The following is a 115,343-nucleotide window of genomic DNA, read 5'->3' as shown; positions in this document are numbered from 1 at the left end:
GAAGCTTTAAGTAGTCTAAAATTATTGGCTCTAGTTTCTGGTTTTAACACCCCTCAATAATTATATAGCTATGTACGATTCTGTAACAAATAGAAGGAGTTTTATAAAAAAAATGGCCATGATGTCTGCAATTACTGCAGCTGCATCAATGTTTCCAGGAATTATTTTCGCCAGCGAACAAGAAGAAGGGATTCCTGAAAATGCCAAACTTGATTGGAAAAAAGGGCCTTGTAGATTTTGTGGTGTTGGTTGCGGAATTCTTGTAGGTACTGAAAATGGAAAAGCTGTTGCCGTTAAAGGCGACCCTAACTCCTCTGTGAATAAAGGTCTGTTATGTGTAAAAGGGTATCATCAAATTATGTGTATCCAATCTAAAGATAGACTTACGCATGCCTTGGTAAAGAAAAATGGAACCTATGTTCAAACGCCTATAAGTGAAGCTTTAGATTTAGTAGCTTCTAAAATGAAGGAAACCATCGCTGCTCATGGTAAAGATTCTGTAGCCATGTATACTTCTGGACAATCTACGATACCGGAAGGGTATATTGCCTCTAAATTTATGAAAGGTGCCATTGGTACTAATAACCTAGATTGCAATGCACGGTTGTGTATGGCAAGTGCGGTTACTGGTTTCTTGACCTCTTTTGGTGCAGATGAACCTATGGGTTGCTATGAAGATATAGATCATGCTGATTACTTTGTGACTTGGGGAAATAATATGGCTGAGATGCATCCTGTATTATTTTCAAGAATGTTAGAACAAAAAGCTGTACGCGGCGCTAAAATTATAGATTTCGCCACACGTACTACGCGCTCTAGTACTGCTTCAGACCGTTCTATTTTATTTGAACCTCAAACAGATTTGGCTGTAGCAAATGCTATATGCTATGAAATTATAAAGAATGGGTGGGTCAACAAATCATTTGTAGAAAAGCACTGTACTTTTAGCAAAGGGCTTACTAATATCGGCTATGGTTTAGAAGATAAATTTAAGTTTACCGATAAACCAGAGGCTATAGATTTTGAAGCCTATAAAGAATTTTTAAAAGACTATAGTCCAGAAAAAGTAGCCAAATACTCCAAAGTATCTGTAAAAGACATCAAATATTTAGCCGCTATTTATGGTGACCCTAATAAAAAAGTGGTCTCTTATTGGTGTATGGGAATGAACCAACATACGCGCGGAACTTGGATTAATAATCTCGTGTACAATATTCATTTACTTACAGGTAAAATATCACAGCCAGGAAACGGACCTTTCTCTTTAACAGGGCAACCCTCTGCTTGTGGTACTGCTCGTGAAGTGGGAACCTTTACACATAAACTGCCACATGGCGTTGTAGCCAACAAGAAAGATAGAGAAATGGCTGCTAGGATATGGAAAGTTCCTGTAGCGCGTATTCCTGCCAAGCCTACCTACCATGCTACAGAAATGTTTAGAGCAGTAGATCGTGGCGACATTAAATTCATTTGGACACAAGCAACCAATCCTTTGGTGTCCTTACCAAAAACCAGTCGTTACCGACCAGCAATGGAAAAGAAATCTTGCTTTGTAGTGGTTTCAGACGTATTTCCTACGCCTACCTCAGATGTCGCTGATGTTATTCTTCCTGCTTCATGGCATATAGAAAAAGACGGTTTATACGGTAATTCTGAGCGTAGAACGCAACATTGGAATAAAATGGTAGAAGGGCCTGGAGATACGACTCCAGACGCTTGGATGTTTATTGAAGTAGCCAGAAGAATGGGTTACGGAGATTTATTTCCATATAGTAAAGAGAATCACGTAGAAGAAATATATAATGAATACCGACAATTTCATGAAGGTGCCAAACATAATATGGCTCCTCTTGAAGTTTTAAAGAAAGAATCTGGAGCTATTTGGCCCTATGTAAATGGAAAGTCTACCCAATGGCGTTACAATGCTAAATATGATCCTGCTTGTTCTAATGGAGAAGATTTTCATTTCTATGGAAAACCAGATGGTAAGGCCGTCATATGGCAACGTCCTTTTGAAGACGCACCAGAGAAACCAGATCAAGAATACCCATTTTGGTTAAATACTGGTCGTGTTGTAGAGCACTGGCATACAGGATCTATGACGCGTAGAATTCCAGTATTACATCAAGCTATGCCAAATGCCTATGTAGAGTTTCATCCAGACGATGCGAAGGCTCTAGGCATCAGAAACGGAGAAAATATCAAGGTTACCTCTCGTCGTGGTTCTTGTACATTACCGGCATCTATCAACGAAAGAGGTTTACCTACTAAAGGACAAGTATTTGTTCCATTCTTTGATGAGAATATGCTAATCAATGATGTTACCTTAGACTCCTTCTGTCCTATTTCTAAAGAACCAGATTACAAAAAGTGTGCGGTTAAAGTTGAAAGAGTATAGACTATGAAAAAAAGACTTGGAATCATATCGTTTTTTGTAGCCATCTTTATAGCGTTCATCGTTATTTGGAATTATAGCTATCAAGTAGGTTTAGAAGAAGCCTACACTCCTGTCATTGAAACTCCTACAGGGAACTTCATTCCATCAGAAAGTGGCGCTTTTAGACGGTTTGATGATGCAGGCCTAGATTATTTTAATATGCCTGTTGATGAAGACCACCAACGATCATTAGCTACTTATTACAGCAATAGAGCGTATCCCGGTGCACCCCCAAGCATTCCTCACCCTGTTGCTAAAGAACGTAGCTTTGGAGGTAATACTTGCATTCAATGTCATCAAAATGGAGGGTTTGTAGCCAAGTTTGATGCGTATGCTCCCATTACTCCGCATCCAGAAATGGTAAACTGCCGGCAATGTCATGTAACAAAAAACACCAATACCACCTTCAAAGATTTTAACTTTTCTAAGCCAAAACCTCCTGGAGTGGGTCTAGGAGTAAATAATGCTTTAGTTGGGAGTCCGCCAATGATTCCTCATCAACTGCAAATGCGAGAAAGTTGTATTTCATGTCATGGAGGACCTAGTGCTCCAAAAGAAATAAGAGTATCTCACCCTGAACGGATAAATTGCAGACAATGCCATTTACCAAAGACCAATGCGCAACCAAATGTGGACACCAGTACATTTCTAAGACAATTTGATCAATTAAATGAAAAATAGAACGCTAATATATTACGTAGTATTACTTCTAGGAATATCCTTATTCTCTTGCAAAGAAAAAGACGGGTATCATTCCATATCGGACAAGATAGAAGGAGAAAGTAGACCTTATCACGGCAACCTTAGTTCTGAAGATTTGCTTATGGATACAGAACTCATACAAATAACCGAAGGAGAATTTACATTTCTTATTCCAGAACGAAAAGGACAGATAAAATCTTTTGCCTGTATCGAATGTCATAGCAAACCCGTTTCGCAAATGAAAGGAACAACCGCTCAAAAAGCGCATTGGGACATCACATTAAATCACGCCAATAGTGATGCGATGGATTGTGCTACATGCCATAACGGGGAAGACATGAATAGCTTAAATACCCTAACAGGTAAGAATATAGATTTCAACCTAAGTTATAAACTCTGTGCACAATGTCACTCTAGTCAATTTGAGGATTGGAAAGGTGGTGCACATGGTAAAAAAGTAGCAGGCTGGGCTCCTCCAAGAGCATCAAACACTTGTGTCAACTGCCATAATCCTCACAGTCCAAGCTTTGAAACAAGATGGCCCGTGCAATACAATACTCAAAAAGGAATAGAACGTAAAGAAGGTTTAGATCACTAAAAATAAAGGTATGAGCGAAAATAAAAAATGGTACTCTTTAGATTTAGGTCTAAATACCACTAAAAAATCTTCTGGAACTTGTGGTTGTGGTAATGCCGAAGGTAGTTGCAGCAGCACCCCTAAGAAAGATGAAGAGTTAAGTCCTGATGAATTTTACGAAGCAGCGATCAACGCCTCTATCGGAGAAGAAAGACATAAAGATGGTTTTGATCAAGTCTTTGATGTAAAAATGGACCGTAGAAGTGCTTTTCGGAAACTAACCGCTAGCCTGCTTATTGGAGCTGGCGCCGTAAGTACTTCTTGCAGCGTAACTACCGGTGACAAAAGCAAAGAAAAAGCACAGATTGATTGGGAAGAGCAGTTTAAGGGAAACTATAAGCTGATGACTGATGAAGAAAAGCAAGGGACAATAGAACGTTTAATGCGCTCTTACGAATTAAGAACAGATAAAAACATAAGCATGACCGCAGAAAATGCGGCCGAAGATGTACTTTTTGGATATGCTTTTAATATTTCTAAATGTCAGGGCTACATGAATTGTGTAAGCGCTTGTGTGGAAGAAAATAATCAAGATCGCAACTCTGAAATGCAATACATCCGTATTCATGAAATGAAAGACGGAGAAGGTTTTAAGTTTGATAAAGCAGACGATAATTACTACCATGAGGTACCTGCCGAAGGTCATTTTTATATGGGAACGCAATGTTTTCATTGTGACAACCCTCCTTGTGTAGAAGTTTGTCCTGTACAAGCCACTTGGAAAGAAGAAGATGGTCTTGTGGTTATTGATTATGACTGGTGTGTAGGCTGTAGGTATTGTATGGCAGCTTGCCCATATGATGGGAGAAGATTTAATTGGAGTAAACCAGAGGTTCCAGAGAATGAGGTAAACAAAAATCAGCATTACCTAGGAAACAGAATGCGTAAAAAAGGGGTTATGGAAAAATGTACCTTCTGTGTGCAACGTACGCGTAAAGGTAAAAACCCAGCCTGTGTAGAGGCGTGCCCAACAGGCGCTAGAATTTTCGGAAATCTTTTAGATCCCAAGAGTACCATACGATGGGTCTTAGAAAATAAAAAAGTCTTTAGACTTAAAGAAGATTTAGGAACAGAACCCAAGTTCTGGTACTTCATGGACTAATACAAAGCAGGTTAACAACAGAAAATATATAAATCGTAGTGCTCAGAATAACAATTGATTCTTAGGCAAATTGATTTTAAATAGCATATAATGGGAATATTTAAAGTATTTAAAAGTTTAGTAATCGATAGTTTAGATACTATTACTAAAGGGTCTGCTAAGTACCATCTTTGGATGGGGTTCTTAACCCTTGTAATGCTAATAGGCATGTATTGTTATTCCATTCAACTAGAAGAAGGGCTGAGCGCTACAGGAATGTCTGATCGTGTGAGTTGGGGGCTCTACATCTCTAACTTTACGTTTTTGGTAGGTGTTGCGGCAGCTGCCGTCATGTTAGTGATGCCAACTTATGTATTGAAAGATATCGATTTTAAACAAGCTGTATTAATTGGAGAAGGACTAGCGGTCGCCGCTTTAATAATGTGTTTGGCTTTTGTCGTTGCAGATATGGGCGGACCTTCCGTACTATGGCACATGATTCCTGGAATAGGTGTTTTTAACTTCCCCAACTCCATGCTAACTTGGGATGTTATCGTGTTAAATGGATACCTTTTCATTAATATCAGTATCCCATTTTACATCCTGTTTAAACACTATCAAAATAAAGAAGCAAAGAAAAGTGTTTATGTACCCGGAGCCATTCTATCTGTATTTTGGGCTGTAGGCATACATTTAGTAACTGCTTTTTTATACCAAGGATTACAAGCGCGTCCTTTTTGGAATAATGCGTTATTAGGCCCTCGTTTTTTAGCGTCAGCATTTGCTGCTGGCCCCGCTTTAATCATTTTAGTACTAGCCGTAATACGTACATTTACTGCTTTTAAAATAGAAGATAAAACCATCAAAAAAATAGCAATGATTGTTACTGTGGCTGCACAGATAAATCTAATAATGCTTGTTTCTGAGCTATTTAAAGAGTTTTATGCGCCCACGCACCATAGTGAAAGTGCTTATTATTTGTTTTTTGGCTTACACGGAAAAACAGCATTACTTCCTTGGATTTGGACAGCGATTCCTATAAACGTATTAGCTACCATAATTCTTACTTTTAATAAATTTAGAAATAACCTTAAAGTACTATATGTATGTTGTGGACTCTTATTTGTTGCCATATGGATAGAAAAAGGCTTTGGACTAATTGTTCCGGGCTTTATTCCTGGACCTTACGGTAAAATAGTAGAATACTTACCTTCTGGAATAGAAATAGGCGTTACCATTGGTATATGGGCTTTAGGAGCCTTTGTATTTACCATCCTTGCTAAAACGGCTATTGGTATTGAATTGGGTGAGTTGCGTTATAAAGATAAAAATGCAGACAACGTTTAATTCCCATATAGTCTCACAATAAGAACAGCTACCGTGCTGCTTCTGAAAATTTACTTTGTAATAGATTCATAACAACTACAAAAAACGTACTCAGAACCTTCAACTCACAGACAATGCTATTGCGTTAATCTAATGAGGAGTAAAGCACATGTCTTAAATTAAAATTACAGATATTTGCGGCTTCAAATGAGAAAGAAACAAAAAGGAATTCTAAAGCGAATACTCAAAGTTTTTGCTATACTTCTACTGCTTTTTATAAGTATTATACTATTTATAAGAAGCCAGTGGGGACAAGATATTATCGTGTCTAAAGTTGTTAATTACGTTTCTAAAAAAACCAACACGACCGTAGAAATAGATCGGCTATTCCTGACCTTCTCAGGAAATCTTTATTTAGAAGGACTCTACCTCGAGGATATCAAAGGAGATACCCTCATCTACTCCAAGAGCTTAGAAGCAAACGTCCCTTTATCTCCTCTAGTTTTTGGGAGTGACATTGAACTAAAATCGTTAATCTGGGATGGCGTAAAAGCGAATATTAGTAGAGCAGAAAAGGTAGAAACTTTTAATTTCAACTTCTTACTTGAGGCTTTTGCGGCAACAGATACGGTCACAACTACACAAGCATCTGCTCCCGTAGCTTTTACAATTGGAGAAGTTTCTCTTTCCAATTTTGATGTACGATACACGGATGGGTTTTTAGGCATTGAAAGCGCTATTAAATTAGGAAAACTCCAAGTGGATATCGATAAAATGGTATTAGAATCTATGAAGTTTAAGCTTGAAAATGTAATGCTGTATGATACCGATATCACGTATAAGCAGACGAAACCGTTTCCTGAAGCTGAAGATAGTACAGCTACCCAACTACCCTACATTGCTGTTGAGAATTTTAAACTAGAACAAGTAACTGCTCAATATAATTCTATTCCAGATCAGCTCACTAGCAGTGTTAAAATTGGACAATTTAACCTAGATTTAGAGACCGCAGATTTAGCGAACAACGTATTTACTGTCAACGAATTAAAATTAAACAATTCAACTATTAGTTTACTAATAGAAAATCAAAACTCCACCACGCCAATTACGGAAAAAACCGCTACAAATAGCACGAAATTTGAATGGCCTAACTACATCGTTCAGGTGGCTAAAATAGATCTTAACCACAATAATATAAACTTGAAGGTAGGACAACCAACGCCTACCCCAGGAGAATTTAATCCAAGTGACATCGCAATTTCCAATCTGAATTTTACTACTGAAAGCCTTAGCTATAAAGCAGAACAGGTGAAGATGTCTTTAAAAACTTTTTCCTTTAAAGAACAAAGTGGTTTTCAGTTAAGAAATCTAGCTTTTAACTCCAGTTTAAATGCAAAATCTACCGCGGTCTCAGACCTAGAACTAAAAACAAATAGGAGTATTATTCATGGTGATGCATCTATCAAATACAATTCCATACAAGAATTACTAGAGGCACCCGAAAACTCAGCTATCGCTGTGTCATTTCCTGAATTTATTCTAAATCTTGATGACGCCTATTACTTTCAAACCGATTTAGCTCAAAACGAGACTATTAAAAAAGCCGCTTCAAAACCATTTACAGGGAATTTAAATGCTTCAGGGTCACTTTTAACACTTGCTCCTACCATCAAAATTAATTGGGGAGAACACACCCAATTAACTGCTAAAGGAGAGCTTTACAACCTGATGAATCCAGATGCCTTATCTTTTGATTTCAAAACACTTAAAGCTACGTCGATTAAGAAAGACATACTTACTTTTATTTCAGAAACGGACTTAGGTATATCTATTCCGAAAACCATACAATTAGACGCTATTGCTATCGGCTCTACAGAGCACATAAAGGGAAACATAGCGCTAAAAATTCCCGAAGGAACTGCAAAAATTCTAGGTGAGTTTAGCGCCAAAAATTCAATGTCCTTTTCAGGTACATTAAGCCTGGACAATTTAAGATTAGATCAGCTACTAAAAAATAATGAATTTGGTGGCATTTCCATGACTATGGACTTGAAAGGCAGTGGCAATAGTTTAAATAGCCTGAATGCTGATCTAACAACTAACTTCACACAATTAGATTTCAAGGATTATGATTTTTCTAACCTAAACCTATCCGGTAAAATCGTGAGAGGAAAGGGCGTTATTAACGCCGACTTTAAGGATCAAAATTTAAACCTTGAAGCAAATGCACCAATTCATCTAGACTCCATCAATTCAAACCTAAAATTGAATCTAAACCTTATAGGTGCCGATTTGTATGCTTTAGGAATCACCCAAGAAAACATTAAGGTGGGTACTAAATTGAATGCGCGGTTTAGCGGAAACCTTACAGATTTTGAATTGAACACCTCTGTTTTAGAAAGTGTCGCAGTGTATGACAATGAACAATATCATATGGATGCGATAGATCTAAAAGCGATCATAAACACCAACAGCTCTAAGGTAAATATTGATAGTGATTTCTTAACTGGACAATTAAATTCTAACGGTTCGCCAGAAATGGTGTATACCGCATTACAAAAGCAGTTTGAAGCATATTTTACTGATAGCACAGCCATAGATACTACAACCAACGCTATTGTTCTTTCTATGAATCTAGCTTTCAGGCCTACTCCTATTCTCACTGAAGTGTTTTTAAAAGATGTAGATAAATTAGATACCATTACTATGAAGGCTAATTTTGACGCTAACGCTAAGAAGCTAAATGCTGTATTGTTTATACCTTCCGCAAGTTACAATGGCAGTACTATTGATAGCCTTAGCGTTTTAATAGAGGGCGATGCTACAGACTTAAATCTTAAAGCAGGGTTTAGCACCCTATCTTCCGATCCTATCTTAATTAAAAAAACGGTATTTGAAGGAACTGTAAAAAACAATGCACTGCTTACTGAATTTACATCTTTTGATGATGGTTCACCATTAGCTCATATCGCCACAGAAGTAAGATTCTCTAAAGATACTACCAAGCTTCATATCAATCCTTCTGGGCTAATTTTTAATAGAAAGAATTGGACTATTCCAGAGGATAACACCATAGCTATTGGTGAAAATATTTTGAATTTTAAAAACATAAGATTCACCAAAGAAAATCAAGAATTAAGTTTAAGTAATACTATTGAAGGAATTGATAGTGAACATTTTGGAATTATATTTAATAATTTCAAATTACAAACGTTCTTAAGCCTTTTAAACCCCGATGAAGCTTTAGCTTCAGGGAATATAAATGGTAGTTTTGTAATTGAGAATCCGTTTGAAGCTAGTGGAATTATAGCCGATTTTAAAATTAACGACCTAAAAGCCCTTCAAAATCCGTTAGGAAATCTTAAACTCAAAGCTACATCAACTAGTAATACTGCTTATGATTTTGATTTATCGCTAAAAGATGGTGGTATAGATTTAGACCTTACTGGAGATTATACCGCAGCAAAGAGTGGCGCCAAACTTAACTTAGACCTAGAGCTAAACAAAGTATCTCTTAAAAACATTGAAGCATTTTCCAAGGGAGCTATTACCAATTCGGAAGGTTTTATTTCTGGTAGCGCCAAAGTACGCGGAACAACTACTAACCCGGAATATGAAGGAGTTTTTAATTTTAAAGATGCCGTCTTTAATGTTGCCGAGCTGAATTCAGTTTTCAAAATCACCGATGAAAAGCTAAAAATAAATACTAGTGGCTTGTATTTAGATAATTTTGAAATCAACGATTCTAAAGCCAATAGTTTTGTTTTAAATGGCACTGTTCTGACAGATGATTTTACAAATCCATCATTTGATTTGAGTTTAAAAGCAGATGCGTTTCAAGTTATAAACTCCACCAAGGAAGATAATGAATTATTTTATGGCCAAGCCAGTATGGATGCCGATGTAAAGATCAATGGGTCTTTAAGTCTTCCCGTGGTAACCGGTTCCCTAAAAGTTAGAAAAATTACCGATATTACATATGTAGTACCAGAATCGCAATTAGATGTAGAAGAACGAGATGGCGTTGTTATTTTTGTCAATCAAGAAAATCCAGATGCCATTCTTACAAGAAATGACGAGGAAGAGACCTCTTCCCTATTTAAAGGTTACAAAGTAAATACCGTGTTGGAGATTGATGATGATGCTATCTTCAATGTAATTATTGATAAAAAAACAGGAGATAATCTTCAAGTTTCTGGTGATGCTGCTTTGAATTTTAGCGTGGCCTCTAATGGCACCATGAGTTTATCGGGTAGGTACGAATTAAAAGATGGTCATTACGAAACAAGCCTTTATAATTTAGTAAAACGAAAATTTGATATTAAGCCCGGTAGTACCATTACTTGGTTAGGGAGCCCTACTGATGCAAAACTAGATGTTACTGCCATATATAATGTAGAAGCGTCTGCAAGTCCTTTAATGTCTAGCGTAACCTCGAGTGAAGACGCTAGTGTTACCGCAAAATACCAACAAGTACTTCCATTTATGGTGTATTTAAATGTAGATGGGCAATTGCTAACACCAGAGATTTCTTTTAATTTAGACATGCCAGAAGATTCGCAAGGTTCGCTAAATGGTGCTGTATACAGCCAAGTACAACAGCTTAACGACCAAGAATCGGAATTAAACAAACAAGTATTCTCTTTACTAACCTTAAATAGATTTTTCCCTACCGCAGGAAGTGACGGTAGTAGCGGTGGTACAGCTACCATTGCACGTAACAATGTAAATAAGGTGCTTTCAGGACAACTAAACACCTTTTCTAATAAACTCCTAGGGAATACAGGGTTTGACCTAGATTTTGATTTGGATAGTTTCACTGATTATCAAGGAGATAGTCCCCAAGATAGAACCCAATTAAATATCAACGCTCAGAAAAAATTGTTCGATAATAGACTAATTGTAACCGCAGGAAGTGCCGTAGATGTAGAAGGTAGCGCTCAAGCAGGACAAAGTGAGACGCCAATTATTGGGAATGTAAGCTTAGAGTACTTACTGTCTGAAGACGGTAGGTACCGATTAAAGGGGTTTCGTAAAAATGAATATCAAAATGTAATTGACGGGCAGCTTATTATTACAGGAGTCGCTTTAATCTTTAATAGGGAGTTTAATAGTTTTAGTGAGCTATTCAATCCTCTAAAAAAAGATACGGAAGAAAAGAAAACTACAAAAGAAAATAAATAAAACGAATCATCCCATTGAAAGAAAACGCTAGATATCGCTCCCTATTCATACTAACACTCACCCTAGTAGTATACTCCTGTGGAGTTTCAAAATATATTCCGGAAGACGAAGTTTTGTATGCAGGGTCAGAGATACAGATAGAAACAGAAGAGGATACCTTAAAAATTAATCAAGTAGCTGAAGAATTAAATACATTAATTCCTCAAGAACCTAATTCCAAAATATTAGGAATGAGACTTGGTTTATACTATCACTTTAAGGCTGAGCAAGAAAAGCCAGGCTTCTTAAACAAATGGTTGAATAAAAAAATTGGAGAAGAACCTGTTTATCTTTCCGATGTAGATCCGCAACGCGTAGAAAAATTAATTCTTAACAGGCTAGATAATAGAGGTTTTTTCAATAGCAGGGTTGCTTCACAAATAGACAAAACTCCCAAAATAGCTACTATTACTTATACCACAAAACTACCACGCCCCTATCGTTTAGAAAAATTTGAACTTCAAAAAGACTCGCTCCCTATTTATTCTGAAATTCAAGATATTTTAGCCAATAGTCCTATAAAATCTGGAAATAGATTTGATCTGGAGTTAATGAAATTTGAACGCGAACGTATCGATAATCAGCTAAAGCAACGTGGTTATTATAATTTTAATGCCGATTTTCTAATTTTTGAAGCGGACACAAATAGTTATGATACCCCCAAATTTGACTTATTACTCCGCTTAAAAAAGAATACTCCTTCAAAATCTATTATACCATATACAATAGATTCAATGACTGTATTCCCAAAATATACGGTAGGCGATACTACGTCTGTAGCCTATAACACCATTGTGAACGGTATCAATTTTATTCAAGAAGAAGAATTTTTTAAGCCCAAGCAATTACAACCCTATATTCTCTTTGAAAAAGGGCAAAAATATAACGCAAATACGGCAAGGCTAACTAGCAATAGGTTGTCATCTATCGGTAGTTATAAATACGTAAATATTCAATTTAAGGAAAAGGATACCATAGCGGGAAGCGATGGTTCTGGAGCTTTAGATATGGATATTTTTCTTTCCCCGCTTACGAAAAGATCCGTGCGTGCAGAACTCCAAGGGGTTACCAAGTCTAACGGATTTGCCGGACCAGGAATATCTGTATCCTACAACAACAGAAACGTATTTGGCGCAGGAGAAACCTTGAGTATTACAGGTAGCTTTTCTTATGAGACACAGCTCTCTGGGGGAAGCAATACTGGCCTGAGTAGTATTTCTGGAGGATTAAAAACAGATTTAATAATACCGAGATTGGTACCTTTTTCTCCCAGCAGATTTAAGTACAACGTTCCAAAAACAAAAATTAGTTTAGGAGTAGATTTTCTTGATAGAAGTCAGCTATACACACTTACCTCTTTCAATACATCGTATGGATATACTTGGAATGCCAATAAATATGTATATCATGAACTAAACCCTATTAGTATTAATTACGTGAATTTAGCAAATACTACGGATGAATTTGATCAAATTCTAGATGACAATCCGTATTTGAAAAGTAGTTTTGAACAACAGTTCATTGCGGGTCTTAATTATAAATTTACGTATAATGAATTGGTAGATGAAAATAAGTCTCATCCCATCTATTTTGCCACGAGTTTAGATATTGCTGGGAACGCTTTAAATCTTTTAAATGGTGGCAAGGAGACCGCTTTTGGTCTAGATTATGCACAGTACGCTAAAATGGACGTGGATTTTCGCTATTATCTAAGGTGGAAAAATGAGCAAACTTTTATTACCAGATTGTATGCAGGTCTAGGCGTTCCTTATGGCAACTCCTCTACCTTGCCTTTCGTAAAGCAATTTTTCTCTGGAGGTCCCTATAGTGTAAGAGCTTTTCAGATACGCTCTTTAGGTCCCGGTACTTTCGTAGCGGAAGACGATGATGATTCTTCATATTTTGATCAATCAGGAAATATACAACTAGAGGGAAATTTAGAATACCGCTTTCCTATTTTTTCTTATCTAAAAGGGGCCTTATTTGCTGATGTTGGAAATGTATGGCTAACCTATGAGCCTGAAATTTCTGAGGATGAGACTGAAGAAGGGATTGCTTTAATTGAACGCTTAAAAACTCAGGGGAAATTTGACAAAGACTGGATCAAAGAACTAGGCGCTGGTGTAGGTTTTGGATTACGGGTAGACATACAAAGCTTTGTTATAAGGTTAGATCTAGCCTCTCCAATACGTGTACCCTACTTGCCAGAAGGAGAGCGCAGCAGAATCCCCTTTTTTGATGGAGGCGATGATAACTTAATGTTTAATTTTGCGATTGGATACCCTTTTTAAGAACTCTTACGAAACACGTGTTACCTATGAAACCTTTGCCTGTTTATACATTTGAAACCAACAAAAACACTTTACCATGGTCTGTGATAGATGATGCAGTGATGGGAGGAAAATCTTCTGGATCATTTTTCATCAATGAAAATGGTAAAGGAGTATTTGAGGGAACCGTATCTTTAGAAAACAAGGGTGGTTTTTCTTCCCTACGATATCAGTTTGCTACCATTGAAACAACATCCTACACTAAACTAAAAATAGTCTTAAAAGGAGATGGAAAAAGGTATAAATTTAGAGTAAAGGCAAAACAAACGGACAGACATTCCTATACCACCTATTTTAATACTTCTGGAGCATGGGAAACTATAGAAATAGCCTTAGAAAAACTAACTCCCGCTTTCAGAGGAACTTCCTTAACACTACCCAACTACGATCAACGAAGCATAGAAGAGTTGGCCTTTGTAATAGGTAATAAAAAAGAAGAGCACTTTACTTTAGAAATTGACCGTATAGAATTAATTTAAAAACAAACAAGCGCTATTAATTTAGAAACTTACCAAAAGTCACAAAAATTTTATTTTAAATGCTTTGTTATTTTTGAACTTAAAGGTTTTGTAATAGAATAATAGTAATCTATGAATTGCCCAGCGTCATCCACTAAGTACTTTTGAAAATTCCATTTTACACTAGAATTCTTTTTTCCATTTAATGATTTAGAAGTAAGCCAAGCATACAATGGATGCTGTTTAGCACCTTTTACTTCTATTTTTTCCGTAAGTAAAAACTTGACACCAAAATTTAAGCTACAGAATTCTTCAATTTCCGAAGCTTCTCCGGGCTCTTGACCTCCAAATTGGTTGCAAGGAGAGCCAATGACAACTAAGTTATCTTTATAGGTATCACTAAGACTTTGTAATTCTTTGTATTGTTTTGTAAATCCGCATTCAGATGCCACATTCACAAAAAGTAATTTCTTACGCTTAAAATCTTCCAAAGAAATTGGAGCTCCATTTAAATCATTAATGGTAATATCATAAATAGGATGATTTTTAAGAATATTCTCTTTCGCTGGGGTAATTTTAGCTTTAGTCGTTAACTTCATAATTCAGTATTAAAATGGCCACACTTGGTACAACTTTACAGCACCAAAAAATACGATGAGATAGAAAATCACAATATCCCTAAAAATTATAAAGCACAAAGTGATAAAATGATTCGTAAAGCCGTTTCAAAAATACTAATTTTGTTTATTATTACTTTTAAATAATTAAACAAAATTAAACATGAAACAACAGGAACCTAAAATACATATTATCGGTGCAGGTATAAGCGGTTTAATTGCGGCGCAGGTTCTTGAAGAAGCTGGCTTCTCCCCTGTTGTTTTAGAAGCTACAGACACTATTGGCGGAAGAGTAAAAACAGAACTATTCCAAGGACACCAGTTAGATCATGGTTTTCAGGTGTTATTAACAGCTTATCCTGCAGCACAGAAATATTTAGATTACAAAGCTTTAGAATTACAGAAATTTCTACCAGGAGCTACAATTTTTAAAAATGCTAAACAGGTAAATATTGGAGACCCCCTTCGTGAAATCTCGTTGCTTTTTTCTACACTATTTTCTGATATAGGGAGTTTATCAGATAAATTCTTAATTTTAAAATTAAATAGTTTCTTAAAGAAAAAATCACTCTCAGCAATATTTTCTAGCAAAGAACAAACAACCTTATCGTATTTGACCGATTTTGGTTTTTCCTCTAAAATGATTTCCAATTTTTTTAAACCATTTTTTAGTGGAATTTTCTTAGAAACAAATTTAGCTACCTCTAGCAGAATGTTTGAGTTTGTCTATAAAATGTTTGGAGAAGGTCATGCTGCCTTGCCTAAAGCTGGAATCGGAGCGATTCCGAAGCACCTCTCTGAAAAATTAAAAAGCACATCTTTTAAATTCAATACTAAAGTTAAGGCTGTAAATGATACTGAAATAGAACTTATCGATGGTACAAAATTAGCAACAGATTTCACCATTGTTACCACAGAACCCAGTAAATTAATCCCTAGACTAAAAAGTCAGGAAACCCAATGGAGGTCCTGTTATGCCTTGTACTTTGAATCGGAAAAACGACAAATTCAAAAACCATTGATTGGTCTCCTTCCTGACGATAATATGCTAATTAATAACATTTTTTACCCTTCTAGTTTAGCTACTGCTGCGACTACTACTAAAGAGCTATTGTCTGTTACCGTTATAGATGCCCAGAATTTGTCTGAGGAAACACTCATAGAAAATGTAAAATTAGAATTAAAAGAATACTGTGGTATGGAATCCCTAAGCTTCCTAAAATTATTCCATATCCCCAAAGCACTCCCTAAATTAGATGATTTACGCTATGATATGCCTGCATCTGAGACACGTTTAACTTCTGGAATTTTTCTAGCTGGAGACACCCAACTAAACGGCTCATTAAATGCTGCAATGTTATCGGGAGAAAGAGCTGCTTTAGGCGTTGTAGAAGCAATTTCAGGAACAATGTTGTCCTAAGTAACACAGTAACTTTTAAAATACTAAAATCTTAAAAGAGGAGCTATCATCGCACCATTAGTTAAGTAAAGAAAGTTACTAGAATTAAAAAAACCATCGATAGCATAAGCTACCGATGGTTTTTTAGTTTTAAAATTAATTTAATATTATATTCCTGAATCAGGCTTTCCTTTCAACCTAATCTCAATTTTTTTCTTTTTTACGGTTAATCTTTTCATTACCTCCATTAAACTTGCGTCCTTTGTTTCTTTATAACGCTCATTAATTGCTAAAATTAGTCGTTTTGCTTCTCTCGAAGCTACCACTCTATCACTCGTAGACATATGACTCATTTTGGCTTTTTCAAAGATTGTCGCTTCTTTTAAAATATCCATAGTTATTTTTGTTTATTCTTAAATAAATATAATTAAACAAAAGGCAATATACAACAAAGAAATAACGATTATGATTTTTTTAAGATATAAAAATATGCTGTCCCTTCTGAAAAAGAGGAATATTGATCAAAAAAATATTATTTTGAAAGCCTAAAACATTTCTTTTTACTATATGCAAAAATATAAAAGCTTCTCAAAAAAGACTGTCGTCCATTAAAGTTAAACAAGGAAAAACCCTACATTCATAAGGGTTCAAGGAATTGGGACTAATTTTAATTATTTAATTTCAATAGCGCTTTCTCCTCTTTATTTCCTCGTAAAGTTGTAATCACTTTTGTGTCTATACTGTTAGTCGTTCTAATTTTAAATTATTTAAAATATTTTCACTTTTTTTCAATTCTAAAAGTACTTTTAAGTAAGAATTTTCAAATTCAGGCATGTTTGACTGAAATAGATTTTTGTAATACCCTATCCCTTCCTTTAAATTTTTAGCAAAAAGAGAGAGATATTTATGTTGTTTCGTATCTAAAATATTTCCTGCCTCTTCTATCTTATTTTGTAAATATTCTACATAAATACCTAATTCTTTCACAAATATATTAGGACGATCCATACGTTCCATAACATTGCGTTCGCCATAAATATGCCCAATCATTTCTTTTAAATTAATTACTTTAGAAAAGTATGCTAAATTTGGTCCAGGGCAAATAGAAACTCCTTCTCCCTCTGTCTTAGTATCTAGATTATATTTAATCAATGCGGAAGTACCTAACCCAACACAAGTGCATGATTTTTCGATGATTTTATTGTATTCCTTTTGATATATTTCTAGTGTTAAATTTTCTTTTTTTAAGGCTGTAATTCTTAAATGTTGGTATTGTCTAGATGCGGTACAAACGCCTGCGTCTGTAAACTCTTTATTTAAAGCTACGTATTTCTTAGGACAAGAACTTCCGGGCCTATTTTTGGCAATTAAAGCCGCTTTTTCTAGATCTTTAGTATTTCCTTTGAGGTTATGAAAAGGAACTCCCAATGGGGATATATTACTTAAATACAGATCGCTTTCTTTTGCTTTACTAATCTTTTCCAAAGTCTCATCGTCTACTGTAGTAGCTTCTGGCACCAATAAAAATGGCGACCCCCAACCAATAGAATCAAGTTTATAATGCTTGCGTAAAAAATCATGCTCTGCTGCCGTCCCTACTCCACCTTGCGCTGTAAATTTTACAGGTAAAGATACTTCCGGAACCTGTCTATTTTTTAGCGTTAATGCTTTACTTAAAACTGCTGCAGTTTCAGCTATAAATTCTTCTCTTTGATCCCTAAACTGCGCCAATATGGGACCCAATAAATATCCGTCTGTAGCAAAGGCATGACCACCACAATTAAGACCAGACTCTATCCTATACTCCGATACCCATAGTCCCTTTTTAGCTAAAAATTTACCTTGTATTAATGCAGACCTATAGTCGCTTACTTTTAATACAATTTTCTTTTTTATCATTCCGTTTTCGTCAGGATAAAAATCTTCAAATTCTTCTAAATAGCTATACAGTCTTGGATTCATACCCGCAGAAAATATAACTGATGAAACTAACTCGCTATTTGCATAGCCTCTAAGAGCTGCATGAGCATCATTATATATCGTAGGTAATTTTTCCTTTTTATAAATGTTCTCCTTATCTACTTTGGTCATTATATTCACATCAATACTACCCATTTTCAAATTTTCATCTAGAAAATTTTTCAATTCACTACGATCATAGTGTTTGCTTATAAGGGCATTAAACTGTTGCTTAAGAGAGGAAGTTTCTGGATAAAAATCAAAATACTGTTTTAAACTTTCGCTAACACCATTACTGATATCTTTAAGTTCTTTAAATTTATGCTGCGCGATTTCTTGAACTAAATTTAAATAGGAGCTTATTCGTTTAGCCCTAAAATCTTCACTATTTTCTGTAATTTCTTGATATGATTGATTGAAGTTTGTGGCATACATTTTTCTTAGCTTTTCTATTAAAATATCGTCTACCAAAGAAATAACAGAATCAATGCCTAAATGTGCAACTTTAATTGGAGTATCTATTGTAAAGCCTATTCCCATTACAGGAATATGAAAATTATGTGTTTTCATCATTATAGTACTATTATATATTCGAAATAATTAAGTTCAAAACTGGCACTAATAATAACCACAGTATATGATATTTATCATTTTTTAAAAGATGAAGACGCCTTATTAGAACAAAGTCGTCTAACCAAGATCGCTTAGATGTTATTCATAGTGTATTACAATACAAATGCTTAGAACCTTATCCACAAAGTATATGACAACCTGGTTTTCAAACTAGTATATCATTTAAAGTACCACAACAGATTACCATGTGTGACCTTTAAACTAATTGAAATCTAGGCTCTTAATAATCTACCACCCCATTTCATAAGTATTAAATCCTATATTTATACCATAGCTGAATAAATGTTCGTTATAAGAAGGATTATTAGTCTCCCATTTTATAGAAAATCTAAAAAAATATGAATAAATATGCTACTTTCATTGTATTCTTAATGTATTCTTTCACTTTATGTGCTCAGGGAATTCCTATGATTAGCCCTGCAGAAAATGGAACTAATCCTATTGAATTAAGCAGTCTTCACATCAATGTTTTTGTGATTGATAATATGGCTACGACGACCTTGGAAATGCAATTTTATAATGACAACGACCGTGTGATGCAGGGAGAACTAAATTTCCCATTAGGAAATGGCGTAACCGTATCCCGGTTTGCTTTAGATGTAAATGGAGAAATGCGGGAAGGGGTTGTTGTTGATAAGGAAACTGCTACGCAAGCCTTTGAAGCGGTAACCCGCAGAAATGTTGACCCAGGTCTTGCTGAAGTTACTAAAGGGAATAATTTTAAGGCTAGAGTCTACCCTATTCCAGCACAAGGCTATAAGAAAGCCCTAGTTGCATTTGAACACGAGATTGATGGTGATGTAGATAATTTCATTTATCAGTTGCCGCTAAGCATCAAACACGTGCTAAAAAAGTTTTCGGTAAAGGTTGAAGTCGTCTTAAATAAACCTAAAATTATAAAAAGTAAAAGCCCAAAAATAAATTTAGATTTCACGGAAGCACGGAACTCCTATATCAGCGAATATCAAGAAGAAAATAAAACTTTAGAACGTCACCTTACTTTTGCTATTCCGAGGCCCAAAAAAGTCTCTAAAGTGGTTACTTATAAAGGAGCTGCTACATCAGATAACTATTTTTACAGCTATTTAAATATAAAACCGGAGCAGCGCGAAAAGAAGAAACCTAAGAACATTACGGTAGTTTGGGATGTTTCTTCTTCTGGTAAGGATAGAGCTATAGAGAATGAATTAGAAATTTTAGAAGGGTATCTAAATTGGATGCAACAGGGTCAAGTAAATTTGGTAATATTTTCAAACACCATACATACCACTACAAGGTACCAAATTGCTAATGGCATTTGCAGCCCACTTATTAGTGCCCTAAAAACAGTAAATTATGATGGGGGAACAGCGATTAACGCCATCGATTTTTCTAGCTTTAAATCAGAAGAAATACTTTTATTCTCAGATGGAATTTCAACTTTCGGGGCTAAAAATCACAAGAATTTTGAAGCTCCTATTACCGCTATAAATACAGCTACTAAAGCCAATCATTCATTATTAGACTATTTTGCCGCGTGTACTAACGGTATATACATCAATGCTTTCGAGGCGTCCGTGAATCAAACAATTGAAAAAATAACTCAAGAGCAAAAGCAATTTATAAAAGCAGAATTTGATACTACTAAAATTAAAGAAGTCTTCCCGAATAGTGCCCAAAAGCTAAGGGATAATTTTAGTCTTTCCGGAAAAATTGAAGGGGATCAAGCTGACGTAACCCTACATTTCGGGTTTGGAGATAACATCACAGAAACAAAGAAGATCATTATTGATAATAGTGAGGCATTAGATCATAATTTAGGGGAACGTATTTGGGCACAAAAAAAACTTAAGACTTTATTAGTACGTCAAGATGCAAGCACTATCCGGTCTCATGGAAAAAAGTTTAATCTCGTGACTCCTAATACCTCTTTAATTGTTTTAGATGACGTAGCAGATTATGTACACTATAAGATTGTACCTCCCTTATCATTACAAGAAGAATATTACCGCCGTATCTCGGCACAAAATGAACAAAAAAAGGATAGTAAAGCACAGCGTATTTCAAGCTTGTGTCAAACTTTTAATGCTGATTTTGATTGGTGGAAAAACCCTCCTATTAAAAAACCAGAACTCAAAAAATCTACGCCTTCAGAGTCCCGTTCAAGAGAAATTGTATCTGACAGAATAGCATCATCGCCTCAAGCCGATATGATAATGGAAGTAAATGAAATTGCTTCAGAAGAAGAGCTTAGTAGCAAAAAATCTGAAAAACAAAGTAAACCTACCATAACTATTGTAGCATGGGATAGTAATGAGCCATATATCAACACCTTAAAATCAGTAGCCAAAGAAAATATATATGCCACCTATTTAACGCTTAAGGAAAAAAATGGAGCTAATCCTTCCTTTTATTTTGATGTAGCAACCTATATGTTTCAAAAATCTCTGAGAGCAGAAGGTTTACGCGTTATTTCTAATTTGGCAGAATTAGAATTAGAAAACACCGAATTATTACGAACCCTAGGAAGAAAACTGTACGAGTATAATTTTTATAACGAAGCATTAGCCGTTTTTAAGGAAGTGCTTGAAACAAGATCTTTTGAGCCACATTCGTATATTGACTTAGGCTTAACCTATACAGAATTAGGAGAACATCAAAAAGCTGTAGATAACTTATACCAAGTGATTGCTAAAGAATGGGAACCAGAAAGCCTGGCTCGCTTCAATGGGATAGAGTTAATTACACTTCATGATATAAATAATATCATAGCAAAGCATAAGGAAAAATTAGACATTTCGTTTATAAATCCATGTTTTATAAAGCATATGCCGGTTGATATTAGAATTGTCATTGATTGGGACGCTAATGAAACAGACATTGATTTATGGATTACAGATCCTCATACCGAAAGATGTAGCTATAACAATACAAATACCCGACTAGGAGGAAGAATATCTTATGATGTAACTCAAGGTTACGGCCCTGAAGAGTTTAGACTTAAACATGCTATAGATGGTGCTTACGGAATAGATGTTAATTTTTACGGTTCTAGAAAACAAACTGTTTTAGATAAAGTTACTGTCCGTGCATTGGTCTATACCAATTTTGGAACAAAAGAAGAGCAAAAAGAAGTATTAACACTTCAGTTGGAGCCTGCTAAGAATGGAGACTTTAACGTAGGAACTATAAAATTTAAGAAATAATAAAACTCATAAAATAATTTTTAATAACTAATCATTAAATTCATAATATGAAAAATACAATATCCCTTTCAATCTTATTAGTTTCGATATTCATGACACTATCATGTTCTTCAGATGACAATTCAGAAACACCTGATGCAATAGTTATTGACCTGAAACAATTGGTTAAAACGGAAAAAAAGAATGAAACTTTCAAATCTGATTATTCTTATAACTCTGAAGATATATTAACTAAGTGGACAGGAATTCATCCCAATTTTAGCTACGTGGTTGACTTCGCCTACAATGCTGATGGTAATATCATTCTAGAAACATACGAGCTTACAACAGACGAAACAATTACTACAGAAACAATTTACGAGTATGATTCTAATGGTAATTTAACGCGTTACAATGATATGAATTTAACATATAATGGCGCTACGATAAATGCTACAGGAACAACGAGAGGTTTTGAAGATATAGATATTCAATTAGAGGTTAATGCAGATGGTTTAGTAACGAAATTGTCCGAACCAGATAACTATCAAGTCTTTGAGTATGATACTTCCGGTAATTTAATAGGATTTAACAACTATGACAATAACGATATACTATTAAATACCTTCAGTTTAAGCTACGATCAATCTAATAATCCATTTCTTGGTCAATTGAAGTCTTTATATATTCAACGTTTTATTGCTACTTTCTTTCCTGCTCCTACAAATGGTATTTATATCGGAGGAATTGATGGATATAGATTTCCCTATTTGAAAAATAATATTGTAACAATTTCTGAGAATGAAGAGATAATAGCAACAACAACTTATAACTACAATACAGAAAATAACCCGATGAACGTTAATGAAGAATATTTCGGTGAATCATTTTTATATGATATAGCGTACTATAATTAATCTATATAAGTATTTATAGAACACTCTAATTTACAGTCTTTGACTAACATTTTTTTAAAGCCTACAGCAAGATCATAATTTTCAAAAATTAATGCTTCTGTAATACTGGTACTTAATACCAATTGTCTCAAAAGATATTCTACAACATATTTGTTGTCTGCTGTAAAAAGAACATATTTGCAAGTGTCCACTACGGTACTTTTGATTAGGCGTTAATTTATAGAGGTATTAAAAGATTGTAAATATAGTCTAGTATCTATTAGTAGGTTTATATTCTTTAAGAAACTAGACAAAAAACACGCTTTTTACGAGTAAGTTGTAGAAATCTATGCGGACTAATCCCTAGTTAAAATCAGTACTAAAATGTAAATTGCAAGTATGGCTTCTACTTTTTTCATAAAAAACATGGTGTGTAACCGCTGTATTGCTTCTGTTTTAGACGTATTTACAACAGAAGGTTACGAAGTCTCTACTATTGAATTAGGAAAGGTAGTTGCACAACCCAGCGCACATACTGAACAAAAAAATCTTGACAACAAACTCAGCGCTTTAGGCTTTAAAATTATACAGAACGAAGAAGAGTCACTCCTAGAGCAATTAAAGGTGCGATTAATTCAAAAAATACACAAAGAAAACACAGCACATTTGGCTACAATGGTTGCGAGAGAACTAGGGAAAACAGAAAGTTATTTAAGTAAACTATTCAGTAAATTAGAAGGAATCACCTTAGAAAAATACACCATCAATTTAAAAATTGAAAAAGTAAAAGAATACATACAACTAGGGCAATTAAATTTTTCGGAAATAGCCTATACCTTGAATTATAAGTCAAGTAGTCATCTAGCACGTCAATTTAAAACGGTTACAGGGATGTCTATGAGTACGTATAAAAATCTTGAGCAATGGGATAGAAAAAAACTAGACCAAATTGTATAAATAAGAATCCGAATTATGTAAAGCTTTCTCCGTGCTTCTGTTTAATTTTACATCCTAAAATTGATGTAGATGGAACACACGTATCATATTCACGGAATGACCTGTAACGGTTGTAGAACTCATGTAGAGCAAACACTTTCTAAAGTTAGCGGTGTAACTAAAGCCTCTGTTGATTTAGACAAGGCAGAAGCCACCATTGTGATGGATGCTCATATTCCTATAGAAATTTTTCAAAAAGCCTTAGCGGCAGATGGCGGACATTATAGTATACATATTCCTGGGGAACACCAGCATCCTAAGGAAACAAACACAAAAAAAACAACACAACAAGGTACGGGTACATTTTATTGTCCGATGCATTGTGAAGGAGATAAAACCTATGATGAGCATGGCGACTGCCCTGTTTGTGGAATGGATCTCGTTGAAGAACAGAATTTGAATGTTTCTAATAGTGAACAATGGACATGCCCTATGCACCCAGAAGTTATTAGGGATGAACCAGGAAGTTGTCCTATTTGCGGAATGGATCTTGTTCCTATGCAGCCAGATCTTTCTGCAGAAGAAAAATCATATAAAAAACTCTTGAAAAAATTCTGGTTGGCTTTTGGCTTCACACTTCCCATCTTTATCATTGCGATGAGCGAAATGATTCCGAATAACCCACTGTATGACCTCATGGAGCAAAAATGGTGGAATTGGGTACAATTTATCCTTTCTATACCTGTTGTATTTTATGCAACATGGATGTTCTTTCAAAGAGCTTATAGAAGTATCAAAACATGGAATTTAAATATGTTTACCTTAATTGGTATCGGTGCAGGGGTTGCTTGGCTATTTAGTTTCTTTGGGATGTTATTTCCTGATTTTTTTCCTGAACAATTTAAAACAACATCCGGAGCGGTTCACGTTTACTTTGAAGCGGCGTCCGTGATACTTACCTTAGTTTTAATGGGCCAAGTTTTAGAAGCTAGAGCACACAGCCAGACTAATACCGCTGTAAAAGAACTTTTAAAATTAGCTCCTAACAAAGCAATCTTAGTCGTCAATGGGCAAGATCATGAGGTCTCGATAGATAAAATTACAAAAGGAGATGTTCTACGGGTTAAGCCAGGAGAAAAAATTCCGGTAGATGGCGCCATTACTGAAGGACAAACTACGGTAGATGAATCTATGATTTCGGGAGAGCCAGTTCCTGTAAGCAAAACGATAGCCGATAAAGTAAATAGTGGTACCATTAATGGGAACCAGTCTTTCTTGATGGTTGCAGAAAAAGTGGGGAATGAGACACTATTATCACAAATTGTGAAAATGGTTAATGATGCAAGCCGTAGCCGTGCTCCTATTCAAAATTTGGCCGATAAGGTTTCTGGTTATTTTGTTCCTGTTGTGGTACTCATTTCTATAATCACGTTTGTAGTTTGGGCTATTTGGGGGCCAGAGCCAGCATATGTTTTTGCGCTAGTAAATGCTATAGCGGTGTTAATTATTGCTTGTCCCTGCGCATTAGGCCTAGCAACTCCCATGTCTATCATGGTAGGTGTAGGTACCGGAGCTAAAAATGGTGTTCTAATTAAAAATGCTGAAGCTTTAGAAGTGATGAATACGGTAGATACCCTAATTATAGATAAAACAGGAACTATTACCGAAGGAAAACCAACTGTGGAAAATATTGGCGTTACAAGTGATTTTTCTGAAGATGAGCTATTAAAATATATTGTAAGCCTCAATAGTTTGAGCGAACACCCACTAGCTGCCGCAACTTTGAAATATGGTAAAGAACAGCATATTGAAGCTTTAAAAGTGGACAAATTTAATGCTGTCACGGGTAAAGGCGTAGAGGGCGTAATTGACAACCAAAAAGTAGCCCTAGGAAACGAAAAAATGATGACCTATGCGGGTGTCAACATGCAACAAGAGATTGTAGAAAAAGTGATTTCTTATCAAAAAAAAGGCAAAACAGTATCTTATGTATCTATTGGTACCGTGGTGGTTGGTTTTGTTGTTATAAGAGATAAAATAAAAGCTACAAGCGCCAAAGCCATTAAAGCTTTACAAGATAAAGGTATTGCTGTAATTATGCTTACAGGGGATAATCAGGAAACTGCAGCAGCTGTTGCCAAAGAGTTACATTTAGCAGATTTCAAAGCAGGAATGTTACCTGAAGATAAATTAAATGAGGTAAAAAAACTGCAAGATCAAGGACACATTGTTGCCATGGCTGGAGACGGAATTAACGATGCTCCCGCCCTAGCCCAAAGTAACGTAGGTATTGCGATGGGTACTGGTACTGACGTTGCTATTGAAAGTGCTATGATTACGCTCGTAAAAGGTGACCTTCATGGTATTGTGAAAGCAAGAAGCTTGAGTGAAGCTGTTATGAAAAATATTAAGCAAAATTTATTTTTCGCATTAATCTATAATACCGTAGGTATACCCATTGCTGCAGGCGTATTATTTCCGTTTTTTGGTATGTTATTATCTCCAATGATCGCGGCCTTAGCCATGAGTTTTAGTTCTGTATCGGTTATAGCCAATGCCTTACGATTAAAAAGCGTAAAAATAGACTCCTAATACATAAAAGAAAAATAGCCCAATATAGTGGTTTAGCATATCGTTATTTTGGGCTTTTTATTTGAACTAATTTGGATGAAATTTATGGAGACCATTCTTGCAATGAAGTTAATAGCCCCTTAGCTTTTAACAATTTAACACTTTAAGATGCTATCAGAATGAATTAAAAAACAATTCTTTAGAATTAAAAGAAACTCCTAAAGAACACTATTTTTGGTTAACACAATGAATACATGATATAGGCTAAAATTAAATTCATTGCTGTAGCTAAAAATATGTAGTCCACTTTAAATATGATCCTCATTGATCAGATTACCGAAGTTGATACTCCTAGTGCATAAAAAGGTTGCTCTTTTTTCCCCTTATGTTATAAAACGCATCACAGATTATGCTTTAGAAGAGAGGGAACTTATCAAACCATTCACCATAAGAATTGGTGTTCGTTCGGGTTCTTTGGATTGCACATACCTAGAATTAGTTAGAAGGCAATTTTTTCTATACTATAGTCTTAAAAGCCTTTGCTTCTTTACAATTAGTTGCAGTATTAAGCGGATGCCAACTTTGGCTTACAAACTTTAAAAGTATTCAGAAAATAACAACACACTAATTTAAATAATAACGCATGAATTCAACAGATAAGAAAAAAAGAAATGTGTATACTAAATTTGTTTTGATGCTGATAGCATCATTCATCGCAATGTATATAACAATGTACCTTAACACCTATTCTATAGATCACGTATATTTTAGTTTAACGCGTTTTTACATGAGCTGTTTAGGAATTTCTACAATGGCAATTATCATGTTTATAGCCATGCGATCAATGTACAAAAACAAGCAAAAAAATATAGCTATCATATTAACTAGTCTTTTATTATTTATATCTGCCTTAACTTTAGTGAGAAAACAACAACCTATAGTTGGAGATTTATTATGGTTAAAAGCCATGATACCACATCATTCCATCGCTATTTTAACCAGTGAAAGAGCTCATATAAAAGATCCAGAAGTAAAGAAACTTTCCAAAGAAATAATTGAAGCTCAGAAAAAAGAAATAATAGAAATGAAAGCTATGATAAAACGTTTAGAAGAGAATTAAGCTATTGTAAATCATGTTAACTTAAAATAATGAACAAAATTTCCGAAAAAGAATTAGCAGCTATTGCTGCTGTAAAATTAGTAAAGAATAATATGACCATTGGCTTAGGAACTGGTTCTACAGCAGCTTATATGATTCGTCATTTAGGAGATCGAATTAAGAAAGAAGGATTAACCTTATATGGAGTACCAACTTCTAAGGCCACAGAGAAAATGGCTCAAGAAAATGGCATTGCAATTTTATCTTTGGATGATGTTAAAAAAATAGATTTAACTATTGATGGTGCAGATGAGTTTGACCCCTATTTACAACTTATAAAAGGCGGCGGTGGCGCCCTATTACGAGAAAAAATAATAGCCTCAAATTCTGAATACAATATAATAATTACTGATGCTAGTAAACAAGTAAACCGTTTAGGTAAGTTTAAACTTCCCATAGAAACGATACCATTTGCTACCCAACAAATTGCAGCACAACTACAAAAAAGAGGTCTAGAGCCTGTACTCCGAAAACAAGGTACAGTTGCTTTCACTACAGATGAAAATAACTATATTTTAGATCTAAATATTGAATCTTATTACAATTTAGAACAATTAAATCAAGAATTAATGACTACCCCCGGAATAGTAGAAACTGGCTTTTTTTTAACGACAACTGACTTAGTATTAATGGGAAAGGGCTCTAAAGTATTTACATTCGAGAAAAATAAAATTAAATAACACTACTCCCTAACCTACTACATGCCAAGTATATAACTATTTGTTAATAAGTAACAATCTGCTACCCTAGTCTAAAAACGATGTTCGTCTTATTTTTGCAAACTTTAGATAAGACATGGATAAATTAAAGGTTGGGGATAAAGTTTACAATACAAAACAAGATGGTTTCGATGATTTCATTCGGTATTCATTTTCAGAAGTCGTTAAACTTACAAAGACTTTGGCCATACTAAAGAATGGTACTCGTTTGTACAACGAGCCAAAAATATCCTTTATCACAGAAGATATAGGCTACTCGGTTGCTAGGCAGCGAGGAACACATTGGCACTTGGTCTCTTTACAAGCTATACGCAATGCTCAAATAGAGAATGAAAAAATAGCTGCCTACGATTGGTTTGAACAAAAGAATTTCTCCCTTAGAGAGAAACAATGGATATATTCCAAATTCAAAGAAAATAATCAACAATAAACGATCGCCATCGAGAATCAATATCCATAAGAGGGTTTTTATCGATACATACGGGCTAATAAACTGTAGCTATCTGTATTTCAACATGTTTTAAAGATTTTAAGGGTTTACTTTAATTAATTTCAAGGTAATAATTAAAAACTTAAACCCATGAAAAATCTAAAAACCTACTATGTTATTTCTTTGGTAATTTTCTCCTTGGCTATGCTAGGAGCAGTGCTCAACAGCGCTATTAATTACGATGCTATTGTTCTAAAAATCATAAAATTAGGATACCCTGCTTATTTAGTTCAAGTAATTGGAACTGCCCAAGTAATAGGTATCAGTATTTTAATCTTAAACAGAACTAATTGGATCCGTGAGTGGGCTTATGCAGGCTTCTTTATGAATCTTGTATTTGGAATAATTGCACACTTACTGGCTAAAGATGGGAATGGTGCCACAGCCGTAGCTTGTAGCATATTGCTACTTATTAACTATGTCATGTATAAAAAAATTAAAGAAAAGAAAAAGAATAAAAAAAAACTAAAAAGTAATCAAACTGTATTAAAAAAAGTGAGTTAATAATGTGCTTCATAAATTTAAAAGCCGACAAGTTTATTGTCGGCTTTTATTTTTATAAAAATGTATCAAAACGCTCAAAATGGCAGGTATATCCATTAGGCCTTCTTAATAAATAATCTTGATGTTCTGGTTCTGCTAACCAAAAGGTGGTATATGGTTCTAATGTAGTTACGGCATCTCCTTCCCACCGTCCTGATGCATTTACAATAGCAATAACCTCTTCAGCGATAGCTTTCTCTTCTTCATTTTGAATAAATATCGTTGATCTATAACTAGCACCACGGTCATTTCCTTGCTGATTTACCGTTGTTGGATTATGTATTCTAAAAAAGTAATCTAATATTTCTTTAAATGATGTTTCTGTAGGGTCATAGGTAAGTTCTATTCCTTCTGCGTGGCTTGTATGATTATGGTAGGTAGGATTTTCATTTTCCCCTCCAATATAACCAACCTCCGTATCTTTTATGCCCGGGCGTACTCTAAACAAATCTTCCATTCCCCAAAAACATCCACCGGCGATATATGCTTTTTTTAATGCACTCATAAATTTTATCTTCTATGTTTTGTATAAATTATTTTTTAACTTCTCTATTTTGGGCGCTATGATCCTACGACAATAAGCAGCCTCCTTATTTTTATTAAAATAGTCTTGATGGTATTCTTCTGCTTTAAAAAAATCAGATAATTCAGATAATTCTGTCCGGACATTTTTAGCCAACTCAATATCTGTTTCTTGTATTACGTCTAACGCAATTTCTTGTTGTTCTTTAGAATGATACAGGACTATAGAACGATATTGTGAGCCATAATCGCCTTTCAAATAGGTATCTAAGGTAGGATTATGATTATTCATAAATAACCTAAGAACATCGCTATACGTTATACGTGTTGCATCAAAATTTACTTGAATTACTTCGGCGTGACCAGTTTTACCAGAGCACACTTCTCTATACGTAGGTATTCCGGGACAATTACCTCCAGCATATCCCGATACGACTTCCATAATATCAGGTATCGCTTTAAAAACGGCCTCTAAACACCAAAAGCAACCACCACCAAATGTAGCTGTTTCTATTTTTGACATGACGCTTTAGTCTTAATTGGCAACATTGGTATCTAATACCATAGATTCTGAATTTACGCAATAGCGTAAACCGCTTGGTTCAGGGCCATCAGGAAAAATGTGTCCCAAATGTGAATCGCATGTATTACATAATACTTCAACCCGAACCATTCCAAAAGTTGTATCTTTTATATACTTAATGGCATTCTCCTTAATAGGTTGTGTAAAACTAGGCCAACCAGTTCCAGATTCAAATTTAATGGTAGAATCAAAAAGAGGTGTATCACATCCAGCACAATTATATTGCCCCGCCTCATAGCTAGTACAAAGCGCTCCCGTATGTGGTGCTTCTGTTCCCTTTTTACGCATAACTCTATATTGTTCTGGAGTTAATTGTGCTTTCCATTCTTCTTCAGACTTTTCTACCCGCTTATCTGGCTCAGGGTTTCCCTTAGTAGCAAACGAGATAATATCTTTCCATGTTAACATAACAATTTTCCTTTTTTAACTAATTCAATTTTTTGCCTAAATATACTTTAAAAGCTTTAGGCACAAGAACTTTAAAACTAGAAAAATTAGTCGGAAAAGAAAGCCAAAACATACAAGTTTATAAACACTATAAAATTAAAAGAATTATTACTTCACTATTCTATGCAGTGTAACCAATGTTACTGACCAGCCCTAAGACAAAAAGTAAATTTGCAATAACAAATCATAGATTGATGAAAAAACATACCTATATAAGTTTCTTTTTATTCCTTACCGGTTTATTGGTTAGTGCTCAAGAAATTGTGCCCATTAAAAAATCTGTAGTATTGTCAAAAGTCGCAGCGCATAACACAAGTATTAAGATTTCTACAGAAGAATTTAATGCTGCTAGAGCAGATTACAGACAAACAAATGCAGTATTTCTGCCTAATATTACAGCAAGTCATACAGGAATAGCAACTACCAATCCGTTAATGGCTTTTGGTTCTAAATTAAATCAGGAAATTTTAACTCAGAATGATTTTGATCCTGTCTCCTTAAATGATCCTTCTCAAATAGAAAATTACGCTACAAAATTTGAGATTCAGCAACCTTTATTCAATTTAGACGGTCTATTTCAACGTAAAGCTGCCAAATCTAAAATGGATGCAATGTCTTTAAAAACACAGCGTACTCAAGAGTATTTAGTGTTTGAAGTAGACAAAGCATACATGCAATTACAATTAGCTTACAAAGCAGTTCTGGTTTTAGAGAAGGCCTCAGAGGCAGCAATTGCTAATAAAAAATTAGCTGACGATAGTTTTAAACAAGGCTACCTGCAACGTGCAGATGTTTTAAATGTAGAAGTACGTGTTACTGAAGTTCAAAATCAATTACAAAACGCAAAAAGTAACGTACAAAACGCATCAAATTATCTATCTTTTTTAATGAATGATGAACGCTATGTACTGTACACTCCAGCTGATGAGCTAAGCCTTATAACTGAAGCGGAGAAGAATGAAAAAATCTCTGATCAACGTGCTGATATCAAAGCAATGCAATTGGCAACCAATGCTTATGAAGCGATGAATAAAGCAGACAAAATGGCATTTTTACCCCGTTTAAATGCGTTTGCAAATTATCAAATGTATGATGATCAAATTTTTCAAGGCGATGCCAATGGATACCTATTTGGAGCAGAATTAAGTTGGGATATTTTTCAAGGATCCAAACGTTTTGGAAAAGCTCAAAAAAGTAAGGCCGAATTTGAAAAATCGAAGCTAGAATACAAACAATATATATCACAAAGCAATTTAGAATTAAGCAAAGCAAAACGTGCATTTATAGATGCTGACAATAAGTTAAAATTAACAACTTTGGCTTTACAACAATCTGAAGAGGCTTTGAGAATTAAAACCAACAGATTCAAGGAAGGCTTAGAAAAAACGTCCGATTTACTATTAGCCGAAACACAATATGCACAAAAACAATTAGAATATTACCAAACTATTTTTGAGTACAATTACACACAGGCCTACATACAATTTTTAACTAAAGAATAATTTTTAAGATGAAAAACATATATACAATTCTAACACTTTCTGTAATGCTATTAATAGTGAGTTGTGGTGGTGAAGACAAAAAAACAATTGTCGATAATTCACCTGCAATTAATGTAGAAGTGAGTCAAGTTGCAACAAATGCGAATAGTCCTTTTTTATCTGCAAGCGGAAAAATCCAAGCCACTAATAGTGCAGATTTAAGCACTAGAATGATGGGATACGTTAATAAAGTACATGTAAATGTTGGAGATAAAGTGCGTAAAGGGCAATTATTAATTTCTATTAGTAATAGCGATTTGCAAGCCAAAAGAGCACAAGTAAATGCAGGAATTACAGAAGCAAATGCTGCTTTTAATAATGCTCAAAAAGATTACAACCGTTTTAAAAATTTATTTGCAGAAAATAGTGCTTCACAAAAAGAGATGGATGATATGACTGCAAATTACGAAATGGCAAAGGCACGTTTAGAAGCTGCCAATCAAATGAAAAACGAAATCAACGCACAGTTTGCTTACAGCAATATTACGGCACCTTTTAGCGGAACAGTCACTAGTAAGAATGTAGAAGCCGGTAACATGGCAAATCCCGGAGTATCATTAATAAGTATAGAAACCCCTGGGAATTTTGAAGTGATGGCTATGGTTCCTGAATCTGAAATTTCTGATATTAAAAAAGGAGCGGCTGTTGCTGTTTTGGTTAAATCGATTAATAAAACCATAAAAGGAAAAGTTACAGAAGTAAGTACATCTGCCAAGAATACAGGCGGACAATACTTAGTAAAAATAGCTTTAGACAATACGGATGCTCACATTTTATCAGGAATGTTTACCACAGTACAATTTTCTGTGGAAAGAAAAGCAACATCATCCATGGTTTTACTACCAACTGATGCTATTGTAACAAACGGACAATTATCTGGAGTCTATACCGTAAGCCAAAGCAATACAGCATTATTACGTTGGTTGCGTTTAGGTAGAACTTTTGGAGATCAAGTGGAAGTATTATCTGGTTTAAATGCAGATGAAGCATACATTATTTCCGCTGAAGGCAAGTTGTTTAACGGAGCCAAAATTACAATTCAATAACTAATATGTTGCGTTAAGGATAGCAGTGGAAATCCTTTTTACGTCAGTTCGAGTGAATTTGCCTAAGCAAATTTGTAACGAGAACAAGTAAAAAGATTGCAACGAATAGCCTGTTAAAACGCCCAAAATATAAAACAAAATGAAAGAAGGAATCGCAGGTAAAATTGCCAAAGTCTTTATGCAATCAAAGCTTACAGTGCTTTTGATGATTGTATTTATGGTGGTTGGTGTATATAGTTCGTTTTTAATTCCGCGTGAAGAAGAACCGCAAATTGATGTGCCTATGGCAGATATTTTTGTAGGGTATCCCGGAGCCAGTCCTACGGAAGTGGAGTCGCGTGTGATCAAGCCTTTAGAGCAATTAATTTCGAATATTAAAGGGGTAGAATACGTGTATTCTACGTCGATGAAAGAGCAAGGAATGGTCATCGTACAGTTTTATGTTGGCGAAGATATTGAGCGTAGTTTCGTGAAATTATACAACGAAATTAACAAGCACATGGACCAAATGCCAGCTGGTGTAACGTTTCCGTTAGTAAAAACACGTGCAATTGACGATGTGCCCATGTTAGGATTAACGTTGTGGAGTGAAAATTATGACGATTACCAGTTAAACCAGATGGGGCAAGAATTGGAAGCTGAAATTAAGAAAGTAAATGATGTAGCCGTTACACATAAAATTGGCGGCAGAAACCGTCAATTACGAGTGGTTTTAGATAAAGAAAAATTAGCCGCAAGTGGTTTGGATTTCTTGTCGGTTTCGGAAATGATTAAAGCCAATAACAGCCAATTAAGTGCTGGGAGTTTTGATAAGAATGACACCGAGTTTTTAGTAAATACAGGTGCTTTTTTAGCTTCGGTTACTGATGTAGAAAATTTGGTAGTTGGTGTACAACAAAACCAACCTATTTATTTAAAGCAAGTCGCTAAAATTATTGATGGCCCAGAAGTACCACAAAACTATGTGAGTTTAGGTTACGGAAAAGGAAGTATAAAATCGGCTGATTATAAGTCGGAATATCCTGCAGTAACTATTTCGGTTGCAAAGCGAAAAGGTGCAGATGCTATGAAAATTGCTGATGTGATTATTGATAAAGTAGACCATTTACGGAGTACTTTAATTCCGGATGATGTACATGTAGAAATCACAAGAAATTATGGTGAAACAGCGTCGCATAAAGTATCAGAATTACTGTGGCACCTTATTGGGTCTATCTTTGCAGTAACACTTGTAGTAATGCTAGCCATGGGATGGCGTGGAGGATTGGTCGTGTTTTTATCGGTGCCAATTACGTTTGCCTTAACCTTGTTGAGCTATTATATGATGGATTACACGCTAAACCGAATTACCTTATTCGCTTTAGTATTTGTAACAGGAATTGTGGTGGATGACTCCATTATTATTGCCGAAAATATGCACCGACATTTTAAGATGAAGCGCTTACCATTTAAAGACGCAGCTTTATATGCGATTAATGAAGTTGGGAATCCAACTATTTTAGCAACATTTACAGTTATAGCCTCAGTTTTACCTATGGCTTTTGTGTCTGGATTAATGGGGCCTTATATGGCGCCCATGCCAATTGGAGCATCTATTGCTATGATCTTATCCTTATTTGTAGCCTTAACCATTACACCTTATTTAGGCTATATTTTCTTAAGAGAAAAAGATAAAAAAGGCGCAGAAGAGAAACCAGAAAAAGCAGTGGAAGACACACTTATTTATAAGGTTTACAACAAGTTTGAACGTCCTTTATTAGAAAGTAAGAGCAAACGTTGGTTGTTTCTAGGATTAACCTTTATGGTTTTAATGGCAACAATGGTCTTATTTTTTACAAAATCGGTTGCTGTAAAAATGTTACCATTTGATAACAAAAATGAGTTTCAGGTGGTTATTGATATGCCCGAAGGTACTACATTGGAACGCACAGGAGTTGTAGCACAAGAAGTGTCGCAATATTTATCGACACGACCAGAAGTAGTTAATTATCAAAATTACGTGGGTACCTCTGCACCCATTACGTTTAACGGTTTGGTACGTCATTACGATTTACGTGGTGGAAGTAATATGGCAGATATACAGGTGAATTTAATTGATAAAGGCGAACGTGCTATTCAAAGTCATGGTATTGCTACATTAATGCGTCCAGATATTCAGAAAATTGCAGCAAAGTATAACGCTAATATTAAATTGGTAGAAGTACCTCCAGGACCTCCAGTATTGTCAACTATTGTTGCAGAAGTGTATGGACCTGATTATAACGAGCAAATTAAAATTGCCAATGGCGTTCAAGAGATCTTAAAAAAGACCGATGATGTAGTAGATATTGATTGGATGGTGGAAGCCGATCAAACTGAATATAAATTTGATATTAACAAAGAAAAAGCCATGTTGTATGGCGTAGCACCACAACAAATTGCGTACACCATGAATATGGCATTGTCAAACAGAGCCATTACTAATTTATATGATGAAGATGCTGTTAACCAAGTTGGGTTGATATTGTCTTTAGATGAAAAAGAGAAATCTACTATTACTGATATTTCGCAATTAAAAATAAAATCCAAACAAGGAACTATGGTACCAATTGCAGATTTGGTAACTATTACGGAAACGATAGCAGCAAAAAGTATTTATCGTAAAAACCAAAAGCGTGTGGTTTACGTGATGGCCGATATGGCTGGGGAATTAGAAAGTCCGGCGTATGCTATTCTTGGAATGGAAGAAAAGTTAAAAGAGATTCCGTTACCCAAAGGCTACGAATTAAACGAAATGTATTTAGGTCAGCCAGATTTTGAAGATAATTATACGGTAAAATGGGATGGTGAATGGCAAATTACTTTAGAGGTATTTAGAGATTTAGGTATTGCCTTTTTAGGAGCTATTATCTTAATATACATTTTGATTGTAGGATGGTTCCAAAATTTTAAAGCACCAATTGTCATGATGGTTGCGATACCATTATCATTAATAGGAATTATACTAGGACACTGGATTATGGGAGCATTTTTTACGGCAACGTCGTTTATTGGTATGATTGCTTTAGCTGGAATTATGGTTAGGAACTCCGTATTATTGATTGACTTTATCAATCTAAGAACGGCAGAAGGTGTGCCGCTAAAACAAGCCTGTATTGAAGCGGGAGCAGTACGTACAACCCCAATTTTATTAACGGCAGGAACGGTGGTTATTGGAGCATTCGTAATCTTATTTGACCCAATTTTTCAAGGATTAGCTATCTCTTTAATGGGCGGAACTATTGTGTCTACAGTATTAACCTTGTTGGTTGTACCCTTGGTGTATTATATGATAGAAAAGAAGAATTATAAATAATTAAAAAGAATCAAAATGTTAAATACATATTTTAGAGTTATTGTAGGTGTTATGGTATTATTAAGTGTTGTACTTACTGTCTATGTGAGTCAAAATTGGATTTGGTTTACTGTATTTATTGGCGTAAACTTAATACAGTCTGCCTTCACCAAATGGTGTCTTTTAGAAACCATTTTAAAGAAGTTGGGGATAAAAAATAATGGAAGTTCTTGTGCTTCTTGCTAGGCGAACCTCCTGAAAAATTAAAACGCTCGATAGTACGCTGTACTATCGAGCGTTTCTAGTTAAGCTCCAATTAAACTGAAGGCCCCTTTTACCAAAAATTGAGCATCACTAGCAAACTGTTTGCTATTAATGATCGAAGTATTTTCACGATAACTATCCATCGTTTTTACTTCCTTTTGCAAAAAATAATAGACTCCGTTTTCTTTCTTATCCAAAACCAATACATACTTTAAGTCATCGGCGGAAACAATAGCTTCTGAAGGCAATGCCTGTTGCTTTTCTGAACTTGTACTTATTTTGGCATCTACGAACATTCCTGCAATAAAATTGTATTCCGTTTCATTTTCAATATGACCATGAATTTTAATTGTTCTATTTTCATCAATAGTATTTCCCATAAGATAAACTTCTCCGGAATACACTTGATCTGATGCTTCTGGAATTTTAAAGGCTATTTCCTGTCCTTTTTTAATAGCTAATATATCTTTTTCAAATACAGAGAGTTCTAAATGAATATGATCGTTATTGATGATTTCTAAAATAGGGCTGGCAGGTGAAACATACGTACCCATAGAGACAAAGGTTTTAGATATTGTTCCTGTGATTGGCGCATGAATACTAACCACGGAGGTGAATATTCCCTTAGCAGCCTTAGAGCTACTAATGTGAAGCATTTCTAATTGTTTCTTTACCCCATGCTGGCGCGCAAGGCTTGTTTTATAATCACTTTCGGCTTTTAGAAAGCTCTTTTGCGATGTAATTTTTTCTTCCATCATTGTTTGCTGCCGATCATATTCAGACTTCAAATAAACCAACTGTTCATTCAGTTCCATATATTCTTGTTGGAGCGTAACAAATGCTGGATTCTCAAGGGTTACCAATACTTGTCCTTTTTTTACGGTATCACCAATTAACAAAGGGGTCGATTTTATGTATCCCCCCATAATAGCACTTACACGTGCTTTATTCTCTGGAGGAACATCTATTAAACCCGTAGCATTTACCACCTTAGGAAAATCTTCTTCGTTAAAGCCTCTTAATGCATAGTTGTTCTTTTCAAATTGATCTGCCGTAATTTCTATATAGTTAGAAGTTAAATTTGTTATTGCCGTCTCCTTCTCTGCATCTTTACAGCTAAAGAATAAAACAACGACTAGAGTACTTATATAAGTGATATTTTTCATGATATTTAAAGTGTTAAATAATTAATAGCAACAACCGTGTGATTGTAATCTTGTAGTTTATCTAAGTAAGCTAACTGTATTTCATAGGCACTCTCAAGACTCTGTAGGTATTGATAAAAATTAATTTCTCCATTTTTATAATTACCCAGTCCTGTTTTTAATATTTCCTTAGAGAGTTGTTTTCCTTCTGTTTCGTAATAGTCAAGTGCTGCTGTATGCTGCTCTAACTCATTTAAGAGTACTTCTTTCCTTAGATTTAAATCAACCTTGTATTGATCCAATTCCTTTGCCGAAGCTGATTCTGCATATTTAGATGCTTTAATCCTGGCATTTTTTCCTCCAAAAAGAATAGGTATTTTAAGTCCCAATTGATAACCATATAAATTGGCATTTAAACTTTCATTAGTTCCTTGAAAATAATTAAGACTGATATCTGGAAGTAGCTGCTGTTTTTCCAAGCGTTTCTCTGCTCTGAAAAATGCCTCTCTATTTTGATATAAGCTAACTTCAGGACTTCCTAAGGGTTCTTTTAGGTTTAAATTTGCCTTAAAATGGAGTGCTGGTGCTATCCATAAAGAATCTTTAATTTGTACAATAGCTTTTATATGTAAATAAGTTTCTCTAACCTTTTTTTGAGCTGCAGCATATTCTAAACTAATTTGTCTTTCTTTAGATAAGGCTGTTATCTTTTCTAGATAATTTGTTTCCCCTAGCTCAAAACGCCTACTGGCCATGCCTGAAAAATTGGAATATAAACTATCTAGGCTATCATACAGCTTTTCTTTTTCTATTGCTATTTGGTAATTATAATAGGCAGAAGTTAAGTTTCGTATGATTGACTTTTTCTGAATTTCAAACGTATTTTCGGCGAGAGCATATCTTGCTTTATTTACTTTCTTTTGAGAAAAATACACCGTTGGAAAACGGAAGTCTTGCTGCACTCCAAATACTTTTAGTGGCTCATTATTACTTGCTAAATTGTTTTCATCAAACTCATAGTACACTTGGGTCTTATCAAAATCAAAAGCACTGTGAACCAGTTTTTCTGATTGTAAAAGTTGATTATTTTTAGCCTTCAAAGAAGCATTATTTTCAATGGCTATAGAAATTAGATCTTCTAAATGTAACGGCTTTTCTTGCGCCTTTCCTTGTCCGATTACCAATACACCTAAAGCAACAAGGGTAAGAATACTTTTATTTTTAATTTTCATCGGCTTAATTTTACTTAAAATTGCATAAAGCACGGGTAAGACCACAAGCGTTAAAAGTGTTGCCGTAAACAATCCTCCGATTACTACCGTGGCTAAGGGTCGTTGCACTTCTGCTCCTGCATTGGTAGAAATGGCCATGGGTAAAAACCCCAATGCAGCGGCAGAAGCGGTTAATAAAACAGCTCGTAATCTATCTTTAGCACCATATTTTATTAAATCTTCAATCGTTTCAAATCCTTCCTCTTTTAACTCTTTAAAATGTTCGATTAAGACGATTCCATTTAAAACGGCAATCCCGAAAAGGGCAATAAAACCTACTCCTGCAGAAATACTAAATGGCAAATCTCTAATCCATAAGAGTAAGATGCCACCAACAGCGGCTAAGGGGATTGCAGAATAAATCATTAGTGCCTCTTTTACAGATTTGAAGGCAAAAAATAATAATATAAAAATAAGCACCAACGCTATCGGTACTGCCAATAGCAAGCGAGATTTAGCACTCTGCAAATTTTCAAATTGACCTCCGTATGAAATGGTATAGCCTACCGGTAACGCTATATGTTCTGTTACCAATTGCTGAACATCATCAACCACAGATTGTAGGTCTCTATTTCGTACATTTACGCCTACAACAATGCGTCTTCGCGTATTATCTCGCGATATTTTAGCTGCACCTTTCTCATAGGTAATGGATGCTAATTCTCGCAGAGGAATCTTACCCCCATTAGGAAGATCTACAAATAAATTTTGAAGATTATCTATATCTTTTCGCTTAGAGGTATCCAAACGAACCACTAAATCAAATCGTTTTTCACCTTCAAAAATATTACCTGCAGTTTTCCCAGCAAAAGCCATTGCTACCAGGTCGTTTAATTCTTGAATGTTTAATCCGTAACGCGCCACTTTACTCCGATCATATTTAATACTCATTTCTGGCAAGCCTTCTACCTTTTCTATAGAAATATCCGATGCACCTTCAACATTGGCAATTAAATCACCAATTTCTTTTCCTTTTTTGGCCAATACCGCTAAATCATCACCGAAAATTTTAATAGCAATATCGGCACGTACGCCTGTAATTAATTCATTAAAACGCATTTCAATAGGTTGGGTAAATTCAACCTCCATTCCAGGAATCACCGCTAAAGCTTCTTTAAATTTATCTGCTAATTCATCTTTAGAAGTGGCCGAAGTCCATTCTCCTTTTGGTTTTAAAATGATAATTACATCACTCTCTTCCATGGACATAGGATCCGTAGGTACTTCTGCAGCACCAATTCTAGTCACCGCTTGCTGTACTTCTGGAAAGTTTGTCAGCAATATATCTTCTATTTGAGTCGTAATCTCAATGGTTTTACTCAGAGATGTTCCTGTTTTAAGTACTGGCTGAATGACAAAATCTCCTTCATCTAAAGTGGGAACAAACTCCCCTCCCATTTGTGTAAATAAATAAACCGAAAAGGCTAACAAGAAACCTGCAATAGCTAATACTATTTTTTTACTATGCAGTGCCCATCCTAAAATAGGGTCATATTTGGCCACCAACCAATCCATTAAACGTGTAGAGATAGTTTTTCTTGCAGTCTTTTTTTGAGGCTTTAAAAATAATGAGGCAGCCACCGGCACGTACGTGAAGCATAACAGCATAGCGCCAATAAGAGCAAAACTAAAAGTAAGCGCCATTGGAATAAACATTTTACCTTCTACCCCACTCAACGAGAGTATTGGAATAAATACAATTAATATAATAAGTTGGCCAAATACTGCAGAATTCATCATTTTTGATGCTCCATTTTGAGCAATTTGGTCTTTTAATTGTTGTTGCTCTTCTTCAGGTAAGGCCATTATTTCTGTACTAGTAGCGCTTATTTTAAAGGCAATGAACTCTACAATAATAACAGCTCCGTCTATAATAATCCCAAAATCTATAGCTCCCAAACTCATTAAATTTGCGTCTACTCCAAAAATATACATTAAGGACAGTGCAAAGAGCAAACAAAGCGGAATTACGGAAGCTACCACCAGTCCTGATCTAAAATTGCCGAGTAACAGGACCACAACAAATATTACAATAAGACAGCCTAATACTAGATTCTCTATTACGGTAAAGGTTGTTTTAGCAATAAGATCACTGCGGTCTAAAAAAGCATTGATGTACACCCCTTCTGGAAGCGACTTGCTAATTTCTTCTACCCGAGACTTCACAGCATCTATGACCTTTTTTGAGTTTGCATCTTTTAGCATCATCACTTGGCCTAGAACTTTTTCACCTTCGCCATTCGCTGTTATGGCACCAAACCTATTGGCACTACCAAAACCAACTTTAGCTACGTCCTTGATGTAAATTGGTAGTCCGTTTATATTCTTTACTACCACATTTTCAATATCATATAAAGATGTAATTAAACCTTCGCCACGAATAAAATAAGCCTGATTCTTCTTCTCAATATAACTACCACCGGAAACACTATTATTAGCCTCTAAGGCTGTAAAAACATCATGCGCACTGATATTCATAGCATAAAGTTTATCAGTATCTATCGCTACTTCATATTGCTTTAAAAAACCTCCCCAAGTATTTACTTCTACAACACCCGGAATTCCTGAGAGCTGTCTTTTTACAATCCAGTCTTGAATAGTCCTCAAATCTTGAGTGGTGTATTTATCTTTAAAGGCTGGCTTTACATCTAAAATATATTGATAAATTTCGCCTAAACCTGTGGTAATAGGTCCCATTTCTGGTGATCCAAAGCCCACTGGGATTTTTTCAGAAGCCGATTTAATTTTTTCAGCAATTAATTGCCTGGGCAAAAAAGTACCCATATCGTCCTTAAAAACAATGGTCACTACAGATAGTCCAAATTTAGAAACCGATCTAATTTCTTCTACACCAGGTAAATTTGCCATCTCTAGTTCTACTGGATAGGTTATAAACTGTTCCATGTCTTGCGTAGAAAGGTTTCTAGACGTGGTGATTACTTGTACTTGATTATTGGTAACATCTGGTACCGCTCCAATAGGTATTTGAGATAAGGAATACAATCCAAACCCAACGATAAAAACTGTGAATAAGAGAATTACAAACTTATTCTTAATACTAAAATGAATAATATGTGATAACATTCTTTCATATATAAATAATTAGAACTGTTCCAAATCAAAGCAATGAAATGGAATTTATTTTGATCTAAAACTATTTATGAAATACGGGGTGGCTGAAATAAGCCTAAAGAATGTAAGGCAGAACTAGGTTCTTGGTAATGGAAATTTGATATCGTGTGCTGAACGAATTCTATTTTATTGAAGTCTGCCTTATACACAGGACTTACCATAGCACTAACTGTAGAAATATGAGAATGATTTTGAAAAGGTAGTTTTTCATGATCTTCCTTTTCTTCTTGGTGTTCTTTTTGATGCTCCGCTTTAGATTCTCCGTAATGCTTAGCAACAAAAGTAAATACATCATCTCCATATTGCTCACTATGAAACGAAGCATGTTCTATCAGCTGATTTAATTTAACTAGATCAGTGAAACAAATTCCTAAACTCTGCATGAAAATTAGGAATGAAAATGATATGGAAACCAATTTCAACATTGATACAAATATACAATTTTGAAACCTAGAATCTCGTATGCTACTTTAATTCAGAAACAATCAAAATAATCTAATTTTATTGTTTTGTTTAATTTTTTTCTCAAATAGTTAAACATTTTGTAACTTTACATTTCAGAATTACTTATAATTCTATTAAATCATTCTACATGTTCGGACTTTTTAAAAAAAAATCAGAGAAAGATAAGCTTTATGAAACCTACCAAAAATTACTTCAAGAAGCGCATAAGCTCTCTACCACTAACAGAAAATTGAGTGATCAAAAGACGTATGAAGCGGAAGAGATCATGAAGAAAATAGAACAGCTAAGTACAAAAATGGAATAACATGAATTCAAAAAAGCCAGATAATGTGGTTTTCAATACCGATACTCAGAAGTATGATGCTGCCTTAAAGCCTTATAGTACCAATTTGGGGGCTCCTGCAATACAACCTATGGATACCATTGCATGGAAAAATAGATCTATCAACAAGGTTAATCATAAAATTCAAACTAGGTATCAAGAATTAAAAGAAGCCTATGATAAAATGATGGCAGAATTTGATCATAATAATTTGATATATAATGCCAAATTCTCCTTTGAGCCTATTATAGGAGAACAATACCATCTGTATTCCAAACAGGACGGTACTAACTTTTTATCCATAATAGCGCCAGACCAATGCAACTTTGAGTCTTTGGGTAGTTTTTATTTAAATGCGGATCAAATTTGGGAGAAACTTTAGTTATGAAAGACACTTTAGAATTTACAGAACGAGAATTAGACCGGATCATAGAGATGGCATGGGAAGACCGTACGCCATTTGAAGCCATTGAATTCCAATTTAAAATTCCTGAAAAAGATGTCATTAGGCTAATGCGTTCCAATCTCAAGGAAAGTAGTTTTAAAAGGTGGCGAAAAAGGGTAAACAGCGGCGTTAGTCAGAAGCATTTAAAAAAGAGAAATCCTGAAATTAATAGGTTCAAGTGCTCTAGACAACGTGCTATTTCTGGTAATAAAATTAGTAAACGATAAATGAGTACTTCCCCTAATTTTTTAAACCCTGAATTTCCGAAAGATATGGATGCTATTCAAAAACGAATAGCACTAATAGACCCGAGGAAATATGCCAGTTCTAGAAATTATATTGATGGTAGCGTATCTTATATATCGCCCTATATATCTAGAGGCGTAATTTCTACAAAACAAGTATACCAATCGCTTTTAGAACGAGGATTTACAACTTCTAATGCTGAAAAATTTATACAAGAATTAGCGTGGCGTGATTACTGGCAGCAAGTTTGGATTCATAAAGGCAATGCTATAGATTCCGATTTGAAACACTCACAACCGAACGTTGAGAATCATGAAATTCCTAGTATAATTACTGAGGGTACTACTGGAATAATAGCAATAGATAAAGCAATTAGCTTGCTTTACAAAACGGGTTATATGCACAATCATCTGCGAATGTATGTAGCCAGTATTGCATGCAATGTAGCTAACTGTCACTGGAAAATTCCTGCACAATGGTTGTACTATCACCTTTTAGATGCCGATTGGGCAAGTAATGCTTTGAGCTGGCAATGGGTAGCTGGAGCAAATAGCAATAAAAAATATTATGCAAATCAAGAGAATATCAACAGATACTGTCATACACACCAAACCAATACCTTCTTAGAAGTAGCCTATGATGAATTTGAAAATCTGCCTATTCCCGATGCCTTAAAAGACACCAAAAACCTCAACCTAAAAACAATACTTCCCGATGCTGAAGTTATAACTCTGGATGCTGATCTACCCATACATATCTATAATTTCTACAATTTAGATCCTAATTGGAGAAAAAATGAACCCGCAAATAAGGTATTAATCCTAGAACCATCCCATTTTGAGAAATACCCAGTGTCCGAAAAAAGCATACAATTTGCTTTGGAACTCGCCAAAAACATACCGAACATTCAGCTTTTTGTTGGAGAGTTTAAAGAGCTTAGCACTCTATACCCTAAAACCAAATGTTATTACAAAGAGCACCCTACCAATAGTCACTATGTAGGAATAGAAGATTCTAGAGATTGGATGTTTTCTGTAAACGGATATCACCCTTCCTTTTTTGCATTTTGGAAAAAATGCAAAAAAGAAATTAAAAACAACATGATACATGAAGCTTAATACTACTGACCTTAAAAACTTAGACCGTATCAACCGTATTAAAATAATCAATGCCGTTTCTGGTATAAAACCTGGTAACTTAATAGGTACTATTGATAACGAAGGGAGTACAAACCTCGCCATCTTTAGTTCTGTAGTACATCTGGGTAGTGATCCTGCTTTATTAGGCTTTATTTTAAGACCTACCGGTGAAGTACCACGAAACACGTTTGATAATATCCTAGCGAACAAATCGTATACCATTAATCATATTCATCCAGAATTCACAAAGAATGCGCATTATACCTCAGCAAAATTTGATGCGTCTATCTCTGAATTTGAGCGTTGCGGACTTACAGAGGAATATATAGATACGTGTAAGGCTCCTTTTGTAAAAGAGAGTCGTTTTAAAATGGGAATGCAATTTATTGAGGCTTTACCGATAAAGCAAAATAATACCCTACTCGTCATTGGTGAAATTACGAGTTTAATTCTACCCGACACTTCTTTTGAAAGTAGTGAGGACATTAATTTAGAAGAGATTAATAGTGTAGGAATCTCTGGGCTCAACAGCTATTATTATGTCACCAAAATGGCCGAATATCCCTATGTCCGCACTAATGAAGTACCTAAATTTTAAATGAAAAAACAACACCTACCTCAAAAACTATGTTTGATTTGTAATAAGCCATTTACATGGCGAAAAAAGTGGGAGAAAGAATGGAACAATGTAAAATACTGTTCGGAACGATGTAGAAGAAACAAAAACTAATGAAGAAAGATGCTACCCTAATATTTCCGCACCAATTATTTGAGAATTCTCCGGTACTGGAACATGAGGCTCCTATATATTTAATAGAAGAATATTTGTTCTTCAAACAATATAAATTTCATAAACAGAAAATTGCTTTTCATAGGGCTAGCATGAAATGCTATGAAGCTTACTTACAGTCAAAAAATTATGAAGTCATTTATATTGAAGCTACTGACGATTTATCCAACATCAGTACCCTAATTGAACAGCTGAGTAAAGAAGGTGTACATCACTTAAATTATATGGAAGTTTCTGATTACTGGTTACGCCAAAGAATTGAAGAATCCAGTAAAAAACAGCACATTACGTTAACAGTATTTGACTCTCCTCTATTTATAAACAATAAAGAAGATCTAAATCATTTTTTTAAGAAAGATAAAAAAAGCTTTCATCAAACAACGTTTTACAAGCAGGAGCGAAAAAGGTTAGGTATTCTTATGGATAAGAATGATGAGCCGATGGGGGGCAAATGGACTTATGATACTGAAAATAGGAAAAAATATCCCGCAAAAAAAACACCGCCTGCCATTCATTTTCCTGAGGTCACTACCTATCATAAAGAAGCAAAAGAATACGTAGATACTCATTTTTCTGATCATTATGGCGCACTAACCAAGGAAGTATATTATCCTATAGATTTTGAGGCCTCTAAGGTTTGGTTTGATCAATTTCTAGAACAACGTTTTTCAGAGTTCGGAATTTATGAAGATGCTATTGTTGGTGAGAATTCTATATTGAATCACAGTGTATTAACTCCCATGCTAAATGTTGGCTTATTAACACCTCATCTCATCATTGACACTACCCTAGCCTATGCTGAAAAACACGATATCCCAATCAATTCTTTAGAAGGCTTTGTGCGTCAGATTATTGGATGGAGAGAGTTTATGCGCGGTATGTATGAACTTAAAGGTGTACACCAACGTACCCGTAATTTCTGGGGCTTTACACGTAAGATTCCAAAATCATTTTATACCGGTACTACGGGTGTTGTACCTATAGATACTACCATTAAGAAAATATTAAAAACAGGATATTGCCATCACATAGAACGCCTAATGGTACTTGGTAATTTTATGCTATTGTGTGAGTTTGATCCCGAAGAAGTCTATAAATGGTTTATGGAATTGTTTATAGATTCTTATGATTGGGTGATGGTTCCTAATGTATATGGCATGAGCCAATTTGCAGATGGCGGATCTTTTGCTACCAAGCCTTATATCAGCGGTAGTAATTACGTGATGAAAATGAGTAATTATGGTAAAGGAGATTGGCAACAGTCCTGGGATGGACTTTTTTGGCGATTTATGCATGAACATCGCGATTTTTTCAAAGGAAATCCAAGGTTGAAGATGTTATTATCAACATTTGATCGGATGGACGATGCTAAGAAAGAATCACATTTAAAACATGCCGCTAAATTCTTAATAGGTTTAAAGTAAAATTTAATTTAGCACTATCGTCTAAAACAAAAAAACCGCCAATTTCTTGGCGGTTTTTATAGTTAAGTATCGTATTATTATTTCTTAATAATTTGCTCCGTACTTTTTAAATTTCCATTCACATAAGTTTTTAGAACGTAATATCCGCTGCATAAATACCATAATGGCAATACAGATTTATTAGTCCCTGGTCTTAACTTATCATATGATTTATAGACTACGCTACCATAGTAATCATAAACAATATAAGTTGCGTATCCTTTTTCGGTACTTTCCTGTTGAACGATAGCATAAGAAGTAAACGGATTTGGATAAATCTTTAAAGCCATATCTCCATCAGGATTATCGGTTGGAGGTGCACAAGAACCTAATGTATATCCTTTTCTCTTCAATATTTCTACAGCTCTTTCAGAAACACATATCGTTCTTCCATTTTTACACATACTAACTTTTGGTCTTCTGTAGTTATTACCACAAGAAACATCCTCTACTTCTACCGTAATCTCACCGCTTACCGAACATCCATTAATATCTGTAATAGTTACGGTATATAATGTAGTTTCTTTAGGACAAACAGTAATAGACTCCGTATCTTCTCCAGAGCTCCAAGAATACGTATATGGAGCTACACCACCCCATGTACTTGTTACACCAATAGTCGCACATGCTTCAGTCTCATAGCCATAAAATACTTTTGCAGTATCCGTTACTGTAAACTCAATAGGTTCAAATGTCTCTATATAAATGGAGTCTTGTACGGTAGTACCAGTAGCATCGGTAACTATAACAGAATAAGAACCACTGCTTAAATCTGTAGCAGTAGCTGTTGTTTGTCCGTCATTCCAAGCATAGGCATAAGGAGCTATACCGCCACTAACCTGCACTGTTGCAGTAGCCGCTTCTCCTGAACAAGTTATTTCTGAACTTACCACCTCTGTGATTTGTAATTCTTCTAATATAAAACGGGCTGAAACTGGAAAGTGATCAGAGACCGTTGTGGTATAGTCCGTATCATAAAACTCATATCCTACACTAACAGATCCATCAATATAGCTTGCTGATAATTCATCAGACACCGTAATATGATCTATCATGTTTTCTCTAAACACATACGAGCGATAATCTCCTTCACTCAAGACCTTCGTAAGAATCTTATAATTTACGGTATCTTGAACATAAGCATCAAAGGTACTTACGGTAGAACTAACCTCATCTGCTACGGTGAAATCTACATCATCATTGTAATCTCCTAAGACAATAAGGTTAGCGTCTGCAAATTGCGCATCTAAAGTATCTTTTAATACCTCCACATCATACTTACGCATATCATAACGCGATTGTGGTCCGGAACTACTGTTTGCTCTGGCGTGTAATGCTACCATATCAAATCGCTTCGTAACACCCGCTAAGGTTACATCTGCCGTCATTAAGAAAGGCAAACGTCCACTAGCATAGAAACGCGTTTTATCGGTATCTGGATAGTCAGATAAGGCAGTATCGTCTCCTCCATTGTAATAAGGGTGAATGCTTGCCAATAAAGGTTTTGTTGCAACTACAGAAACGGTGGCGGTATTGTAGATAAATCCTACTTTCTGCTGTGTGCCAGTGGCATCATTAGGATAGGATACTGCTTCAGAAAGCACATAATCATACCCGTTCATTTCACTAACCATTTGACCAAACAAAACATCATCAGATATTTCTTCTACCGTATACACATCTGCATCCATTTTTCTTAGAATGGTTAATACACTGTCTTTTTGAATCGCGTCTGAAAGAGGATTACCGACTGCTGGTGAATTTGTTTCATCACCAAACCATTCAATATTCCAAGCCACAACATCAAAAGTTTTGTCTTTACCTACAGCTACACCATTGTCTAATGGAACATAAGCCGTTGCGCAAGGCATGTCTGCTTTGGCACGCGGTAGTAATTGATATGATTCGAAAAAACGACCTACAACTCCTGTTATTTCTGAGCAAGAAGCCGGTTGTCCTAAACCTACTATAGCCTCTACATCATTATCTATTCGTAAATCTCCGAAACCACTAGCATCTGATAAGGTGTAATTAGAGTTTCCGAATAAAATATCTCCTGCTTTAGGAAAAGATGGATTTAAAATGGTTACTAATTCTGCTGGATGATTTCCTAATTCTGCTAAAGTGATTACTTTTGGTGTAATAGCAACATTTGGAGTTCCATTATGTTCTACTTGTGTTACGGTACTAATTTGAACTTGATCATTAAAAGCACTACGGGTACCGGTAACGGTGATAGAATCTCCAATCATAAAATTGCCTGCTCCATGTACGGAAGTATCAAAAATTGCAATGGCTGCTGTCGCATCTTGGATATAAGCAGAACCTGCCAATTGATCGGATACCGTTAAAACACCGCTCACCGTTACGACATCACCTTCTGCGGTATTGCGAGCAGCTAAAATTGATATGGTTGCAGGTGCCGGAATTACGGCTCCGTTCGCTGTTCCTGGAGAAGGTATTGCTGTAGTATAGGATGATGTGTTTCTTGCTCCACCAGCACCATTAGGCATTCTTTGCATAGACTGACTGTCTTTATCTCCCAATGCAGCTTCATTCACTTGAGCTTCTCCTGAATTTAAAAGCATTATTAAACCTTCATCATCACCATCATCTGTACCATATACCAGCGCATCTAACAAAACATCATTCACAAGAACTGGTGTACCGCTTGGAAAATCGGCTGCAGTTCCAGCGTATAAAGCTACTGCATCTGCGCCATTTTGAATACCGTTTGTGGTAAACGCTTCTAATGATACATTGGCAACAGCTGAGCTACCTATAACAAAATAACCATTTTCATTCGTAGTATAGCCTGTTAGGTCTATTGCATTATAGCTTAAATCATTACTTCCATTGTATAACACAAGGACTAAGCCGTCTAAGGATGAATTTCCGTTACCACCATCATAGAGCTCTATAAATTCTAAAGCGTCTGTTCCTATATTATCTACATCTACTTCATTGATTACTATTTGAGCCGGTCCAGAAACGGTATAACTAGCTACTGGAAAAGGAGTTCCTGCTGTTGCATTCGTCGTTTCAGTATCTAATGCATTTGGCCCACTAAAAGTCCAATTACTACTCACAAAAGTAGCACCATCTGGTCCTGTATTTTCATTTCTATACGCCCAACCATCTGTATACTCCCAAACTTGTCCAGAACCATCTACGTCAATAGCTCCAAAAACATCAATCACCATTCCATTTTGAAATAACTCTACCGCGTCATCACCATTAATGGCCATAGCATCATCCGTAAATGTTGGCATAAAACCAAAAAAAGCATTGAATTCTACTTCTTCTGTAGCTACATATATGAATTCTCCTTGAGCTACTGCTACTGCTGGAAATGTAAATTCTTCTCCATTAGTGCCACCTCCATTATTTGCAGAACCAAGGCTGTAGCTGCTTAAATCAGCAATATCTGCCGTGGCATAAAGTTCTACACCCTTAGGGATTCCGCCGGTAAGAGGACCATCATAAACACCTGTTATTAATAAAGCACCGGTTGGCGATGTTCCGCCTCCACTAGTGGTTACTGATAAAATTTCTGAAAGTGCTGAGCTATTACCTGCAGCGTCAATAGCTACCACAGTAAAAGAATATACAGTCGCTGCACTTAATCCCTCTACAGAAAAAGTAGTTGCCGCTGTAGTGCCAACCAAAGTTGTTCCCTCAAAAATTTGATACTCAGTAACACCAACATTATCTGTTGCTGCCACCCAAGACAACTCCACATTTGTAGCTTCAATAGTCGTAGTAGTTACTGGCGCAGGGATTGTTGGCGCTTCAGTATCTGTCGTAGCATCACCTCCTCCATTGGAAGTACCCGGAGTAGGTTCTTTCATTACAAATAAATTAGTATTCCTAGCGCCACCTTGCCCATTAGGACTACGTTGCATAGAATTTACTGTACCGTTACCACCTTCGTTTTCGTCTACTTGGGCTTGGCCTGAATTTAATAAAGCTAATAATTCTACATCATCACCATCACTCGTTCCATATACTACAGCATCCACTAACGTTGCATCTAGAACAAGTTCCGTTCCTGAAGAAAAATTAGCAGCATCCGCCAAATAAAGTGCTACTGCATCTGCTCCGTTTTGTATTCCATTGGTCGTAAAAGCCGCTAAATCTACATTAGCAACATTGGCACTTCCGATAACAAAATATCCATTCTCATCGGTAGCATACCCTGATAAATCTATCGTATTATAACTTAAGTTATTACTCCCATTATATAACACAACTAGATACCCATCTAAGCTTGTATTTCCAGAGCCACCGTCATACAACTCAATAAATTCAGAAGCATCGGTACTCTCTTGATCTGCATCAATTTCATTAATTAACAGTCCTTGATCAGATGATCCTGATCCAACGGCTGTTCCTTGTAATTGTACATCATCAAAACCGGCATAATCACTCCCTCCGTTTTGTTTTGCATACAATTGTAGGCTTACACTAGAAACAGTATCTGGTACTACTTGAGAAATCTGCTCCCAACCTGAAGTACTGTAAGGACTCCCTACGGTAATCGTAACCACCCCTTGCGAAACGGCATCATGAAAAATTTCATACGTAAGAACATCACCATTGGCAACATCAAAACCATCTACCTGTACTTCAAAAGAGAGTGTCACCCCCTTATAATTGCTAATATCTATAGCATTAAAAGTTAAGGTACCTCCATCAACGGTAGCGCAATTCCCTTCTAAATCTTGAATACCGAAGAAATTAGCTCCTGATTTAGGTCCAGTTATAAATCCTACATTAGAAACAATATCCCAAACATCTCCACCCGTATTACAAGGCACAGGAGATTGCACATACGTCCACGTATCATTTACAGAATTTTCATAGCCTTGAAATGCTATAAAGTCTCCTGTGGGTGTTGGTGGCGTTGCCGTATCTTCTAATGTGGTAAACGTTACTGTATTGCTTTCCGATGAGCTATTTCCTGCGGCATCTATTGCCTTTACAGAGAACGAATAGGTAGTATTTGCTACTAGGCCAGAAACAGTAAAAGATGTACTGCTAGTAGCAGTTACAATATTAGTCCCATTAAAAATCTGGTAAGCCAATACCGCTACATTATCTGTTGAACCGGACCAACTTAAGTCTACTCCTGTAATGGTTGCATTTGCTGCCACTAAATTAGCAGGTACTGTAGGTGCTTCTATATCAGTAGATGTGTTTTGGAATCTATCTTCTGCTTGTGGTCCTCCCCAAATAGTCGTTGCAAAGGCTGGGTTGTCTATAAATGGGTTTCTATTTCCTTGAATACCCTCTAAAAGAACATTTCTGTTAACTTCTACTTGAGACACAGGATCTTCTGCATTCCATTCTAAGAACAGGTCTCTCATTTCTGGACTATAGGTTGAGTTCCCTAATCCTACCGTATTTGGTAAACAACGATCGCCATATCTAATGTACATATACATCATCATACGAGCAACATCTCCTTTCCATTCATCACCAGGATAAAATCCGTTATTCAAAGCTTTGGCAGTACCTTCCGAATCAATATATGGACGGTTGCTTCTCGTCGCGTTAAATTGTACATCGGTAGCACGCAAATGATGTGCATCAGACCCGGGGCCTGTTGTTCCTAAATTAGGATTCCCTAATGATTTTGGATACGTATGCTCTCTGTTCCATTGTCCAGATCCACCACCGTTATTATCCTTAGAACGTGTTCTGTCATTAGTTACATCTGCATCACTATCATTATAGCCGTACAGTAAGAAAACGTTGTTGGGGTTGGCGGGGTCCAAATCTGTTTGCTTTAAAGCTTCCCATACTCCTGGAGTATAACTCAATACCGTATGTTGCGTATTGGTTACTAGTGTTCCCAAATTGTTTTTTAAACTTTCGCCGGTAGCACTAATATTCGTTCCTGAGTAGTAGGACGGAATTTGTGCCGTGACAAAGTTTACCATTAAAAATGCCAGAATCCATAGCAGTAGATTCTTTCTTAAGTAATTTTGTTTCATAGTGGTCTAATTATTTTAGTACCACCAAACTTAAGAAATTCTAATGCGTAAGAAGTTATTCTTTATTAACAGAACGTTAAGAAATAATCTTCTTTTTACCGTATAACCATAGCTTATCGGTATTATTCATCGTTGAAAAGTAAATGCTAGTAAAAAATTACAAGCCTAAAACGGAGAAAAATTCTGCTTTATAGCTTTCACCAATAGGAATTCTAGTGTCGTTGATTACAATCCTATTCCGTTGAACTGTCTTGATAAAGTTTACATTAACCACAAACGATTTGTGTACCCGTAGAAACTGATTGGAAGGAAGTTTGTCCAATATCTCTTTAAAATTCATAAGGGTCAATACTGTCTTATTGGTATTGGTGATATGAATTTTTAAGTAGTCTTTCAAACCTTGAACATATTCAATCTCATCTAAATTTATCTTGATACTTTCGTATTCTGCTTTTACAAAAATAAACTTCTTTGATTCGTTGGTTTCTCCATGAGATGAAAACACATTACCTTCCATAGGTTTTTCTTTTTTAGATAATAGTTCTTTAGCTCTTGAAATGGCTTTTATAAAGCGATGATAAGGAATTGGTTTTACTAAGTAGTCTACGGCATTAAGCTCAAAGCCTTCTACCGCATATTGAGAATAGGCTGTGGTAAAAATAAATAAGGGCTTATTATCTAAGGACGCTATAAAATCTATTCCACTAATTTGCGGCATTTGTATGTCACAAAAAAGTAGGTCTACATTTTTCTCTTTGATGATAGTTATAGCATCTAGCGGATTGGTAAAGGTACCTACGACCTCTATAAAATCTAGCTTACTGCAATAATCCGTTATGATATCTATTGCTAATGGCTCATCGTCTATAATAATACATTTCATAGTTATAATTTTAAGGTAAGCCTTACACAATAGTTTAGACCGTCATTCTCCACAAACAACTCATGAGAATCTGGATATAATAAGTTAAGTCTATTTTTAATATTCGTTAGTCCAACACCAGAATTTTTAGCTTCTTTTCTATAAGCGCCTATTTTATTGATCACACTAAAATGAATAGCATCATCAAAAATAGAGAGGCTTATTTTAACATTGGTTTTCCCTTTAAAATCTGTACCATATTTAAAGGCATTTTCTATAAATGATATGAATAATAAAGGAGCAATAGATTTCTGTTTGTCTTCTCCAGATATTTTTAATAATACATTCTCCGTGTCTGACAATCGCAAGCGTTGTAACTGCACATAGTTTTTGATATATTCTATCTCTTTGGATAAAGGGGCCAAATCTTTATCGGCTTCATACAACATATAACGCATGAGTTCTGATAAATTTATAATGGCCTCGGAAGTTTTTTCGGATTTCTTTACGGATAAGGAGTAAATAGCATTTAAAGAATTGAATAAAAAATGAGGATTTAACTGCGTTTTTAAAAATTGAAGCTCAGAATTTACCTTTTCATTCTCTGTAATTTTGCGCAAATCTTCATTGCGGTTCCATTCAATATAAATACGAAGCAATGAACTCACCACATAAGGAATACCAAAAGTAATGATAGACATGAAGAAAGATCGAAATTCAGGATTTTCTGAACGTAAATGCTTTTTTTGTAAGCCATTAAGCTCTGTAGGAATAGTTTTTAAAAAAGCTAAATTTCCAAAAATATTAACGATGAGTCCAAATATGATAATCAATACTATAGAGATTACAATATAATTGGCAACGTTCTTCTTTAATAAAAGCTTAGGAATTAGGTAATAGTAATTAATATAAAATAATAGAAATGAAAAAATAAACCGAATATGAAGATCTGGCGGAAACGGTCTTTCTTGAGAAATGAATGGATATAATAAAAGGCCATAAAAAAATAGCCATAGTATTACATGAATAAGAATTTGCCAAAAGTACCTTTTCTTTAGAACCATAAATTTACTGCCTATTCAACACTTCAATATTTAAATTTTCTAAATCGTTTAAGGTAATGACAGGACTCTCATTGTGTAATAGCTTATTGATAACTAAACTTGAGACCAACTGGGCATCTTTTTCAGAAGTAAAAGGAACTGCTCCTTGTACCGCTGGAATATACTCTTGTTTTATTATAATTCTATCTTTTGCTTGTATTTGATATCCAAACCCTCCTTTAACTGTAAAAACTTCTGAATCTAAAGCGGGAGTGGTGTTTAAATAATTCATGATCACCATACTAATTGCTATCAGTGATATCGTGAATGCTGCTAAAGTTATGGTTTTATCTAGATTGCTCTTTTTCATTTATCAAAATTTTAAGAATAATAGGGCTGATTTTCGACAAAACAACCCTATTCATTGTAAATAACTAAATCAAATTAATCTTCATCGTCATATTCTGCAAAAGGGAAGAATTCTTGTAAATCATCTAAGTACAAAGTTCCTGATCTTCCTAAACCAACAAAGGCTCTTGAAGAATTTGAGAAAGCTACAGGATCTTGTCTTGTAACCCCTTCATAGCTTGTTTTTACTTCCCAAGTATCTGTTGCAGGATCATACTCCCAAACAGAAGTACTAGCACCACTACGATCTCCACAAGCGATATAGCCATAACCATTCAGTGTAAAACCAACAGCGTTACTGCGGGTAATAGCATAATCATCTTCTTCATCTAATTCTAACTTCTCTGTCCAAACTTCTGTAGCAGGATCAAAAACCCAGAAATCTGTAAGGTAAACCCCATTAGAAACTCCAGTTGCCAAATAGGCCTTTTCGTCTATAATAAATGTAGTAGCAGCACGTCTCTTATCTCCACCAAAACCTACTAGCTCTGACCATGTATCTGTAGTTGGGTTGTATTTCCAAAAATCTTTACGATCATTATCCCCATCAAATCCAGTACCGAAATATCCTGTTCCATTTAAACCAAAGCCAATAGCGCTTCTTCGAGGTGTAGATGGGAAATCGGCAATCTGTGTCCATGCATTAGTTCCTGGGTCATACGAATAGAAATCGGCTAATTCATCCAAACCATCATACCCAGAACCAATATACCCTTTATCATTTACGGTAAATCCTGCTGCTGCATTTCGTGCAGAACCTGTAAAATCTGCTTTTTGCGACCAGTAATTACCTTCTATATCATAAGCCCAGAAAGAATTTAAATAGTCATCGCCATCATAACCTACGCCCATGTATCCTATATTACCTATAGTAAAACTAGTTGCTCCACTTCTAGGGCTTCCATCAAAAACAGACTTCTCTACCCAGTTTCCTGTATCATCATCATCGTCATCGCTGGAGCAGCTAGTTGCTACTAATAATAAGCTAATACCAAATAAGTAGGCTATCTTATATTTTAATGTCATTTCTTTCATAAACTAATTTTTTAAAATATGTTGATTTTTTAATTCGATTTCAAATCTATACTGCTTATGAAGTCAAATAAAACAGAATAGATAAAGTGGGCGTTTTAACATATGAAACCCTACTATTAATCTACGAACAGAACATCTTGCTTTATCGTAATATATTACGAGTTGGTCTTAAAAATAACCGCATTTATCTATTCTACTCTAGTGCTAATTATGTGTCCTATACATTTATCAAAAAAAATAAATTATGATAAACAAATTGTGGCTTTCTAGCACAATAGTACTACTAGGTTTGCTAGGTAGTTGTAGTGATGACCTTAATGATTCTGATTTTTTAGCGGGAGATTTGTTTACAGATAGTAATATTAGAGTAGTCCTTATTGACACCTTAACCGTCAATGCCGCTACCGTAAAGTTTGATAGTATCATTACCTCGACATCAGACCGTGCTTTAATTGGTCAGTATACCGATCCTGTTTTTGGAACGGTTCGCAGCGGTACCTATGCAGGTCTCTTACCTAACTCTTATACGATTGATACAGAAGCAGAATTTGATAGCATTGTCCTGTTTTTAAAATATGACAGCTACTATTATAATGATACCACTAATACGAATACAATTCATATAAAGCGTCTTACAGAAAACTTTGATCCGGATGAAAATAATGCGTTCTACAATACCAGCTCTGTTGCCTATGATGATACAGATTTAGGAACTTTGAGTTATACGCCAAGACCACAATCATCAGATTCCTTAGAGATAAAATTATCAGATGACTTAGGACTAGAATTTTTTGAGAACCTACAAAGTAAAATCATTACAAATACAGCAGAATTCACCAATGAATTTAAAGGTATTGCTTTACTTCCGGGTACTGATGATAACGGTTCTGTCATTGGTTTTTCAAAAGCAACTACCGATTTTTATTTGCGCCTTTATTACTCTACCGCAGGAGAAACAGATAGAGACCAAAGCTACACTGATATAATTCTTAATACTTCCGATACTCCCAACCCATTTTTTAATGCTATTTCGGCCACAGATCCTGTAGATTATTTACAAACACTTACGAATGGTGAGCTTAGTTTATCTAGTGATGATAGTGATGACAAAACATTTATTCAATCGGGAACAGGTATAGCCACTAAAATAGAATTACCATATCTTAAAACGGTAAATAATGTAGGCGGACAAGGTACTTTATTAAAAGCTGTTTTAAAAATTACGCCTGTCCTTGGTTCATATACTGATTTTCTTTCTTTAGAAGATTACATGTCTGTGTATCTCGTAGATAAGAATAATGATATAACGAGCCAGTTATACAATACCGATGCTTCTACAGTAACCGCTTTCTTAAATACAGATAACCAAGAGTACAATGATATTTATTACGAAATAGATTTGACCGCTTATATTGAAAGTATCCTGACTACCGATCTAAATTCTGATCAATCATTACTCTTAATTCCTGAAGATTTTTCCAATACTGTAGACCGGTTTATATTAAATGGTACACTAAACTCCAGTACAAAAACAAAACTAGAACTTACATATGCAGTTTACGATGAAGAAAATTAAATTATCCTATTTAACGAGTATAGTAACCCTAATCATTTCAATTCATTCAGGATATTCACAATCAGAAGCTTTAACTAGTTCTCCCTATTCCTTATATGGTTTAGGAGTAATTAACCAAACAAGTATTGGAAAGTCCAATGCCTTAGGATATACGGGAATTGGTTTAAAGACAGATTCTGAAATTAACAACTTAAACCCTGCTAACTATGCTTTAATTCCACAAAATTCCTTTTTCTATGATATTGGAGTTACTGGAGAATTAAATAACTATAGTAACAGAAGTTATAGCGAAAATAAGAAAAATGTAAATTTCTCTAACATTGCTTTTGCCTTTAGAATTACAGAAGGTCTTGGTGCCGGTATTACCATGGTTCCCTATAGTGATGTTGGTTATTCTTTAGTTGGCATTCAATCTAATATTGAAGGAAGTACGGAAACTTTTGAAAGCTCAGTAACAGGTCTAGGTTCGTTGAGCGATTTGAAGCTGAATTTAGGATATTCACTTTTAGAAAACCTACGATTTGGAATGAGTGCTTCATTCTTATTTGGAAATATTGAAGAAACAGAATCTTTTGCCATAAGTAACAGTGCTTTTAATTTAACCGAGACCACCAATTATAGTGGTGCTCGCCTAGGGTTCGGAATGCAGTTTGATCTCAGTGATAAGTTTACCTTAGGAAGTACCATGCAATTTCCTACTAGCTTAAAAGGAAGCCTTGATCGTTCGGTAAGCAAAGTAATAGAAGGATCTACAAGTGTAACCATTGAGACTGATGAACCTGATAATGCAGATAATTTTGACCTGCCCTTAGAAGTTGGGATTGGTTTTAGCGCAAAACTATATAAGTCTTTTATGCTTAGCGCAGATTACAAAAAGAATTATTGGGATGCTACCAATCAAACAGATCTTTCCGGAAGTTATGTAGATCAAGATATTCTAGGAGTAGGTTTAGAATATATCAAGAATAAGAGTAGCTTTAAATACAGTGATCGTATTAATTATAGACTTGGTTATAATTATGATACGGGATATTTAGAAGTTAATAACAAAAAAATAAATGGCTTTAATATTACTACAGGGATAGGATTACCTGTAAGTAAAAATTCTAACTCTATGATAAATTTATCATACAGTTATGGCTCAAAAGGGGTAATTGAAAATGTCCTAATTAAAGAAAACTATCACCTGTTCACCCTAAACATGAGTTTAGAAGACTTATGGTTTAGACAACGTAAAATAAACTAAGAGGTTCTAGATTTATACAGCGCATTAAGTATTAATCCGCCAATAATCATCACTATACCTAATATGCTCCACAAGGTATAAATTTCATTAAACCAAAGTAATCCTACGGTTACCGTAAAAAGCACCTCTATATATTTTAGGGGTGCTACTTGAGTGGTAGTCCCAGATTGAAATGCTTTGGTCATATACAATTGACCAAAATAACCAAATATCCCTAAACCTAATAAAAGAAGCCATTCTATACCTTTAGGGGTTACCCAATTAAAAATAGAAAGTATCCCCCCTGTTATTGTTGCGATCATCATAAAATAGTTGACAACGACTACCGGATGATCTTGCTTCCCTATTTTACTAATCGTCACATATACTAAGCCGCTAAAAAAAGCAGCTGCTATAATCAAGACCAACCCAAATGGGTCTAGCGTGCCATCAAAACCTTTTAATATCATTACCCCTCCAAAAGCAATTCCGAAGAATATCCATTGTAGAAACTTCACTTTTTCCTTTAATAGGAAAATGGCAAAAAATGCTGCGAATATTGGTGCGATATAGCGTAAAGAAACTGCCGTGCCCATCGTTAAATACTTTAAAGACATAAAATATAAGGTCATAGAGGTGACCCCTGCCAAACCTCTATATATTAGTAATTTTCTTTTATTTCCTAAAATTGGAATCTTGTGATATGTTAAAAAAGAAAGCGTTAGAACCAACGTTCCTAAAGATCTAAAGAATACTAATTCATAGGCGGGCAAATGAGCCAGATATTTTACGGTGGCATTCATAAAAGTGAAAGACAAAGTACTAATAACCATATACCCTAAGGCTTGTTTAAAATTCATGTATGACGCTATTTTCTACTTTATTTAAAGCGTTAGTAATCCTGTTTCTTTTAAGGTTTGCAGAGGTTTTGAAAACCAAAACAATTCAAAGTTTTCAAATTGCATTTCAAAATCTGCTTTTAGGGCTCCAAATGAGATCAATGCCCCTTCTTGTACTTGTAATTTTTCTAACTGTTGATACAACCACTCCCCTGTCTCTTTTTCTAAAGTAATGGTGGTAACATTTTTACGATCATGAAACATCATTCTTAATTGCTCCCAAGATTGTCCACGTTTTGTTTTGATACTAATTTCTAATTGTGGCATACCGCCTAACCAAAGAATTTTAGCTGTGGGCTTCGCACTAAGTGCAAATGGTGTTTCCAAACAATTCTCAATGAAGTTTTTTTCAATTTGTGATTTCGGAATTTTAAAATCAAACCATTGTTGTAAAGGTGTGTCAAAACCAATACCATGCATATAATTAAAAAGTGACTTTTTTAAGCCGAAACTAAATTGCTCATGATCGATACCTGTGGTATCCTTAAAATCAATATCGTTATTGGCAAAGGTGATTTCCTTAATATCTGGGATAATACCATATGCTGACGGATTAATCCCGACGGGACTATGGGCTGTTAGTGCAAACTGATGCCAAAAACCTGATTGTAACACCCCTACTTCAAAAAGTTGACGTACCATTTCAAGGCTATCTACGGTTTCCTGGACGGTCTGCGTTGGGTAGCCATACATTAAATAGGAATGCACCATAATGTTCGCCTCCGTAAAATTACGTGTCACCTGCGCCACCTGAGCAACCGTCACCCCTTTATCAATCAATTTTAATAAGCGGTCAGACGCCACTTCTAAGCCACCTGATACTGCTATACAGCCAGAAGCCTTTAATAGCTTACACAAATCAGAGGTGAAGTTTTTTTCAAACCGTATATTGGTCCACCAAGTAACTATTAAATTTCGTTTTAAAATTTCTATCGCTAGGGCCTTCATTAAAGAAGGTGGAGCTGCTTCATCTACAAAATGGAAGCCGTTTTCTCCTGTTTGTTCAATAAGTGTTTCCATCCTATCTACTAGAAGCTTAGCCGCAACAGGTTCGTATACTTTTATATAATCTAATGAAATATCGCAGAAGGTACATTTCCCCCAATAGCAACCATGTGCCATGGTCAATTTATTCCAACGGCCGTCGCTCCACAAGCTATGCATTGGATTTGCAATCTCAATTACAGAAATATAGTGGTCTAAAAGTAAATCGGTATAATCAGGAGTTCCTACCTCACTTTGCTTATAATCTGCTCTTTTCGCTGTATTTAGATAGGTTACCTTTTCATTTTGCATTAAAAAGGTTCTTTTAAACTCCCCTAGCGTATTTGGATTATTGGTAACCGCGTTCACTAATAATTCCACAGGTAATTCACCATCATCTAGGGTGATGTAATCAAAAAATTCAAAAACACGCGTATCGGTAACAGATCGCAATTCTGTGTTTGCAAAACCGCCACCCATTCCAATTTTTATGGTGGGAAAATGTTTTTTTATATACTGTGCACTTCTAAATCCGCTATACAAATTACCTGGAAAAGGAATTGAGAAACATACTAATTTAGGTTGTACAGTTCTTATATGATGATCTAGAATAGCTAAAGTTAATTCATCTATATAGGTAACCTCTTCTTGTAATTTACCATATAATTCATCAAAAGAATTTGCACTTCGCCCTAAACGCTCTGCATACCTGCTAAATCCAAAATTAGCATCAATACATTCTACGATAAAATCTGATAAGTCTTCTAGATATAAAGTCGCTAAATGCTTTGCTTTATCTTGTAATCCCATTTCACCAAAAGCCCAATCTAAATCGTCTAGCTGCTGAAAACGTGATGCTTCCGGTAAGAAACCATCTGTACAAATTTGTCGCGCAAATGTTGGGTTCTTATCTTGTAAAAATGCGATAACAGGATTTATCGTTTGTAAATAAACATCCTTTAAAGCATAAATCCGATGGCAATTTTCTGAAACAATCGTAGCATGCTCCTTGGCATAATCAAATATTTTTTGAAACTGATTTTTTGAAAATAATTCTAGAATTACTTCAATACCTAAATCGATTTGAAAAGAAGAAATATTTTTTGTATTCAAAAACCCTTTTAAATAAGCCGTTGCGGGATAAGGCGTGTTTAATTGCGTAAACGGAGGTGTTATAAGTAGAATATCTTTCAAAATGGACTAAAAAATAAGCTGCAAAGGTAAGGCTATAGTTTCCTACAAGCTCATTTCTTTCTTTAAAATTTCAGCTACAGCACTTTGGTAGGCCCTTGGGTTATTTGCTTTTTTTATCGCTTTAAATGTTTTCTGTGGATTTGAGAATGATTGTGAGAAAAACTCCCAGAACCCCTGCATTTTCATCTTTATTGGAGTTGGGCCCGATAAAAAAGCATCATAATCTTTATATATAGTCTCATGAAATTCACTAAAAATTGCCCATCTATCTTCTGGATATTCAAACGTATTTGCTTTAATCATACTTGGTAGAAAAGGATCCGCTATCAAACCACGGCCAATCATCCAATGTTCTATACTTGGAAAACGGTCCTGCATATTCTTAAAGGTTTGTACCGTTGTAATATCGCCATTGTAATATAATTTATGACGTGTACTATCTACACAACGTTGAAAAGCATCTAGGTCTACCCCTCCTTTATAGAGCTGCTTGCCTATACGTGCATGTATTGCTATATTTTTGATTGGATATTTATCTAAAACAGGAAACGTATCTAGTATCTCACTACTATCTTCATAACCCATGCGCATTTTCATAGAAACGGTCACATTAGTTTCTGCGTGTACGCGGTCTAAAATATGATCAATCTTATCTGCTTCTTTTACTAATCCTGAACCCATGCCACGTTTCGTCACCATAGGGTATGGGCAACCTAAATTCCAATTTAACTCCGTATATCCTAAATCTTGAATGTACTTCACTACAAATAGGAACTCATCTGCATCATTAGTCATTACTTGGGGGATAAGACTTAAATCAGTATTATTTTCAAGCTGTAAATCACGTTGATACGATGATTTGATGACCAATTTACCATCTAAACGAATGTAAGGCGCATAAAAAGTATCTATTCCACCAAAAAAATGATGGAATGCATTTCTAAAACGAAAATCGGTAAAGCCCTGTAATGGAGAAGATAGTAAGGTAAAACTCATTAAAAATAGATTGGCGGCAAAGATACATCCTTGTCAAATACTTTTATCTATCTAGCCTACTTTATTAAACAAAAAATCCTCAGGAAATTTCCCGAGGATTTTTTTATGCTTCTATAATCACTTCTTCTTTTTTCTTTTTAAATACATAGGTATAAAACCACATGATGGTAAAGGTTGGAATAAAATCTGATCCAGGAATTAACTCCTCTACGAAAGTTACCATTCCGGCAGCCTGCCCTATTTTACCTTTGTACAGCCTAGTCATTAACCAAGCAGAAATTGGTGCCCAGATAATATCTGAAAACTCTCCTATTCCTGGTATGACAAACGATACAAGTCCTAAAGCATCAAAAAGAAGGCTTAAAAACAGGTTGCGTACTTTATTATCTTTTAATTCTGACATATTTAAATTTACTATTTTAATTAATTATAATCAAAATAGATGCCAAAAAATATGCGACTAAAATTACGAAAGTTTAGAACTAATCAATTTTAAAAACTCATTTCTTGTTTCTTGCTTCTCAAACTGCCCTCTAAACCCAGAAGTAGTTGTCACAGAATTTTGCTTTTGTACACCACGCATCATCATACACATGTGTGAAGCTTCTATAACTACCGCTACACCTTTAGGCTTCAAGGTATTATTTAAACATTCAAGTATGTCATGAGTTAAACGCTCTTGAACTTGCAAACGTCTTGCAAAAACATCTACAACACGCGGTATTTTACTTAGGCCTACAATATGACCATTAGGGATATAAGCAATATGCGCTTTTCCAAAAAATGGTAGCATGTGGTGCTCACAAAGAGAATATAACTCAATGTCTTTAATGATTACCATATCATCATAAGATTCTTTGAACATTGCACCTTTTAAAATCTCAAAAGGATCTTGTTGATATCCTTGTGTTAAGTATAACATAGCTTTAGCAGCACGTTCTGGAGTTTTTACCAAACCTTCTCTTGTAACGTCTTCTCCTACGCCTTCAATAATTGTTTTATAGTTACTACGTACATCATCCGTAATTTCTATATCATACTCTTCAAACTTTTTATATGGATCCATCAAATTTCTTTTTCTTAGCTTTTTGTTTATGTTTTAAATAAAACACTTAAACAAAGTTAATCATTAAATTCATTGCATAAATGAAAATAAGGGAATTATTTAAGTCACAAATATAATATACTATCCATTACCCCTTAATTCTATTTCTTTATAGTGGCATAGACAAACAAGGTTACCCTCTTAAAATATAGTCAATCTACAGACATGAGTTTTGTCATGTCTAGGCTAATGCTTACTTTCATGCCATAATTTTATAAGAATGATAAAGGCAGAAAACATCCAGAAATATTATGGAGATCTTCAGGTTTTAAAAGGTGTAGATTTACACATTGCAAAAGGAGAGATTGTTTCTATTGTAGGCCCTTCTGGAGCTGGTAAAACTACCTTACTACAAATTCTAGGCACACTAGATATTCAAACAAATAAACAGGGAAGTAAGCTTCTAATAAAAGAAAGAGATATAACTGCTTTATCAGAAAAGGAATTGGCTAAATTTAGAAATGAAAATATTGGATTTATTTTTCAATTTCACCAATTACTTCCTGAGTTTACTGCTTTAGAAAATGTATGTATTCCTGCTTTCATTAAAAATACGGCAAAGAATGATGCTGAAAAAAGAGCCAAAGAATTGCTAGACTTTTTAGGCCTATCGCATCGGTATCATCACAAACCAAATGAATTATCTGGCGGAGAACAACAACGTGTTGCTGTAGCACGTGCTTTAGTAAATAACCCAAGTGTTATTTTTGCGGATGAACCTAGTGGAAATTTAGATACGGAAAGTGCCGATAATCTTCACAAATTATTTTTTAAACTAAGAGATGAATTTGGTCAAACCTTTGTTATTGTAACCCACAATGAAGAGTTGGCTGAAATGGCTGATAGAAAACTAACCATGGTTGATGGTAAAATGATGACAGCAGAATGATTTCTGAAGTATGGGAGTATTTTAAAGATCCAAAAAATGAACCCTACAAAATCCATGATTCTGAAAAATGGAGCATTCTTAAGAACCTACTGGTTCTAAATATTGTTACTAGTTTTGGTTTAGGAATTGTAATGGGAGTTATTACTACTGCCGTGGGTGCCAATCTAGGCGCGCATGGCGTTGCAGAAATGTTTAAAAAATATCCTATTTATGGTATTTTTTTTCTAGCGGTAATTTTGGCCCCTGTATTAGAAGAGCTAATTTTTAGAGGAATCTTAACTTTTTTTAAAAATCCCAAATCTTTTACATATGCTTATTATGGGTCTATTTTTCTATTTGGAGCAGTACACTTAAGTAATTTTGAAACATACGCAGATCACCTTTGGTTGGCTCCTATATTGGTATTACCACAAACAGCTGCAGGAATATTTCTTGGATTTGCTCGGGTAAAATTAGGATTAGTATGGTCTATGCTATTGCACGCATTACATAATGGAATTCTACTTGCTCCAATGTTATTCTTTAAATTTGCAGGAGAAACTATTCCTTAATGAAGAAAGCAGAACTCAAACTATTTCTGGACGAAAAAGTAATTCAATATAACAAGCCCACTTTTTTAGATACAGATCCTATTCAGATTCCACATACATTTTCACAGAAAGAAGATATTGAAATTAGTGCTTTTCTAACAGCCACCATTGCATGGGGAAATAGGAAAAGTATTATTACCAACGCAAAAAAAATGATGTCCTTATTGGATAATTCTCCTTATGATTTTATTTTAAATCATCAAGAAGATGATCTCGCTAGGTTTGATGCATTTGTGCACCGTACCTTTAATGGTGAAGATCTAAAATTTTTCATCAAAAGTCTTCATAATATTTACGTACATCATGGTGGATTAGAAGCTGTTTTTAAGGCAAATATTACTGATAAATCCCTGCAACCTGCCATATCTGGATTTAAAAAAGTATTTTTTGAAATCCCACACCCAAGCAGAACTACTAAACATGTTTCAGATCCCATGAAAGGTTCTGCCGCTAAGCGTATTAATATGTTTCTACGTTGGATGGTGCGCGATGCGACTACTGGTGTCGATTTTGGTATATGGGATACCATTCCAACTGCCTATTTATCGTGTCCGCTAGATGTTCACTCTGGGAATGTAGCGCGCAAATTAAAACTCCTCAAGCGAAAACAAAACGATGCTAAAGCTTTAGCGGAATTAGATACCAGTCTTCGTAAAATGGATGCAAATGATCCTGCTAAGTATGATTTTGCCTTATTTGGCTTAGGTGTATTTGAGAAATTTTAATCCCCTCAAAAGTTGAGAGGATTACACTATCTTATTCTGAATCGGTTAAGGTTTTCATAAATGCAACTAATTCAGCTTGCTCCTTTTTAGTTAAATTCAGATTGTCAAAAGGAAGCGTTTGATATGCCTCTTCAATTCCTATTCCTTGCCCTCCACCTCTGTTATAAAAATCAACCACTTGTTCTAAGGATGTATATACTCCATTATGCATATAAGGTGCTGTTTTTTCAACATTTCTAACCGTTGATGTCTTAAAAAAATGTTTCCGCTCTTCTGTTTTAAACTTATCATACCTACCTAAGTCTTGACTAATTACAGCATTAATAGTATCATTTTCTTGAGGCACACCTATTAACTCCATTTCCGTATCTTTATAGTCAGGAGGTACGGTTCCATTAAATAATGGCGCAAAGTGACATGTGGCACAAACAGCCTTTCCCATAAATAAATTAAATCCAGAAATTTCTTCTTCTGTCAATGTATCTTCAAGTCCATTTATGTTTTTATCAAATTTTGAATCAAAACTATTTAAAGTTCTGATATAGGAAGCTATGGCATGCCGAACATTATATTCCATTCGTTTTCCTTGATATAGCGTGTCAAATTGAATTTTATAGTGCTGTTCATTGCGTACACGATTTACAATAGAATCCATTGGCAAATTAAACTCGTCGTGATTATCGGCAACTCCTACTATTTGACCTTCCAAGCTACCGGAACGCCCATCCATAAAAAACGTTTGCTGATAGGCCGCATAGCGTAAGGTGGGTGTATTTCTTATTTGATTTTTATCGAATGCTTTTTTGCCATCTGTAAAAGCTTTATCCTTTATATGACACGTAGCGCAAGCCATTTCATAATTTTTAGAAAGCATTTTATCATGGAATAACTGCTTACCTAAAAGCTGCTTTTCTTTCAATTTTAACGTATCACTTTTATAATCTGAAAAATAAAATACATTCAGTGTATTGGAATCAAAAAGAGAAGTTGCCTCATTAGAAATAGCCATTTCAAACGGAAACTGAACCTTCCAATCTTTTTGAACTTTTACCAATAATTCTAGCTGTTTGTCGGTATTATTTTTAATAAAACCATAGCGATCAAAGCTATCAAAATCATGATTTAGTGCTGAAATTGAATTTTTGAATGATTCTATTAGTGCAACATATAACGTATTAGAATTAAATTTTTCTTTTAGAATCTCTGTTAAATCAATTAAAGTTTGGTAAGTTGTTTGGCATTCTAACAAAGATTGCCCTAATACAGGAGAATCAAAGCCAGTAATACCTGTTGTGGCTGTACGCACAATTTGATTTCTGAAAAGCCATATTAAATGATGATCTTTAAGGTTTATTTGGGTGTTTTTTTCAATTAGTTTGAGTCGGTTTTTTGTTAGATTTATAGTATTATAAAGTGCTACGCTGTCTGCCTCAGGATCAAAAAGTAATTCTTCTATCACCTGAAAACCAAAGGGGTTTCTGATCTTAATATCCGTAAGATCTTCTTCTTGCACTTGCAAAATATTCGGTGCATTGAGGGACTTGTAATTATTTTTATCAATTGCTGATAAGATAGGTTCAATAGCTTTAAACTTAAATCGCGCTTTTGTATATAAATCAACATTAATTTTTGTCTGATTTGTACCCTCCATAGCCTCTAAGTACTGAATACAATCATTTAATTCTGACTTATAAAATTTTGTTATTTCATCGTCTGTCGTTAGTATGGCAATTGGTTTTTTATCGTTTTTACAAGCAGTTGTGAGTAAAAGCAAAAGACATATACCAAAAGTATATGTCTTAGCTTTCATAAATAGTATTTTATTCATGATGTTCTTCAATATTATCTATCTAAACCTTTGATCATGTACATCATTGAACCTTCTTTAGTTGCCGATGATATATCTGAAACCGCTTTAGGATCTGTAAAAGATGTACCGTCTGCTGGTTCCCAACCGTGGTTTTGAGTCATTACTAAAAAGGTGTTTTCACCATTATTCACAACATCAGTAACATCAATCATACCTGTAATTTCCCAGGTACTTGCAACGGTACCATACCCCAAGCTTTCAGCTCTATTTTGATCACATTCTAAAACTGTTTTAATTTCTCCAGTTGCAAGATTATATTGGTATAATTTTGCATAACCATTTACCGCTGTATCTAGATATCCGTTAGGATCTTCTTGAATATAAGCGTAATTTTCAGTAACCAAGATGTTATCTGGAGAATGAAAACCGTCTGCCTTACCTCCTACTATATCACCATCTAAAACACACGTAATTTTTGCGGCTCCAGTTGGGTCATTTTCATTTAATACTACTTTATAAACACGACCTAAAATAGATCCTTTACCTACTAAATCAGCACTGTAACGACCTGTCACACAAAAATAAATTTCTCTTTGATTGGCAGCTGAACCTCTTCTCCAATCAATATCTTCCAATCTAGAAAAGCCCATGACACCTTTTGCTTTTGCTTCCGCATCCAATGCATCAATTTCTTTCTCTTCAAGCTCTACAAATTCAACATCATACTCAGTACCTTCTTCCATATCCATTTCAAAATCGACACCAGAAGTGGTAACTTTTAAACCGTATAATTTTCCACCACTTAAATCGCCTCTGTCACCAACATACATTCCTAATTGACCTGAAGGCACACTATTATCTGCGTGATCATCACCAATAAATACGACTGTTTTATCTGCATAAGCGTCTTTACCAATTGGCACCGCGTTTTCTGTAGACCATTGCCCTAAAGCAGGTAACATTTCTCCTGTACTAGCCGCATCTGCACTTTTTGCAGGATCTACCACAAATACTCCTTTTGAAGCACCACCCCATTCGCCGCCTGATAAATATAAAGGTCCAAATCCGTGTTCTCCATTGGTGATTAAAGTACCAGAACACATAGCTGTTGATGCAGTCGCTTCAGCATTTAAAATATATTCCCCATAAAAAGGTCTTAAGTTTTTATTCAACATGATACGCGCAATAGAATAATCACCTTCTATATTATTGATTAAAGTAAAGGTATCATCACCGTTATCTAATAATCCAGCACCATCTGCTAAAGAACCATACACGAAATCTGGTGAATTAGGAATAATATCTTCTGATGATAATACTAAAGACATTTTTAAGTTTACGAAATCACTGGTTACCTTAAATAAATTTGGTGACTTTGAACTTGCCAAATACACGGAAGCATCCATTCCGTCTACACCATCAATTCCGTCTGCTCCGTCTGCTCCATCAACACCGGCCACACCATCTGTGCCATCTACACCATCTTCTGGGTTACAGCTGTTAAAAGTTAATGCCAATGCAGAAAGCAATAAGGCACTTAAAAAAGTTGATTTAAAGGTTTTCATAAAATTTTTAGTTTATAGTTATTTATTCTCGCTGCCAAAACTATTTATAAACCTTAAGAGCTATGTTAATTCAGTATTTTGCTTTTATTACCTCATTCTTATAAAAAAGTTAAGAGGTTATTTAAAGGTTAGAAGAACATATAGTAAACTTTGCTGTATTGTAAATTTTAAAATTAAACTCCTGACAATCAATTATTTGCATTCAAATCCTTATTGATCTTACATTTATATTCTTACAATAAAAGATCATCTAGCCTCCTAAATCGCTGCTATTTCATTCCAATACTGTAACATTTTTTCTATTTATCACACCTATAAGTAGTTGTAAATAAACTTATTATGAGTGGAGCCGGAAATATGTTGCATGCCATTAAATCTTTAAATGCAAACAGGAAACTTTTAAAAAAACGTACTGTACGAAGTACTAACGATTATAAGCGGGTTATTGATAATGCTGAAAAACCCCAATTTAAAAAAACTACTCCTGAATTAATGAGGAACATAAAAATTAAAATTAAAAGGTATAAAGCTTTGGATAGATGGATTAACTTCTCTGCGGCATTAGCAACCTTTCTTGTGCTATTTTTAGTTTATTGGGTCCTTAGAAACTAAAAATATAGTAAATTGGTAGTCTTAACTACATCTCAAAATATGGCTATCAAAACATTAACCATTATTCACGCTTTTTTAGTACTTAGCCTCGCAGCTTTTGCTGCTTTTACTTTTTTCGGTGGCCCTGGTTTTGTTAATGAGTTTTCTATGGAAAATGATATTTTCATTTACATTGTGCCCATTGTAGCTATGGTAGGTTATTTTGCTAGTAAATATTTGTATTCAAGAGAACTTACTGCTATAAATGCTTCTGAAGACTTAAAAACGAAACTAGCGCTCTATCAAAAAGCAAATATTTTAAAATTTGCGCTATTGGAAGGTCCTGCTTTTTTAGCATTTCTACAGTTCATGTCTAACGGTTACACTTTATATTTTACTATTGGGACGACCCTATTACTCTATCTAGCCATGCAAAGTCCTACTAAAGCTAAAGCAATTTCAGAGCTTTCATTAAAAGATACGGAACAAAAAGAGCTATAATTTCACTCCGTTTTTGAGAAAAACTTGGCACAAAATATAAGTTTATCATTAGTTATGACAATAGCACAAGAAGATTGGCCAAATTTAAAACGTTTTGCGGTTGATAATGAATTATTACCTGCAGCTAGTCCACTTGAGGACCGGGTTGTATTTATGGGAGATTCTATCACACAAGGATGGTTAGATTATGGATATCCAGAATTATTTAAGAATTACCCTTACATAAATAGAGGGATAAGCGGGCAAACAACACCACAAATGTTATTACGCTTTAGAGCAGATGTACTTAATTTACAGCCAAAAATAGTCGTTATTCTAGCTGGCATCAATGATATTGCAGGCAACACGGGACCCTCTACGCTAAAAATGATTCAGGATAACATTATCTCTATGGTTCAATTAGCGCAGGCTAATTCTATTAAGGTTATTCTATCCTCTATTCTTCCTGCAGATAGGTTTACATGGCAACCTGGTATTAACCCTGCAGATGCAGTTATTCAAATGAATGCGTTTCTTAAAATTTATGCTAAAAATCACAAATGCTATTATTTAGATTATTACTCCTCATTAGTAAACGATACGAAAGGAATGATAGAACGCTACTCCGAAGATGGAGTGCACCCTACCATTGCTGGTTATGAGGTCATGACTCCATTAGTTTTAGGCGCTATAAACGAGGTCGTACAAAAACAAAATTAGCACCCCAACATGAAAAAGCCATTAGTAAGTATTGTTATACCTTTTAAAAATACAGAAGATTTTTTTTCAGTGTGTCTAGCTTCTATTCATGAGCAAACTTATTCAAATTTTGAAGTGATTGCCGTAGATGATAGCTCTACCGATGATAGTAAAGCAATTGGCATGAAAATGGCAGAAAAAGATGCGCGTTTTACTATTCTTACTAATAATGGTACTGGAATTATTCCAGCATTGCAATTGGCATACAGCAAAGCTACAGGAACATTCATCACACGAATGGATGCTGATGATATTATGACACCTAACCGGCTAGAAGTGATGGTACAATCACTCCTAGCACATGGCACCAATCATATCGCCGTGGGAAAAGTTTCCTACTTTTCTGAAACAGGTGTGAATGATGGTTATGCCGCGTATGAGAAATGGCTGAACGGCTTAACCTCAAGAGGAACAAATTTCAGTGAAATTTACAAGGAATGTGTTATTCCCTCTCCCTGTTGGATGGTCTATTCCTCAGATTTTGATGCTTGTGGCGGTTTTAATACAAATACGTACCCTGAAGATTATGATTTAGCTTTTCGTTTTTACAAACATAAACTCATCTGTATTCCATGTAATGACGTATTGCATTTATGGCGCGATTATTCTACCAGAACATCTAGAACCAGCGATCATTATGCAGAGAATACCTTTTTAAACCTAAAATTTGATTATTTTAAAGAAATTGAATTAGATCCTCAAAAGAATATTGTATTGTGGGGCGCTGGAAAAAAAGGAAAAACCATTGCCAAAAAGCTACTAGCAAGTAATATAGATTTTAAATGGATTTGTAATAATGAAAAGAAGATAGGGAAACATATTTATGATATAGAAATGCTGGAATCTAGTGTTTTAGCGCAACAAGAAAACCCTCAAGTAATTATTACCGTTGCCAATCATGAGGACCAAAAACATATTAAAAATCAATTAGAACATCTTAATTTAAGCACTTATAAAGATTATTATTTCTTCTGCTAAATACATCTAAAGCACTATGGCCAAAACCGAATATAGAATCTACGTCATCGAACTGCAAAAAAAGGTCTTTACCGAAAATTGGAGGTTTAGAGCTGCTAATCCGCAATTTAACGGAGTACTAGAATGCGTATATGTAGGCATGACGAGTAAGACCCCTAAAGAGCGTTTAGAACAACATAAAACAGGGTATAGAAACAAAAAAGGTCATAAATTATCTTCCGCAATTGTGCAAAAATATGGTAGCTATTTGCGTCCTAGCTTATACAACCACATTCCCATTTTAAAGACAAAGCAAGAAGGCCTAAAAATGGAAGAATTGGTAGCCTTAGAATTACGAAGAAAAGGCTACGCCGTTTGGTTTAATTAATGTCCGTTTTACAAACAATCCAATAATTATTTAATTATATTTGTCAAACAATTATTAGGAATGCATTTTAAACATCCAGAAATACTTTGGGGCTTATTTTTACTACTGATTCCTATATTAATTCACCTTTTACAACTACGTCGGTTTAAAAAAACAGTATTTACGAATGTAAAGATGCTGCAGCAAGTAGTTGCCGAATCTCAGAAAAGTAGATCTCTTAAAAAATGGTTGCTTTTATTCACAAGGATGCTGCTCTTTACAGCATTGATCATTGCATTTACCCAACCTTTTTTTGCAAAGAATACCGTTTTTAAAAATAAAGAAACCATTATATATTTAGACAATTCCTTTAGCATGCAAGCCAAAAAAGGAAATACCTCTCTATTAGAAGTAGCAGTTCAAGAAATTGTAAAAAACGCACCGAAAAACGCACCAATTACCCTATTTACAAATAACAATACCTTTTCAAATACTACTATTGCAGCCATACAAAATGATTTGCTCTCGCTAAATTTTTCACAAAATCAATTACCTCTTGAGGCTATTACCCTAAAAGCTACCTCTCTTTTTAGTACTACTTCAAATAGCATAAAAAACCTAATTGTAATCAGTGATTTTCAAAAAAATAAGGAAGCGTCTTTAAAACCATCCAAAGAATTAAATAATTACTACATACAATTAGCCCCTTCTAAGGTTGAAAACATTGCTATTGATAGTATTTTTTATAGTCCCGAATCTAACGAGACGACAACGATAAAAATAAAATTATCAGCCTCTCATGATTTAGAAAATCAGCCTATTTCTGTATACAATGGAGATCAATTAATTGCAAAAACAGCTGCAGAATTTAACAATACAAAAAGTGCAAGCGTCACCATTTCTCTTCCTGAGAATGACCTTATCCTTGGAAAAATACAATTAGAAGATACGGGACTAAATTATGACAACCAGTTTTTTTTCAGTAGAAATAAAAAGGAAAAAGTAAGAATTCTAGAAATCTACGGAGTTGAAACAGGTTACTTAGAAAGAATTTATACTGCAGAAGAATTTGAGTACCAGAAAAATAGCATTGCCCAATTAAATTATAGTCTCATTGAAAGTCAGCATACCATTATCTTAAATGAATTAGAAGCGCTACCAGAAGCATTGGTGCAGGCACTGCATTTATTCACGCAACAAGGAGGAACCTTAATAGTGATTCCAAATGACGATATTACCATTACAAATTACAATACTCTTCTAAGTAATTTTGGCGTAAGATTGAATCAAAAAATAACTACTTCTCAAGAGATTACCCATATTAATTTTGATCATCCAATTTATAGCAATGTGTTTGATCAAAAAGTTAACAATTTTCAATATCCAGAGGTAAAAACCTATTACTCTTTAGGTGCTAAACAAAGTCCATTACTCTCTTATGCTAGTAATGAACCTTTCTTGCTTGGCAAAAGAGGATTTTATTTTTTCACATCTCCTTTATCATCAGAATTATCAAACTTTAAAAATTCGCCTTTGATTGTTCCTACGTTATACAATATGGGCGTAGAAAGCTTAAAGCAACAAGAGCTATACTATACCATAGGAAAAAATAATTCTGTGACCATAGCCGTGGAAGGTATTAACGATGCTGTTTTGAAGATTTCAAATGCAATGAATGAATACATCCCGCAGCAACAATCTCTAAACAACAAAATAGTTCTAAACTTTAATGAAGCACCTTCTGAAGATGGACTATTTACAGTAAAAAATAAAGAAACAAATTTTAAACACCTTGGTTTTAATTATCCAAGAACAGAGAGTAATTTAACTTATTTGAATTTAGAAAATAGTAAAGACATTTATACACCAACATCAATATCAGATTTGTTTGACACTTTAGAAAAAGATGATAGTAAAAACGAGCTTTGGAAATGGTTTGTTATTTTAGCATTACTATTTGGTTTGATTGAAATTGGTATTCAAAAATATTTAAAATGAACGTACTTTTAAAAGCTGCAAAAATTGTAGATGCCACAAATAAAGAACACCATCTTGAGAAAAGAGATATTCTGATTAAAAATGGTATCATTTCTAAAATTGCTCCTAAAATTGAGGCCGAAAAGCAAACAAAAATTATTGCGCTAGAAAACCTACATGTCTCTATTGGTTGGTTTGATAGCAGCGTATCTTTTGGAGAACCTGGTCATGAAGAACGCGAAACCATTGAGAATGGTTTGTTTACCGCTGCAAAAAGTGGCTTTACCGATGTGATTCTAAATCCGACTACGAACCCACTACCCGATTCTAGTTCGGATATCGTATTTTTAAAAAACAAAGCCAACAACAAACCTACTAAATTACATCCATTAGGAACCTTAACCGTAAAATCTGAGGGTGAAGTTTTAGCAGAATTGTTTGATATGCAAAATGCTGGCGCCGTTGCTTTTTCTGATTATAAAAATCCCACTAAAAACTCTAACCTTCTTAAAATAGCCTTGCAATATGCGCAAGGTTTTGATGCATTAGTGTACTCTTTTCCATTAGATGTTCAGATCGCTGGAAAAGGAGTAGTCAATGAAGAAGTAGTCGCAACTCGTTTAGGACTCAAAGGAATTCCTTCTTTAGCAGAGGAATTGCAAATTTCTAGAGATTTATTTATTTTAGAATATACAGGAGGAAAATTACATATCCCTACGATATCTACGGCAAATGCCGTAAAGTTAATTGCTACGGCAAAAAAGAAAGGCCTAGATGTTACCTGTAGTGTAGCTATTCACAACCTTGTACTCACAGACGAAGAATTAGAAGGCTTTGACACTAATTTTAAAGTGATGCCCCCGCTTCGCACTAAAAAAGACGCTAGAATGCTTATAAAGGGCGTTCTTGATGGCGTTATTGATTTTGTAACTTCAGACCACACTCCGTTAGACGTGGAAGAAAAGATTATAGAATTTGACAATGCTGCCTATGGCACGATAGGCTTGGAATCTGCATTTGGAGCCCTAAACAAAATTTTTGAAGTAGCTACCGCTATACACATACTAACAAAAGGAAGAGAACGCTATAATATTGCTACTCCAAAACTAGCGGAAGGGGAAAAAGCAAACCTTACGCTCTTTAATCCAGACGCTGAAAAAGAATTCTCAAAAGATGACATTTACGCTTCATGTAAAAATAGTGCCTTTATTGGCCAACCGATTCTAGGGCATGTTTATGGAATAATTTCGGAAGAAAATATACTAATCTAAATAGTTTAGAGTTAGTAATACAAACAAACAATAAATACCAACAAAAAATTATGGATCAAACCACGAAAGAAGCAGGAAAAACAATGGCTATCATAAGCTATGTGACATTAATTGGAACATTAATTGCTTATTTTTCAAACCAAGGAGATAAAAAGAATGAATTTGTAAGTTTTCATATCGGTCAATCATTACGTGTATGGATTTTAGCTATTGTCCTTAATATATTACTAAGAGTAGTAGTAAGTATTACTGGAATTGGATTCTTAAGTTTAATTTCATTCTTGCCACTTGTTCTTGCTATTTTAGGGATAATGAACGCAATGAATCTAAAAGCAGAACCTGTTCCTGTGATTGGAACAATTGGAGGATAATTCTTTTCAAAAAATATATTTAAAAATAGGCTTCCTTTTGGAGCCTATTTTTTTTTGCCCAATACTTTTACTAGCTGTAAATTTGAAGCATGAAAGAAATACCAGGAAAAACTATAGCTATTGTATCTTACTTTACTATTGTAGGTGCTATTATAGCTGCTAGCATGAACAATGAACCGCAGCATGATTTTGCTAGATATCAAACAAGACAAGCCTTTGGTTTACACCTCACCTTTATAGCCTTTGCTATTTTAATTAATTTATGGGGCGGTGCCTATGCTTTTTATGGCTTATATATATTCTACGTGGTTTTATGGGGCTATGGCTTTACAGGAGCACTGACTGGTAAGAAACAAGAAATGCCAATTGTTGGTCCGCTTTACCAAAAGTGGTTTACATTCATTAAATAATTATAAGATATACCTTAGTACCTCTATGCAAACAAAATCCTTATCACTAGAACATATAATTCGCCCGTCTTCACTAGAAAAGAATGCTCCCGTTCTTTTTATGCTTCATGGTTATGGAAGTAACGAAGAAGACTTATTTTCTTTTGCTGCAGAATTACCAGAAGAATATTTTGTAATCTCTGTACGCGCCCCTTATACATTAGAACCTTATGGAAATGCTTGGTATGCCATCAATTTTGATGCAGAAAAAGGCAAATGGAGTGATGATGTACAAGCTATTGAATCTAGAGATAAAATTGCAAACTTCATAACAGAAGCTTGTGAGGCTTATTCCGTAGATCAAAATAATGTGACCCTTCTAGGCTTTAGTCAAGGTACTATATTAAGTTATGCTGTGGCCTTATCATATCCTGAAAAAGTAAACCGTGTAATTGCGTTAAGCGGTTATATCAATGAAAATATACTAAAAGAAGACTATACGAACAATGATTTTTCTGCCTTGAAGATTTACGCTTCTCATGGCTCAGTAGATCAAGTTATTCCTGTAGACTGGGCCGTTAAAGCTCCTAAATTCCTAAATCATTTAGGTATTTTAAATACCTACGAAGAATTTCCTGTGGGCCATGGAGTGGCACCTCAAAATTTCTATTCTTTCAAAAAATGGTTGTCAGAAAATTAAATAAAAAAAGCTTCTATATCCTATAGAAGCTTTTTTTATATCTATTCATTACTCCTAGCATAGAGCAGATGATCTAGCAGTGAAAAATCTACGCCCAAATCATCTTTCAATTCATATTTTATAATAAGATCTCCCCAGTAATGTCCATCAGAAAAATCTGCTACAATCCATTTATGGTTTAATACTTTTATTTTATTGATTTTAAAATTACCCTCCATACCTTCATAAGGTACTAATGGATTATCACCTTTACTTTCGTTAGTTTCTAATAGCTTATCCGTAATGTACCCAGTAGGATTTTTTAAATTCAAATGCTGGTAGTATGCAAAAGCATCATCATTATTATCCAAAGAAAAATACTCCATTTCAAGAAATTTCAAATGTAAATCTCTAATAGAATCATTTAATTTGTCGGTTTGCGCACTTAAGCTTTCTATCCTAGCGTCTTTATCCTTACTCATTGTACCACTGCTTACAAAAAGGTAAAGAGCTATTAATGATGCAAAAAGAAATAGGTATAGAAAAATTCTACTTTTCATTTGGTTGATTTTATAAAGTTATATGGTGATTTTTAAATTATCGTAAGCCAAATATACATTTTTGGGCAATGATTTTTGCACTTCATCATGAAAACCTAAAAGATGACTCACATGGGTGAGGTACGCTTTCTCTGGTTTCACTTTAGAAATAAACGCTAGAGCTTCCTCTAAATTAAAATGGGAATGATGAGATTCTATACGCAACGCACTTACGACTAAAACTTTGAGTCCGTTTAACTTCTTAACTTCCTGCTCCTCTATCGTTTTTATATCCGTTAAATAAGCAAAGTCTCGTAATCGATAACCAAAAACCTGTAATCTATTATGTTTAAGGTTTATAGGAACAGCATTTAAATTCCCAATTTTAAAAGTACTCCCATTTTTCACCTCTTTAATTTCTACGGCTGGAGCTCCTGGGTATCTATTTTCATTGGCAAAAATATAATCAAATCTTATTTTTAGTGATTTGATAACACGTTCATGTGCATAAATAGGTATATCACCCTGCCTAAAAAAGAAAGGTCTAATATCATCTATTCCTGCGGTATGGTCTGAGTGCTCATGGGTAAATAGGATACCATCTAATTGCGAAATAGGGTTTTTAAGCATCTGTTGCCTAAAATCTGGACCACAATCAATCACATAATTAAAATTATCCCAAGAGACTAAAACAGAAACTCGTAGTCTTTTATCCTTTTGGTTTTCACTCATACAAACCGGATGTGTGCTCCCAATTACAGGGATTCCTTGAGAAGTTCCAGTTCCTAAAAATGTAATTGTCACCTGATTGTCTATTTTATCCAAATTTATAACTTATTTATTTATTAGATTGCCCAATCTTGTTAACTTTGTTGCAAACAAATAAATTACATGACTTCTGTTTTAAGAAAGGATACTGGATTTGAAAATATCCCCTCGATAAAATCTAAAACGCTTCGTATAAATCTGAATCCAGATATTTACGGAACATTTTCAGAAATTGGTGCTGGCCAAGAAACCTCCGGGCATTTTTTTAGATCTGGTGGTGCCTCTGGTACTATTGCAAAAGCAATGAGTGCTTATGACAAAGATTTTAGTGATGCTATTTATGGCATAGAAGAAGACGGCCGTTACGTTACGCAATCGCGATTGAAAAAAATGTTGACTCACGAGATGATGAACATGGAAGATCGTATTAGTAGAAAAAAACACCCCGAGCGTTTATTTTTCTCTTATGCAAATACCGTAGCAACGATAGACTTCTCTAAAAGATATAAAGGTCATGGGTGGCTAGGGATTAGGTACCAATTAGACCCAACTCAAAAAGAATATGATGAAATCATCATACATGTACGGTTTAAGCAAAATGAAGCTCGTTTACAGCAAGAAACCTTAGGTATCTTAGGTGTAAACCTTATTTATGGTGCCTTTTACAAGCATGACCAGCCGCGTAAAATTCTTAAATACTTATACGATCATTTAGATAAGGATACCTTAGAAGTTGATATGATTAACTTTTCTGGACCTAACTTTAAAAATGTAGATAACCGTTTAATGAGTTTACAGCTTATTAAAAACAACATGACCGATGCTGTTATGTTCGGTCCTGATGGCAATAATTTATTGCCTGCTGCAGTTTTATATAAAAAGAATATTCTTGCGTTACGGGGTAGTTTTAGACCTGTAACAAAAGTAAATATGGATATGTTAGAAAAATCTCATGATATCTTTATCAGAGAGACTAGCGTAGAAGAGGAGAATACTATTGTAATTTTTGAAATTACCTTATCTAACCTAAAAGCATCTGGAGAAATAGATGAACAGGATTTTATGGACCGAGCTGAACTCTTATGTTCATTAGGCCATACGGTAATGATCTCTAAGTTTCAAGAGTACTTTAAGTTAGTAGAATACTTTAATAATTATACGAAGTCGAAAATTGGATTAACTATGGGGGTAAATAACCTAGTTGATATTTTTGATGAAAAATATTACCGTCATTTAAGTGGTGGCATTTTAGAAGCTTTTGGAAAATTGTTCTTTAAAGATTTAAAGGTGTATTTGTACCCTATGAAGAATGAAGAAACTGGGCAAATAATGACCAGTAACAATGTTAAAGTACACCCACGTATGAAAGAATTATACAAATTCTTTAAATACAATGGTAAAGTGATGGATATTATTGATTATGATCCTGATGTATTACATATATTTTCTAGAGATGTCTTAAAGAAAATTATTAATAACGATGAAGGATGGGAAGATGTTTTACCAGAAGGTATCGCTGAGATCATAAAGAATAGAAGTTTGTTTAAGCGAAAGCAAATTGATGCTGGTAGCACAGATGAAACAAAATAATAAAAAAGCCCTAAATCAAATGATTTAGGGCTTTTTTATTAAGCTAATAACTGCGCCGCATGATCTTTAGTTTTTACCTTTTCAATCACATTAGACACTACTCCTTTTTCATCAACGACAAATGTCATTCTATGAATACCATCATAGGTTTTACCCATAAACTTTTTTGGCCCCCAAACACCAAAAGCATTAATAACCGTATGGTCTTCATCTGCTAATAATGGAAAAGGGAATTCATATTTATTTTTAAAATTTGCTTGTCTTTTTTCTGAGTCTGCACTTACCCCTAATAGTTCATAACCCTGTGATTGTAATGCTGCATAATTATCGCGTAAATTACACGCTTCAGCAGTACATCCGGGAGTACTAGCCTTAGGGTAAAAAAATACAATTAATTTTTTTCCTAAGTAATCCGATAAATTAATAGTATTCCCATCTTGATCATTTACAGAAAATGAAGGAACCTTATCTCCTATTTTTAAAGTTTGCATAGCTTTTTTTTAATTAAATTCGTTCTTTGTAAAAATACAAATTACATTTTTTGGCACCACCTATTAGCGATTCCTTTTATATATTGATTTATAAAATTTTTTAATGACAAAAGCAGAAAAAATAGCGTTCACTATTCAAAAACTAAAAGAATTATACCCTACAATTCCTGTTCCATTAGATCATAAGGATCCGTACACCTTATTAATAGCAGTATTGATGTCTGCACAGAGCACCGATGTTAGAGTCAACCAGATTACTCCGTTACTCTTTGCTAAGGCAGATAATCCTTACGATATGATTAAGCTTACGGTTGAGGAGATTCGTGCTATTATTCGCCCTGTTGGTTTATCTCCTATGAAAGCTAAAGGCATTCACGGATTATCACAAATGCTGGTAGACAAATACGATGGTATCGTTCCCCAAGAATTAGAATTATTAGAAGAGTTCCCTGCCGTGGGTCATAAAACGGCTAGTGTTGTGGTATCACAAGCTTTTGGTATTCCTGCTTTCCCTGTAGATACACATATTCACAGGTTAATGTATCGATGGGGATTTACGAATGGAAAAAACGTGGTACAAACAGAAAAAGATGCCAAAAGATTATTTCCAAAAGAGATTTGGAACGATTTACATTTACAAATTATCTGGTATGGCCGTGAATATTCACCTGCGAGAGGATGGGATTTAGAAAAAGATATTATAACCAAAACTATAGGTAGAAAATCAGTTTTAGAGGCCTATTATAAAACTAAAAAGAGCCGCTAATTGCGGCTCTTTTAAATTTTAATTTAAGTTATTCTCGAACTTAATATTATCATATGTAATAATATCCAAAGACTTGGAATAACTCATCAGGAACTGAATAGTTTCTGGACAAGCCTTTGCAAGCTTGCACGTATTTTGATTCTCAGAGTAGATTTTTTCCATATGTTCAGTATTGTTATGTTAAGATAACGCTACCAAAAAGGAAATATTGTTTGTTTCGCTGTAAGGCTTATTAATTCGTTAAAACGATATTGTTTTGATCAATTACCTTTCTTAGGTTAATTAATGCATAACGCATTCTTCCTAAAGCCGTATTAATGCTTACTCCTGTATTCTCTGAAATTTCTTTGAAACTCATATCCTTATAGATACGCATCATTAAAACTTCTTTTTGATCTTCTGGCAATTCCTCAATCAAGATATTTAAGTCATTGTCTATTTGATCTTTAATCAATTGTTTTTCAATATTTAATTGATCATCACCAATAACAGAAAAGATATTAAAATCATCACTGCCTTCAAACATTGGCATTCTTTTGTTCTTTCTGAAATGATCAATAACTAGGTTGTGTGCAATTCGCATTACCCAAGGTAAAAACTTACCTTCTTCACTATACGATCCTTTTCTAAGTGTTTTTATTACTTTAATAAAAGTATCTTGGAAAATATCTTCTGTAACATCTCTATTCAATACTTTAGAATAAATGAAGCTAGAAATTCTTTGGTTGTGGCGATTAATTAAAATCTCTAAAGCTTTCTCTTCTCCGTTGATGTAATTTTTTACTAATACTGAGTCATCAATCTGTAGTTCCATACAAATTACTTTTTTATTGGTTAAAATTAGGGACCCACCTCCTTTTCAAGAAGTGAACTTTCGTTTTGTGTGCTAAAATGTTTAAAAAAGTAATTTTGCTTTATAGGCGGTTGATTTTTAATAACATATCAAATATAGAGATAAAGGTATCTTTTAAAAAAAGTTTGTTGTGATATGCAATATTTTCGATGTTAAAACGTGTATTGTGCGCATTGAACTGCTCATAGTGTTTATTTCTGCCATATAAGTACGAGCATACTTGGTGTTTTAGATGTATTTCTTAAAATAAATCTAAAATACAAGCGCATTCCTCCTCTTCTATTCTTACATAAATGACCCATTTAAACCTTGTAGTTCATCAATAACTCACTTATATACAAACGAATATATAAAAATAAATGAGACCGAAGGAAAAAATCATGTTTAAATAAAAAAGATGCAAATTTTTTTAAACGAATGGAAAAGCCATCAGTAATTACAAATGCCAGGCAGTTGCCTAAATGAAGTGGGAAGAAAATGAAGAAAAAAAATGCTGTAAATTAAAAAGAGCCGCTAATTGCGGCTCTTTTTAATTTAGATTATTTTCAAATTGAATATTATTATAGGTAATGATATCTAATGATTTTGAATAATTAATCAGGAACTGTACAGTTGCTGGACAAGCCTTTCTAGGCTTACTAACATTTTGATTTTCAGAATATATTTTTCCCATTTTCACAGTATTATTATGATAAGATAACGCTACTTAAATGGAATTATTGTTTAATTATGTTGAAGAGTACTTAATTGGTTAAGACAATATTATTCTTGTCTATTACTTTTCTAAGGTTGATTAATGCATAACGCATTCTCCCTAATGCGGTATTAATGCTAACTCCCGTGTTTTCTGAAATTTCTTTGAAGCTCATATCCTTATAGATACGCATCATTAAAACTTCTTTTTGATCATCTGGCAATTCCTCAATCAATATATTTAAGTCACTGTCTATCTGATCTTTAATTAATTGCTTTTCTGCATTTAATTGATCATCACCGATAACAGAAAAGATGTTGAAATCATCGCTACCTTCAAACTTAGGCATTCTTTTGTTCTTTCTAAAATGATCTATAACTAGGTTATGTGCAATACGCATTACCCATGGTAAAAATTTACCTTCTTCACTATACGATCCTTTTCTAAGTGTTTTTATTACTTTAATAAAAGTATCTTGAAAGATATCTTCTGTAATATCTCTATCTAATACTTTAGAATAAATAAAGCTAGAAATTCTTTGGTTGTGGCGGTTGATTAAAATCTCTAGAGCTTTTTCTTCTCCGTTGATATAATTTTTTACTAATACTGAATCTTCAATCTGTAGTTCCATACAAATTTATGTTTTATTGGTTAATATTAGAATTCTTCTCTTATTAAGGATCTGAACCTTTTTATGTGCAAAATGTGTGTAAATTAATTTAGCGTTCTAGGCTAGTGAATTTTAATTACATTTCAAATGTAGAGACAATGGGTACTTTTAAAAAAAGTTTGTTGTGATATGCAATATTTTCGATGTTAAAACGTGTATTCTCGGTATTAAAGTGCTCAAATTGTATCTTTGTGCTTTATAAATACATGTATGAAGAGCATTTTAGATGTAAATCCTAAAGAGAATATTATTATTAAAGGTGCCAAGTTGCACAATCTTAAGAATATAGATGTGGTTATCCCTAGAAACAAGCTTGTTGTTATAACTGGTTTGTCTGGTTCTGGTAAATCTAGTCTAGCTTTTGACACCTTATATGCAGAGGGACAACGTAGGTATGTAGAAAGTCTTTCTTCGTATGCCCGTCAGTTTTTAGGAAAATTAGACAAGCCTAAGGTTGACTATATAAAAGGTATAGCTCCTGCAATTGCTATTGAGCAAAAAGTAAACTCTACCAACCCACGTTCTACAGTGGGTACTACTACCGAAATTTATGACTACCTAAAATTGGTCTATGCAAGAATAGGAAAAACCATCTCCCCTATTTCTGGTCTAGAAGTAAAAAAGCATACCGTGACCGATGTTGTTAATTTTGTAAAAACATTTCCAGAAGGAACTAAATTACTTTTATTAGCTCCCATAAAAATACGCGAGGATAGAGATGCTCTTAAATCTTTACAGATTTTTTCACAACAAGGTTATGCACGTATTAAATATAAAGGAGAAGTAATTCGTATTGATGATACGATTACAGAAATAGATAAAGAGTTTAGCCTAGTCGTAGACCGTATTATAACGAAAGATGATGAAGATTTTTTAAATCGATTGGCAAATGCTGTTGATACTGCTTTTTTTGAAGGCAAAGGAGATTGTATTATTGAGAGCTTAGCAACTGGCGAACAAACCCCTTTTAGTAATAAGTTTGAATTAGATGGCATGAAGTTCTTAGAACCAAATGTACACCTATTCAGTTTTAATAACCCGTATGGAGCTTGCCCTACTTGTGAAGGCTACGGCGATGTTATTGGTATTGATGAAGATCTGGTAGTTCCGAATACCGCGCTATCGGTTTTTGAAAATGCCGTATTTCCTTGGAGAGGTGATAGTATGGGTTGGTACCGTGATCAATTAGTAAATAGCGCTTACAAATTCGATTTTCCGATACACAAGCCATGGTTTCAACTTACCGATGAGCAAAAACAATTGGTTTGGGACGGAAATAAACATTTTACAGGAATTAGTGATTTCTTTTTAGCATTAGAAGAAAAGAGTTATAAAATTCAGAACCGCGTGATGTTATCCCGGTACCGAGGTAAAACAAGATGTACTACCTGCAAAGGAAAACGATTACGTAAAGAAACAGATTATGTTAAGGTAGATGGCAAATCTATCTCAGATTTAGTAGAACAACCTATTGAAGATCTAATCACATTTTTTGATGCGATAACATTGAATGAGACAGATAAGAAAATTGCATCGCGTTTGTTAATTGAAATAAAAAGTAGATTAGGCTTCTTATATAAGGTAGGACTTACCTATTTAACCCTTAATAGAAAATCTAACACCTTATCTGGAGGAGAAAGTCAACGAATAAACCTAGCAACCTCTTTGGGGAGTAGTTTAGTGGGCTCTATGTATATTTTAGATGAACCTAGTATTGGACTACATCCTAAGGATACAGAAAATTTAATAGATGTACTAAAATCACTGCGAGATTTAGGCAATACCGTCATTGTAGTAGAACATGATGAAGATATTATGAATGCTGCCGATGAAATTATTGATATTGGTCCCGAGGCAGGAACTCAAGGTGGCCATGTTGTAGCACATGGTACTATGAAAGATATTTTAAACTCTTCTTCGCTTACTTCTGGTTACCTTAATGGTACTTTAGAAATAAAAGTTCCAGAGAAAAGAAGAACTTCAAAAAACTATATAGAGATTATTGGTGCCCGAGAAAATAACCTTAAAAATATAGATGTCACTTTTCCTTTAAACATGCTGACCGTAATTACCGGAGTATCTGGAAGTGGAAAAAGTACCTTGATTAAAAAAATATTGTATCCTATTATATTAAAGGAGATAGGTGGCTATGGTGAAAAAGCCGGACAGTTTACCGCTGTAAAAGGGAAATACAGCGAAATAAAGCATGTAGAGTTCGTAGATCAAAACCCTATTGGTAGATCTTCACGCTCTAACCCCGTCACCTATATAAAAGCTTATGATGATATCCGTGCATTATATGCAGCACAAAAACTAAGTAAACTTAGAAATTATCAAACAAAACATTTTTCATTTAATGTAGATGGTGGCCGCTGTGAGAAATGTAAAGGTGAGGGTGAAATTACGGTAGAGATGCAATTCATGGCGGATGTTCATTTAGAATGCGATACCTGTAAAGGAAAACGTTTTAAGAAAGAAGTACTTGAAGTAAAATTTGAAGATGCCAATATTGATGATGTCCTAAACATGACTATTGATGATGCTCTGGCATTTTTTGAAAAACATCAACAAACTAAAATATACAGAAAACTAAAACCTTTGCAAGATGTTGGTTTAGGGTATGTAACCTTAGGGCAATCTTCGTCTACCTTATCTGGAGGAGAAGCACAACGAATTAAACTAGCCTCTTTCTTAGTAAAAGGTACTACCAAAGAAAAAGCACTCTTTATTTTTGATGAACCTACCACAGGGCTTCATTTTCATGATATCAAGAAATTATTAAAATCGTTTAATGCATTAATTGATAAAGGACATTCTATTGTGGTTATTGAGCATAATATTGATTTAATCAAGTGTGCCGACTATATAATAGACCTAGGATTGGAAGGTGGTAGTAAAGGAGGAGCACTAATTGCTGCCGGTACCCCTGAAGAAATTGCAAAGAATAAAATCTCATATACTGCTCCATATTTAAAAGATAAATTATAAACTTCTTTTTAAATTAGTAAAAGATCAGCATTTTAAATAACGTAATGTTATGTTAATTTGCTGATTTTTTTTTACTATATTTCAAAATATAAGAATTTGTATAAAATATGGTCTACAAATAAGTGGCTAGAGAGAGTATTTGCTGGCAATAAAAAAATCCAACGCCAATAATATTTGTTGACCGTATTCGTTACTATTTTTTAAAACTTTTCAAAATAACCTAAAAAAACTTACCTCAAAATGAGTAAAAAAACTACATGCTTAGCTTCTTTAGCTTTTATGATTTTTTCATTTAATCTATTCGCACAAAGAGAAGCCGACAAAAAAATTACATTTGAAAATAAAATTGAAGATTTATTCTTTCATGAATTTTCTGCAGTACCAATTATCTTAACTGATAAAACTGTTGCAGGAATAGATCCGAGTACTGGAACCAAAATTTGGGAAATTGAAGGAGATAGATTTTCCGCCTTAGGAGGTGCTCTTCAAGAAGATAAAGAGAATTACCAAATGGTACCCTACTCGCCTTATATTATAGTGGATGAATTACTTGTAGATACAAGAGATGGAAAAATTATATTGAACAAAGAAAATAATTATAAAAGTATTACTTCTTTCAATTTAATACCAGAATTAAAATCTTATTTAATTCAATGTAAAACCGATGATAAAGAGGTGAATAAATTTTTCCTTGTAGATTTATCAGCCAATAAAACTAAATGGGAACAAGCGCTAAATCTAGATAAAAAAGGAACTATTGATAATATCAGCATCAGCAACTCCAATACTATTGCTTTTACGGTAGGTAGTAATTTGATTATTTTAAATAGTAACACGGGCGACATAGTTCTTAATGAAGAAGAAAAAATTGGAGCTATTTACCAAAATCCTCAAGGTAACACCTACTACGCCGTAGAAGCTGCAAGTGGAGGTTTAGGATCCATGATGGGTGCTGCAATAACAATGAATGCAAATAAATTAATGGCATTAGGAGACAAGATATATGCTTTTGATGCTGCTACTGGAGAACAGAAATGGAAAAAACCCTTAAAATTGGACGAAGGTTTTTTATTCAGTGAAGAAGTTGATGGTAAAATGTTTGTTCAGCATGAAAAAGGTGGGAATGTATATGATTATAGTTCTGGAGAACCTTTATGGAAGCGTGTCTTTGAAAAAAGAAAAATAAATGATATTGAAAAAAATGCCGAAGGGTATATGGTATACTACGGTTCAAGAAAAATGCAATTAGATAACAATGGAAAAGAACTTTGGAAAAAACCACAATACCAAGGAAATTCATTTTTAGAAAACTTAGCTGAAGATGATTCTTATGATGAGTTTGAATATAAAGATGGAAGTATCATTGCAACATCATATAGAATAGCATATTACCAAAAGGATGTAAAAAAGCCTATTTGGAAAATGGCAGCAGATGAAGACACTAAAATTACTTACGATGCCAATGAAAAAAACTTAATTGTATTAGACGGAAAGAACTTATATATCATTAACCCAGACAAAGGGCTTACTGATGATAACAAACAAAAATTGCAATTAAAGAAGCACAGAGATTTTAATCTAATGGAAGTGCGAGGAGATAATTACTTCTTAAGTAGCCCATGGGAATATGTAATCGTTGATAAAAAAGGAACGATTATTAAAACCAACTATTTTGAACAACCAGGAGAATCTGGAAGAAAATGGTTAAATACCCTATCTGCTGTGGGTTCCGTTGCTGGTGCCGCATATCAAGTATCTGGATTATATAATGCAGGTATGGGCGGTACTTCTGCCGCTGCAGAAACATTGACAGGGGTGGTTCCTCCAGGAACTGGAAGTTTTAATCAAGCCAATAAAGGTGTAAAACAGCATCAAGCAGGTTACTATGGTCAAATGGCCTCAGAAGCGCTCTACAATCCAAATAGATTAAATGCCTTTTCGGACTCTAAAGATTATGCCTTCTATTTTACTAAGGATGATGCAGGTACAAAGTATCTAGCTCAAGTAAGTAAAAACACCGGTGAAGAAGTAGATAAATTTATCTTTTTAGATAATAAACCTAATTATCATGTTGATCAAGTAGAGAAAAGAGTTTTTTATACCAATGGAAAAGAAGCTTATATTTTCGACTATAAATAAATACATTTTTTAAATTGATGAAGGCGATGCTATTAATTTAGCATCGCCTTTTTTATTTCATAGCTCATACAAAATAACTGAAGCATACATAAACAACTGATAATCAGTTGTGTTTTATTTTTGGCACGCTGTTTGTAATGTATTAACCGAACGCAAATAGTTGCTTTCATGAATTATTAAAACCTTATATCATGAGAAATTTAATACTCCTTTTATCAGCTTTAGTTTTAAGCACCTCAAGTGTCTTAGCTGTTAACACAGAAGATAAGGTTGCACCTCGCAATGCTTATACAAATACTAACTCTTTCATATTTGTTGAAAATGGCATTACGTTTTCAGTTTATCCTGATGGTGAATTCGATTTTTATATCGATGAAAGAGCCGGTGTAAATGCTAATGTAAATATTGGTCGTACCAACATTACTTTTAATTCTGGTTATGACTACAATCCATATGTGCAATATGATGATTACGGTGCTATTATTCAAGTAGAAAATGTTCCTGTATATTATGATTACTATGGACGCGTAACTGAAATTGGCGAAGTAGCAATCAATTATAACAACAACAGAGTTACTCGTGTAGGCGGAATGTATGTTTTTTATGATAACAGAGGATATTACAGTCACAATAGAGGATTTATCAATGTATACAATAGATCATATGTTTACCGTCCTTTTCACAGTTATTTCGCAAGACCTGCTATCGGATTCTGTTTAGTAAATACAAATCCTTACAGAAGATATTATAGCCCAGTAAGATATACGTATTACAATCCTTACCGTTACAACACTCGTAGAACTTACGCAGTAGTAGGTAGAGAGCATAGATATAATAAAGTTCGTAACGAAAGAGCTAGGGTCTACAAAAATGATAGAAGAGTAGCGCAAAGAACAACACATTCTAGAAGTTATAATTCACCTAGATCATCTAAGAGTACTGTTAGATCTAATTACAGAACTCCTGCGACAAGAAGTAATACACGAGGAGTAGCAAGTAGAACTAGTACAACTAATAGAAAATCAAATACAAGAGCTGATTATAGAACTCCTGCTAGAAGCAATAGTAAGAATGCAGCCACTAGATCTAATACAAGCTCTAGAAATGCTACTAATGTTAAAAGAGAAGTTAGTGTAACAAAAAATCCACGTTCTACAACGGTTACAAGAAGTACTACATATAGAAGTCCTTCTAATAATAAAAGTAGCACACAAAGAACAAGTACTTCTACCAGAAATAGCGGAGTATCTTCAAGAAGTTCATCTTCTTCAAGAGCCACAAAAAGTACTCCTACAAGACAGAAAAGTGTAAGTACAAAAAGTACTTCAACTAGAAAATCTAGTAGTACTCCGTCTAGAAGTACAAGGTCTACAAGTACTTCTACTAGAAGTAGTAGATCAAGAAGTTAAAATTAAAAATAGTTTTTTAGGTTGGTTAGTTGTTAACCCCGTAGTGAATACGTTCACTACGGGGTTTATTTGTTTTTTAAGTACTTATCAAGTATCCCCGATACATCTTCTGATAGTTTAAACCGATATAACATCCAGGTATAAATAATTACAATCGCTACACTTTTTATAAGGATACTAAGTATGGGATGAAAAGGAATGCTTATGGCATAAAAAACGATCCCTAAAACACCTAGTACGAGAAGAACTTTAAACATCGCTGTAGAAAAAGGAAGAATCCCAAAACGGATTTTTACGAATATAAGTTTTAGCGTATTGTATATAAAAATTGCAGAAAATGATGCAATAGCTGCTCCTATTAATTCATATTCAGGAATCAGCCACATATTAAATAAAATAGTAATAATCGCTAAGAAAACACCTAAAATTAAAAGCATCTTATAGTAGTCTGAGTTGTATAAAATTGCATTATTATTCCCTAGTACTGCATCATATACCTTTGCTAATCCTATCAAAAAAACCACAAGATACCCTTTACTATAATCATCGGATAATAAAGTATAAAGCTCTTCAAGGTTTAAAATGATCAACAAATAAATTAATCCTGAAATTATAAACAAGGTTAAGGCACTTCTCTGGTATAAATCTTTTAATGCTCCATGATCTTTTTTGGTAAGAATTTCGGCTGTCAAAGGGTAGACAATCTGATGCATAGCCCTTGATGGTACTGAAATTACTGTTGCTATAAAAATTGCCACACTGTAATAAGCTACATTTTCAATTTTAATAAATTGATTAATCATAACTTTATCTACTTCCAATAAAACTACAGCTGCAGAGCCCCCTAAAATAATCAAAGCACTATATTGAATAATTGTTTTGGTGTTAGTTGGAAGCTTAAAACTCAAAACTGGCATTCTTAGCTTGTAGGCATAAATTTTCATGAGCAGCATTCTCAAAACATATAGACCTACTAAACATAGTAGAAAAACATCCACCGAAATCCATTCAAAGTATACCAATACCAGTAATGCAGTTACGCCTAAACGCGTAAACACTTCCTTCAAAAAATTTCCAAAAATAGATTTCATTTGCACTTTTGCCCAAGCGTAAAAGATCTCAAAATAAGCCATAGACATTCCTATGATAAAAATATACCAGACATAGCCCTTTACGATAGGGTTTTCGTCCGACAAAAAATTACCAATCGCATCATAAGCAAAATAGGATACCAGTGCTAGCGGAAGCATCAAGAATAAAGGCAGAATAAGCATTAGAGTTAAAAACCCATTTTTATAGGTACTGTCTTTAAAGCCACTATAATATTTCACTAAAGTATTTGGGATACCAAAAGCCAACAACGGCATCAACACTGCAGAGGCTGATAAAATAACCCCCACTAACCCGTAATATTCATCGGTTAGAAAACGAGTGTATAAAAATAGCGTGTTTATGGCGCCAATAGCAAAACCGATGTAGGTTATGATGGTATTATTAAGAGATTGCTTTAGTACGATTCCCATAAAATAATTGCTGCTAATTTTCGAGTAAGTTCTCTCCTACTATATGTATCAATATTAGTTGAGTAAATTTCCAATCCTGAATTCTGATAGTTATTAAACCACTCTAAAAGTAATTCTTTTAAGCGCAAATCATCAGTATACTCAAATGTTTTGCCTGCATTGGTATCCTCCAAAATGGCAGAGACATCCCAATTTCTTGGGCCAATTGCCAATATAGGTCTCTTTGCGGCTAAATATTCAAAAAGTTTACCTGGGATAATACCCTGTGTTTCTTTAGCATTAATTTCTGTTAGCAACAAGATCTGAGACTGTTTCTGCAATTGTAGTGCTGCATCATGAGAAACATACCCTACTAAATCTACAAAAGGTCTTAACTTATAAGCGTATATCGTTTCTAAGACATCTTTACTCACAACGCCGACTAACCTAAGTTTAAAAATTTTTTTAAATGCAATGTTTTCTGATATAATTTCTGAAAGGACGCGCCATAAATTTTCAGGATTTCTACCGGTTAATAAAGAGCCTATATGCACCATAGTAAACTCTTTATCCAAGGGTTGTTCAGTAATATGATATTCATCAAAACCGTTAGTAATTACTGAAATTGGCTGCTGGGTAAGTGCCTGAAATTCGCTTTTAGTACTTGGACTAGTCACAATAACATGATCCGCAACATTCAAAACCCTCTTCTCTAAAAATTTATGTTTCCTTTTAGCCCCCTCAGTTAACTTAAGTTTTTTATGATAGCCTATCGTGGTCCATGGATCTCTAAAATCTGCAAGCCAAGTAACCCCTAGTTTTTCTTTCAATCCTAAACCAATAAGGTGCACACTGTGCGGTGGACCAGTAGTTATAACGGTATCAATGCTTTCTTGTTGTAGAATGTTCGCGATAGCCTTTACAGAAGGTTTTATCCAATATTTTCGAGCATCAGGAATAAATAAATTTCCTCGAATCCACAGTAAAATTTTTTCTAAAGTAGATTGATTTTTCGTTTGGATAATACCTGAACTGATTCTTTTTGTTTTCTTACTAGACAGGAAGCTAGCCAATTGGTATGGCTCAAAAATAGGTTGTTGTATAATTTTTATTCCTTCTGGCACTTCTTTTAAGAAGGCCGCATCAGTAATAGGGTAATTAGGATTTTCTGGGATAAAAACTATTGGCTCAATATTGAAATCTCTCAAATATTTCACAAATTTTAACCATCGCTGTACCCCAGGACCGCCCGCAGGTGGCCAGTAGTACGTGACAATTAAAACCTTATTCATTAGGCTTCTTCTTTTTTACGATTCTTTACTATAGTAAACGCAATAGCTGCCAAAATTAATAAAGCTAAAATTCCTGAGCTAACAGCAACAATAGTAGATCCTTTTTTAATCACTTCTGGCTCAAATTTAAATACAATCTTATGCTTTCCTGCCGGGATCACTAATCCTCTTAAAGCATAATCAACGCACATATGCGGAGTTAAGGCACCATCTATATAAGCATTCCAACCCTTCTCATAATACATTTCAGAAAATACAGCAAAACCTTTGTTCGCATTATCAGAAGTATATGTTAGTTTATTAGGTAAATAACTGTTTAACTTTATAGTCGCAAGAGAATCTTTCTTAAACTGAAATTCTGTTAAACTAGGAAATTTATTATTATTGATGACTGCTTTATTTTTTGTATCTAGCTCTTTAAGTGCTAAAATTTCTTCCGAACTTGAGTCCACTTTTTCTAAAGTAGAAATAAACCAAGCATTGCCATTTGCATCAGGATTCAATGCAGGAAAACTCCCTTTTTCATCTTGCTGAATAATGTACTTAACATTAAGCATATTAAACACATTTAAATTGCCTGCATAAATATGAAAATCAAATAAATCTTGCATTTTTGCAGGTTTCGCAGCGTGATACCCTCCTATAGATTGGTGGTAATAAGAAGTACTGGCTCCATTTAAACCTTCTGCCGGATTGTAAACTCTAAAAATTCCTTCATCTTGATTAATTTGCTTGTCTATGTCCGTTTCTGGAAACGGAGCAATCATAGCACGTTGACGTACAAAGTCATCATCATTAACATACCGTTTTGCAACACCCACCAAATCAAAAAGAATTAAAAGGCCTATTAGCACTACAAAGGCATTCTTGTTCAGTTTTTCTTTTATAAAAAACCATAGCACTGTTGCAGCAAGAAATACAAACAATAAGGAACGTAAGGTATCATTGGTATAGACCGCTTCTCTATCTAAGCGAATCATAGTCATTAATTCATTCCCATAATTTTTCTCTAAATACGGATCACTAGCCCCCTCAAAGTAAAACAAACTTTTGCTCAATAGCAGTACTATTCCTAAACCAATACTGATAATAAAACTAATTTTAAGTGCTGTGATTTTCTTCGCTTTATCTACCCTGCTATCTAAAAGTGCGTTTAACGCTAAAATGGATAAAATAGGAACACATAATTCTAGAATTACTTGAATGGAAGAAACCGCTCTAAACTTATCATATAATGGAAAGTAATCAATCATTAAATCTGTCAAGAAACTAAAATTCTTGCCCCATGAAAGTAGCAGTGACATAATAACGCCCCCAAGCAACCACCATTTTATATTGGATTTTACTAAAAATAACCCTAGAAAAAATAAAAAGAAGAGTACCGCTCCGATATAAGCTGGAGCAGAGGTACCAGGTTGATCTCCCCAATATAATGGCATTCCCTTACTAAATTCTAAAGCTTGTGAAGGCGATATGTTACGTTCTACAAGAAAATCATACGTGTTAGAGCTATCTCCTAAATCTTCCGAATTAGAACCTCCAAAAAGTCTAGGTACAAAAAGATTTAAGGACTCCGTAATTCCATAACTATATTGGGTAATATACTCTTTACTTAAACCACCTGTGCTTTCTTTTGGTGAGCCATCAGGGTTTATGGTTAAACTGCTTTTACCGCGAGTACTCCAATCAGCATATTCTTTCGTGGCCATCAAGCTGGTAGCATTGGTTGCTATCCCTAAAACAACGGCAATTAGCAGCATACCAACTGCCGTAAAAAAGTGCTTTAATTCTTTCTTTCGGATGGCATCTATTAAATAAACAACCCCTAGGATTAATACCAAGAGCATAAAATAATACGTCATTTGATAATGGTTGGCATTTATTTCTAATGCCATGGCTATAGCAGCTAAAATAAAACCCCAGACATATTTTTTTTGAAAAACTAAGACAATCCCTCCTAAAAGCATTGGGAGATAAGCAATAGCATGTGCTTTTGCGTTATGCCCTACTCCTAAAATTATAATTAAGTAGGTAGAAAAACCAAAAGCAAGAGCGCCCAAAACGGCGAGTCTATAATCTACTTTTAGACAACTTAATAATATGTAAAAACCCAAAAGATAGAGAAATAAATAATCTGCAGGTCTTGGTAAAAAGCGTAAAGCTAGATCTAATTGCTTCACAAAATTATGAGGGTAATGTGCTCCTAATTGGTACGTAGGCATCCCCCCAAAAGCACTATTGGTCCAATAAGGCTCCTCCCCTGTTTTTTGTTTGAAATCTGTTTGCTCTTTAGCCATACCCGTATACTGGGCAATATCTGACTGAAAAATGACCTTACCTTGTAACACTGGTGTAAAGTAGGCAATAGCAGCAAAAACAAAAATGGCAATAGCAAAAAAATGAATTAAAAAAGCTCTAAGATTACTTTTCATTTATAAGACTGTTTTCAAGGAAATATAGCGCCAAATTAAAGAATCAAAAATCTTTAGATGCACTACGGTATCTTGGTTGGTTGTTTAAAAAAGAGGGAAATTAATCAATTTCTTCAAAATCTATGTATTCTCCAACTTTTTTTTGAAGAATTAGATTTTCTTGTAGTGTTATTTTCAATAATCACATCACCTTCTTCTGTACTGTTTTGAGATGGTTGTTGCGTATTAAAACCCTGAAATTTTTCTCTAAAATGTTGTTCTGCTTTTTTGCCCGCATAATTCAATATTTTAGGCGCAAATAATTTTATTAATATTTTAAATAAATAATATACTAATAGTATGATTAATATCGTTTTTAAGAAAGCCATATTGTTCAAATAATTAATATCAAAAATACAATTATCAATCCGCATTATGGCGATGAAAATCTTAAAATATTAATAAAACCGTTGCATACGGTACGTCACAGAACTTTATATCATGAAAAAAATTCTTGCAGTTACTGTTTTTCTTTACACCCTAATAGCATCATCACAGTACACAGATGTGATAAATTCTAACCGTCCAGGACAATCTGTTAGTGCGTATGCTGTTGGTAAAAATGTAATTCAAGCAGAATTTGGTGTAGGATATGAGCAACAAGATCATATTCTTTTAAATTCTGATTCTAGTATATGGAGTGCAGAATTAGCATTGCGTTATGGTCTTTTATTTGAAAAGTTAGAATTAATTTACGAGGGCACATATCAAAAAGAAAACATTACGTATACGAACTCTTTACCAGATCAATCTATAACCGATTTTTCAAGAAATAGAGTTGGTTTAAAATATTTAATTTATGATCCTTTCAAAAATCCAGAACGCAATAAACCTAATTTACTAAGTTGGAGAGCCAATCACAAATTTAGATGGCGTAATTTACTTCCTGCCGTATCATTATACGCAGGAGCTACATTTAATTTAGGAGAAAACCCTTATTATATTGGTGATGGCACTGTTACACCCCGCGTGATGCTGGCTACTCAAAGTAAAATTTCGCCAAGAGTTGTATTTATATCTAACATTGCTTACGATAGAATCGGCTCTGAATTTCCAGAATGGAGCTACATCGTATCGCTTACGCACGCGTTTAGAAACCCTAAGTGGAGTATCTTTTTAGAACAACAAGGTATTAAAAGTGATCGTTATGCCGATGCATTATACCGTACAGGTATTGCCCATTTATTTAGTAAAAACATGCAAGCAGATATCACCTTTGGAGGAAGCTTTAAAGATACACCAACGCGAATGTTTGGCACCCTTGGCCTTTCCTACCGTATTGACAAACATCAAGATAAGATTATACCGATTGACGAGCAGAAAGGTGGTGAAAACGGTCAAATTGGTAAAAAGGATATGAAAAAGAAAGCCAAAAAATCTAAGAAAGATGATGGTTCAGGAGCAGAAGATGTAGATTTAGGTCCGACAAAAAAACAATTGAAGAAGCTAAAAAAAGCAGAAAAGAAAAAGAAAAAAGGAGATAATGGAGCTATTGACTTTTAACACCTTCGTTTTAAAAAATAATTTTAGACATTAACTTCTCAACGCGCTTTAAGATGTTGATTAATATTGCTAATATTGATACTTCAAAAGAGCACACATGATTACAGTTTCAGAAGTTAAGACAACAGCAGATATTAAAAAGTTTGTAAAATTCCCTTTTACCTTATATAAAGATTCTAAATATTGGGTTCCACCGATCATTGCTGATGAAATGGAAACCTTTAACAAAGACAAAAACCCTGCATTTAAAGATGCAGAAGCTACTTTATTCCTTGCCTATAAGAATAATGAAATTGTAGGACGCGTGGTAGCTATTGTCAATTGGATTGAAATTAAGCAACAAAAAGTTTCTAAAATGAGATTTGGTTGGTTTGATTTTATTGATGATTTGGAAGTTTCTAAAGCATTAATTACTAAAGTTCAAGAAATAGGAAGTAAAAATAATCTGGAGTATATGGAGGGCCCTGTTGGGTTTTCTAATTTAGACAAAGTTGGTGTACTTACAGAAGGCTTTGAAGAGATTGGAACCATGATTACTTGGTATAACCATTCTTATTACGTGAACCATTATGAAAATTTAGGTTTTTCCAAGGAGAAGGAATACATGGAAAACAGGTTTCCTTTCGCTAATGCTGATCCTAAGTTCTATGCTAAAGCAAATGAACTCATAAAAAAACGATATAATTTACGTCCTATAAATTTTACCAAGACTAAAGATGTGATGCCAATGGCAGACAAGATGTTTGATTTATTTAATGAATCTTACGCCTCTTTATCTTCCTTTGTACCGATTACAGAAATACAAAAAGCATATTTCAAGAAAAAATACATCAGCTTCATAAATCCTGAGTATATAAAATTTGTGGTAGATAAAGATGATAAACTAGTTGCTTTTGGTATTGTAATGCCTTCTTTTTCTCATGCGCTACAAAAAGCTAAAGGGAAACTTTTTCCAACAGGAATTTTTCACCTATTAAAGTCTAAGAAGCACAGTAAAGAAGTAATCTTTTATTTAATAGGGGTACACCCAGATTATCAAAATAAAGGCGTTACAGCGATTATATTTAACGAATACTACAAAACCTTTACGGAAAGAGGAATTCAAACTTGTGTAAGAACTCCTGAGTTAGAAGAAAATATTGCGATAAAACAACTGTGGAAAAATTTTGATCCCGAAATTTATAAACGCAGAAGAACGTATCGCAAAAATCTATAGCATACAAGATTACTTAAAATAAAAAAGTCCCGAGTGTAATTAAATTACAATCGGGACTTTTTTTATACTACATTATAAAACTTATTACTCACCCATAGCAGCAGCTACGGCAGCAGAAAGTCTTTTGTATGTTCCATTCTCTAAACGTTCTCTAATTGCAGAGAAAGCTTCTAAAGTAACAGCAACATCCTCTAAAGTATGCGTTGCTGTAGGAATCATACGAAGTAAAATTAATCCTTTTGGAATTACTGGATAAACAACGATAGAACAAAAAATACCGTGATTCTCACGTAAATCTTTTACTAAAGCCATTGCCTCAGGAATACTCCCGTTTAAATATACAGGAGTTACACAACTAGTTGTTGTTCCAATATCAAAACCACGTTCTTTAAGTCCGTTTTGCAATGCATTTACGTTTTCCCATAACTTATTCTTAAGTTGTGGCATGGTACGTAACATATCTAAACGTTTTAAAGCTCCTTTTACGTAAACCATTGGTAATGATTTAGCAAACATCTGAGAACGTAAGTTATATTTTAAATAATCAATAATGCCTTTATCTGCAGCTAAAAAAGCTCCGATACCTGCCATAGATTTTGCGAAAGTTGCAAAATAAACATCAATACCATCTTGAACGCCTTGCTCCTCACCTGCTCCTGCACCAGTTTTACCTAAAGTACCAAAACCATGTGCATCATCTACAAGAAGTCTAAAATTGTATTTCTCTTTTAAAGCTACAATTTCTTTTAATCTACCTTGCTCTCCACGCATACCAAAAACTCCCTCAGAAATCACTAGTATACCACCACCTGTCTGCTCTGCCATTTTCGTAGCACGATCAAGGTTTTTTTCAAGGCTCTCTATATCATTATGCTTAAAGGTAAAACGTTTACCCATATGCAAACGAACACCATCTATAATACATGCATGAGAATCTACATCATAAACAATAATATCATCTTTACCTACCAACGCGTCTATTGCAGACATGATACCTTGGTATCCGAAGTTTAGAAGATAAGCAGATTCTTTACTTACGAAAGTAGCTAGTTCTTGCTCTAATTGTTCATGAAAATCGGTATGACCACTCATCATACGTGCCCCCATAGGGTATGCAGCTCCGTATTCAGCTGCTGCTTCTCCGTCAACTTTTTTAATTTCCGGTAAATTAGCAAGACCTAAATAATCATTAATACTCCACGTTAGAACTTCCTTACCTTGGAACTTCATACGATTAGAAATAGGTCCTTCAAGTTTTGGGAATACAAAATAACCTTCAGCTTGTGATGCCCATTTCCCTAATGGTCCTTTATTCTCGATTATTCTTTCAAATAAATCTCTCATTCTAAATTAAATTGAATTTACCGCAAAAGTAAAGATTTTTAGTATGTTTTCATAAAATATACATACAAAAAAAAGCAATGATTCAAATGAACCATTGCTTTAAATAAATATTATTTTAATGTGCTATTTAATATACTGCACTTCTTGTACTTCTTCTGTAGATTTCGCATCAAAAAAACCTTGATCCGACATCCATTTATCACTGTACACTTTGCTCATATAACGAGACCCGTGATCAGGAAAAATAACGACTACGTTACTGTTCTCATCAAATTCACCTTCCGCATCTAATTGTCTAATAGCTTGTAAAGCTGCACCACTTGTATACCCGACGAACATACCTTCTTTTCTAGATATTTCTCTAGCAGAGTGTGCACTTTCTTCATCCGTGACCTTTACAAAAGTATCAATCACATCAAAATTAATAGAATCTGGAATCAAATTTTTCCCTAAACCTTCAATACGGTACGGATAAATTTCTTTACTATCAAACTCTCTAGTCTCGTGATATTTTTTTAAAACAGAACCGTAAGCATCTACTCCAATAACTTTAATATTGGGATTTTGCTCCTTTAAGTAGGCTGCTGTTCCTGAAATTGTTCCTCCCGTTCCACTACACGCTACTAAATGTGTAATATGACCGTTGGTTTGTTTCCAAATTTCTGGACCGGTAGATCTATAATGTGCCTCTGTATTTAATTTATTAAAATACTGATTGATATAGATACTATCCTTCGTTTCTTCATGAAGACGTTTCGCTACTTGATAATAGGATCTAGGATCTTCTGGAGCTACATGTGCAGGGCACACATACACCTCAGCTCCCATGGAGCGTAACATATCAATTTTATCTAGTGAAGATTTTGAACTAACCGCTAAAATACACTTGTAGCCTTTAATTATACTAACCATAGCAATACTAAAACCCGTATTACCTGAAGTTGTTTCTATGATTGTACTACCTGGCTTAAGTAAACCTTTGCGTTCTGCTTCTTCAATAATGAAATTAGCAATTCTATCTTTTGAAGAGTGTCCTGGATTAAAAGCTTCTACTTTAGCGTAAAAATTACCAGTGAATGATTCTGCTACTCTATTTAATTTAACTAATGGCGTATTTCCTATTAGTTCTAAAACGTTATTATGAGCGTTTATCTTATTTTCCATTTGTTGGATCTAAGTTATACAATTACTGCTACGTTGTTTTTTTGATATAAACACAACAATAAGCTGCAAATTTATTGAATTTTTTCCATTAATTGATTTTCTTTTCCAAATCAATTAAAAAAGCGTATTCTTTTGCCACTTCTTTTAGGGACTCAAAACGTCCAGATGCACCACCATGACCCGCATCCATATTAATATCAAACAATAATAAATTTGAATCTTTTTTCAAATCTCTTAGTTTGGCTACCCATTTTGCGGGTTCCCAATATTGTACCTGAGAATCATGTAACCCTGTTGTTATAAGCATGTTGGGATACTCTATAGATGTTACATTATCATAAGGGGAATACGCTTTCATATACTCATAATACGACTTATCATTAGGGTTTCCCCATTCATCATATTCTCCTGTCGTTAACGGAATAGTATCATCTAACATTGTGGTCACCACATCTACAAAAGGTACAGCTGCGATAACACCATGATATAAACTAGGCTCCATATTCACCACGGCGCCCATTAACAAGCCCCCTGCAGAACCGCCTTCTGCATATAAATGTTCTGGACTGGCATATTTATGCGCTATCAAGTATTTTGAGCAATCTATAAAATCTGTGAAGGAATTTTGTTTCTTTAGAAGTTTTCCATCTTCATACCATTGCCTTCCTAAATACTCACTGCCACGTACATGAGCTATCACGTAAATAAACCCACGATCTAATAAGCTTAATCTTACCGTAGAAAAATTTGGATCTAAGGTATAACCATAAGAACCATATCCGTATTGCAAAAGCGGACTTGAACCATCTAGCTTCGTATCTTTATGATAAACTACAGACATAGGAATTTTCACGCCGTCTCTTGCGGTAGCCCAAATGCGCTCTGAAGTATAATTTTCTTTAAGGAATTTACCTCCTAAAACCTCTTGTTCTTTTTTAATATCTTTCTCTTGGGTACGCATATTAAAATCGATAATAGAACTTGGGGTTGTCAGTGAATTATAACCGTAACGAACTATTTCCGTATCAAAATCTGGATTAGTACCCACATAAGCCGTATAAGTTTCGTCTTCAAATGGTAAAAAATAACTTTCTCCAGAATCCCAACGAACAATCTTAATTTTTGCCAATCCATTTTCTCTCTCAGAAATGACATAGAAATCCTTGAATATTTCAATATCCTCTAAAAGAACGTCCTTCCTATGCGGAATAAAGTCTTCCCAAGATGCTGAGCTCGTATTCGCTTCAGCCGTTTTCATTAATTTAAAATTGGTTGCATCGTCCTTATTAGTAAGGATATAAAAATCATCTTTATAATGTGCTATAGAATATTCTATACCGCGTGCTCTTTCTGCAAAAACCGTAAAATCACCATTAGGATCATCAGACTTTATAATTCTATACTCTGAGGTTAGTGTACTAGAAGAACCTATTACTATATACTTTTTAGATTTTGTCTTATAAACAAAGCAGTCAAAAGTTTCATCTTCTTCATGAAAAACTAAAACATCGTCTACTGTAGAAGTCCCCAAAACATGCTTATAAATTTTGTCTGATCTTAAGGTTACAGGATCTTTCTTAGAATAAAAAAAGGTCTTATTATCATTGGCCCAAACCGCACCTCCTGTGGTTTTTTCTATCGTATCTTCATACAGTTCTCCGGTACTTAAGTTTTTAACCTTTAAAGTGTATTCTCTTCTAGAAACGTCATCAACCCCATAAACTGCTAATTCATTATTAGGACTAACCGCAATACCGCCCAATTTAAAATAATCTAAACCTTGCGCCATAACATTGCAATCAAACAATTCTTGAACTTCTGCATTGTCTAGATCTGCCTTTCTAGAGTAAATGGGATATTCTTTTCCCAACTCATAACGCGTAGCGTACCAATATCCATTTTGCCTATAAGGTACAGAAGAGTCATCTTCTTTTATTCTAGATTTCATTTCTTCAAATAATGTGTTCTGAAATGAAACCGTGTGCTGCATCATTTTTTCGTAGTAGGTTTTTTCTTCATTTAAATAATCAAGAACCTCTTTATCTTCTCTATCATTGAGCCAATAATAATTATCAATTCGTGTTTCTCCGTGAATCGATAATGATTTCGGCATCTTTTTTGCAACAGGTACAGTATTTTGAGACATAATTTTTTTATCGCTTTTACAAGAAGCAGCAAAACTAATACTTAAAAGAAAAATAAACGCTTTTTTTAGGATACATCTCATTGCATAAAAAATTTAACAACACAATTTATTACTTTTGAAAATTAAATACTAATACAACAACTATGTTTGGAGATATGATGGGCATGATGGGTAAGCTAAAAGAAACCCAAGAAAAAATTAAAGTTGCCAAAGAAAGAATGCATACGATACTAGTAGATGAAAAATCTTCTGATGGAAAACTTAAGGTTACTCTAAATGCGAATAGGGTTATTAAAGAAATTTCTATTGATGACGAATTATTAGCCGATAAGGAACAATTAGAAGATTACCTCATACTAGTATTAAATAAAGCTATAGAAAAAGCTACCAATGTAAATGAAGCAGAACTTTCTGCCGTTGCGAAAGATGGTATGCCCAATATTCCTGGAATGGATTCGTTATTTAAATAATTAAATACAAACCAATGAAAAAATTATTAATTGCGCTCTTGTTTCCTGTGCTACTTTGTGCACAAGGAGAACTAATCGTAAAAAAGTCAGATTGGACTACAGACTATAAAACCGCAGTGAAAAAAGCAGAAAAAGAAGATAAAAATATTCTTGTTTTTTTTACGGGTAGTGATTGGTGTCCCCCTTGTATTGCTTTGAAAAAAGATTTTTTTGAAACAGCTAGTTTTGATACCTATGCTAAAGAGTATGTATTACTTTATATTGATATTCCTAGAAATAGAGATTTATTGAGTGCTGATCAATTAGCTCATAATAAAGAATTAGCCTCTAAATATAATAAAAGAGGTAGTGTTCCTATGTTAAAAATCTTAAATGATAATGGCAAAGAACTAGGTGCTTTATCTGGTTATAGCATGAATGGAGAGATTCAGTACCACACCAAGTTCTTAGATAAATATTACAAATAAAAGTGTTATAATTTACTACAAAAAACTTGTAAATAAAGCCGCATTTTAGAATTCTAAAATGCGGCTTTCTTGTTTACAATAGCCCAGACATAGGCCTTAACCAAGATACATACTGTATTAAATTGTAAGTACATCATCTCTATAAGAGCTTTAAAGAAGTAAATTAAACCCTGTGAATTGGCCAACTGCAGTTGTAACTTTGAGCTTACTGATGTTTTTAATTGCTTGTAGTTGTATCATGCGATAAGTGCCATTAGAAACTATAAACACTTATTATTCACAATGCAGCTACTTATCTACAAACAAATCTACCTAAACTTTAAATCTTGGGTACTAAAAAAGCCTTCTGATATCAGAAGGCTTTTATGACTAACTTACTACACTATGAATTTAGTTATTAATCAACCTAAACTCAGTTCTTCTATTTACTGCGTGCTCTCTTTCAGTACAAGTAACACCCTCTTTACATCTGTTTTTAATCTTAGTTTCACCGTAACCGTTTGCCACTAATAAACTAGAGTTAACTCCTTTAGATATTAAATAATCAGCAACCGCTTTAGCTCTTCTTTCAGACAAATCTTGATTAGATCCAGCATTACCTCTTACATCTGTATGAGAAGCTAATTCTACTTTAACACCAGGGTTTTGAGCTAATACAGGCATTAATCTATTATCAATGATGCTTTTAGCTTCTGTAGTTAAAGTTGCACTACCTAAGTTCCAGTTAATTGGTAAGGCTTGGTACTCTACTAATGAACATTCAACTTCTTTCCAGCTTGTTAAACCACCTTTTTCTTTTAAAACTTCTTTAGAAACAGTTTTTGTTACTGCAGGAATAGTTTCTTCAACGGTATAAGCATCTTTATCTAAAACTGTTTTAGTAATGTTTTTATACTCAGCAGGAATAATTTCTTCAATTACTTTAGCTGGCTCTAATAAAATTCTTCTTGTATATGAAGCATCTTTAGACCCTATTGGTGTTTTACTAACGCTAGCAGGAGAAGATAATAAGGTTGTAGAAACTGTAGTAAACTCTGCTGGGTATCCTTTGTAACACCAGTATCTACAATCATCTGGATTACCAGAAGAACAATCAGGAGCCGCTGCACCAAGTTCCCACTGTGCGTATGCTGGCTTAATTTCAATTGTTTCAGATCCTGTTGTAAAAGATGCAGGAGAAATACTTAAAGTATTACCACCTTGCTTAGATGTATAACTGATTGTTTCTGTACCCCATTTCTCAGGAACAACCGTTAATTTTTTTCCAGCTGCTTTAATTTCTACGCTTTCAGTTACTGTTTTGAAAGTTGCAGGAACAGTTTTTAAAACTGAATAAGCAGGCTTTAAGGTAATCGTTACTGTTTCATTTACGTATACATCTGGTGTTGTACAACGTACGTAACATTTACCTGGTTCAGGATTTGACGGCAAATCTTGCGCCATCGAAATAGATGCAGAAAAAACTGACAATAAAAATAAAATTTTTCTCATTTTAAAATGTGTTTTGTTATGTTAATATTTAGTATTGCAAATATATTGGCTTTTGAAGTCAATCCTATATGTTAAAGAAACCTAAAAGGAATTTATCGCCAAAACGCATATTTCATCGACAAAAAGCGCTTCAAAACATAAATTACTGTATTTTCTTACAAAATAAAGCTTAGTATTTTACTGTTTTTTTCGTATTTTGATAAAAAAAGAAGGGGCTATGATTAAATATTTCACCGATAAATCTGGAAATCACGCGTTTAAATTGGAAAGTACTAATGGGAATACCCTACTAGAAAGCATATCCTACCACAACAAGACTGATTTAGAGCAAGTTGCAGCAAACTTAACTATATTGGTTACGAAACCTTTGTTATTTGAACGAAAGACAAACTACAAAGGCGAGTTTTTATTTATGTTAAAGGATGACCAAGGGAAAGTTGTAGGAAATTCTAAATTGTATACCTCAGAGGCCGGAATGGAAAATGGTATTAAGAACCTACGAAACATCGTAGTACCCAATACCACTTCAACACCCTAAGCTATATTTTTTTTAAGATTGATAGAAATGCCTCATGCATTACTTCTGTATAATCCAAATGGGTAACAATGCGTAGTTTACCTTGCCCCATTCCTATAATATGCACATTATTTGCTTTTAGTTTTTCTAAGAAACGTTCTGCACTCAATAGGGATTCATCTATTTCAAAGATGATAATATTCGTTTCTATAGGTTCTACTTTTTGAATAAATGGTAATTGCGTTAAGAGCTCTCCTATTTCTTTAGCTCTCTTATGATCTTCCGCCAATCTATCTACATGGTGGTCTACAGCATAGGTTGCAGCTGCGGCTAAATACCCCGCTTGACGCATTCCTCCGCCTAATAGTTTACGGATTCTGATTGCCTTTTGCATTATATCCTTATTCCCTACCAAAACAGATCCAACAGGGCATCCTAAGCCTTTACTAAAACATACACTTATGGTATCAAAGAGCTCACCGTATTGTTGTGGTGTTTCATTTTTAGCCACCATTGCGTTCCACAAACGCGCGCCATCTAAATGATATCCTAGATGATGTGTTTTACAAATTGCTTGTATTTTTTTTAGCTCATCAAAATCCCAACAAGCACCTCCACCTTTATTTGTAGTATTTTCTATGCTCACCATTGTAGTAAGCGGACTATGATAAAAGTCGGGCGGATTTATAGCCTCTGCTACTTGTAGAGCGGTCATCATACCTCTATTACCATCTACTAATTTACAAGAGACACCGCTATTGAAACTAATACCTCCTCCTTCATAATTATAGACATGAGCATATTTATCACAAATTAATTGGTCTGCCGGTTGAGTGTGCAATTTTATAGCTGCCTGATTGGCCATTGTGCCACTAGGAAAAAACAAAGCAACCTCTTTATGAAAGATTTTAGCCACTTTCTCTTCTAAAGCATTTACAGAAGGGTCTTCTTTAAAAACATCATCTCCTACTTCTGCGGTAAACATAGCCTCCAACATTCCTGGTGTTGGCTTTGTAACCGTATCACTAATTAAATTTATTCTCATGAATCGTACGTATTATTATTTAAAGCAATAAACCTATTGCATATACATTAATTAATCAAATATAGAACGGTCTTTTTAGCTCCTTTAATAACAATCCATACCAATAGGAGATCCATCAGGGATTTTTTCAGCAGGTAGTAATTTAAACTGTTCTTGATGTTCTTGAAATTGTTTAATCCTATGAACTAATTCAAAAGAAAAAGCATCATTCTTCTGCTGGTACGTTTGCCTTAAGTTATTTAAGCTTAATCGCGCTATAGCATTCACCTGGTTGTGTACTTTTCCTGAATGAGCTAAATTCATCAAATAATACAGCACCCTATAATTAATTGCTCTTTGTACCTCAGATAAGTAAGCGTCCTTACTGCTATTTTCAAAGGTTGCCGCAATTACTTGATGTATCACCTCCTCCAAACCTAAGTTTTTGTCATCAATACTTTTTTGCGCCACTAATATCGATGCTCTTTCAGGATGCAATAAAAAGCCTAAGGTAACGTCTGCTGCTGTTTCTGCCGCCGAAATAGGATCAAAGGCAATTCCTGTTTTACTTTCAAAAGACTCTCTAGATCTAGAATTACCAAACGCCCTAGGTGGGAATAAGGCTAACTTTTCTTGAGGAATAGCAATTACCGCAGCATCTAGTGTTTTAAGAACACTTTTCAAGGCTTCCCTTTGCAATTTAGCATCCAGTGTTTCTACTACCATTTGCCCATCACCTTTAACCGCATAATTAAAATCTATTCCTCCAACTACTTTGGAAGCTGCTTCTACCTGATACCTATGAAAAAGGTACAAGGGCACAAAAACATCTTCTAGAGTACTATAGGTTTCCCCCGTCTTTATATTATCTACCGAAAAATTGTCAATACCTAAGGCTCTAACTTTTAAAACATGTTCTAACTCTTCGGAAGGACTGCTTCCATTGTCCCACAAATGACTCAAGGCGTTGGTAACTCCTTTAGGTCTGGCATCTTGATCCGTACTATATCTCAATCCTTTTTTTTGTGCCGCTTCTAGAATGGCATTTAATTCTTGGGATTCATTTTCTCCTTCGGTAAAATCTGAATAAGAATACGCTACGGTTACCTTATCCCAAGCTCCAATTCCGCTTGCATACGCTTCTGAAAAATCTATCTTACCTTTCTTAATATTAAACTTAGGGTGTGGATAATCCATCACTGAAGCATTCATATTGGTACTTGCTGCAAAATTATGCGCAAATCCTAGGGTGTGCCCAATTTCATGTGCTGATAGTTGGCGTATTCGAGCTAGCGCTAACGCTAACATTGGTTGATAGTTATCATCTCGCGTTTCAAAAGGTTTATCCATCAATGCTTGCGCAATCAAAAAATCTTGACGGATACGTAAACTCCCCAAACTTACATGCCCTTTTATAATCTCTCCCGTTCTAGGATCCGTAATACTACTCCCATAACTCCACCCTCTTGTAGACCGGTGCACCCATTGTATCACATTATATCTAGCATCTAAAGGATCTGCATCCGCTGGTAACATTTTTAATTGAAAAGCATTTTTATACCCAATAGCTTCAAAAGCTTGATTCCACCATTTTCCTCCTTCTAATAAAGCACTTCTTACGGGCTCAGGGGTACCATTATCTAAATAATAAACTATAGGTGCAACCGCCTCACTAATTTCTGCCTGAGGATTTTTCTTTTCCAAACGATGCCTTCTAATAAATTGTTTTAAAATGGGCTCTTGAACCGGAGTGGCATAGTCATAATAAGAAAAAGGGTAAGAACCACTTCTAGGATCATAAACTCTCTTTATAAAGTTATCATCCGGCAATGCTATAAAAGAGTGATGTTGCGCTACAGTAACTAAATTTGCATTAGGAACAACGCTTCTTAATTCTGACCCTTTAGCATCACCTTTGAAAGTTAATAACACATCTAACTCAACATTATTAGGAAAAGCTTTGGTCCGCTCTAAATTAAAAGCACTCTTACTTTTATCCAGACTATATGACCCTTGTTGTGCTCTCTTTAATCTACTAGACACACCATGGGTATCTTGCATTAGAAAATCCGTAATATCAATTACATAAACCCCATTTTTCTCTTCTTCAATTTTAAAGCCAAATAAGACAGAGGTGGCAAAAGCCTGTGTTACAGATTTTTTCTCTAAAACATTATCCGTTAAAGCTCTGTATTTTAAGTTAGGCTGAATTAATAATAATTTGTTCCCTGCTTTTTTAAAATAAACCACCTGCTCATTTCCAAGTTGTCCGCGATCTAAACCTATATCATTACTCCCTATTCCATTACTTAAAGCATAGATATATAAAAACTCTTTATTCAGTTGGTTTACCTCTAAGTACACTTTATCATTTTGACTGTCATAAGAGAAATTAAACAGCCCTTTAAATTTCTGAAAATTCTTTTGTTTCTCAGCGAGCTGGGCGGTAATAGTTAGTGTGGTTAATAATAGGACTAAGAGAAGTAATTTCTTCGATATCATTTCAGGTGGTTTTAGCTTTTAAAGCTATAAAAAAACAATGGAATGGGTAGCCTAATAGCCCTAAAATAAGAAATTAAGCAATTTGTTAATTTTTAGTATTTATTTTTATTTGAATACTAAAATACAGCGTGTTTATTATCAATTTACCACTATCGAATTTAATGAAAACCAGTACCTTAACTAAAACTCTAACCATATGACAAATATTGAAAATAAAATATTTTCTTCGTACCAACGAGATAGTCAATTGTATGATGAAATTTTTGACGAAGAAGGAGCCATTAAGCAGGTATATCAAAAATTATTTAATCTTTATGGAGAACATTCTATTGAAGATTATGTCAAGCTAAATTCAAAAGCAAAATCATCCTTTTTCAATCAAGGTATAACTTTTCAAGTATATGGAGATAAAGAAACTAAAGAGAAAATTTTTCCTTTTGATCTTTTCCCAAGAATTATTGACCCAGAAGAATGGGAAATAATCGAAAAAGGATCCATACAACGCAGTAAAGCTTTAAATCTGTTTCTATGGGATATTTACCACGATAAAAATATCATCCGAGATGGTATTGTTCCAATGGATTTAATTAGCTCCTCCGCTAATTATTTAGATCAAATGAATGGTGTAGATCCTCCGGGTGGTATTTACAACCATATTTCTGGTATTGACGTAATTAAACATAAGGACGGGAAATACTATGTTTTAGAAGATAATATCCGTTGCCCATCGGGTGTTAGTTATGTTATTTGCAATAGAACGGCATTAAAGCGTGCCCTTTTTGGTGTTTTCAACCATTATCAAACCTATTCCGTAACCAATTACGCAGAAAATTTATTAGATCTACTTGAAAGTGTAAAACCGCAAGGAGTTGATATCCCCAACTGTGTAGTCATTACTCCAGGAATGTACAACTCTGCTTTTTACGAGCATTCTTATTTAGCAAAAACAATGGGGGTTGAACTAGTAGAAGGACGGGATCTGTTTGTAGAGAACGATTTTGTCTATATGAAAACTATTAAAGGTCCTGTTAAAGTAGATATAATCTACAGGAGAATAGACGATCAATTCTTAGACCCATTAGAATTTAAGTCAGATTCTGCCATAGGCGTTCCTGGCTTATTTGCTGCTTATAAAAAGGGTAATGTAACTTTGGCGAATGCACCAGGAACAGGAGTTGCCGATGACAAGGCTGTTTATACCTATATGCCTCAAATTATAAAATACTATTTAGACGAAGAACCTATTTTAAATAATGTACATACCTATCATTGTTCTAGACCAGAAGAATTAAAGTATGTTTTAGAACATATACATGAACTAGTTATTAAACCTGTAGATGAAGCTGGAGGATACGGAATATCTATTGGTAATCGATTATCTACATCAGAAATTGAACTAGTCAAAGAGCAAATAATAGAGAGCCCTAGAAAATATGTAGCACAACCTATCATGTCGCTATCGGTTCACCCCACATATATTGATGAAACGGAAGAATTTGAACAACGCCATGTTGATTTAAGAACATTTACGGTTCTAGGTAAGGATAAAGAATTTGTACTCAAGGGTGGTCTAACGAGAGTTGCTCTTCAAAAAGGAAATCTAATTGTAAACTCATCCCAAGGGGGTGGATCCAAGGATACTTGGGTTCTAAAAAATATATAACATATGCTTGCAAGAGTCGCTAACAACCTATTCTGGATGGGTCGATATATAGAACGTTCAGAACATATTGCCCGCTACCTAAATGTAAATTATTTTTCTTCTCTTGATGCGCCAAACCAACTTTCGCAATCAAGACAGTTTGTTTTACGTTCCATGTTATTCATGGTAGGTGATCCAGAGCTAGATGATGATAAACATCTATTAGAAGAGCATGTATTATATAAAATAGGCGTTGATCACGATACACCTTACTCTATAATTAATAATGTAAAACTAGCTCGAGAAAATGCTAATAGCGCTAGAGACCTAATATCTACAGAGTTGTATGAAGCTATAAATAAGTTTTACCATTTTATTCTAAATTATGACCCAGCGATATTCGTAAAAAATGGCTTACATGATTTTACACTGCATATCACCGAAATGACCGATATTTTAAGAGGTAAAATACGAGGTACTTTATTACATGATCCGGTGTATGCAATTATTATGTTAGGAATAAATATGGAGCGGGCTACCCAAGTAATCAGAATAATAAATGCAAAATACAATGATGCTCTAAACTCTCAAGGCGGCTACGGAGACAAGTTTAGTAAAAGTTTTGAGTGGACAACCCTGTTGAAATGTGCGGAATCTTACGATATGATGAGAAGGCATTACAAAAAAACCCCTACGAGTGTTTCAACTTTAGAATTTTTAATTCTAAATCCAAACTGCCCACGTTCTATAATGAATAGTTTAAATCAGGTTTATAGGCATATTAAAGTTTTAGATACCACTACAAACTATAATAAAAACGCGACCGCTTTCTTAATTGGCAAGGTTCGTTCAGAGATACAATATAAGCACATCGAAGAAATTGAGTGTAATATTCAAGCATTTATTGAAAATATTTTGAATAATTTATCTGAAATAAGCTTAAAAATGGAAAAAGAATTTTTTAATTATTAAACTAATTATAAGGCTTTAACTCAGCCTCAATTTCTTAAAATTTATGCCACTAGAATACAGTATTAGATATAACACTACTAACACCTATGAAAATAAAGTACACAGTGCGTATTGGCAATTTTTAATTATTCCAGAGACTAATGAATCTCAAGATTTAATCACTACAGACTTCAACAATTCTTTGGCTGCAATGAATGAGTTTTCAATAAATGGTTATGGTTTTAGTACGATAAGAGTAAACCCAAAAAAAAAATTTCAAGAAATTACTTTCAACGCGGAGTTTAAGGTTTTAAAAAAAGATGCTAACCCCTTTGAATTTGAGCCTTCAAAAAATATAAAAGAGGACTATCTAAGGCTCAATTCATTAAATTTTAAAGTAGATTTTGATCAATTTTTAAAAAACACCCCTTTTACTACTTTACCTGATAGCAGTATGGGGTTATATCAATTAGATGATACGCTATCACTATTTGATAATTTACAAGCTTTAAACACTTGGACGTATCAGTCTATTTATTTTAAAGTAGGTGTAACCGATGTGAATACAACACTTGACAATATCATTACCAAAAGATACGGGGTTTGCCAAGATTTCACGCATTTATTTTGCGCCATTGCCCGTAATAATAAGATACCTACAAGGTATGTATCGGGTTACTTGCATCAAGGAAATGGATATTTTGGTGATTCTCAAATGCATGCGTGGGCTGAAGCCTATATTCCTACCATAGGCTGGGTAGGTTTTGACCCCACCAATAACGTACTAGTAGCTTCTAATCACATTAAAGTTTGTCATGGAAAAGACTACCAAGATTGCGCCCCTTTAAAAGGAATTGTATATAGCCAAGGGCAAAATGAAACCCAATATTCCGTTCAAGTAATTAGCCAACAACAGTAAGACATCTTTTTTATCTTTAGTAGAGTATACCTATAAAAAGAAGCTTATTTTTGCTTTAAATAAAATAGAAAATGATAATTACTACAGACCAATACAAAGGTCTTTTAGATCGCCTTGGTGCGTTAAGGAGGTATCTTTGACGTTGACACCAAACTTATAGAGATAGAGAATGAACAAGAAAAAACATTAGCACCGGACTTTTGGGATAATCCTCAAAAAGCTCAGGAGCATATGAAGTTCATTCAATCTAAGAAAAAATGGGTCGATGATTACAACACCGCAGAAGCCTTAGTGACCGATCTTGAAGTGCTGATAGAATTTCAAAAAGAAGGTGCTATTACAGAAGAAGAGGTAGAAAAACATTACACAAAGACCTTAGATACGATAGAGAATTTAGAGTTTAAGAACATGCTTTCTGAGGAAGGTGATGAGCTTCCTGCTATTCTTCAAATTACCGCCGGTGCCGGAGGCACAGAGAGTTGTGATTGGGCTGCCATGTTAATGCGGATGTATATGATGTGGAGTGAAAAAAATGGCTTTAAAATAAAAGAACTCAATTACCAAGAAGGTGATGTTGCTGGGATTAAAACAGTAACCCTAGAGATTGATGGAGAATTTGCTTTTGGGTGGTTAAAAGGTGAAAATGGCGTGCATAGATTGGTACGGATCTCTCCTTTTGATAGTAATGCGAAACGCCATACTTCTTTTGCCTCTGTCTATGTGTATCCTTTAGTAGATGATAGTATTGAGATTGATATTAATCCTGCCGATATAGAAATTACAACGGCAAGGTCTTCTGGTGCTGGAGGGCAAAATGTTAATAAGGTAGAGACAAAGGTTCAATTAACGCATAAACCAAGTGGCATTCAAATTTCGTGTTCAGACTCTCGTTCGCAACATGATAATAGAGCTACAGCATTAAAAATGCTTAAATCACAGCTTTATGAAATAGAATTACGCAAAAAGATGGAAGCGCGCCAAGAAATTGAATCTACTAAAATGAAGATTGAATGGGGTTCTCAAATTAGAAACTACGTCATGCATCCTTACAAGTTGGTTAAAGATGTACGTACAGGTGCTGAAACCGGAAACGTTGATGCGGTTATGGATGGTAACATTGATACGTTTTTAAAAGCTTTTCTAATGATGATGGGCCAGAAAGACGAAGAATAACCTTTTAATTAAAAAATATAATGATCAAAATATATCATAATCCAAGATGTTCAAAATCTAGAGAGGGCTTAGCTGTTCTGGAAAATGCTAATAAAGATTTTGAAGTGGTTAAGTACCTAGAAAAACCGATAACCGAAAAAGAGCTTACAGAAATTGTAAAGCTGCTAGGTATTCCTGCCATTGATTTAGTTCGGAAAAACGAGAAAATTTGGAAGGAAGAATTTAAAGGAAAAGTACTATCCGAAGAAGCTGTTATAAAGGCAATGGTCGCAAACCCAAAGCTAATAGAACGACCAATTATTGTAAATGGTAGTAAAGCCGTAATTGGACGCCCTTCTTCTTCTATTCTATCTATTATATAAATTGCTATTCTTTGGCATAAAACTTGGTTAAATCATTTTAACAAACTTTTAACCAAGTTCATTTAAACCTTATTTTAGTTTTATAATCTTATAATATTATTAACCATGAAAATATTTTTA

The 115,343-nt window shown here is 34.5% G+C and carries 98 protein-coding genes (2 of these 98 running past the window's edge); 60 read left to right on the top strand and 38 right to left on the bottom strand.

Annotation, left to right across the window (positions count from 1 at the left end; translation table 11 throughout):
• From M666_RS14285 to M666_RS14245, 9 genes are all read left to right on the top strand, one after another.
• Window positions 1–60, top strand: partial view of a hypothetical protein gene (locus M666_RS14285; protein WP_024480698.1) — the end only. 174 nt of this gene lie to the left of the window's left edge; the window shows 60 of its 234 coding nt (coding positions 175–234); its start codon lies beyond the left edge, outside the window; its stop codon occupies window positions 58–60.
• Window positions 61–70: 10 nt separating this feature from the next.
• Window positions 71–2,398 carry a molybdopterin-dependent oxidoreductase gene (locus M666_RS14280; RefSeq protein ID WP_029446396.1) on the top strand — a complete coding sequence of 776 codons (2,328 nt, stop codon included), beginning with the start codon at window positions 71–73 and terminating at the stop codon, window positions 2,396–2,398.
• Between the two features lie 3 nt (window positions 2,399–2,401).
• On the top strand, window positions 2,402–3,118 hold the full coding sequence (locus M666_RS14275; RefSeq protein WP_029446395.1) for a cytochrome c: 717 nt from the start codon (window positions 2,402–2,404) through the stop codon (window positions 3,116–3,118).
• A complete protein-coding gene (locus M666_RS14270; protein ID WP_029446394.1) occupies window positions 3,108–3,737 on the top strand; it encodes a multiheme c-type cytochrome in 630 nt (209 codons plus the stop codon). Before M666_RS14275 ends, M666_RS14270 begins: the two co-directional genes overlap by 11 nt.
• A gap of 10 nt (window positions 3,738–3,747) precedes the next feature.
• On the top strand, window positions 3,748–4,878 hold the full coding sequence (locus tag M666_RS14265; RefSeq protein ID WP_029446393.1) for a 4Fe-4S dicluster domain-containing protein: 1,131 nt from the start codon (window positions 3,748–3,750) through the stop codon (window positions 4,876–4,878).
• Between the two features lie 90 nt (window positions 4,879–4,968).
• Window positions 4,969–6,204, top strand: a complete 1,236-nt coding sequence (dsrP, locus tag M666_RS14260; RefSeq protein ID WP_029446392.1) for a sulfate reduction electron transfer complex DsrMKJOP subunit DsrP — start codon at window positions 4,969–4,971, stop codon at window positions 6,202–6,204.
• A gap of 186 nt (window positions 6,205–6,390) precedes the next feature.
• Complete coding sequence (locus M666_RS14255; protein WP_029446391.1) at window positions 6,391–11,367, top strand: translocation/assembly module TamB domain-containing protein; 4,977 nt, start codon at window positions 6,391–6,393, stop codon at window positions 11,365–11,367.
• A gap of 14 nt (window positions 11,368–11,381) precedes the next feature.
• Window positions 11,382–13,697 (top strand): translocation and assembly module lipoprotein TamL, encoded by a 2,316-nt coding sequence (tamL, locus tag M666_RS14250; RefSeq protein WP_029446390.1) that lies wholly within the window; start codon window positions 11,382–11,384, stop codon window positions 13,695–13,697.
• A gap of 26 nt (window positions 13,698–13,723) precedes the next feature.
• Window positions 13,724–14,215 (top strand): CIA30 family protein, encoded by a 492-nt coding sequence (locus M666_RS14245; protein ID WP_029446389.1) that lies wholly within the window; start codon window positions 13,724–13,726, stop codon window positions 14,213–14,215.
• A gap of 50 nt (window positions 14,216–14,265) precedes the next feature.
• On the opposite strand, the gene M666_RS14240 is transcribed toward M666_RS14245, so the two are convergent.
• Window positions 14,266–14,793 carry a glutathione peroxidase gene (locus M666_RS14240; protein WP_029446388.1) on the bottom strand — a complete coding sequence of 176 codons (528 nt, stop codon included), beginning with the start codon at window positions 14,791–14,793 and terminating at the stop codon, window positions 14,266–14,268.
• 181 nt (window positions 14,794–14,974) lie between these two features.
• On the opposite strand from M666_RS14240, the gene M666_RS14235 reads away from it, so the two are divergent.
• Entirely contained in the window at window positions 14,975–16,231 is a 1,257-nt protein-coding gene (locus M666_RS14235) for an NAD(P)/FAD-dependent oxidoreductase (protein WP_029446387.1), read from the top strand.
• Between the two features lie 146 nt (window positions 16,232–16,377).
• Here the strand turns inward: M666_RS14235 and M666_RS14230 are convergent, their stop codons facing one another.
• Together M666_RS14230 and M666_RS14225 are read right to left on the bottom strand one after the other, a co-directional pair.
• On the bottom strand, window positions 16,378–16,605 hold the full coding sequence (locus M666_RS14230) for a hypothetical protein (protein ID WP_024480687.1): 228 nt from the start codon (window positions 16,603–16,605) through the stop codon (window positions 16,378–16,380).
• A gap of 340 nt (window positions 16,606–16,945) precedes the next feature.
• Entirely contained in the window at window positions 16,946–18,739 is a 1,794-nt protein-coding gene (locus tag M666_RS14225; protein WP_039326452.1) for a hypothetical protein, read from the bottom strand.
• Between the two features lie 401 nt (window positions 18,740–19,140).
• Here M666_RS14225 and M666_RS14220 point away from each other — a divergent pair, with 401 nt between their 5' ends.
• A complete protein-coding gene (locus M666_RS14220) occupies window positions 19,141–21,987 on the top strand; it encodes a DUF2135 domain-containing protein (RefSeq protein ID WP_029446385.1) in 2,847 nt (948 codons plus the stop codon).
• 47 nt (window positions 21,988–22,034) lie between these two features.
• Window positions 22,035–22,883, top strand: a complete 849-nt coding sequence (locus tag M666_RS14215) for a hypothetical protein (RefSeq protein WP_151198066.1) — start codon at window positions 22,035–22,037, stop codon at window positions 22,881–22,883.
• Here the strand turns inward: M666_RS14215 and M666_RS14210 are convergent.
• Complete coding sequence (locus M666_RS14210) at window positions 22,880–23,074, bottom strand: hypothetical protein (protein ID WP_024480683.1); 195 nt, start codon at window positions 23,072–23,074, stop codon at window positions 22,880–22,882. The genes M666_RS14215 and M666_RS14210 overlap by 4 nt on opposite strands.
• Window positions 23,075–23,261: 187 nt before the next feature.
• On the opposite strand from M666_RS14210, the gene M666_RS14205 reads away from it, so the two are divergent.
• The 6 genes from M666_RS14205 to M666_RS14180 all read left to right on the top strand — a co-directional run bounded on the left by M666_RS14205 (window position 23,262) and on the right by M666_RS14180 (window position 29,241).
• A complete protein-coding gene (locus tag M666_RS14205; protein WP_029446383.1) occupies window positions 23,262–23,819 on the top strand; it encodes a helix-turn-helix domain-containing protein in 558 nt (185 codons plus the stop codon).
• Window positions 23,820–23,888: 69 nt separating this feature from the next.
• On the top strand, window positions 23,889–26,390 hold the full coding sequence (locus M666_RS14200) for a heavy metal translocating P-type ATPase (protein WP_029446382.1): 2,502 nt from the start codon (window positions 23,889–23,891) through the stop codon (window positions 26,388–26,390).
• A gap of 622 nt (window positions 26,391–27,012) precedes the next feature.
• On the top strand, window positions 27,013–27,489 hold the full coding sequence (locus tag M666_RS14195) for a DUF305 domain-containing protein (RefSeq protein ID WP_029446381.1): 477 nt from the start codon (window positions 27,013–27,015) through the stop codon (window positions 27,487–27,489).
• A gap of 29 nt (window positions 27,490–27,518) precedes the next feature.
• Window positions 27,519–28,208, top strand: coding sequence for a ribose-5-phosphate isomerase RpiA (gene rpiA / locus M666_RS14190; protein WP_029446380.1), 690 nt, complete (start codon window positions 27,519–27,521; stop codon window positions 28,206–28,208).
• Window positions 28,209–28,323: 115 nt separating this feature from the next.
• Window positions 28,324–28,677 carry a hypothetical protein gene (locus tag M666_RS14185; RefSeq protein ID WP_024480678.1) on the top strand — a complete coding sequence of 118 codons (354 nt, stop codon included), beginning with the start codon at window positions 28,324–28,326 and terminating at the stop codon, window positions 28,675–28,677.
• A 150-nt stretch (window positions 28,678–28,827) separates the two neighbouring features.
• Complete coding sequence (locus M666_RS14180) at window positions 28,828–29,241, top strand: DoxX family protein (RefSeq protein ID WP_029446379.1); 414 nt, start codon at window positions 28,828–28,830, stop codon at window positions 29,239–29,241.
• Between the two features lie 52 nt (window positions 29,242–29,293).
• On the opposite strand, the gene msrA (M666_RS14175) is transcribed toward M666_RS14180, so the two are convergent.
• From msrA (M666_RS14175) to msrB, 3 genes are read right to left on the bottom strand one after another with little or no spacing between them, the layout of a single operon-like run.
• Window positions 29,294–29,785 (bottom strand): peptide-methionine (S)-S-oxide reductase MsrA, encoded by a 492-nt coding sequence (msrA, locus tag M666_RS14175; protein WP_029664991.1) that lies wholly within the window; start codon window positions 29,783–29,785, stop codon window positions 29,294–29,296.
• A gap of 12 nt (window positions 29,786–29,797) precedes the next feature.
• Window positions 29,798–30,325 (bottom strand): peptide-methionine (S)-S-oxide reductase MsrA, encoded by a 528-nt coding sequence (gene msrA, locus M666_RS14170; RefSeq protein ID WP_039325835.1) that lies wholly within the window; start codon window positions 30,323–30,325, stop codon window positions 29,798–29,800.
• A 12-nt stretch (window positions 30,326–30,337) separates the two neighbouring features.
• Window positions 30,338–30,793 (bottom strand): peptide-methionine (R)-S-oxide reductase MsrB, encoded by a 456-nt coding sequence (msrB, locus tag M666_RS14165; protein ID WP_029446378.1) that lies wholly within the window; start codon window positions 30,791–30,793, stop codon window positions 30,338–30,340.
• Between the two features lie 233 nt (window positions 30,794–31,026).
• Here msrB and M666_RS14160 point away from each other — a divergent pair, with 233 nt between their 5' ends.
• The 4 genes from M666_RS14160 (at window position 31,027) to M666_RS14145 (ending at window position 36,978) form a co-directional block, all read left to right on the top strand.
• Window positions 31,027–32,334, top strand: a complete 1,308-nt coding sequence (locus M666_RS14160) for a TolC family protein (RefSeq protein WP_029446377.1) — start codon at window positions 31,027–31,029, stop codon at window positions 32,332–32,334.
• 8 nt (window positions 32,335–32,342) lie between these two features.
• Window positions 32,343–33,419 carry an efflux RND transporter periplasmic adaptor subunit gene (locus M666_RS14155; protein WP_029446376.1) on the top strand — a complete coding sequence of 359 codons (1,077 nt, stop codon included), beginning with the start codon at window positions 32,343–32,345 and terminating at the stop codon, window positions 33,417–33,419.
• A gap of 139 nt (window positions 33,420–33,558) precedes the next feature.
• Window positions 33,559–36,753, top strand: coding sequence for an efflux RND transporter permease subunit (locus M666_RS14150; RefSeq protein WP_029446375.1), 3,195 nt, complete (start codon window positions 33,559–33,561; stop codon window positions 36,751–36,753).
• 15 nt (window positions 36,754–36,768) lie between these two features.
• Complete coding sequence (locus M666_RS14145; RefSeq protein ID WP_029446374.1) at window positions 36,769–36,978, top strand: YgaP family membrane protein; 210 nt, start codon at window positions 36,769–36,771, stop codon at window positions 36,976–36,978.
• Between the two features lie 59 nt (window positions 36,979–37,037).
• Here M666_RS14145 and M666_RS14140 read toward each other — a convergent pair whose 3' ends face one another.
• The 3 genes from M666_RS14140 to M666_RS14130 all read right to left on the bottom strand — a co-directional run bounded on the left by M666_RS14140 (window position 37,038) and on the right by M666_RS14130 (window position 42,927).
• The gene (locus tag M666_RS14140) at window positions 37,038–38,162 is read right to left on the bottom strand and encodes an efflux RND transporter periplasmic adaptor subunit (protein WP_029446373.1); all 1,125 of its coding nucleotides are present in this window, start codon (window positions 38,160–38,162) and stop codon (window positions 37,038–37,040) included.
• Window positions 38,163–38,167: 5 nt separating this feature from the next.
• Window positions 38,168–42,496, bottom strand: a complete 4,329-nt coding sequence (locus tag M666_RS14135) for a CusA/CzcA family heavy metal efflux RND transporter (RefSeq protein WP_029446372.1) — start codon at window positions 42,494–42,496, stop codon at window positions 38,168–38,170.
• A 74-nt stretch (window positions 42,497–42,570) separates the two neighbouring features.
• The gene (locus M666_RS14130) at window positions 42,571–42,927 is read right to left on the bottom strand and encodes a hypothetical protein (protein ID WP_226989918.1); all 357 of its coding nucleotides are present in this window, start codon (window positions 42,925–42,927) and stop codon (window positions 42,571–42,573) included.
• A 209-nt stretch (window positions 42,928–43,136) separates the two neighbouring features.
• On the opposite strand from M666_RS14130, the gene M666_RS20390 reads away from it, so the two are divergent.
• Genes M666_RS20390 through M666_RS14100 form a run of 7 tightly spaced genes read left to right on the top strand, consistent with a single transcriptional unit; the run spans window position 43,137 to window position 47,375 of the window.
• The gene (locus tag M666_RS20390) at window positions 43,137–43,313 is read left to right on the top strand and encodes a Lacal_2735 family protein (RefSeq protein WP_034659779.1); all 177 of its coding nucleotides are present in this window, start codon (window positions 43,137–43,139) and stop codon (window positions 43,311–43,313) included.
• A 1-nt stretch (window position 43,314) separates the two neighbouring features.
• Window positions 43,315–43,713, top strand: coding sequence for a DUF2452 domain-containing protein (locus M666_RS14120; protein ID WP_024480666.1), 399 nt, complete (start codon window positions 43,315–43,317; stop codon window positions 43,711–43,713).
• A gap of 2 nt (window positions 43,714–43,715) precedes the next feature.
• Entirely contained in the window at window positions 43,716–44,003 is a 288-nt protein-coding gene (locus M666_RS14115) for a TIGR03643 family protein (RefSeq protein WP_025615044.1), read from the top strand.
• Entirely contained in the window at window positions 44,004–45,140 is a 1,137-nt protein-coding gene (locus M666_RS14110) for an FAD-binding domain-containing protein (protein ID WP_029446370.1), read from the top strand. It abuts the gene before it with no gap.
• The gene (locus M666_RS14105) at window positions 45,130–45,759 is read left to right on the top strand and encodes a flavin reductase family protein (RefSeq protein WP_029446369.1); all 630 of its coding nucleotides are present in this window, start codon (window positions 45,130–45,132) and stop codon (window positions 45,757–45,759) included. The genes M666_RS14110 and M666_RS14105 overlap by 11 nt, the downstream gene beginning before the upstream one ends.
• On the top strand, window positions 45,760–45,891 hold the full coding sequence (locus M666_RS20265) for a DUF2256 domain-containing protein (RefSeq protein ID WP_081688239.1): 132 nt from the start codon (window positions 45,760–45,762) through the stop codon (window positions 45,889–45,891). It begins immediately after the preceding gene.
• On the top strand, window positions 45,891–47,375 hold the full coding sequence (locus M666_RS14100) for a cryptochrome/photolyase family protein (protein ID WP_029446368.1): 1,485 nt from the start codon (window positions 45,891–45,893) through the stop codon (window positions 47,373–47,375). Before M666_RS20265 ends, M666_RS14100 begins: the two co-directional genes overlap by 1 nt.
• Window positions 47,376–47,452: 77 nt before the next feature.
• Here the strand turns inward: M666_RS14100 and M666_RS14095 are convergent, their stop codons facing one another.
• The 5 genes from M666_RS14095 to M666_RS14075 form a co-directional block, all read right to left on the bottom strand.
• Window positions 47,453–53,413, bottom strand: a complete 5,961-nt coding sequence (locus M666_RS14095) for an endonuclease (protein ID WP_039325827.1) — start codon at window positions 53,411–53,413, stop codon at window positions 47,453–47,455.
• Window positions 53,414–53,570: 157 nt separating this feature from the next.
• Entirely contained in the window at window positions 53,571–54,296 is a 726-nt protein-coding gene (locus M666_RS14090) for a LytR/AlgR family response regulator transcription factor (RefSeq protein ID WP_024480660.1), read from the bottom strand.
• Between the two features lie 2 nt (window positions 54,297–54,298).
• Window positions 54,299–55,339: a sensor histidine kinase gene (locus tag M666_RS14085; protein WP_024480659.1), complete on the bottom strand. Its 1,041-nt coding sequence runs from the start codon at window positions 55,337–55,339 to the stop codon at window positions 54,299–54,301.
• A 4-nt stretch (window positions 55,340–55,343) separates the two neighbouring features.
• Window positions 55,344–55,688, bottom strand: coding sequence for a DUF4907 domain-containing protein (locus M666_RS14080; protein ID WP_024480658.1), 345 nt, complete (start codon window positions 55,686–55,688; stop codon window positions 55,344–55,346).
• A 74-nt stretch (window positions 55,689–55,762) separates the two neighbouring features.
• On the bottom strand, window positions 55,763–56,761 hold the full coding sequence (locus M666_RS14075; RefSeq protein ID WP_029664987.1) for a Kelch repeat-containing protein: 999 nt from the start codon (window positions 56,759–56,761) through the stop codon (window positions 55,763–55,765).
• A 244-nt stretch (window positions 56,762–57,005) separates the two neighbouring features.
• Between M666_RS14075 and M666_RS14070 the strand changes: the two genes are divergently transcribed.
• Both M666_RS14070 and M666_RS14065 read left to right on the top strand, forming a co-directional pair.
• On the top strand, window positions 57,006–58,337 hold the full coding sequence (locus M666_RS14070; protein ID WP_024480656.1) for a DUF4270 family protein: 1,332 nt from the start codon (window positions 57,006–57,008) through the stop codon (window positions 58,335–58,337).
• Window positions 58,324–59,583: a BamG family beta-barrel-assembly machinery protein gene (locus M666_RS14065; RefSeq protein WP_024480655.1), complete on the top strand. Its 1,260-nt coding sequence runs from the start codon at window positions 58,324–58,326 to the stop codon at window positions 59,581–59,583. The genes M666_RS14070 and M666_RS14065 overlap by 14 nt, the downstream gene beginning before the upstream one ends.
• Here M666_RS14065 and M666_RS14060 read toward each other — a convergent pair.
• The 5 genes from M666_RS14060 to folE form a co-directional block, all read right to left on the bottom strand.
• The gene (locus M666_RS14060; protein WP_029446366.1) at window positions 59,580–60,422 is read right to left on the bottom strand and encodes a DMT family transporter; all 843 of its coding nucleotides are present in this window, start codon (window positions 60,420–60,422) and stop codon (window positions 59,580–59,582) included. The two genes, M666_RS14065 and M666_RS14060, sit on opposite strands and share 4 nt — an antisense overlap.
• A 24-nt stretch (window positions 60,423–60,446) precedes the next feature.
• The gene (locus tag M666_RS14055) at window positions 60,447–62,639 is read right to left on the bottom strand and encodes a B12-binding domain-containing radical SAM protein (RefSeq protein ID WP_029446365.1); all 2,193 of its coding nucleotides are present in this window, start codon (window positions 62,637–62,639) and stop codon (window positions 60,447–60,449) included.
• Window positions 62,640–62,681: 42 nt separating this feature from the next.
• Window positions 62,682–63,635 carry a tRNA dihydrouridine synthase gene (locus M666_RS14050; RefSeq protein ID WP_029446364.1) on the bottom strand — a complete coding sequence of 318 codons (954 nt, stop codon included), beginning with the start codon at window positions 63,633–63,635 and terminating at the stop codon, window positions 62,682–62,684.
• 103 nt (window positions 63,636–63,738) lie between these two features.
• Complete coding sequence (locus M666_RS14045) at window positions 63,739–64,038, bottom strand: hypothetical protein (RefSeq protein WP_024480651.1); 300 nt, start codon at window positions 64,036–64,038, stop codon at window positions 63,739–63,741.
• A 63-nt stretch (window positions 64,039–64,101) separates the two neighbouring features.
• Window positions 64,102–64,701: a GTP cyclohydrolase I FolE gene (gene folE, locus M666_RS14040; RefSeq protein ID WP_029446363.1), complete on the bottom strand. Its 600-nt coding sequence runs from the start codon at window positions 64,699–64,701 to the stop codon at window positions 64,102–64,104.
• A gap of 259 nt (window positions 64,702–64,960) precedes the next feature.
• Between folE and M666_RS14035 the strand changes: the two genes are divergently transcribed.
• From M666_RS14035 to M666_RS14025, 3 genes are read left to right on the top strand one after another with little or no spacing between them, the layout of a single operon-like run.
• The gene (locus M666_RS14035; RefSeq protein WP_029446362.1) at window positions 64,961–65,629 is read left to right on the top strand and encodes an ABC transporter ATP-binding protein; all 669 of its coding nucleotides are present in this window, start codon (window positions 64,961–64,963) and stop codon (window positions 65,627–65,629) included.
• Window positions 65,626–66,180, top strand: coding sequence for a CPBP family intramembrane glutamic endopeptidase (locus M666_RS14030; protein ID WP_029446361.1), 555 nt, complete (start codon window positions 65,626–65,628; stop codon window positions 66,178–66,180). Before M666_RS14035 ends, M666_RS14030 begins: the two co-directional genes overlap by 4 nt.
• Window positions 66,180–66,944 carry a TIGR02757 family protein gene (locus M666_RS14025; RefSeq protein ID WP_029446360.1) on the top strand — a complete coding sequence of 255 codons (765 nt, stop codon included), beginning with the start codon at window positions 66,180–66,182 and terminating at the stop codon, window positions 66,942–66,944. The genes M666_RS14030 and M666_RS14025 overlap by 1 nt, the downstream gene beginning before the upstream one ends.
• Before the next feature lie 31 nt (window positions 66,945–66,975).
• Here the strand turns inward: M666_RS14025 and M666_RS14020 are convergent, their stop codons facing one another.
• A complete protein-coding gene (locus M666_RS14020; RefSeq protein ID WP_039326447.1) occupies window positions 66,976–68,754 on the bottom strand; it encodes a cytochrome-c peroxidase in 1,779 nt (592 codons plus the stop codon).
• Between the two features lie 32 nt (window positions 68,755–68,786).
• Window positions 68,787–70,319, bottom strand: a complete 1,533-nt coding sequence (locus M666_RS14015; RefSeq protein ID WP_029446358.1) for an alkaline phosphatase PhoX — start codon at window positions 70,317–70,319, stop codon at window positions 68,787–68,789.
• Between the two features lie 339 nt (window positions 70,320–70,658).
• On the opposite strand from M666_RS14015, the gene M666_RS14010 reads away from it, so the two are divergent.
• The 10 genes from M666_RS14010 to M666_RS13965 all read left to right on the top strand — a co-directional run bounded on the left by M666_RS14010 (window position 70,659) and on the right by M666_RS13965 (window position 78,181).
• Entirely contained in the window at window positions 70,659–70,931 is a 273-nt protein-coding gene (locus M666_RS14010; protein WP_029446357.1) for a hypothetical protein, read from the top strand.
• Window positions 70,932–70,970: 39 nt separating this feature from the next.
• Window positions 70,971–71,411: a hypothetical protein gene (locus tag M666_RS14005; protein WP_025615029.1), complete on the top strand. Its 441-nt coding sequence runs from the start codon at window positions 70,971–70,973 to the stop codon at window positions 71,409–71,411.
• Window positions 71,412–71,465: 54 nt separating this feature from the next.
• Window positions 71,466–72,110 carry an SGNH/GDSL hydrolase family protein gene (locus M666_RS14000; protein WP_029446356.1) on the top strand — a complete coding sequence of 215 codons (645 nt, stop codon included), beginning with the start codon at window positions 71,466–71,468 and terminating at the stop codon, window positions 72,108–72,110.
• 9 nt (window positions 72,111–72,119) lie between these two features.
• Window positions 72,120–73,127 (top strand): glycosyltransferase family 2 protein, encoded by a 1,008-nt coding sequence (locus tag M666_RS13995; protein ID WP_029446355.1) that lies wholly within the window; start codon window positions 72,120–72,122, stop codon window positions 73,125–73,127.
• 16 nt (window positions 73,128–73,143) lie between these two features.
• Complete coding sequence (locus M666_RS13990) at window positions 73,144–73,494, top strand: GIY-YIG nuclease family protein (RefSeq protein WP_025615027.1); 351 nt, start codon at window positions 73,144–73,146, stop codon at window positions 73,492–73,494.
• Between the two features lie 60 nt (window positions 73,495–73,554).
• Window positions 73,555–75,471 carry a BatA domain-containing protein gene (locus M666_RS13985; RefSeq protein WP_029446354.1) on the top strand — a complete coding sequence of 639 codons (1,917 nt, stop codon included), beginning with the start codon at window positions 73,555–73,557 and terminating at the stop codon, window positions 75,469–75,471.
• On the top strand, window positions 75,468–76,721 hold the full coding sequence (locus M666_RS13980; RefSeq protein WP_029446353.1) for a dihydroorotase: 1,254 nt from the start codon (window positions 75,468–75,470) through the stop codon (window positions 76,719–76,721). The genes M666_RS13985 and M666_RS13980 overlap by 4 nt, the downstream gene beginning before the upstream one ends.
• Before the next feature lie 50 nt (window positions 76,722–76,771).
• Window positions 76,772–77,092 carry a hypothetical protein gene (locus tag M666_RS13975; RefSeq protein ID WP_029446352.1) on the top strand — a complete coding sequence of 107 codons (321 nt, stop codon included), beginning with the start codon at window positions 76,772–76,774 and terminating at the stop codon, window positions 77,090–77,092.
• 89 nt (window positions 77,093–77,181) lie between these two features.
• Window positions 77,182–77,502 carry a hypothetical protein gene (locus M666_RS13970; RefSeq protein WP_024480637.1) on the top strand — a complete coding sequence of 107 codons (321 nt, stop codon included), beginning with the start codon at window positions 77,182–77,184 and terminating at the stop codon, window positions 77,500–77,502.
• Between the two features lie 25 nt (window positions 77,503–77,527).
• Complete coding sequence (locus M666_RS13965) at window positions 77,528–78,181, top strand: alpha/beta hydrolase (RefSeq protein WP_029446351.1); 654 nt, start codon at window positions 77,528–77,530, stop codon at window positions 78,179–78,181.
• Between the two features lie 41 nt (window positions 78,182–78,222).
• Here M666_RS13965 and M666_RS13960 read toward each other — a convergent pair whose 3' ends face one another.
• Window positions 78,223–78,720, bottom strand: a complete 498-nt coding sequence (locus M666_RS13960) for a hypothetical protein (RefSeq protein ID WP_024480635.1) — start codon at window positions 78,718–78,720, stop codon at window positions 78,223–78,225.
• Between the two features lie 18 nt (window positions 78,721–78,738).
• Window positions 78,739–79,503: an MBL fold metallo-hydrolase gene (locus M666_RS13955; RefSeq protein WP_024480634.1), complete on the bottom strand. Its 765-nt coding sequence runs from the start codon at window positions 79,501–79,503 to the stop codon at window positions 78,739–78,741.
• A gap of 87 nt (window positions 79,504–79,590) precedes the next feature.
• On the opposite strand from M666_RS13955, the gene M666_RS13950 reads away from it, so the two are divergent.
• Window positions 79,591–81,057 (top strand): nicotinate-nucleotide adenylyltransferase, encoded by a 1,467-nt coding sequence (locus tag M666_RS13950; protein WP_024480633.1) that lies wholly within the window; start codon window positions 79,591–79,593, stop codon window positions 81,055–81,057.
• A gap of 38 nt (window positions 81,058–81,095) precedes the next feature.
• Here the strand turns inward: M666_RS13950 and bcp are convergent, their stop codons facing one another.
• Complete coding sequence (bcp, locus tag M666_RS13945; RefSeq protein ID WP_024480632.1) at window positions 81,096–81,548, bottom strand: thioredoxin-dependent thiol peroxidase; 453 nt, start codon at window positions 81,546–81,548, stop codon at window positions 81,096–81,098.
• Between the two features lie 103 nt (window positions 81,549–81,651).
• On the opposite strand from bcp, the gene M666_RS13940 reads away from it, so the two are divergent.
• Window positions 81,652–82,314 (top strand): endonuclease III domain-containing protein, encoded by a 663-nt coding sequence (locus M666_RS13940; protein ID WP_024480631.1) that lies wholly within the window; start codon window positions 81,652–81,654, stop codon window positions 82,312–82,314.
• Between the two features lie 18 nt (window positions 82,315–82,332).
• Here the strand turns inward: M666_RS13940 and M666_RS20550 are convergent, their stop codons facing one another.
• The 3 genes from M666_RS20550 to M666_RS13930 all read right to left on the bottom strand — a co-directional run bounded on the left by M666_RS20550 (window position 82,333) and on the right by M666_RS13930 (window position 84,492).
• The gene (locus M666_RS20550; protein ID WP_173399764.1) at window positions 82,333–82,476 is read right to left on the bottom strand and encodes a hypothetical protein; all 144 of its coding nucleotides are present in this window, start codon (window positions 82,474–82,476) and stop codon (window positions 82,333–82,335) included.
• Between the two features lie 70 nt (window positions 82,477–82,546).
• A complete protein-coding gene (locus tag M666_RS13935) occupies window positions 82,547–83,128 on the bottom strand; it encodes an RNA polymerase sigma factor (RefSeq protein WP_024480630.1) in 582 nt (193 codons plus the stop codon).
• A 782-nt stretch (window positions 83,129–83,910) separates the two neighbouring features.
• Window positions 83,911–84,492 (bottom strand): RNA polymerase sigma factor, encoded by a 582-nt coding sequence (locus M666_RS13930; RefSeq protein ID WP_024480629.1) that lies wholly within the window; start codon window positions 84,490–84,492, stop codon window positions 83,911–83,913.
• A gap of 249 nt (window positions 84,493–84,741) precedes the next feature.
• Between M666_RS13930 and uvrA the strand changes: the two genes are divergently transcribed.
• The 3 genes from uvrA to M666_RS13915 all read left to right on the top strand — a co-directional run bounded on the left by uvrA (window position 84,742) and on the right by M666_RS13915 (window position 91,067).
• Window positions 84,742–87,519, top strand: coding sequence for an excinuclease ABC subunit UvrA (uvrA, locus tag M666_RS13925; RefSeq protein WP_029446349.1), 2,778 nt, complete (start codon window positions 84,742–84,744; stop codon window positions 87,517–87,519).
• 240 nt (window positions 87,520–87,759) lie between these two features.
• On the top strand, window positions 87,760–89,658 hold the full coding sequence (locus M666_RS13920; protein WP_029446348.1) for a BamB-related PQQ repeat family beta-propellar protein: 1,899 nt from the start codon (window positions 87,760–87,762) through the stop codon (window positions 89,656–89,658).
• Between the two features lie 191 nt (window positions 89,659–89,849).
• Window positions 89,850–91,067: a hypothetical protein gene (locus M666_RS13915; protein WP_029446347.1), complete on the top strand. Its 1,218-nt coding sequence runs from the start codon at window positions 89,850–89,852 to the stop codon at window positions 91,065–91,067.
• A gap of 65 nt (window positions 91,068–91,132) precedes the next feature.
• On the opposite strand, the gene M666_RS13910 is transcribed toward M666_RS13915, so the two are convergent.
• The 4 genes from M666_RS13910 to M666_RS13895 form a co-directional block, all read right to left on the bottom strand.
• On the bottom strand, window positions 91,133–92,590 hold the full coding sequence (locus tag M666_RS13910; RefSeq protein ID WP_029446346.1) for an oligosaccharide flippase family protein: 1,458 nt from the start codon (window positions 92,588–92,590) through the stop codon (window positions 91,133–91,135).
• Window positions 92,575–93,861, bottom strand: a complete 1,287-nt coding sequence (locus tag M666_RS13905) for a glycosyltransferase family 4 protein (RefSeq protein WP_029446345.1) — start codon at window positions 93,859–93,861, stop codon at window positions 92,575–92,577. Before M666_RS13905 ends, M666_RS13910 begins: the two co-directional genes overlap by 16 nt.
• Window positions 93,861–96,293, bottom strand: coding sequence for a YfhO family protein (locus M666_RS13900; RefSeq protein ID WP_029446344.1), 2,433 nt, complete (start codon window positions 96,291–96,293; stop codon window positions 93,861–93,863). The genes M666_RS13905 and M666_RS13900 overlap by 1 nt, the downstream gene beginning before the upstream one ends.
• Window positions 96,294–96,406: 113 nt before the next feature.
• Window positions 96,407–96,661 (bottom strand): DUF4834 domain-containing protein, encoded by a 255-nt coding sequence (locus M666_RS13895; protein ID WP_226989917.1) that lies wholly within the window; start codon window positions 96,659–96,661, stop codon window positions 96,407–96,409.
• 112 nt (window positions 96,662–96,773) lie between these two features.
• Here M666_RS13895 and M666_RS13890 point away from each other — a divergent pair, with 112 nt between their 5' ends.
• A complete protein-coding gene (locus M666_RS13890) occupies window positions 96,774–97,835 on the top strand; it encodes a transporter (RefSeq protein ID WP_024480621.1) in 1,062 nt (353 codons plus the stop codon).
• 97 nt (window positions 97,836–97,932) lie between these two features.
• The gene (locus M666_RS13885) at window positions 97,933–99,051 is read left to right on the top strand and encodes a hypothetical protein (protein WP_029446343.1); all 1,119 of its coding nucleotides are present in this window, start codon (window positions 97,933–97,935) and stop codon (window positions 99,049–99,051) included.
• Window positions 99,052–99,135: 84 nt separating this feature from the next.
• Here the strand turns inward: M666_RS13885 and M666_RS13880 are convergent, their stop codons facing one another.
• From M666_RS13880 to M666_RS13870, 3 genes are all read right to left on the bottom strand, one after another.
• Complete coding sequence (locus M666_RS13880; RefSeq protein WP_025615011.1) at window positions 99,136–100,395, bottom strand: cysteate-C-fatty acyltransferase; 1,260 nt, start codon at window positions 100,393–100,395, stop codon at window positions 99,136–99,138.
• Window positions 100,396–100,518: 123 nt separating this feature from the next.
• On the bottom strand, window positions 100,519–101,559 hold the full coding sequence (locus M666_RS13875) for a cysteate synthase (RefSeq protein ID WP_029446342.1): 1,041 nt from the start codon (window positions 101,557–101,559) through the stop codon (window positions 100,519–100,521).
• Window positions 101,560–101,647: 88 nt separating this feature from the next.
• On the bottom strand, window positions 101,648–103,786 hold the full coding sequence (locus M666_RS13870) for a S9 family peptidase (RefSeq protein WP_029446341.1): 2,139 nt from the start codon (window positions 103,784–103,786) through the stop codon (window positions 101,648–101,650).
• 62 nt (window positions 103,787–103,848) lie between these two features.
• Here M666_RS13870 and M666_RS13865 point away from each other — a divergent pair, with 62 nt between their 5' ends.
• Together M666_RS13865 and M666_RS13860 are read left to right on the top strand one after the other, a co-directional pair.
• A complete protein-coding gene (locus M666_RS13865) occupies window positions 103,849–104,175 on the top strand; it encodes a YbaB/EbfC family nucleoid-associated protein (protein ID WP_013552153.1) in 327 nt (108 codons plus the stop codon).
• A 14-nt stretch (window positions 104,176–104,189) separates the two neighbouring features.
• Complete coding sequence (locus tag M666_RS13860) at window positions 104,190–104,642, top strand: thioredoxin family protein (protein ID WP_024480615.1); 453 nt, start codon at window positions 104,190–104,192, stop codon at window positions 104,640–104,642.
• A 390-nt stretch (window positions 104,643–105,032) separates the two neighbouring features.
• Here the strand turns inward: M666_RS13860 and M666_RS13855 are convergent, their stop codons facing one another.
• Window positions 105,033–106,133 (bottom strand): OmpA family protein, encoded by a 1,101-nt coding sequence (locus tag M666_RS13855; RefSeq protein ID WP_024480614.1) that lies wholly within the window; start codon window positions 106,131–106,133, stop codon window positions 105,033–105,035.
• A gap of 217 nt (window positions 106,134–106,350) precedes the next feature.
• Here M666_RS13855 and M666_RS13850 point away from each other — a divergent pair, with 217 nt between their 5' ends.
• Window positions 106,351–106,671, top strand: a complete 321-nt coding sequence (locus M666_RS13850; RefSeq protein WP_151198065.1) for a YegP family protein — start codon at window positions 106,351–106,353, stop codon at window positions 106,669–106,671.
• Between the two features lies 1 nt (window position 106,672).
• On the opposite strand, the gene M666_RS13845 is transcribed toward M666_RS13850, so the two are convergent.
• Window positions 106,673–107,695 (bottom strand): threonine aldolase family protein, encoded by a 1,023-nt coding sequence (locus M666_RS13845; RefSeq protein ID WP_029446339.1) that lies wholly within the window; start codon window positions 107,693–107,695, stop codon window positions 106,673–106,675.
• An 84-nt stretch (window positions 107,696–107,779) separates the two neighbouring features.
• Window positions 107,780–110,176: a zinc-dependent metalloprotease gene (locus M666_RS13840; RefSeq protein ID WP_029446338.1), complete on the bottom strand. Its 2,397-nt coding sequence runs from the start codon at window positions 110,174–110,176 to the stop codon at window positions 107,780–107,782.
• Between the two features lie 196 nt (window positions 110,177–110,372).
• On the opposite strand from M666_RS13840, the gene M666_RS13835 reads away from it, so the two are divergent.
• The 6 genes from M666_RS13835 to M666_RS13810 all read left to right on the top strand — a co-directional run.
• A complete protein-coding gene (locus M666_RS13835; protein WP_029446337.1) occupies window positions 110,373–111,839 on the top strand; it encodes a circularly permuted type 2 ATP-grasp protein in 1,467 nt (488 codons plus the stop codon).
• A 3-nt stretch (window positions 111,840–111,842) separates the two neighbouring features.
• Window positions 111,843–112,790, top strand: coding sequence for an alpha-E domain-containing protein (locus M666_RS13830; RefSeq protein ID WP_024480609.1), 948 nt, complete (start codon window positions 111,843–111,845; stop codon window positions 112,788–112,790).
• Between the two features lie 43 nt (window positions 112,791–112,833).
• A complete protein-coding gene (locus M666_RS13825) occupies window positions 112,834–113,688 on the top strand; it encodes a transglutaminase-like domain-containing protein (RefSeq protein WP_029446336.1) in 855 nt (284 codons plus the stop codon).
• Between the two features lie 74 nt (window positions 113,689–113,762).
• A protein-coding gene (prfB, locus tag M666_RS13820; RefSeq protein WP_139150270.1) for a peptide chain release factor 2 occupies window positions 113,763–114,861 on the top strand; the annotation gives its coding sequence in 2 pieces (ribosomal slippage) (window positions 113,763–113,825 and window positions 113,827–114,861; 1,098 coding nt in all).
• 20 nt (window positions 114,862–114,881) lie between these two features.
• Window positions 114,882–115,223 (top strand): arsenate reductase (glutaredoxin), encoded by a 342-nt coding sequence (gene arsC / locus M666_RS13815; RefSeq protein ID WP_029446335.1) that lies wholly within the window; start codon window positions 114,882–114,884, stop codon window positions 115,221–115,223.
• Between the two features lie 105 nt (window positions 115,224–115,328).
• Window positions 115,329–115,343, top strand: partial view of a hypothetical protein gene (locus tag M666_RS13810; protein ID WP_029446334.1) — the beginning only. The gene runs 459 nt beyond the window's last position; the window shows 15 of its 474 coding nt (coding positions 1–15); the start codon lies at window positions 115,329–115,331; the stop codon falls past the right edge of the window.

Source organism: Cellulophaga baltica 18, assembly GCF_000468615.2.
Lineage (GTDB): Bacteria > Bacteroidota > Bacteroidia > Flavobacteriales > Flavobacteriaceae > Cellulophaga > Cellulophaga baltica.
This window is presented reverse-complemented; position numbering and strand designations above follow the sequence as displayed.

Coding starts and splice junctions, on each gene's coding strand:
- M666_RS14280 (WP_029446396.1), top strand. CDS start 71: ATGTACGATTCTGTAACAAATAGAAGGAGTTTTATAAAAAAAATGGCC.
- M666_RS14275 (WP_029446395.1), top strand. CDS start 2,402: ATGAAAAAAAGACTTGGAATCATATCGTTTTTTGTAGCCATCTTTATA.
- M666_RS14270 (WP_029446394.1), top strand. CDS start 3,108: ATGAAAAATAGAACGCTAATATATTACGTAGTATTACTTCTAGGAATA.
- M666_RS14265 (WP_029446393.1), top strand. CDS start 3,748: ATGAGCGAAAATAAAAAATGGTACTCTTTAGATTTAGGTCTAAATACC.
- dsrP (WP_029446392.1), top strand. CDS start 4,969: ATGGGAATATTTAAAGTATTTAAAAGTTTAGTAATCGATAGTTTAGAT.
- M666_RS14255 (WP_029446391.1), top strand. CDS start 6,391: ATGAGAAAGAAACAAAAAGGAATTCTAAAGCGAATACTCAAAGTTTTT.
- M666_RS14245 (WP_029446389.1), top strand. CDS start 13,724: ATGAAACCTTTGCCTGTTTATACATTTGAAACCAACAAAAACACTTTA.
- M666_RS14240 (WP_029446388.1), bottom strand. CDS start 14,793: ATGAAGTTAACGACTAAAGCTAAAATTACCCCAGCGAAAGAGAATATT.
- M666_RS14235 (WP_029446387.1), top strand. CDS start 14,975: ATGAAACAACAGGAACCTAAAATACATATTATCGGTGCAGGTATAAGC.
- M666_RS14230 (WP_024480687.1), bottom strand. CDS start 16,605: ATGGATATTTTAAAAGAAGCGACAATCTTTGAAAAAGCCAAAATGAGT.
- M666_RS14225 (WP_039326452.1), bottom strand. CDS start 18,739: ATGAAAACACATAATTTTCATATTCCTGTAATGGGAATAGGCTTTACA.
- M666_RS14220 (WP_029446385.1), top strand. CDS start 19,141: ATGAATAAATATGCTACTTTCATTGTATTCTTAATGTATTCTTTCACT.
- M666_RS14215 (WP_151198066.1), top strand. CDS start 22,035: ATGAAAAATACAATATCCCTTTCAATCTTATTAGTTTCGATATTCATG.
- M666_RS14205 (WP_029446383.1), top strand. CDS start 23,262: ATGGCTTCTACTTTTTTCATAAAAAACATGGTGTGTAACCGCTGTATT.
- M666_RS14200 (WP_029446382.1), top strand. CDS start 23,889: ATGGAACACACGTATCATATTCACGGAATGACCTGTAACGGTTGTAGA.
- M666_RS14195 (WP_029446381.1), top strand. CDS start 27,013: ATGAATTCAACAGATAAGAAAAAAAGAAATGTGTATACTAAATTTGTT.
- rpiA (WP_029446380.1), top strand. CDS start 27,519: ATGAACAAAATTTCCGAAAAAGAATTAGCAGCTATTGCTGCTGTAAAA.
- M666_RS14185 (WP_024480678.1), top strand. CDS start 28,324: ATGGATAAATTAAAGGTTGGGGATAAAGTTTACAATACAAAACAAGAT.
- M666_RS14180 (WP_029446379.1), top strand. CDS start 28,828: ATGAAAAATCTAAAAACCTACTATGTTATTTCTTTGGTAATTTTCTCC.
- msrA (WP_029664991.1), bottom strand. CDS start 29,785: ATGAGTGCATTAAAAAAAGCATATATCGCCGGTGGATGTTTTTGGGGA.
- msrA (WP_039325835.1), bottom strand. CDS start 30,325: ATGTCAAAAATAGAAACAGCTACATTTGGTGGTGGTTGCTTTTGGTGT.
- msrB (WP_029446378.1), bottom strand. CDS start 30,793: ATGTTAACATGGAAAGATATTATCTCGTTTGCTACTAAGGGAAACCCT.
- M666_RS14160 (WP_029446377.1), top strand. CDS start 31,027: ATGAAAAAACATACCTATATAAGTTTCTTTTTATTCCTTACCGGTTTA.
- M666_RS14155 (WP_029446376.1), top strand. CDS start 32,343: ATGAAAAACATATATACAATTCTAACACTTTCTGTAATGCTATTAATA.
- M666_RS14150 (WP_029446375.1), top strand. CDS start 33,559: ATGAAAGAAGGAATCGCAGGTAAAATTGCCAAAGTCTTTATGCAATCA.
- M666_RS14145 (WP_029446374.1), top strand. CDS start 36,769: ATGTTAAATACATATTTTAGAGTTATTGTAGGTGTTATGGTATTATTA.
- M666_RS14140 (WP_029446373.1), bottom strand. CDS start 38,162: ATGAAAAATATCACTTATATAAGTACTCTAGTCGTTGTTTTATTCTTT.
- M666_RS14135 (WP_029446372.1), bottom strand. CDS start 42,496: ATGTTATCACATATTATTCATTTTAGTATTAAGAATAAGTTTGTAATT.
- M666_RS14130 (WP_226989918.1), bottom strand. CDS start 42,927: ATGCAGAGTTTAGGAATTTGTTTCACTGATCTAGTTAAATTAAATCAG.
- M666_RS20390 (WP_034659779.1), top strand. CDS start 43,137: ATGTTCGGACTTTTTAAAAAAAAATCAGAGAAAGATAAGCTTTATGAA.
- M666_RS14120 (WP_024480666.1), top strand. CDS start 43,315: ATGAATTCAAAAAAGCCAGATAATGTGGTTTTCAATACCGATACTCAG.
- M666_RS14115 (WP_025615044.1), top strand. CDS start 43,716: ATGAAAGACACTTTAGAATTTACAGAACGAGAATTAGACCGGATCATA.
- M666_RS14110 (WP_029446370.1), top strand. CDS start 44,004: ATGAGTACTTCCCCTAATTTTTTAAACCCTGAATTTCCGAAAGATATG.
- M666_RS14105 (WP_029446369.1), top strand. CDS start 45,130: ATGAAGCTTAATACTACTGACCTTAAAAACTTAGACCGTATCAACCGT.
- M666_RS20265 (WP_081688239.1), top strand. CDS start 45,760: ATGAAAAAACAACACCTACCTCAAAAACTATGTTTGATTTGTAATAAG.
- M666_RS14100 (WP_029446368.1), top strand. CDS start 45,891: ATGAAGAAAGATGCTACCCTAATATTTCCGCACCAATTATTTGAGAAT.
- M666_RS14095 (WP_039325827.1), bottom strand. CDS start 53,413: ATGAAACAAAATTACTTAAGAAAGAATCTACTGCTATGGATTCTGGCA.
- M666_RS14090 (WP_024480660.1), bottom strand. CDS start 54,296: ATGAAATGTATTATTATAGACGATGAGCCATTAGCAATAGATATCATA.
- M666_RS14085 (WP_024480659.1), bottom strand. CDS start 55,339: ATGGTTCTAAAGAAAAGGTACTTTTGGCAAATTCTTATTCATGTAATA.
- M666_RS14080 (WP_024480658.1), bottom strand. CDS start 55,688: ATGAAAAAGAGCAATCTAGATAAAACCATAACTTTAGCAGCATTCACG.
- M666_RS14075 (WP_029664987.1), bottom strand. CDS start 56,761: ATGAAAGAAATGACATTAAAATATAAGATAGCCTACTTATTTGGTATT.
- M666_RS14070 (WP_024480656.1), top strand. CDS start 57,006: ATGATAAACAAATTGTGGCTTTCTAGCACAATAGTACTACTAGGTTTG.
- M666_RS14065 (WP_024480655.1), top strand. CDS start 58,324: ATGAAGAAAATTAAATTATCCTATTTAACGAGTATAGTAACCCTAATC.
- M666_RS14060 (WP_029446366.1), bottom strand. CDS start 60,422: ATGAATTTTAAACAAGCCTTAGGGTATATGGTTATTAGTACTTTGTCT.
- M666_RS14050 (WP_029446364.1), bottom strand. CDS start 63,635: ATGAGTTTTACCTTACTATCTTCTCCATTACAGGGCTTTACCGATTTT.
- M666_RS14045 (WP_024480651.1), bottom strand. CDS start 64,038: ATGTCAGAATTAAAAGATAATAAAGTACGCAACCTGTTTTTAAGCCTT.
- folE (WP_029446363.1), bottom strand. CDS start 64,701: ATGGATCCATATAAAAAGTTTGAAGAGTATGATATAGAAATTACGGAT.
- M666_RS14035 (WP_029446362.1), top strand. CDS start 64,961: ATGATAAAGGCAGAAAACATCCAGAAATATTATGGAGATCTTCAGGTT.
- M666_RS14030 (WP_029446361.1), top strand. CDS start 65,626: ATGATTTCTGAAGTATGGGAGTATTTTAAAGATCCAAAAAATGAACCC.
- M666_RS14025 (WP_029446360.1), top strand. CDS start 66,180: ATGAAGAAAGCAGAACTCAAACTATTTCTGGACGAAAAAGTAATTCAA.
- M666_RS14020 (WP_039326447.1), bottom strand. CDS start 68,754: ATGAAAGCTAAGACATATACTTTTGGTATATGTCTTTTGCTTTTACTC.
- M666_RS14015 (WP_029446358.1), bottom strand. CDS start 70,319: ATGAAAACCTTTAAATCAACTTTTTTAAGTGCCTTATTGCTTTCTGCA.
- M666_RS14010 (WP_029446357.1), top strand. CDS start 70,659: ATGAGTGGAGCCGGAAATATGTTGCATGCCATTAAATCTTTAAATGCA.
- M666_RS14005 (WP_025615029.1), top strand. CDS start 70,971: ATGGCTATCAAAACATTAACCATTATTCACGCTTTTTTAGTACTTAGC.
- M666_RS14000 (WP_029446356.1), top strand. CDS start 71,466: ATGACAATAGCACAAGAAGATTGGCCAAATTTAAAACGTTTTGCGGTT.
- M666_RS13995 (WP_029446355.1), top strand. CDS start 72,120: ATGAAAAAGCCATTAGTAAGTATTGTTATACCTTTTAAAAATACAGAA.
- M666_RS13990 (WP_025615027.1), top strand. CDS start 73,144: ATGGCCAAAACCGAATATAGAATCTACGTCATCGAACTGCAAAAAAAG.
- M666_RS13985 (WP_029446354.1), top strand. CDS start 73,555: ATGCATTTTAAACATCCAGAAATACTTTGGGGCTTATTTTTACTACTG.
- M666_RS13980 (WP_029446353.1), top strand. CDS start 75,468: ATGAACGTACTTTTAAAAGCTGCAAAAATTGTAGATGCCACAAATAAA.
- M666_RS13975 (WP_029446352.1), top strand. CDS start 76,772: ATGGATCAAACCACGAAAGAAGCAGGAAAAACAATGGCTATCATAAGC.
- M666_RS13970 (WP_024480637.1), top strand. CDS start 77,182: ATGAAAGAAATACCAGGAAAAACTATAGCTATTGTATCTTACTTTACT.
- M666_RS13965 (WP_029446351.1), top strand. CDS start 77,528: ATGCAAACAAAATCCTTATCACTAGAACATATAATTCGCCCGTCTTCA.
- M666_RS13960 (WP_024480635.1), bottom strand. CDS start 78,720: ATGAAAAGTAGAATTTTTCTATACCTATTTCTTTTTGCATCATTAATA.
- M666_RS13950 (WP_024480633.1), top strand. CDS start 79,591: ATGACTTCTGTTTTAAGAAAGGATACTGGATTTGAAAATATCCCCTCG.
- bcp (WP_024480632.1), bottom strand. CDS start 81,548: ATGCAAACTTTAAAAATAGGAGATAAGGTTCCTTCATTTTCTGTAAAT.
- M666_RS13940 (WP_024480631.1), top strand. CDS start 81,652: ATGACAAAAGCAGAAAAAATAGCGTTCACTATTCAAAAACTAAAAGAA.
- M666_RS20550 (WP_173399764.1), bottom strand. CDS start 82,476: ATGGAAAAAATCTACTCTGAGAATCAAAATACGTGCAAGCTTGCAAAG.
- M666_RS13935 (WP_024480630.1), bottom strand. CDS start 83,128: ATGGAACTACAGATTGATGACTCAGTATTAGTAAAAAATTACATCAAC.
- M666_RS13930 (WP_024480629.1), bottom strand. CDS start 84,492: ATGGAACTACAGATTGAAGATTCAGTATTAGTAAAAAATTATATCAAC.
- uvrA (WP_029446349.1), top strand. CDS start 84,742: ATGAAGAGCATTTTAGATGTAAATCCTAAAGAGAATATTATTATTAAA.
- M666_RS13920 (WP_029446348.1), top strand. CDS start 87,760: ATGAGTAAAAAAACTACATGCTTAGCTTCTTTAGCTTTTATGATTTTT.
- M666_RS13915 (WP_029446347.1), top strand. CDS start 89,850: ATGAGAAATTTAATACTCCTTTTATCAGCTTTAGTTTTAAGCACCTCA.
- M666_RS13910 (WP_029446346.1), bottom strand. CDS start 92,590: ATGGGAATCGTACTAAAGCAATCTCTTAATAATACCATCATAACCTAC.
- M666_RS13905 (WP_029446345.1), bottom strand. CDS start 93,861: ATGAATAAGGTTTTAATTGTCACGTACTACTGGCCACCTGCGGGCGGT.
- M666_RS13900 (WP_029446344.1), bottom strand. CDS start 96,293: ATGAAAAGTAATCTTAGAGCTTTTTTAATTCATTTTTTTGCTATTGCC.
- M666_RS13895 (WP_226989917.1), bottom strand. CDS start 96,661: ATGGCTTTCTTAAAAACGATATTAATCATACTATTAGTATATTATTTA.
- M666_RS13890 (WP_024480621.1), top strand. CDS start 96,774: ATGAAAAAAATTCTTGCAGTTACTGTTTTTCTTTACACCCTAATAGCA.
- M666_RS13885 (WP_029446343.1), top strand. CDS start 97,933: ATGATTACAGTTTCAGAAGTTAAGACAACAGCAGATATTAAAAAGTTT.
- M666_RS13880 (WP_025615011.1), bottom strand. CDS start 100,395: ATGAGAGATTTATTTGAAAGAATAATCGAGAATAAAGGACCATTAGGG.
- M666_RS13875 (WP_029446342.1), bottom strand. CDS start 101,559: ATGGAAAATAAGATAAACGCTCATAATAACGTTTTAGAACTAATAGGA.
- M666_RS13870 (WP_029446341.1), bottom strand. CDS start 103,786: ATGAGATGTATCCTAAAAAAAGCGTTTATTTTTCTTTTAAGTATTAGT.
- M666_RS13865 (WP_013552153.1), top strand. CDS start 103,849: ATGTTTGGAGATATGATGGGCATGATGGGTAAGCTAAAAGAAACCCAA.
- M666_RS13860 (WP_024480615.1), top strand. CDS start 104,190: ATGAAAAAATTATTAATTGCGCTCTTGTTTCCTGTGCTACTTTGTGCA.
- M666_RS13855 (WP_024480614.1), bottom strand. CDS start 106,133: ATGAGAAAAATTTTATTTTTATTGTCAGTTTTTTCTGCATCTATTTCG.
- M666_RS13850 (WP_151198065.1), top strand. CDS start 106,351: ATGATTAAATATTTCACCGATAAATCTGGAAATCACGCGTTTAAATTG.
- M666_RS13845 (WP_029446339.1), bottom strand. CDS start 107,695: ATGAGAATAAATTTAATTAGTGATACGGTTACAAAGCCAACACCAGGA.
- M666_RS13840 (WP_029446338.1), bottom strand. CDS start 110,176: ATGATATCGAAGAAATTACTTCTCTTAGTCCTATTATTAACCACACTA.
- M666_RS13835 (WP_029446337.1), top strand. CDS start 110,373: ATGACAAATATTGAAAATAAAATATTTTCTTCGTACCAACGAGATAGT.
- M666_RS13830 (WP_024480609.1), top strand. CDS start 111,843: ATGCTTGCAAGAGTCGCTAACAACCTATTCTGGATGGGTCGATATATA.
- M666_RS13825 (WP_029446336.1), top strand. CDS start 112,834: ATGCCACTAGAATACAGTATTAGATATAACACTACTAACACCTATGAA.
- arsC (WP_029446335.1), top strand. CDS start 114,882: ATGATCAAAATATATCATAATCCAAGATGTTCAAAATCTAGAGAGGGC.